We start from the raw sequence: 115,343 nt of genomic DNA, 5'->3' as shown, positions 1-115,343 counted from the left end.
TCTTGTCCATCACCAAGTACGACTCGGCGGCGGTATTGCCACCCAAAGCGTAGGCTTCGTCGGCGAGGCGGACATGGAGGGCGTCGCGGTCGGGGTCGGCGTAAACGGCTACGGAGGCAATGCCTTCGTCCCGGGCGGCTCGGATGATGCGGACCGCGATTTCGCCGCGGTTGGCAATCAAGACCTTGGTGAGAGGGCTGGAAATGGGCTGCGCCGGGTTAGCTGACAAGTTGTTGACTCCTTCTGTCCTTGAGGAGCCTAGCGCGATTGTGAGGGTTCCGCCCATATTGATGGGGGATTCCGTGTGTGAGGCGATGTTCCTTTGTAGGGTTGCTACAAATTGCCTTTACTGGCTATTCGCGTCCCACAGCTCCGTGATGCCAACGTTCGCGTGGACCAGCAGGTCCCGGAGTGTGGAAATGGAAAGCCCGACGACGGCGTGCGGGTCGCCGTCCACCTTGCGGATGAAGGCCCCGCCCAAACCGTCGATGGTGAAGGAGCCTGCGCAATGAAGGGGCTCTCCAGTGGCGATGTAGGCGTCGATGTCGTTGCTGCTCATCCGGGCGAAGTGGACCTCGGCGCTCGAAACCGCTCCGACTGTGGCGCCCGTGCCTTCGGGGGTCTCGTCACCTGCTGCATCCTCGTCTGCGTCAGCGGCGGTGTCCCGGCAGTCAACCAGCCAATGCCCTGTATGAAGCACCCCCTGCGAGCCGCTCATGCGCAGCATCCGTTCCCGGGCGACCTCCGCCGTGTAGGGCTTACCGTGGGACTCGCCGTCGAACTCAAAGACAGAGTCGCAGCCGATGACCAAGGCACCTTCGGCTTCGGGGAGGGCTGCGACGGCTTCGGCTTTGGCCCGTGCCAGCAACAAAGCGGTGTCGTGGGCGTCCGTCACACCGTATTTTGCCTGCACCGCATCCTCATCAACGTCCGACACCAGGACGTCATGCCGGATCCCGGCTTCCGTGAGGAGCTTGGTGCGGGCAGGGGACTGGGAGGCAAGGATCAATCGGGTCACGCCTCCCAGCCTAATACGAACCCTCTCTCACATCCCGCGTGCTTACGGCGAACCCTCTCTCACATCCCGGGTGCTTAAACCGAACCCTCGCTCACTTGCCTGAAGCAAGTGAGCGAGCGTTCGGATATATCAGCTGTGATGTGAGAGAGGGCTAATGGACCAGTTCCTCGGATCCGGCTTTTGAACGGTCGCTCCGCTCCAGCTTGGCGCCTTCAACATCCACGTCAGGGAGGATGCGTTCCAGCCATTTGGGCAGCCACCAGGCCTTCTCGCCCAAGAGATACATCACTGCGGGGACGATGGTCATGCGAACCACGAAGGCGTCGATCAGCACACCGAATGCCATCGCGAAGCCAAGCGGCCGGACCATGGTGAGGTGGCTGAAGATGAAGCCGGAGAACACGCTGACCATGATGATCGCGGCCGCGGTGACAACGGCTGCCGCGTGGCTGAACCCGGAGCGGACAGCATGCTTGGCGGACTCACCGTGCATGAACGACTCCCGCATGCCGGATGTAATAAACACCTGGTAGTCCATCGCGAGTCCGAACAGCACGCCGATCAGGATGATGGGCAGGAAGCTCAGGACAGCGCCTGGATTGGCGACGTCGAAGATGCCTCCCAGCCAACCCCACTGGTAAACAGCAACCACGGCACCGAACGCGGCAGCGAGGGATAGCAGGAACCCGCCGGTGGCCAGCAGCGGCACCACGATGGAGCGGAACACCAGAAGGAGCAGCAGCAGTGAAAGTCCGACGACGATCGCCAAGTACGGCGGCAAGGCGGCGCCAAGTTTCTCGGACACATCGATGTTGCCGGCCGTCTGGCCGGTCAAACCGATTTTCACGCCCAGGTCCTCACTGATGCCGGTGCCCTTCGCGCGGAGATCGGACACCACCTGCACTGTGCCGGCGCTGGCCGGACCTTCCTTCGGGATGACCTGGAAGACGGCGGTGCGGCGGTCGTCGCTCAGTGCAATGGGAACGGCGGCGATGACATTCTCAACGCTGCGGAGCTGATCCGCGACGTCGAACTGCTTGTTCTTGGCATCGTTCTCGCTGAGGCCTTCGGGGAATTCGCCCACCACGATGATGGGCCCGGTCATGCCTTCACCGAAGCTGCTGCGGGTGAGGTCATACGCCTTGAAGGCCTGCGAATCGACCGGCTCGGAGCCGCCGTCGGGAAGTGCCAGCCGCAGCTGGGAGGCAGGCAGCGCCAAGGCACCTAACAGAACGACGCTTGCTACGAGGGCAACCCACGGACGACGCGTGACCAAACCACCCCAGCCTCCGCTGCTTCGCTTCTCTTCGAGTTCACGGTCGGCAGCTTCGTGGCCCGGCTCGGCGTTGTGCTTTTCGGCCTTGGCCCAAGCGCGCTTGGAGATAAGTCGGCGGCCGATCAGGGCCAGTACGGCGGGTGTCAGCGTCAAAGCCACGACGACGGCTACGCCGACTGTCGCTGCGGCGGCAACACCCATCACTGCAAGGAAGGGCAACCCGGGAACCACAAGGGCAGCGAGGGCGATGATGACAGTGAGGCCTGCGAACAGCACTGCGTTGCCGGACGTCCCGGTGGCCAGTGCTGCGGACTCTTCCCCGTCCATGCCGGCCAGAAGCTGTGTGCGGTGGCGGTTGACGATGAACAGGGAGTAGTCGATGCCGACCGCAAGGCCGAGCATCAGGGCAAGCATGGGGGAGATGGAGCTCATGTCGATCACGCTGGTGAGCGCGAACGTTCCGCCGACACCTACGGCAACGCCGATCAGCGCCATGACAAGGGGCAGTCCGGCCGCGATGAGAGTGCCGAGCATGAGGATCAGGACCAGGGCAGCCACAGCGACGCCCACGATTTCAGCTACACCGAAGATTTCCGAGACGTCCTCGGTGATTTCCTTGCTGGCATAGGCCGTGACGCCTGCCGACGAAACGCCGTGGACGATCTCCTGAACTTCCTCGCGGACGGCGGGGTCAACGGCGTTGATGGAGGTCTTGAACTGGACCTGTGCGATTGCGGCTTTGTTATCGCTGGACACAAAGCGCAGACCTTGAGAGGCTTCGAGCTGTCGCTTGCCCAGTGCCAGCGCTGTGGCGCCGTCGGCTGCTTCCTTGGTTCCGGCGTCGAGCTTTTCCTTGGCTGCGGCGAGTTCGGCGCGCTGCGGAGCCAGCTGCGCCTCAATCTGTGCCGACGTCAGGCCGGAGGCTGCCAGTTGCTGCTCGGCGCCTGCCAGTTGCGCTTCGCCCGCAGTCAACTGTGCGCGGGCGGCATCCAGCTGGGTCTGCCCTTCGGCGGCCTGAGCTTCACCGGCGGCGATTTCGCCGGCGGACTTGTCGAGTTGCTCCTGGGTGGTGAACGGGTTCACTGTTCCCTGCACGTCAGGCAGGGCTTCAAGCTTGGTGAGTGCAGCCGCGACCGCGTCTTTTTTGGCCTGGTCAAAGCCGGCATCTCCGGCGTCGAAGACCACGCTGGCAGAGCCGCCGGAGGAGTCGGGCAGGGCCTCTTTGAGTTTGTCGGCCATCTGCTGGGTTTCAGTGCCCGGAATGGTGAAGTTGTTGGACATGGTGCCGTGGAACGCTGCGGCCGAGCCGCCCACTGCCACCATGACGGCCAGCCATATGGAGATGACGAGCCAGCGGCGGCGATACGAAAACTTGCCGAGACGGTAGAGGAACGAGGCCATGTCAGAACCGATCTTTGGTGGTTGGAACGGAAGGTGAGGCTGTTGCGGCTTGTGGGAACGCGTTCGACGGCGGCGCGAAGCCGGCACCGAGGAGACCCATCGCATCGATGAGGTGCTGGCGGAGGACCGCCAGGGATTCCGCCGAGAGGTCGGGTCCGCGCTCGACGAACCAGACGGTCATCGCCGCTTTGCCGCAGGAGATCACAGAACCCGCGAGGGCATGAAGGTAGAGCTCGCTGATGCCCGTGCCGAGCCTGCTGCGGGCGGCGTGAATGATCTGCTCGGTGCAGTGTTCCCAGGCTTCCAATTCGGAGCGGGCCAGTGATCGGTTGTCCTGGGTCAAGCTGAACAACTCGGCCATGGGGGCAACGGACATGGGATCGGCCAGGGCCATGAGGGCGGCCTGCGCGGATTCGAGGATGGACTCGTCTTTGGGACGCAGCCGGAACTGTTCCAATGCGTGGTCCATGAAGCCGTCGGCTACGGACGCCAGCGCGGCTTCAAGGCTGGGGAAGTAGTTGAAAAAGGTTCGCCGTGATACACCCGCGCTGGCTGCGATGTCTTCCACGGTGAAATTGCCGGACCCGTTGCTGCGCAAAAGGTCCAGGGCGGCGGAGGCGATAGAACTGCGGGTGGCCGCCTTGTTGAGTTCGCGCCGTGAGGGCGCGGTGGTCTCAGCTGTGGCGGACGACTCCGCAGTGGCATCCTGGCTACTGGTTTGGGTCACATACTTACACTAAGTGCAAGTTTGCACTCTGCGCAATTTGAGCGGCTTTGAGCGCACGAAAAAACCCGCCTTCGTTTGCTCCCCTCCCCGTTGAGTGGAGAGGGGAGCAAACTAGGGCGGGATCAAAGGAGGGCTTGGCTCAGAACTGGTGCGGCGGCGCCGGAGGAGCCGGCGGGGCCGGGGGAGTGGGCTGGGCTGACTGCTGGGCCGCCGTCTTGGTCAAGTAGACAGACTGCCCGGTGGCTCCGGGTTCACCCTCCCCAAGAGGCAGCACGTACACGGCGGTTCCGTAGGCGCACACTTCGGTCCAGTTGGTGCCCATTTCCGAGGTGTCGAAACGCATGGCCACGATGGCGTTGGCGCCACGCTGCTGTGCTTCGTTGACCATGCGTGCCATCACTTCCTGGCGGCTTTCGTAGAGGGCCTTGGTCATTTCGGGCAGCTCGCCGCCGCCCAGGGAGCGGAAGCCGGCCAGCATCTGTGAGCCAATATCGCGTGAACGGACAGTGAGGCCCATGACTTCGCCAAAGACGGCGTCGATGCGGTGGCCCGGGATTTCGTTGGAGGTGACGATCAACATGGTCCGAGCCTATCCAGACTTGACCCCTTAAACGGGGAAATCCCCCGGGGAGAACTCCCCGGGGGATTTGCGCCGTTCCAAAGAGGCTGAGCCTAGGCCTTTGAGTCGGCCAGCTCGCGCTCGTTGTTTTCAGCCGCTGCCTTGTCGGCGGCGAACTCATCAGCGAATGCGGCGCCGTTGCGGGGTGCGTTGTAGAGCGACTCGTCCAAGATGCCTTGGCGCTTGGCCACGATGGCGGGAACCAGTGCCTGGCCTGCCACGTTGACGGCGGTGCGGCCCATGTCCAGGATGGGATCGATCGCCAGCAGAAGGCCGACGCCGGCCAGCGGAAGTCCCAGCGTGGACAGGGTCAGTGTGAGCATGACGACGGCGCCGGTGGTACCTGCCGTAGCGGCGGAACCGAGGACGGAGACCAGCACGATGAGCAGGTACTGGCTAAAGTCCAGGTTGATGCCGAAGAACTGTGCCACGAAAATCGCTGCAATGGCCGGGTAGATTGCTGCGCAGCCGTCCATCTTGGTGGTGGCACCGAGCGGCACGGCAAAGGAAGCGTAGCCGGAGGGGACGCCCAGGTTCCGCTCAGTGACGCGCTGCGTGAGCGGCAGTGTGCCGATGGAAGAGCGGGAGACGAAGGCCAGCTGCACGGCCGGCCAAACACCGGAGAAGTACTGCTTGACGGAGAGGCCGTGGACGCGGACCAGGATCGGGTAAAGGACAAAGAGCACCAGGGCCAAACCGATGTAGATGGCTGCGGTGAATTTACCCAGGGAGCCGATGGTGTCCCAGCCGTAGATGGCCACAGCGTTGCCGATCAGGCCGATGGTGCCAAGCGGAGCGATACGGATGATCCACCACAGGACCTTCTGGATGACGGCCAGTGCGGAAGCGTTGAACGTCAGGAAGGCTTCGGCCTGCTTGCCCACCTTGAGGGCTGCAACGCCGATGGCGATGGCGATCACCAGGATCTGGAGCACGTTGAAGTTGACTGCAGTGCTGACCGTTGTGGCGGCGTTGGCACTTTCAGTGACGGTGGAGCTGGCACCGAGTCCAAGGAAGTTCTTGGGGAACAGGCCGATCAGGAAGGCCCACCAGTCGCCGGTCTTACCTGTGTACTTGGCCTCTTCGGTGATACCCGTGGCTGCGCCGGGCTGCAGGAGGACGCCCAGCCCAATGCCGATCAGCACCGAAACCAGCGAAGTGATGGCGAACCAGAGCAGCGTGTTCCATGCGAGTCGGGCAGCGTTGGAGACCTGACGCAGATTCGCAATGGAGCTCACCACGGCGGTGAAAATCAAAGGAACGACGGCGGTCTGCAGCAACGAGACGTAGCTGGATCCGATCGTTTGGAGAGTAGCGCCGAGGCCGTTGGGGGCGGTCTTGGTGCTGCCCGTATACTTGGCAATAAGGCCGAGGACGAGGCCGATGATGAGGGCTGCGATGATCTGGACGCCGAAGGAACCGGCCCACTTGGGGAGCCGGAAGCCGGTCTTGCCAGCTGCTGGGGAAGTGTTGGTTGAGGTGCTCACCGGAACACGTTAGGTGCTTCTCAAATAACATAGCGAACGAACGTTGAGAAATGTTACGCGCGCTTGGGAACCTCGTTGCCGGTTCATCCCCGCATTTCCGGCCCTGAGTGGGGCGTGTGTGAAGTTATTCCCGGAAGCGGTGTGGCGATGATCTCTGCCGAAAGAGCGATCAGATGCGCGGGGCGGAAACGGCGCAGTCCTTGGTGCATAGGTGGTGTGCGGGACGGGAAGGGGTGCGCGGGGTGGGAATGAGTGTGTCTGGGACTTGGGGTTGCCCCCGCCCGGCTCCGTCCTGGTGGCGGCGTTGTAGCCAGCGCACCACTTTCCGCCGATCGCACCCGTAACCTCTGGTGCGAAATGGGGGAAAGGGTGCGCTCTTGGTATCGAAGGGGTGCGCGGGGTGGGAATGAGTGTGTCTGGGACTGGGGTTGCGCCCCTCGGCTCCGTCCTGGTGGCGGCGTTGTAGCCAGCGCACCACTTTCCGCCGATCGCACCCGTAACCTCTGGTGCGCAATGGGGGAAAGGGTGCGCTCCTGGCGACGAAGGGGTGCGCGGGGCGGGAAGGGGTGCGCGGGGCGGGAAGGGGTGCGCGGGACGGGAAGGGGTGCGCGGGGTGGGAATGAGTGTGTCTGGGACTGGGGTTGCGCCCCTCGGCTCCGTCCTGGTGGCGGCGTTGTAGCCAGCGCACCACTTTCCGCCGATCGCACCCGTAACCTCTGGTGCGCAATGGGGGAAAGGGTGCGCTCCTGGCGACGAAGGGGTGCGCGGGGTGGGAATGAGTGTGTCTGGGACTTGGGGTTGCCCCCGCCCGGCTCCGTCCTGGTGGCGGCGTTGTAGCCAGCACACCACTTTCCGCCGATCGCACCCGTAACCTCTGGTGCGAAATGGGGGAAAGGGTGCGCTCTTGACGCCGAAGGGGTGCGCGGGGCGGGAGCGGGCGCGAACCCGCCCAGCCCCCAGCTAAAGCCCGCCCCCAGTTAGAACCCGCCTAAAGGCCAATGGCCGGAAGCGCATGAGCCTCAGCCCAGCAGCGCCCGGCGCAGGACGTCCAAACCGACCGATCCGATGTTCAGCGCTTTGCTGTGGAAGGACTTCAAGTCGAAGCCTTCGCGGGATTCAAGCTCGGCGCGGATCTGCTCCCACAAACGCTGCCCCACTTTGTAGGACGGCGCCTGGCCCGGCCATCCGAGGTAGCGGGTGAATTCGAACTGGAGCTGGCCTTCGCTGATGTCGAGGTTGGCTTTGAGGAAGTCGAATCCCTTCTCGGGTGTCCAGGTGCCGGTGCCCCAACGTTCGGGGACGGGGAGTTCCAAGTGGACGCCGATGTCGAACACCACGCGGGCTGCGCGCATACGCTGCCCGTCCAGCATGCCCATATGATCGCCCGGGTCCTTGAGGTAGCCCAGTTCCAGCATGAGTTGTTCGGCGTAGAGTGCCCAGCCTTCGCCGTGGCCGGAAACCCAGCAGACGTTCCGGCGCCAGTTGTTGAGGAGTTCACGCCGGTAGGTTGCCGTGGCCACTTGGAGGTGGTGGCCGGGAACGCCTTCGTGGAACACCGTGGTGGTTTCGGACCAGGTGGTGAAGGTGTCTTCGCCGGCGGGTACGGACCACCACATGCGGCCGGGCCGGGAGAAGTCGTCCGACGGTCCGGTGTAGTAGATGCCGCCCTCGTCGGTGGGCGCGATCATGCACTCGAGGGTCTTCATGACGTCCGGGATGTCGAAGTGGACGTCGGCGAGTTCGGACACGGCACGGTCGGAGAGTTCCTGCATCCAGGCCTTAAGTGCGTCCGTGCCTTTGATCTGGCGGGCGGGATCGTTGTCGAGGATGCTCTTGGCTTCCTCGATCGATGCACCGGGCTTGATCTGGCCGGCAACTTTCTCCTGCTCGCTGATGAGCCGCTCGAGCTCTTGGACTCCCCAGGCGTAGGTCTCTTCCAGGTCGACTTCGGCACCGATGAATGAACGGGAAGCCAGGGAGTAGCGTTCGCGGCCCACGGCGTCCTTTTCGGGGGCGACGGGGAGGAGTTCGTCGCGGAGGAAGGCTCCCAGGGCGCTGTACGCTGACCGCGCGGCGGATGTGCCGGCGTCGAGCTTGTCTTGGACTTCGGCGGGCAGGGGCGCATCACCAAGGGATGCGTCTGCGGCCATCTTGGCGAAGAAGCCGTCCTCGGCGGCGTACCGGCCGGTTTGTTCGATGACGATCCGAATCTGGCGTGCTGCGGCTACCTTGCGGTCGTCTTTTGCGGCGCGCAAGGACGCAATGTAGCCCTCAATCGCACCGGGTACGTTGGCGGCGCGGCCCGCGATGTGCTCCCAGTGTTCAACCGTGTCCGTGGGCATGAGGTCGAAGATGGCACGGATGTCCTGGGCGGGCGAGGCGATGTTGTTGAGGTCGGCTGCATCCCAGCCGGACTGGTGGATTTCCAGTTCCAGGCCGAGTCGTTCCCGCATGGCATCGAGGGTGACAGCGTCCACATCATCGGAAGGCTCAAGGCCTGCCAGAGCATCCAGAGCCAACCTTGTGGCCTCCGCATGGGCTGCTGCCCCGGCCGGTGAGTAGTCCTGGTATTCGGTTTCGTGTCCCGGCAATCCCAGTGTGGTGGCGAAGCTGGGATTGAGTTCGATCAGCTTTTCTGTGTACGCGTCAGCGACGGCATCGATGGCGGACTTAGGGCGTACGGGAGTGTTTGCAGTAGTCACCCACAGAGCCTAACCGCGACGCCGCTTACGTGAAAGGGTTGTTGAACTTTTCTACACGCGAGGGAATTAACCCCGGCTGCGCTTCCACGCACCTGGACCCGGAGTGGGATCCAGACGCAGTTGCTGGCGACGCACCCAGTGCCGGACGTTCGGTTTGGACGCGGCAACCTCTTGCGGGGCGCCCAAGGAAAGCACGACGGCGGCAAGCGCCGCGAGCTCTTCGGCCGTCGGCTCGCCCTTGACCACCGAGAACATGGGTTCAGCGGGTGCTTCGGCGGGTGCTTCGGCGGGCGCCGAGTCGGCGCGATGCTTTGGCGCGCTCACAGGGGGATGTTTCCGTGCTTCTTGGTGGGCAGGCTCGCGCGCTTGTCGCGGAGGGCGCGGAGGCCGCGGATGATCTGCAGGCGAGTGTCCGAGGGAGCGATGACTGCGTCAACGTAGCCCAGCTGTGCTGCCTGGTACGGGTTGAGGAGTTCTTCCTCGTAGCCTTGGATGATCTCGGCGCGCTTGGCTTCGACGTCGCCGCCGGCCTCGGCAACGGCAGCGAGATCGCGACGGTAAAGGATATTCACTGCACCCTGGGCGCCCATGACGCCAATCTGCGCGGTGGGCCACGCGAGGTTCAGGTCCGCGCCCAGCTTCTTGGAGCCCATCACGATGTACGCGCCACCATAGGCCTTACGGGTGATGACCGTGAGCTTCGGAACTGTTGCCTCTGCGTAGGCGTAAAGGAGCTTGGCGCCGCGGCGGATGATGCCTTGGAACTCCTGATCTTTGCCGGGCAGGAATCCGGGGACGTCTACCAGCGTGATGATGGGGATGTTGAACGCGTCGCAGTGACGGACAAAGCGGGCGGCTTTCTCCGAGGCCGAGATGTCCAGCGTTCCCGCGAACTGCATGGGCTGGTTGGCCACGATGCCCACGGTGTGTCCCTCGACGCGGCCGTAGCCGATCATCACGTTGGGAGCGTACAGCGACTGCATCTCAAGGAAGTGGGCGTCGTCAACAATCTGCTCGATGACTTTGCGCATGTCGTAAGGCTGGTTGGCGGAATCGGGGATCAGGCCGTCAAGCGAGTGGTCGTCGTCGTTGAGTTCCAGTTCCTGGTCGTGCTCCACCACGGGGGCCTCGGACAGGTTGTTGGAGGGGAGGAAGTCCAGGAGCTCGCGCACGAACTCAATGGCGTCAGCTTCATCCGATGCCAGGTAGGTGGAGGTACCTGTGGTGGCATTGTGCTGGCGGGCGCCACCGAGGGTTTCCATGTCCACGTCTTCGCCGGTGACGGTCTTGATGACGTCCGGTCCGGTGATGAACATGTGGGACGTCTTGTCCACCATGACCACGTAGTCGGTCAGGGCGGGGGAGTAGGCGGCGCCACCGGCGCACGGGCCCATGATGAGGGAGATCTGGGGGACCACGCCGGAAGCATGGACGTTGTTGCGGAAGATGTCCGCGAACATGGCCAGCGAGGCGACGCCTTCCTGGATTCGTGCGCCGCCGCCGTCGTTAATGCCCACAACCGGGCAGCCGTTGCGGAGGGCGAATTCCTGGACCTTAACGATCTTTTCGCCGTTGACCTGGCTCAGTGAGCCGCCGTAGACACTGAAGTCCTGGCTGTAGATGGCGATCAGGCGGCCGTCCACTGTGCCGTAGCCGGAAACAACACCGTCACCCAGCGGCTTCTTCTTTTCCATGCCGAAGGCGGTGGAACGGTGGACTGCGAGGGCGTCGAACTCGACGAACGATCCGGGGTCAACCAGGAGGTCGATGCGTTCGCGGGCGGTGTTCTTGCCGCGCGCGTGCTGCTTTTCGATCGCTTCCGGGCCGGAAGGCTGTTCCGCACGGGCCTGGCGGTCGCGGAAGTCGGCAATCTTTCCCGCTGTCGTTGTCAGATCGTGGCTCATCAAGTGTCTCCGGCTCTGTAGCTGATTTTCGCTGGCGCAATTCCGGGTTCGGATAAGTAGCTGACTTAAGTAGCTTCCGTACAAAGAACAGGCCCCGCAGGCCAGTCTAGTGACGCCTTTGCCGCGAACCGCTGTAGAAACCCTACAATTTTCCGCGTTCAAGCCAAAGCCATCACTATGTTACCCGTCAGTAACATACTTGGGCTAGAGTGTCCCCATGACTTCAAGCAACGGCGCTTCCTCCGCCTCCACAGAGGGTCAAACGCAACGCACCACCCCCTACGTGGCCACTGCTTCGCTCAAGGGCAAGACCATTCTCATGTCCGGCGGCAGCCGCGGCATAGGCTTGGCCATTGCCACCCGTGCAGCCCGCGACGGCGCCAACATTGTGCTCATGGCCAAGACCGGCGACCCTCACCCCAAACTTGAGGGCACAGTCTTTACCGCCGCAGAGCAGCTCGTCGATGCGGGCGGCCAGGCACTGCCGCTGGTCGGGGACGTCCGCAATGATGACGACGTCGCCGCAGCAGTCGCCGCCGCCGTCGAACGTTTCGGGGGAATCGACGTAGTGGTGAACAACGCCTCGGCGATCGATCTGTCCCGCACCGACGCGGTGGACATGAAGCGCTACGACCTTATGCAGGACATCAATGTCCGCGGCACGTTCCTGCTATCCAAACTGGCACTTCCCGCCTTGCGTGAATCAAGCCACGGCCACATTCTCACCCTTTCCCCGCCCCTCAACCTGGACCCCAAATGGGCCGGAATGCACTTGGCCTACACCATGGCAAAGTACGGGATGAGCCTCACCACCTTGGGGCTCGCCGAAGAGCTGAAGGACGACGGCGTTTCGGTCAACTCGCTCTGGCCATGCACCCTGATCGACACCGCAGCAATCCGGAACATGCCCGGTGGGCAGCAGATCGTACAGGCGGCCCGAGGCCCGGAAATCATGGCCGATGCCGCCCACGCAGTGCTGACGGGATCTGGCTCGACCGGGAACTTCTACACGGACGAAGAAGTGCTGCGCGCTGCGGGCGTGTCGGATTTCACTCCTTATAGTCTCGGCGCGCCCGAAGACCGCTTGGTGCCGGACATCTTCCTCTAAGCGGATTCACAGCCGTTTTTCAGGGCAGCCATCATCCGGGGACGCCGCAACTGGATAGGATTCAGCTATGGATGCCGAACAGCCAGAGAGCAGCGAACCACAGGTCTTGTCCGGAGAGGTGACGTCCGTGCAGTCCCGTTCCCCGTTGGATCGTGGGGCATTGGACCGTGATGCTCTGCTCCAGCCGGACTTCCTGTCTGCAACCGGCATCTCCCAGCTGAACATTGTCGAGTCCACGGGATCCACCAATCAGGACCTCGTCCGGGCTGTCACGGTTGAGCCCAAAAAATGGGCCGACCTTGCCGTGTTGACCGCAGAACACCAAACAGCGGCGCGCGGACGGCTAGACCGTCACTGGGAATCACCAGAGCGGTCGGCGGTGTCCGTCTCCATGGTGCTGCGTCCCGTCACGGCAGAAGGCATGCCGGTCCCGACGCAGAGCTACTCCTGGCTGTCGCTGCTAGCTGCAGTTGCGCTGCGCGAGGCCCTGCAGGAAACGGCAGGCATCACCGCGGAGATCAAGTGGCCCAATGACGTGCTGGTCAACGGGCGAAAGGTGGCCGGCATCCTGGCCCAGATGACCCCTTTGGGCGATGGCTCCGTTCCTGCGGTGATCCTGGGTGTCGGCCTCAATGTTTCCCTGGCCGAGGATGAACTTCCCGTTCCCACGGCAACCTCTCTCGCCCTGGAAGGGGCCACGACGACGGACCGCACCGCGCTGCTGAAGAGCTACCTTTCGCGCTTCGCCAGGCTGTACCGCAGCTTTTGCAACTCCGAAGGAGACCCTGCGGCCGGTTTGGTGGGTGGCCCGTCGCTGCACAAGCGCGTTGAGTCTGCCATGGTGACGTTGGGCCGCGAAGTTCGGGCACACCTTCCCGGGGATCACGAACTCGTGGGCCACGCCTCGCGCCTGGACGAGCACGGCTCGTTGTTGGTGGTGGACCATGGCGGCAGGGAACACGTAGTGACAGCCGGAGATGTGGTGCACTTGCGCGCCACAGAAAGCGGTTATGCGTAAAGAGTTACTTCCGGGGGAGCAGGTCATCACGATCACGCGCCAACAGGCCCGCTCACTCTTCTTTCCGGTGCTGGCCTTCATCGCCGTTCCGGCTGTTACCGGCTTTGTCTGCGCTTGGATCGTCAGGGAAAACCCGCAGCGCCTGGCGCCCTTCATCACGGCGGAATGGACGCCGTGGCTCATGGGTACCGTGGTAGTGCTCGCGGGATGGTTCCTCGCTGCGTACAGCCTTAGGCGGGTGTTGCGGTGGCGTTCGGCCAAGTACATCCTGACTAGCCGGCGCGTACTTGCCAAGAACGGAATGTTTCGGCGGAGTGATTGGCAGGTATCGCTCATGGCCATCCGCAACGTGGGTGTCCAGCAGAGCATGCTCCAACGGGCATTGCACTCGGGGAATATATCCTTGGATACCGGGCACTCTGGAACAGCCGTCCTGGCCGACGTTCCCGAGGTAGGGAAGTTCCGGGGCTACATTCTTGACGCGATGGACGAACTCCCGCAAGGTGAGGTTTTTGAGGGTGAAGTGCTGGGAGATTTTGAAGAATTGCCGTGGGAGTTGAGAGAAGGTGGAAGAGATGAGCGTTGAGGATCAGCAGTCCGGCGAGGACCTGGACCAGGAGTTCGACGCCGTACCGGAACCTTCCGTGGACGAAGATACTGAGGCCGGGCCTGCTCCGGCGTCGGTGCAAACAGGTCCGCCCACTGGCGTGATGTCCGCGGAGCGCCTGGCTATTAAGGCGCTCGAGGCGAAGCTCCTTGGCGGGGAACGCAAGCTCCGGCGTCGTGAGGTTGCTGCAGGCGCGGGCGTATCCATCCTGTCCGCACGGAAAATTTGGCGCGCGCTGGGGTTCCCGAACTTCGGTGACGAGGACGTTGCCTTTACTGAACGTGACCAAGCTGCCTTGTCCAGCATCCTGGATCTGGTCCGTGCGGGCCTCCTGACTGAAGAAGCCGCTATCTCCGTGACCCGTTCCATCGGGCAAATGACGGACCGCATGGTGGTCTGGCAGATCGAAGCGTTGGTGGAGGACATGGTTTCCGAGCAGGGAATCCCTGATGCCGTGGCCCGAAAACAACTGGTGGGTCAGCTGCCGGCGCTGGTGGATTCCCTCGAAGAGATCCTGGTGTACTCCTATCGCCGCCAACTCAATGCCGGCGTCCAGCGTCTTGCCGTTCGCGCGGAAGCCGGGCTCCAGGCCAGCGAGGAGGGCCGGGAGGGCGACGAAGACGATTCGCCGTTGCCCTTGGCCCGGGCAGTGGGATTCGCGGACCTTGTCTCCTACACCAGCCTGTCGCGCCGCATGAACGAGAAAACTCTCGCCCAATTGGTGCAGCGTTTTGAAAACAAGTGCGCCGAGATCATTTCGGTGGGTGGCGGCCGATTGGTCAAAACCGTGGGCGACGAAGTTCTGTACATCGCTGAAACCCCTGCGGCCGGCGCCGAGATTTCCCTTGCCTTGGCGCAGGCCTTCACCGAGGACGAGATCCTCCCGCAGTGCCGCGTGTCCATGGTGTGGGGGCGCATCCTGTCCAGGCTTGGCGACATCTACGGTCCCACCGTGAACCTTGCCGCACGGCTGACCACGCTGGCGCAGCCCGGGACGGTGCTCGTGGACGCGATGACTGCCGCTGCCCTGGGACAGGACGACCGTTTCGTCCTGGTTCCCCAGAAATCGGAGAACGTCCGTGGCTTCGGTGAGATCCACCCCGTGATGCTCGCCCGCGGGCGGGGCAAGGGTTTGGTGCTGGACTAAGCAACTTGCCGACCTGCTGGCAGCCCGTCGGGGCCGCACGCTCTCTCACGTCCCTCGGGCTTCAGCCGATCGCTCTCTCACTTTCTTCACGAAAGTGAGAGAGCGTACGGCGTTAAAGGCTGTTATGTGAGAGAGGGTCGGGGATCTGCGGTTGCTGAACTGCGTCACGACTTAGCAAAACGATGGATTAACCCGGTAGTCTTAGCGTTGTTTGTGTCGTGAAATGGCCGTGGGGTACGGCGCCGGCTGCCTCGTGCTGCCAAAATTGTGGGGGAATGTGGATGGCTCTGCCTGACGGGTCCGGGAACCGCCGTGCCAAGAATCGGCGTCGTAAGGTCATTGCGGCAACCGCTTTTTCTGTTGTTGCCGCAGTCCTGGTGACCGGCGCAATCCTCTACCCCGGGTTCAAGACCACTGAAGTGGACCTCAATGACGGCGGCGTCTGGGTAGTCAGCAAGTCCAAGAATGCCGCCGGCCGGCTCAATTATCCATCCAAGTCCCTGGACGGCGCGGTGACGCCCGCGAGCAAGGATTTCGACATCCTGCAGCAGGCCGGAGACGTCTTCATTGATGACCCTGAAGGCGCCACCATCAACCCCGTCAGCGCTGCGAACATGCGCCTGGGTGGAGACCAGAAGCTACCCGGCTCGGCCGATGTAAGTTTCGGCCACAAAGTGTTGGCAGTCACCGACCCGTCAAAAGGCAAGGTCTGGGCACTCTCGCCCGGCTCAGTGGGAGGGTTCAGCGATGAATCCGAGCCACTGTTCGAGCAGTCGCCCGGAATTGTTTCGGTTGTAGGCACCGACGACACCATTCATACCGTGGATCCGGAATCCGGCAGCGTGACCGCAACCAAGGTGGACGCCAACGGCAGATCAACGGATTCCCAGGTCCGCAAGGAAGATGCCCTCAAAGGCGCAGGGGACCTGCAGCTCACAGCCGTGGGAGACAAGGCCGTGGTTCTCAATGAAGCCACAGGAAACATCGTTCTCCCCGGCGGCGCAACGGTTCACCTGGACGACGCCCGCGACGCGAAGCTCCAGCAAAGCGGAGCGGCCGCAGACTTCGTGGCCATCGCCACCACCAAAGCGCTCCTGCTTCAGCCCTTGGACGGTGGAACAGCCAAGACCGTTCGCGTCGATGCGGAAGGCATTCCCGCAGCGCCTGTGCACTTGGGAACATGTACCTACGCTGCTTGGTCCGGTGCCAACAAATACATCCGTGAGTGCAGCAACGAGGCTGACAACCGTCGCGCCGACGTCCCCAAGGCGAGTGCCTCGCCGTCGTACGTATTCCGTGTCAACCGGGATCTGGTGGTTCTGAACGACGTCAACTCCGGCAACGTTTGGATGGTCAACCAGAACATGCAGTTGGTCAACAACTGGGACGACGTCATACCGCCCCAACAAACATCGGACGACGCCGACAAGGACTCCGCTGACGAAGTCCAGCAGACGGTCCTTCCGGACCGAAGCAAACCGAACACCCCGCCCGTGGCCAAGCCGGACGCCTTTGGCGTGCGCGCCGGGAAGACGACCCTCCTGCCGGTTTTGGACAACGACGCCGATTCCGACGGCGATGTCCTCACGATCTCCGCTGACCAGGCCGTGAGGTCGGGGGCGTTGGCGCCCGTTTACGGCGGGACGGGTTTCCAGATTTCCGTCCCTGCGGAGCAATCCGGCACTGAGACTTTCAAGTACTCCGTGGACGATGGCCGTGGCGGTACCGGGGCAGCGAACGTTGACCTTCGGATAGTCCCTCCCGGCGAGAACAGTGCACCCCAGCAGAAGCCCAACAGGAACAATGCCCTGGTGGTGCAATCCGGAAAGATCGCCAACCAGTACATCCTCAGTGACTGGATAGATCCCGACGGTGATGACATCTTCGCGGTGGCTGCCGGCAGCAGCGACCCCGCCGACCAAGTGCGCATCAGGCCGGACGGGCTGCTGACGTTCCAGGATTCCGGAGCCGGGCCCGGGAAGAAGACCATTTCCGTGACGGTCTCCGACGGCACCCTGACCACGGAGGGGCGCATCAGTGTGGATGTTCGCGCTCCGGGCGCTCTGCCTCCGATCGCCAACGCCGATCACGTGGTGGCTGTGGCAGGCCAGGACACGGTGATCGCCCCGCTCAAAAACGATACTGATCCGCAAGGCGGGACTCTCCGGCTGGCACAGGCCCAGCCGGACGAACAGGCCACCGCCGTCATAGGTCCTGACCAGCAGACGTTTACCTTCAACTCCACGACTGTGGGCCCGCACTACGTCACCTATATGGTCACCAACGGCCCGGCGAGTGCCCAGCAGTTGGTGCGTGTCGACGTAGTGTCCGGCAATAATGACGGTGCCCCCGTCGCGGTTCGCGACATCGCGCTTCTGCCCAGCGGCGGCAGCACCGTGGTGGACGTGCTGGGCAATGACTCGGACCCGGCCGGCGGTGTACTGGTTGTCCAATCGGTCACTGCGGAGGACGGCCTGCCGGTCACGGTGGCGGTCCTGGACCATTCGGTGGTCAAGGTCACCGACATCCACGCGACCGGACAATTGTCCCTGAAGTACACGATTTCGAACGGTAAAGCGTCGGCCACGGGAGACATCTCAGTGCAGGTGGTGCCGGCGCCGAGCAAGCTGCAGGCTCCGCAGGCCAAACCCGACGAAGTGTCGGTTCGCGTCGGCGACGTCGTGACCATCCCTGTCCTGGAGAACGATTCGGACCCCAACGGCGGAGACCTCACCCTTGATCCCGCACTGGCGCAACAGCCCGACGCCGCGGATGGCAGGACCTTCATCGCGGGCAATTTCCTGCGCTTCATCGCAGGCGAGGTTCCCAAGACCGTCTATGCCATTTATAAGGTCAGCAACGCGTCAGGCCAGATCGATTCGCAGCAAGTCACTATCCGTATCCGGGCCAGGGACGACGCCACGAACTCCCGCCCCGAGCCGCGAAACCTGACCGCACGTGTGGTGGCGGGCATGACCGTTAAGATCCCCGTACCGTTGGACGGCATTGATGCCGACGGCGACTCGGTGCAGCTCATTGGGGTCGACAAAGCGCCCGCACTTGGCACAGCCGTGGTGCGGGATGGCTACATGGAATTCACTGCCGCCGCCAATTCTGCCGGGACTGACACGTTCAGCTATCGCGTTCGAGACCGCATTGGAGCCGAAAACACCGGCACCGTGATTGTGGGCATCGCACCGGCGGAGGCGAACAACCAGAAACCCATTGCCGTGGACGATGCAATTGATGTCCGGCCAGGTCGTCGTATTGCAGTGGATGCGTTGAAAAACGACTCGGATCCCGACGGCGATCCCCTTGGCCTGGTGAATTCCTTCGAAGCCAATCCGGAACTGCAGGTTGAGGCTGCCACCGGCAAGATCCTGTTGACGGCCCCCGGGGTTGCCGGGACCGAGAGCGTCAGCTACCGGATCCAGGACGACAAAAAGGCTGAAGCCAGCGCTGTGGTCAGGGTTCAAACAAGCCCGACGGCGGCCCTCCACGTTCCGATTGCCGTAGACGACCGCATCACGCTGGCTGAGACGCTGGGCAAGACCGCTGTCGACGTCCCGGTACTGAAGAATGACTCTGATCCGGACGGCGTTGCGGAAGACCTGACCATCACATTGCCGGATGCGAATCCGAACGCACGGGTAGGGACTGCCGGCAACGTGGTGGTGACACTCACGCCGCAGGACCAGCTGATTCCGTACACTGTGACGGACATGGACGGGCAGTCAGCCACAGCCGTGATGTGGGTCCCCGGCCAAGGGCTGCAATATCCAACTCTTTCCAAGACCGAGCCTGTTGAGGTCATGTCCGGGAAGGAAGTCACTCTTTCGCTCCAGGAATACGTCCGTGTGCGGGAAGGCCGCCAGCCCCGGCTTACGGTGGCGGACAAGATCCGTGTCCAGGGAGCCGATCCAAACAACGTCATTTCCGGCGATGGAAATGCGCTGCGGTATGCAGCGCAGATGGACTACGTCGGCCCTGGATCCATCACCTTCGAGGTGACTGACGGATCCGGTCCGGACGACTCGCAAGGGCTCAAGTCCACGTTGACCATCATCACCAAGGTGATCCCGGACCCTAACGCGAACCACGTTCCCACCTTCAGCGGCGCTTCGATCGAGGCACCCAAGGGTGAAACCACCGAGCTGGAATTGGCAAACCTCGCCAAGGACGTGGACGAGCGGGATCAGGGAAACTTGAAATTCGAGCTCGACGGACAACAGCCGGCGGGCTTCCAAACCAAGGTGGAGGGAAGTGTCCTCAAAGTCACCCCGGACCTCTCCGTGAACCCAGGTGCAGTGGGTTCCTTCCCGCTGAAGGTCACGGACGGGCGCTCCGACGCTGTTCGCGCGACGGTGACCGGTACCGTGGTGTCCTCCAACAGGCCTCGTCCTACAGCCAACGACGACGCTGTTGAGAAAGCCAATGCGGGACGCTCCGAAACCGTCAATGTGCTGGCCAACGATTTCAACCCCTTTAACGACTCACCACTGACCATCGAGAGCGCCGCAGTGGAAACGGGCTCCGCGGCTGGTCAGCCGACCGTCTCAGGCGATGCGGTCACGGTGACTCCTGCGGACGGTTTCAAGGGCGTCATGGTGGTGCGGTACACGGTGCTGGATAAGACCAAGGACCCCTCGAGGCAGGCTGTCGGCCGTGTCCGGATCACGGTCCGCGACAAGCCCGATGCTCCGTCGGCACCCGTAGCTACCGATGTCCGGAGCCGTACCGCAGTGCTCAAGTGGGCGCCGCCGTCGGACAATGGCGCAGCCATTACCAAGTACACGGTCAAGGCAGCCGGTTTTGAACAGGTGTGCCCGACCACCACCTGCACGCTCTCAGGACTGACCAACAATGTGAAGTACGTTTTCACGGTGTTCGCCACCAATGAGGTGGGGGATTCGCCGGCGTCAATCGCGTCCAACGAGATCCGCCCGGATGAGAAGCCGTCGCCGCCGGACGCCCCCACTGTTAAAGCCGGGGACAAAAACATGGCTATGACATGGACCCCCGCGAAGACTGAGGGCTCACCTGTGAAGCACTACAACCTTGAGATCTCTCCGCCCCCGGCCAACGGCATTGCCGTCAAGAACGAGGTCACAGGCCTGAGCTACACGTGGCCCGGACTCAGCAATGGCGTGAAATACAAGGTCCGTGCCCAGGCCGTCAATGAGCTCGGTCCGTCGGACTGGGGAATGTACTCCCTTGAGGACAACCCCGCTGGCCTTCCGGCGGCCCCGGCTGCACCCACCACCGCTGTGGTGGAGTCCGTGGGAACTAGTAACCAGATCCGCGCGGATTGGGCCGAACCGGACATCAATGGTGATCCCATCAAGACGTACTACGTCACCATGAGTGGTGGAAACGGCATTCCCCAGACCCAAACAGTCCCGGGAAACGTCCGGTCAGCCACCTTCACCGCCCAGAACGCAGAAGCCGGCTACACGTTCACTGTGCAAGCTGAGAACAAGGCCGGGAAGGGTGGCGTCAGTGCCGCCTCGGCCCCGCGCCGTGCCACAGGCAAGCTAGGCACCGTTAATAACGTCACTGCGACGCCGGCAAATACCGGGGGCGCAGGCCGGGCCGTCACCATCAACTTTGCCGTTCTTGACGACAAGCAACGAAACGGATCCACGCAGAGCGAAGTCAGCTACCGCTACCTGGCGAGTACCGGCCAGTCCGGTCCCATCACGCCCGGGCAAACGGTGGGTGGTTTCGCCAATGGGCAGGCTACCTCCATCACGGTCACGGCCGTGTCCTCAGTGGCGCCGAGTTCCAATGCCAGCGCACCGGCAACCACCACGCCGTATGGTTCCCCCGGTACACCATCTGCTTCGGGCGCCAACGGCGGGCAAAACCAGACCACATTGACGCTGAATTGGTCCTCGCCGTCCACGGGCAGCAACGACGTGGCCGTCACCAAGATCAGGATCACCGGCGGCGGTACGGACACCGGATGGATTAATGAGTCCGCGTCCGGCAGCCGCGTGGTCAACACCGGAGGCTACAACCAGACGCGCACCATTGAGGTGCAGACGTTCAACTCGGTGGGCACAGGCGGTGGCGTGGCCTCAGCGAGTGCACAGAGCGGGCCGCAGAAAACGTCCTGGGATGCGACCCTGCCTTCCGGTAGTTTCCGCACCTGCACGGATACCGCGCCATCGGGCCAAACCTCGTGGGATCCCAACACTCCCGGGCACCGCTGCGACGGAGTGGTCTACGGCGCTCCGTGGCAGTACGAATCCAATGGTGCGTTCACAGTCAACTGCTACATCAACCGCAGCACCCCGTACTTGAATTATGCGGCGTGGTACCGCCTGACCAGCGGCCCCAACGCAGGCCGCTTCATCGCCCAAGGCAACACCACCTTGGGAGACCCCGGACCGCACCAAATCCCGCAATGTTGAGGCAAGTGAAGCCGGGGCGCAGGATAGTTGTCCCCATCGCGCCCCGGCCCACGGGGACAGTACGCTGTCAAAGCCAATGGATAGCCCGGTCTCGGGTTTCCTTGGCCGGCCGTGGGGCGCGTGGGATAGTCTTAGGGACTGAAATTTCCGCCGCCGTATGGGGGTACTGCGAAATGTACGGCCGCCGGCATCTGCCGGTTGGCTTGGAAGCCACTGGGGGGCGGCTGAACACAAAGGGAATTCTGGGGCTGTGACAACTTTCTTCGGCAAGCTGGGGCTGAAAAAGCGTCAAAACAAGAAGTTCATAGCGGGGACTGCCGCCACAGCGGCGGGTGCTTTGCTGATCACCGGGGCGATTCTGTACCCGGGGTTCAAGACCACCGAGGTGGACTTGAATGACGGCGGCGTGTGGGTCGTGAGCAAAACCAAGAACGCCGTAGGCCGGTTGAACTATCCGTCCCGCGTCCTTGATGGTGCCGTCACTCCCGCTACCACCACCTTTGATGTGCTGCAGCATGACGGCAACGTCTTCGTGGACGACGAATCCGGTTCCACCATCAACCAGGTGTCGGCCGCAAACCTGAAGCTCGGTGGCGATAAGCAGCTACCGTCGTCGTCGCAAGTCAGCTACGGGTCCACCGTGCTCTCGGTGACCGATCCTGCCCGCGGCAAAGTCTGGGCGTTGTCTCCCTCCACCGTTAACGGCTTCGATGAAGAAGGAACCGAGCCCGTTCTGTCAGGCTCCCCGGGCATGGTGTCGGCAGTGGGATCTGACAACCGGATCTACACTGCGGACCCCGGCAAGGGCGAAATCACTGTCACCACTGTGGATCCCAACGGCGAACGGACCGATTCCCAGATCACCAAGGTGGATGAGCTCAAGGGCGCTGGCGATCTTCAACTGACTGTGGTGGGCGATAAGCCGGTGGTCTTGGACGCCGCTTCCGGAAACCTCTTCCTCCCGGGCGGCCGGAAGCTCCAACTGGCCGATGCCCGCGAAGCAAAGCTGCAGCAGAGCAGCGAAGACAGCAATTACGTGGCCATTGCCACGCAGAAGGCCTTGCTGAAGCAGCCCCTGGACGGGTCCACGGCAGCAACGGTCAATGCTGACGGCGAAGGCGTCCCCGCCGCTCCCGTTCAGGTGAGCAAGTGCGTTCACTCCGCCTGGTCCGGCGCCAACAAATACGTCCGTGACTGCGACAATGACGCCGACGACAAGAAGAACGACGTCCCCAAGGCCAGTGCCTCCCCAAGCTACATTTTCCGCGTGAACCGGGACCTGGTGGTCCTCAACGACGTGAACTCCGGCAGCGTGTGGCTGGTTAACCAGAACATGCAGCTGGTGAACAACTGGGACGACGTAGTCCCGCCTAAAAACCAGTCCGATGACCAGGACCAGGAGTCCGCGGACAACAACACCATCAATGTCCTCCCGGACCGCACCAAGCCCAACCGTCCGCCCGAAACCAAACCGGACGAGTTCGGTGTCCGGCCCGGCCGTACTTCCATCCTGAGCGTCCTGGACAACGACTCAGACCCCGACGGCGATGTCCTCACCGCTGCCGTGGGTGCTAACGGGCCCAAGGCAGGTGCACTTGAGAATATCTATGGCGGCTCGGCCTTCCAGGTCAAAGTTCCAGCAGATGCCAAACCGGGCACAGAAGTCTTTGACTATAACGCCGCCGATGGCCGCGATTTGTCCGCCGGTGGCAAGGTCACACTGCGGGTGGTAGCCCCTGAAGAGAACAAACCGCCCTTCTTCAAACGAGGCGAGCCCACCACCATGCTGGTGGAGCAGGGCAAGTCGGTCAGCCAGAACATCCTGACCGATTGGATGGACCCTGACGGCGACGACCTCGTCCTGTTGGATGCAAAGTCTGACAACGACCAGGACCAGGTAAAGGTACGCCGCGACGGCCTCCTCACCTACCAGGATTCCGGCGCAGCACCGGGCAAGAAGAACGTCACCATCACTGTGTGGGACGGCAGGGCCACCACCACTGGCCGCATCGTAGTTAACGTGCAACCGCCGGGTGCCCTCGCACCCGTGGTCAACGCTGACCACGTCACCGCAGTGGTGGGCCAGGACCTGGTCATCGCACCCTTGAAGAACGATGTGGACCCCAACGGTGGCGCCCTGCGTGTCGCCCATGTTGAGGCTGCGGGCCCTGCTGAGCTCGGCCCGGTCACTGACGGCGGTACGTTCACGTTCCGGAGCACCACACCCGGTCCGATCTACTTGACGTACATTGCCAGCAACGGCCCCCAGAGCAGCCAAGGGCTGATCCGTGTGGACGTTGAGTCCGGCAAGGATGCCGGAGCTCCCGTCGCAGTCCACGACGTCGCATTGCTTCCGGTGGGCGGCAGTGTGCTGGTTGATCCGCTGGCCAACGACTCCGATCCTTCCGGTGGCGTGCTGGTCATCCAATCCGTCACCGTCCCCGACGGCTCATCGGCATCCGTGAGCGTGATCGACCACAGTGTCCTTCGCGTTACGGACGTCCTCGGCGCCAAGGAACCGTTCGTCTTCAGTTACACCATGTCCAACGGCCGCGCCTCAGCTACCGGCACGGTGGGCGTTGTCCCGGTGCCGGCTCCCGCCGTCGTCGAGGCTCCCCAGCCTAAACCCGACGAAGTCAACGTCCGCGTGAACGACGTCGTGACCATTCCGGTCCTGGACAACGACACCCACCCGCAGGGTGAGGAACTGTCCGTGGATCCGGTGCTGGCGCAGAGCATCCCTGAAGAGGACGGCAAAGCGTTCATTTCCGAGAAGACCGTGCGCTTTATTGCCGGACCCACGCCCAAAACCGTACGTGCCATCTACAACGCAGTGGATCCGCAGGGTCAGAAGAGCGCCGCGGCAGTCACCATTCACATCCTTCCGCTGGAAGGTACCCAGAATTCGCGTCCGCAACCGCAAAACCTGACGGCACGCGTTGTCGCGGGCGGCAGCGTCCGGATCCCTGTTCCGCTGGACGGCATAGACCCCGACGGCGATTCGGTACAGCTCACCGGCATCGACAGCACACCCACCATGGGAACCGCGACGGCGGGAAGCAGCTTCATCGACTTCGTCGCCGCCGGTGACGGCGCGGGTACGGACACGTTCCGGTACAAGGTGATCGACCGCCAAGGCGCGGTTAACACCGGTACGGTGACAGTCGGCGTCGCGCCCCGCGGCGAGGACAACCAGAAACCTGCTCCCGTCGATGATGAAGTCAAGGTCCGCCCTGGCCGCCAGATTGCCGTGGACGCGACCGCGAACGACACGGACCCCGATGGTGACATCATCCGAATCCTGACGGACAGCATCCAAGCCGACGCAGGTCTTGATGCCAAGGTCAGCAAGACCAGCGGACGGATTCTGGTAACCGCTCCCGCCGCCGAGGGCACCGTCAACGTTCGTTATTCCGTTGCCGACGACCGCGATGCCGTAGGACAGGCCAGTATCCGGGTGGTAGTCCAGAACGATCTACCGCTGCAGGCGCCGATTGCCCGAGACGACCGCGTGACCTCGGCACAAACACTCGGTAAAACTGCCGTGGATGTTCCCGTCCTGAAGAACGACGAAGATCCGGACGGCGTGGGGGAGAACCTCAAGGTCGCTACCGGTTTGGAAACCGCGCGTCCCGGTCCCGAGGGCAACGTCATTGTTGACCTCACCGAGCAGCCGCAACTGGTGCCCTACACCGTGGAGGACGTGGACGGACAAAAGTCCACGGCCATCATCTGGGTTCCCGGTATTGGCCAGCAGGTTCCAACGCTCGCCAAGGACGAGGTCGTGGAGCTTGTCTCAGGCCAGTCCGTCACGGTAAATCTCGCGGAGTGGGTCAAAGTCCGTGAAGGGCGCACACCACGCCTGACCCAGACTGACCGCATCAAGCTCATCGGTGCCGACGGCAGCGATCCCGTAGCCAACGGTGGCACTGCCCTGAAATACACGGCAGGTGCTGAGTATGTTGGCCCCGGCTCCATCAGCTTCGAAGTCACTGATGGAACAGGTCCGGACGATCCCAACGGTCTGAAGTCGACGCTCAGCATCCGAACCAAAGTGCTGCCCGACCCCAACAAGAACAACCCGCCGGTTCTGCTGGGCAGCGACGTGGAAGTTCCCAAGGGCGACTCTGCCAGCCTGGACCTGGAGAAGCTGACGTCGGATCCGGACCAGGATGACGTGCAGAACATGGGCTACGAGCTGGTGGGTGCAGCCCAGGGCGGCTTCAAGGTGAATGTGGAGGGCAAGACGCTCAAGGTCTCCGCGGATGATTCCGTGCAGATTGGGCAGTCGGGCACCGTCCAGGTGAAAGCAAAAGACCGCCGCGGGCTCGAAGCTGTGGCAACGTACAAGCTGTCCCTGTCGGCCTCCAACCGGCCAAAACCGGTGGCAAACGACGACACTGAACCCGAGGCGCAATCCGGGAAGCCTGTGACGGTCAACGTGTTGGCAAATGATTCCAACCCATTCCCGGAGACACCACTGAAAATAGTGGCTGCGGCAACGGAAACGGGAAGTGGAAACGCGGACGTGTCCGGCGACTCGATCACTGTGACGCCGGCACCCGGATTCACCGGCACCATGGTGGTCTCCTACACTGTGGCAGACAAGACGGGCGAAACGTCCCGTTACGCCACAGCGAGGGTGAGGCTCACCGTTAAGGACAAGCCTGTGGTCCCAACCACACCCATTGCTCAGAGTGTGGGTGACCGGACGGCCTTGTTGACATGGACGGCGCCTGCTGACCGTGGTTCACCTATAACCAAGTACACGGTGTATGGCGAAGGTGGCTTCAAGCAAGACTGTCCTGCCAACACCTGTACATTGACCGGCCTGACCAACAACGTCAAGTATCACTTCGCCGTGACTGCGACGAATGCAATTGGCGAGTCCGAGCGCTCTCCGGCATCTGCGGAGGTCCGTCCGGATGTCAAGCCCGACACCCCGGTTGCACCCACGCTGAAGTTTGGCGACAAGCAGCTGTCCGTGGCTTGGGTTCCTCCTGCAAGCAAGGGTTCGCCCATCAAGTCCTACGACCTTGAGATCTCGCCTGCTCCTGCCGGCCAGAACCCGCAGATCCAGAACCTGACGGCGAACAGCCACGTTTGGACCGGTCTGACTAACGGGGTGGCCTACAAGGTCCGGGTCCTCGCCAGGAATGACGCCAAGGAGCCCTCGGAATGGAGTACGTACTCTGCTGCCGAAACTCCTGCTGGAGTGCCGGCGACCCCTGCGGCTCCTTCAGTTGCGGGTGCCGGATCCGTGGGTACGCAGAGCCAGTTGCAGGTCAGCTGGGCAGCACCGAACAACAACGGTGACGCTGTGTCCGCCTACACGTTGACCACGTACATGGGCGGCGCCGTTGTAGCTACCCAATCCGTGGCAGCAACCTCGCAGAATGTCACCGTGGCGAACTCCGAAGCGGACTACACGTTCACGGTCTCGGCTACCAACAAGGCCGGCGTCAGCGGCGTGAGCCAGCAGTCCGCCGCCATCCGTGCCGCAGGTAAGCCAGGAACTGTGGGGAGCGGCTCGGTCAAAGCCACCGGGGACAGCGGCCAGCTGCAGGTGACCTTTACACCACTCACCGCGGCAGAGCGCAATGGTTCGCAGGACAACGAGATTACCTATCGCTGGCAAACTGCTCACGGCTCCGGCGCCATCGCCCGAGGCGGTGGGATCATCGGAGGACAGCCGAACGGAACCGACGTGGTTGTGAACATCATTGCATCGTCTGTGAAGAACGGTATGGCTGGGGATGCAAAGAATGTGGGCACAGGCAACCCGTACGGGCCGCCGAACGCGCCGAACGTCAATGGCGGGAAATCGCCCAAGGGCGACGACAAGGTGCACTTCACGTGGAACAACCCGCCCATGAATGGCCGTCCACTCGAGTATTTCGAAGTGTCGCTGGACGGCGGCAGTTGGACGAACGTTGGAAAGGCGAACCAATACAATCCGGATGGCGGCCGCTGGGACAAGCCGCACACCCTGCGGGTCCGGGCGGTGACCCTAGTGGCTGGCCCCGCAGGCAGCGCCAACGCAACCAGTGGTGACGACCCCGCCCCACCACCGCCAACATCCTGGGCTATCCAAGCCACACCGGTGCGGACCTGTACGGAGCCAAACAGCGGCACGGACAGCTACAGGGACACAAATCCGGACCAATGCATCAGCCCCGGCAAGTGGTTTGACACCGGCTACACGGCCCAAGCGGACCGCTACGTCCAATGGAGCCGGATCTGGTATCACATCAGCTCGGGTCCCACTGCCGGAAACTACGCAAGGTGCGACACCACGTCCCTCGGGTGTAAACCGCCGAGCGGAATGCCAGGCCCGTAACTCAACGACCTACAACCCTGCAAGCTAAGCGATGCATTAAAGGCGCTAGCTCGCCGTTTCAAACAAACCGAGAAAAGGACCCCAACCGATGACCATGACAAACGAGCAGGCCGCGTGGTTTGCAGAAACGTTCGAGAAGCTGGTTGCCAACGTGGGCAAGGCCGTGTTGGGCAAGGAACACGTCATCCGGCTGACGTTCACTGCCATGATGGCCGAAGGCCACGTGTTGTTTGAAGATGCACCGGGCACAGGCAAGACCTCGTTGGCCCGTGCGTTGGCCGCGACGGTCCAGGGTTCTCATAACCGTATTCAGTTCACGCCTGACCTTCTGCCGTCTGACGTGACGGGTGTGACCATCTACGACCAGAAGACCCAGAAGTTCGAGTTCCACAAGGGCCCGGTGTTCAACAACATCGTGCTGGCTGACGAAATCAACCGTGCTTCTCCGAAGACCCAGTCCGCGTTGCTGGAAGTCATGGAGGAGTCCCGGGTGACCGTGGACGGCACCACGTACGAGGCAGGCCGCCCGTTCATGGTTCTGGCTACCCAGAACCCCATCGAGCAGGCGGGTACCTACCGTCTGCCCGAGGCCCAGCTGGACCGCTTCCTCATCAAGACCTCCATCGGCTACCCGGATCACGCTTCCACGGTTCGGCTGCTGGGCGGGGCCAACCTGAAGGATCGCTCGAAGGACCTTACGCCGTTGATCACCACCCAAGCTGTGGCTGATATGGCGGACCTGGCAGCCACCACCCACGTGGATACCGCGGTGCTGGAGTACATTTCGCGTCTCTGCGAAGAAACCCGTAATGCCGGCGAAACCCGTCTTGGTGTTTCGGTCCGTGGGGCTTTGGCCATGGTTCGTGCCGCAAAGGTGTGGGCGGCGAGCCAGGGACGCAACTTCGTGTTGCCGGATGACATCAAGGAACTGGCTCCTGTGGTGTGGACCCACCGTTTGGTGATGGACCCTGAAGCCGAATTCTCAGGAGCAACACCCGAGGTGGTGCTCACCCGCGTCCTCGCCGACGTCGCCGCCCCGCAGCAACGCGCCAGCGCCTAGACCCAGCGCCAGCGCATAAACCCAGTGCCAGCGCATAAACCAGTCGCCGGCGTCTCAACCCGTTACCACGCGATTCCCCACCGCACCCAGCTCGAACAAAGGCCCAGACATGTCCTCCAGCACACCCCTGAACAGGGCTGCTGACTCGTTGAAGCGCGCTGCGTCTGCCCTTGGCGGCAAGATGCGTTCCCTGCGCGGCCCTGGCAACGACCCGGGCAAGCGCCCCGGCCAGCCAGGTAAACGCGGCACCACCAGCAAGCTCCACCCCGCAGCCGTATGGTCGGAAGCCGCTGGAACCGCCGGCGACTTCCTCGCGCCGGTGTGGGACAAGGTCCGGGCTGTGTGGCTGAGGTTCGTCTGGCCTGTCCTCGCGGTGGTGAGCCTGCTCGGCTGGGTAGTGTTGGCTGCCTCAATCGGGCTCTGGTGGGCCGGACAAGCGTGGGGCTGGCAGGAAGCGAAGTCGGCCGCCATGGTGGCTTTCCTGCTGTTCCTTCTGGCAATCGTGTTCATTGTGGGCCGCTCGGCGTATGGCGTCGTCCTGGACCTGGCCCGCACCCGGGTGGCAGTGGGGGATGACGCAGTGGGCAGCATTGCCGTGTCCAACGTTTCCACCAGGCCCTTGTTGCCCGCGGCACTGGAGCTGCCCGTGGGTTCAAATACCGCCGTTTTCCATCTGCCACGGATGAAGCCGGCGCAGGTTCATGAGGATCTTTTCACCATTCCCACCGCGCGGCGTGCAGTGATTGTGGTGGGCCCGGTCCGTTCTGTGCGTGCTGACCCCCTTCACTTGCTGCGCCGTCGCGTGATGTGGACCGATCCTGTGGACTTGTTCGTTCACCCCCGGACGGTATCGCTTGGCAGCTCGGCGGCAGGTTTTATCCGTGACCTTGAGGGCATGCCCACCACGGAACTGTCCAGTGCGGATGTTTCTTTCCATGCTTTGCGCGACTATGTCCCTGGTGACGATCGGCGCCACATCCACTGGAAGACCACGGCCCGCACCAATAAGCTCATGGTCCGCCAGTTCGAGGAAACCCGGCGCGCGCATCTTGCCATTTCTTTGTCCATCAATACCGATGAGTATGATTCCGAGGCGGAGTTCGAAATGGCCATCTCCGTGGCGGCATCCATCGGGCGCCAAGCGATCAGTGAACAACGTGACCTGGACGTCCTGACCCAGAAGGGGCCGCTCCGCTGCGAGACGGGCCGTAACATGCTGGACGACATGACCCGGGTTGTCGGGGCACCCCTGCGGAAGACCGCCGTCGACCTCGCACGGAACCTGTCCGACGCCGTCCCGAATGCCTCCGTGGTGTTCTTTGTCGTAGGCAGCCACGTGACCGCAACCCAGCTGCGCACCTGCGCTGCCTCCGTTCCTCCCGGCGTGCGAAGCCTCGCGGTCCGTGTCCAACCCGGCGCAGCGCCGTCGAGGGCCAACATCGCGGACCTGACGGTTCTCACCGTAGGCGACCTGGACGATCTCGCCATTGTTCTTCGAAAGGCGGCAGCATGAGCACCGCGCCAAATCTCCGCGTGCGTCCGCGCGCCAACAAAGGCTCCAGGTCCGCCTCCCGTGCCGCGGCAGGATCCATATTCGACGACGGCAGGCCGTTGTGGCATTTCGCCGTTGACTGCGGCGCGCTCCTGGTGCTGCTGTTCCTTGGTGTCCTCGGGTTCACCCTGAGCTTCGGGGGCGACGCTCATTACATCGTCGCAGGTCTGGGTGGCGTGCTGCTGGGACTGGGTATCGCCGTCCTCAACGCGCACCTCCGTTTGGGGCTGCTGATCACCACAGCGGTGGCGTTCGGCGCGTACATGGTTTTCGGGTCGGCGCTTGCAGTGCCGGACTCGGCAGTTTTCGGATTCCTTCCCAGCCTCGACTCTTTGCGCACACTCCTGCTGGGCGTCGTCTTTGCCTGGAAGGACATGCTGACTGTTGGCGTGCCTGTGGGGACCGCGAACGGCATGCTCATTGTGCCGTTCCTGAGTTCCTTGGTCACTGCGCTGGCTGCCGGTCTGCTCACGTGGCGTCTGAAGAGCCCCTACTGGCCGTTGCTTCCCGTGCTGGTTCTCTTTGTTACGGGCATTGCCTTCAGTACCAGTGCGGGTTTCCTGAACGTGGAGCGCGGCGTCTCTTTGACCATTGTGTCCATTGTGTGGGCGACGTTCCGCCGCGACGTGCTCCGCCGGAACAGCACCAAGGCGGTTTCGGCCAACAGGCCGGATTCCGACGCCGCCACGGCCCGCCGCGGTCAGCTCCGCCGCTTGGGGACTGCTGCCGCCGTGATCGCTGTGGCGGTGGGCGTCACCGCAATCGCCTCGCCGTTGGTCACTGCCAGCGATGACCGAAAAGTGCTCCGCAACACGATTGTCCCGCCGTTCGATCCCCGGGACTACATCACGCCATTGGCGAGTTTCCGCAGCTTCGTTAAGGACGAGAAGGACAAGACGCTCTTCACGGTCAAGGGACTGCCCAAGGATGCCCGCGTCCGGCTGGCGGCACTGGATGCCTTCAACGGCCTGAACTACACCATGGACCCCAACAGCTCCGGCAATTTCAGCAAGGTGGGCGATGCCCGCTCGCTGAACACCTTGGCTGACTCCGGGAGCCCGGTGGAGGGCACCAACTACACGCTGGACATCACCGTGGAGGATTATCAGGGCTACTTCGTGCCGGGTGGTCGTCACACCACCGGGATGAGTTTCGCGGATACGTCCGGTGCCGCTTCCGGGCTCTACTTCAACGCCGGCACGGACACCGCCGTGACCACCAAGGGCCTGGCCAAGGGCGACAACTACACCGTGCAGGTCTCGGACCCCGGGACCCTGGAGCACGGCCAGCTCACACAGTACGACTTCGCGAAGCTCACGCTGCCCGAGGCGGAGGAAGTGCCGCCAATCGTAGCTTCGCAGGCGAATCAGATTTCCGCGGATGCACCTACGGCCATCGACCGCGTCCGGCAGGTGGAGGCGCACTTCCAGAAGAGCGGTGCTTTCAGCAACGGCCTGGTAGCCGAAGGGCAGCTCCCGAGCCTTCCCGGACACAGCGCAGCGCGCGTCCGCAACATGCTCTCCGCCAAGCAGATGCTGGGCGACGACGAACAATACGCCGTATCCATGTCCCTCATGCTCCGCCACCTGGGTATTCCGTCCCGCGTGGTCATGGGGTTCTATCCGGACCCCAAGAGCCCAGAAAACGGTGCTGGTGACATCAAGATCACGGGCAAGGATGTCCACGCCTGGGTTGAGGTGGCGTTCGACCGCGTGGGATGGGTCGCCTTCGATCCCACTCCGCCCAAGGACAACGTGCCCATCCCGCCCGACCCGGAGAACAAGTCCAAACCCAAACCACAGGTGCTTCAGCCGCCGCCCCCGCCTCAGGAACCCGCGGATCTGCCGCCGGATTCCACACCGGACGCCCTGGACGCTGACGAGAAGAAGAACAACCCGTGGCTCTTCTGGGGTCCGCTGCTGGCGGCCATCGGCGTGGCGCTGATTCCACTGGGGATCCTCGCCTTGCCGCTGCTGCTGATCCTCCTGCTGAAATCACGACGCCGGAAGGCGCGTTTCCGTGATGGCCACCCCGCCCAGCGTGTGGGCGGGGGGTGGAACGAAGTGCTGAGCCTGGCCACCGACATGGGGGCCTCAATCGACACAAAGTCCACCCGACGCGAATCGGCCACGGTCATCGCTGATGCATTCCCTACCGCCGGGACTACCACCACGATGCTTGCCCACCGGGCCGATGCCGCCGTCTTCGGTGCCGGCCAGCCCAGCGAGGACCAGGTCAAGGAGTACTGGGAAATCGTTGATACGTCGCTGACCGACATTACGGGAAGCGTCGGATTCTGGAAACGGCAGCAAGCACGGTTCTCGCCGCGCTCCTTGCTGTCCGATGGCCGCGCGGCCCTTCGCCAGCGGCAACAGACGGCCAAGGACCCGGCAAAGCGCCGCTTTACGTTGCCATTCAAGAAAGACACCACCCATGAGCAATGAGACAGAACTTTGCCCGGCATGCCGGCACGGGGTCCGTCCGGGAGCGACGTTCTGCACCCAGTGCGGTTCACCGCTGAACAACCGTGGTGCCCGCAAGGAAGGCAACATCAACCATGCCCAAAAGGCGGCGCTGGAGTTCGCTAACCGGCAGGGCTCGCCCGATCCCGGTAGTATCTCGGTAGTGTCGGCGCCGGCGTCGCCGATGCAGCACGGAACGAAAAGCATGCCGGACCGTATGCCAGGGCCAGGGGGAGGGACCACTATGACCACCAAGCTTGAGTTGGCGCCCGCCTCTGCCGGGAAGCGCCTGGGCGCAGCTGTACTGGATTGGTTGGGTCCCGTTGCCGTGCTTGCCACCACGTTCGCAATCGGCATTGCCGGCATCACGCAAACCCGCAGGAATGGCTTCATTGTCTATGACACGGGTCTGCTGGTCCTTCTGGGCAGCATCGGCCTGGGCGTGACCGTGATTTACACCTTTGTCCTCCTTGGAATTGAGGCAAAGTCCGGAAACACCGTCGGCAACCAACTCATGGGCATCCGCAGCGCGGATTCCGACGGCTATGCGCCCGGCGCCGGCGTGGTGTTCGTCCGTGGGATTCTTACCGGCGGCCTGCTGGTGCTGGGGTTCATCGTTGCCGTCATCCTGTCCGCGCTTGGCGCAATCGGCCTGGTTCTGTGGATCGCCCTACCGCTGATGTTCCTTGGTGTTGTTTGGGCCGTCCTTGTGGTCATCTCCAACGCTTGGGACAACAACGGCAAGGTCCGCGGCTGGCATGACAAAGCGGCAAAGTCCTTAGTGTTCGACGTGAAGTCAGGCCGCAATCCCGTGACCACCGGAGGCATCCAAGGTCCGTACAGTTTCGCCCCGATGGATCTCCCGCCGGTTCAACCCGTCGCTTCCCCGGTGCCTTCCGGTCCGGCACCCGGCCCGCGTCTGAACGCGCAGGCCGCTCCCGCGCCCGCTACTGCCGCGCACGCTACCCCCGTGGCACCGGCCGTGCAGCCTTCGCATGATCCGAACCAGTGGCGACCACCCACGTCCCCCTTCACACCGGCGACGCCCAACGCCGCGAATCCCAACGCCGCGTCTCCCGCTGTTCCGGCACCGCACACTCCGGCTCCGCACATTCCGGCAGCACAGAACGGATCACCAGCACCCCACTCCGTGACGGTCGCACCGCAGCAGCCTCCGGCCGCCGCCGCCCACCCTGACGACGACGTGGAACGCACCCAGATGCGCCCGGGCGCAGCCCGTGCCCAGGCCGTCCTGCGGATCCGAATTGACGATGGACAGGACATCCAACTCGGCGGTTCAGTGCTCTTGGGCCGCAATCCGGCACCGCAGCCCGGGGAATCCGTGGAGCAATTACTGCCCGTGTCAGACCCCGGCCGGTCCATTTCCAAAACGCATCTGCACTTGCGTGTTGATGGCGACGGCGTCTGGGTCACGGACCGAAATTCCACCAACGGCAGCGCTGTCACTACGCCTGACGGAATACAGACCAGGCTCCACCCGGGCGAAGCAAGCTTTGTCCGTCCCGGTTCCACCGTTCACTTTGGGGACCGTTCCTTCCACCTAGGACAAGCATGAATTCACAGCCGGCCACCCCCGCCAACGCCGAAGCGGGTCCCGCTGCAGGCGGATCCTCTTTTCGACTCAGTTACGGGTATGGAACGGACCGCGGGCTACGGCGCGAACTGAATGAAGACTCGTTCATCGCATCGGACCCAGTCTTCGCTGTTGCCGATGGCATGGGCGGACATGAAGCGGGGGAGATTGCCAGCGGCATGTGCGTCCGGGCTTTGGGCAGTGCCCCTGAACTGTCGGCCGGCGTGCGCACCGCTTCAGCGGCGGATCTTCAGTCGTGCTTGTTGAAAGCCGATGCTGCCATCCGCAACGCGACAGGCGCTCGGGCGGGGACCACTCTGTCCGGCGTTGTGGTGGTGGAACAGATGGGCCTGCCCTACTGGCTGGTGATGAACATCGGCGATTCCAGAACGTACCGCCTCAGCCAGGGGGAGTTCACACAGGTAAGCGTCGACCACTCCGAGGTGCAGGAACTGGTGGATTCCGGGGATATCACCGCGGAGCAGGCAACGGTCCATCCTCGCCGCCACGTTGTTACCCGTGCTTTGGGCACCGGCGATGAGACCGAGGCCGATTTCTGGTTGCTTCCCATCCAGGAAGGCGACCGGATCATGGTCTGCTCGGACGGTCTCAACGGCGAACTGGGCGATGACCACATGTTCCGCATCCTCAGCACCGTGGGCCATCCACAGGATGCTGTGGACGCGCTGATACAGGCCGCCCTGCGTAGCGGTGGCAGAGACAACGTCACAGTCATAGTTGTGGACGCCAAGAACGTCTTGAACGACGCCGGCATCGCCACCACTGCGCCCCGCCCGGAAGTTACGTCAGACGTTGAAGAAGACACCCTTCCCCGGGCTTGGGTGAATGGTACGGACGAGGTTGCCGGGACTGGCCGGGAGGAAGGCGTCGATGGCAAGCAGTAACCACCTGTCGCTGACCCGCTACCGGCAGGGTGAGTGGTTCGGTATTGTGCGGAACGGAACTGTGGTGCTCCTTGGCCCGGACACGCCGTACGCACTGATCCACACCGTCTGGGAGTTGCTGGCCTCCGCGCCCGAAGCTCACGAAGTCCTCCACGAAGTTACAGACGCCTTTGGCGTTTCCCTCAGCCGCATCCCGCCCTTCGGGATCATCGACTCCAAAGACGCACTCCGTGTGTTCCTCCGGGGAGACCTCGAACTTCACGTGCGGCTGGGTGGGGCTGAGGAACGCATCACGGGACGTGACGTCACCACGTGGACCGAACGCCGGATCGCGGATGCCGCCTCCTTTAGCGTTCGGATCGGGGAGGGCACTGCCCCGTCCGCGGGAAGTCCGACGTCGGGTGGAAGCCTGCCGCTGAACAGCTCGCCCTTGAACAGCTCGCCTACGAACAACCTCCCTTTGGGAGAGGGCGTGGTACTCCTGGCATCACTCGAGGCCACGGCCGGAGCTGCCAGCCACGCGGACAGTGAACCTGAAGTCCGGCCCGTAGCCGTGTCCGATGAAACCATGATCGGTTACACGGAGGCGGACATTGGCCTGACGATCGCACCCGGCCACATGATTCCCACCACCGAGGCTTCCTCCACCGAGCCCTCCGAAAGCGCGTCTCCCTCAAGCGCGGCTCCCATTGCCAAGTCACCCAGCGTCGATGAGCCTCTCGCCGCTGTACCCGACTTCGCTGGCGTACCTGCTCCTGAGGAAGCTGCGGCCCCAACGGGAGAAACCGCTGATGAGGAACCGCCCTCGCCCGAGCATTCCGTGGTGCCTGCAGAACCGTTGGCGGAGCGTGAACCAGACACCGCGACAGAACCGGAACCTTCCGGGGTCTCCGTCCACACGAGTACCACTGATCCAATAGTTCCCTCGCTGGAAAACACCACAAACTATGACCATCTGTGGGACAAGACAGTGATGCGCAACATTGAGGACGCCGCTGTCCGCACGGAGGACGAGTCTGACGACCACGACTCACCTGCTTTGCCGACGCCGGCAGCCCAAACGCCGCCGGCACCGGATTCCCCGCCACTGACGCCCCCGCACGTTCCACAGGAGAAGGCGTCCGCCGCACCGTCGTCGGATGGCCTGATCGATTCGGTCCCGTGGCTGCGGAGCGGTTCTTCCACCCCTGCGGCGGTCAGCGACCAGCAGGCAGCTCCGTCCAAGCCCTTAGCCGATCCTCCGGCCCAGGTACCGGCCGCTTGGTCGTCGGCTCCTCAGGCCGCGGACGAGGATTCCGACCATGACGGGCAGACCATCATGAAGAGCAGTCTCCCCACTGAGGAGCCGGCGGGCGCCAAAACTGTTGATAGTGGCGCGGACGCACCCGCGGTCAAAGGGCCAAGCGTTTTGGCACGCATGTGCTCCCAAGGGCACGCCAACCCGCCCACCTACCCGCAATGCTCGGTGTGCGGGGTGGCCGTCACCGGTGACGCCGCGCATGTCCCGCGTCCCCGTCTGGGCAGAATGCGGCTTTCCACAGGTGAGTTGATAGATCTTGACCAGTCGCTCATTATTGGCCGGCAGCCGTCTGTTTCCCGCGTGCAAGGCGGCACCATGCCCCGCCTGGTTCAGGTGGACAGCCCGGGAGGGGACATTTCGCGCTCCCACGTGGAGGTCCGGCTGGAGGGTTGGCACGTCATGCTGTGCGACCTGAAGGCAACCAACGGAACCGTTCTCATACGGGAAGGCCAGGCACCCCGCCGGCTTGCCCAAAACGAGATGGCCATCCTCCTGGACGGCGATATCGCCGAACTGGGCGACAACATTTCATTGCGTTTCGAGGAGATTCTTTGAGTTCCAAGAGGCCCCCCGCGCCGCCTCCACCCATCCCGGGTTTCAAGTACATCAGCCTGCTCGGCTCCGGTGGCTTCTCCGATGTGTACCTTTATGAGCAGGACCGGCCGCGCCGAAAAGTAGCGGTCAAGGTCCTGTTGTCCGACTTGAAGACTGAAGGGGCCCGCCGCCGCTTCGAGTCCGAAGCGAACCTTATGGCGCAGTTGTCGTCGCACCCTTACATCGTGACGATCTTCGAAGCTGAAATTACCGAGAACGGGCACTCGTACCTGGCCATGGAGTACTGCTCCAGACCGAGCCTTGACGTCCGCTATCGTCGCCAGCGATTCAGCGTGGACGAAGTTCTGGCCGTCGGCATCCAAGTGGCTTCCGCCGTCGAGACCGCCCACCGGGCAGGCATTGTGCACCGGGACATTAAGCCCGCCAACATCCTGGTCACCGATTACAACCGGCCGGCCCTGACGGACTTTGGCATCTCTGGAACCATTGGCGCGGACACTGAGGACGACGCCGGCATGTCCATCCCGTGGTCTCCGCCCGAGCAGTTTCGCGGCGGTGCCGTGGACGGGGTGCCCGTGGACATCTGGGCACTGGGCGCCACTCTTTACACGCTGCTTGCGGGTCGGTCTCCGTTTGTCCTTCCCGGTCAGGACAACTCACAGCGGGAACTGATTTCCCGGATCACCAACTCGCCCCTGCCCAGGCTGGGCCGTGCCGACGTTCCGGAGTCCTTGGAACTCGTTCTGGCAACGTCCATGGCCAAGTCGCCGGAGTCCCGTTATTCGTCCGCCCACGCTTTCGCTTTGGCGCTCCAACGGATCCAGGCTGAACTGAACCTGTCCGTAACGCCGTTTGAGGTGCTTGAAGAACCCGGGCACGGCGATGATCAGCATCCCGATGACAACTTCGAGGAAACCCGGGTCCGGAGTATTGCCTCAATCGATCCCGATGCTTCCGGAACGGCCACCACGGGTTCGGCGCCCACGTTCCCGGCTCGAACCTTCCCGACCACCGTTGCGGGCGCCACTGGGCAGCCGACCCAGCCCACTAACCCTCCTCAAACTGTCCAGTCCCACGCCGGGTCATCGGCCCCGCCTCAGTTTCACGCCCCTGCGCCGGGATCGTACACGGCGCCGGGATCGTACACGGCCCCGGGAACGTACAGGGCGTCAGGCAGCCACAATGCAACCGCCGAGCCCGATACGGCAGAGTCCACAGTCCTGCGCGGCTGGCAGCCGTCGCGTCCACAGGACGATCTTGGCGCCACAGTCAGCCGATCCAACTCACCTGCAGGTGCCTCATCGGCCACCCGGGAAGACGCCCGGCCCGCAGATCACAGCAAGCGGAATCTTTGGCTCGCCGCAACGGGGGCAGCGGTGCTGGTGGTCGCCATCGTGGTGGGCGTGGTCCTTGGCGCCCAGGCTCAGCCGAAGGTTGTCCCCACGGAGGCAGCCAGCAAGCCGCCCGTAGACGCCTTGGGTGACGGCAGCGTACCGGATGTGGAGGGCCTCATTGGCGTGAAGGACCCCGAAAAGCCGGATTTCGCTGATTTCCGGTGGACGAACCCTCAACCGCAGTCCGGCGACATGTACATGTGGCGTTACCGGACCGCCCTCATCCCGGAAGGCGACTACGAGGCCGTAACGGAGCCCCACGCACGACCCTATTTCGGCGGGGAGAAGCAACTCTGCATCCAGGTCATTATTGTCCGTCGTGACGGTACTTCCTCGCCTGGAGACACGGGATCCATCGCCTGCGTGGACCAGTAGCCGGCACATGAGACTTACTTATCGCCGACTGAGGAGGCACAGATCATGGGGGATCTAGCAATAGATTTCTGTGGGGAATGGTACGAACCATCCGACGAGGACATCTTTGATATTGGACGCGAAGGTGACTTGGAAGTGGACGACAATCCCTACCTGCACCGACGCTTCCTGCAGATCGCCCGTTACGACGGCATGTGGTGGCTCAGCAACGTCGGGAGCATGCTGTCCGCCACCATTGCTGACGGTTCGGGCGGTATGCAGGCCTGGCTGGCGCCTGGGGCGCGGATCCCGTTGGTGTTCAGCCACACCAACGTGATTTTTACCGCCGGACCCACCACCTACGAGTTCGCTGTGCACTTGAAGACGCCGTCCTTCCGGCACGAAGCACGCGACGAGGACCAGGCAGGGGACACCACCATAGGACCCGTGGTGTTCACCGATTCCCAAAAGGCGCTGATCGTTGCCTTGGCCGAGCCCATGCTGCGGCGCGACGGCACCGGCTTCAGCGCAATTCCGTCGTCTGCCGAGGCTGCGAAGCGACTGGGATGGGCCCTCACCCGTTTCAACCGCAAGCTGGACAACGTCTGCGACAAACTGGACCGCGTAGGCGTAGTGGGCCTGCGCGGCGGCGTGGGAAAACTTGCCACCAACCGCCGTGCGCGCTTGGTGGAACATGCCGTGACGTCTCACCTGGTGACGCCGGCTGACCTGCATCTTCTTGAAAAAATGAGTGGAGTCGACGAAGGATGAAGTTCCGCCTGACCTTGCGGCGTGACCCTGCGGAAGCAAAGGACCTCGCCGTAACGGTGGATGGTCGTGCCACCGTGGCTGACATAGCCACCGAACTTTGGGCTGCCGACCCCGCACGAAAGGGGACCGAACCGCCGTCGAACCTGTCCATCAGCGTGGACGAGGCTTTCGTTGGCGGCGGCCTCTCCGGGCACGTCCTCCGGCCTACGGACAACCTGTTGGAGTCCGGGCTGCGCCCGGGTTCCAAAGTCTCGCTCGCGCAGGTCAGCGAGCAGTTCGCATCCAACGGCCACAGCAGGGGACCGGCAGCGGCGACGTTGCGCGTGATGTCAGGGCCCGACGTCGGACGCGAATTTTCGCTGCCATTCGGCACCAGCTACATCGGCCGGGACCGGGACGCCGACATCCGTTTGTCGGACCCGCTGACCTCCAAGCGCCATGCGCGGATCACCGTTGGCGAAACCGTGGAAATCGTGGACACGAACTCCGCGAACGGACTCCTCATGGACGGGCTGCCGGTTACCCGCGCAACGCTCGAATCCTCCGACACCGTTACCTTGGGCGATACTTCCGTGGGGGTCGTCGCCCTGTCACGGAACCATGGCGGTGGGCCGTCGTCGCCGCTGGTGGATTTCAACCGTTCGCCGCGGGTGCTGCCCAGGTTCGAGTCGCCAAAGCGCGTGCCTCCGGCCGGCCCCAAGCGCCCGGAACACCAGCCCTTCCCCTACATCATGCTCATCGCGCCGCTGCTGATGGGTGGTGTGCTCTTTGCGTTCACACAGAACCTGCTGTCCGTGATCTTCATGGCGATGATGCCGCTCTTCATCGTTGGGCACTACGTGGACCACAAAATGCAGAGCAAGCGGCAGGCCAAGGAGGGCCACAAACAGTTCAAAGCCGCGATGCTGGCGTTCCGAGAGGACATTGACAAGCAGCAGAATATTGAGCGCGCTGTCAGGCTCCAGGAAGCACCCTCCGTGAGCGACACGGTTGATGCGATTTACAAGCTCGGGCCCCTCCTCTGGACCCACCGGCCCGAACACCAGCACTTCCTGGGGGTTCGCTTCGGGTTGGGCTCCGCGCCGTCGCGTATACAGTTCGACGAACCGGGCGCCAACGAAACCGAACCGCAGTACATGCGGGAAATCCAGGAGTGCCTGCAGCAGGTCCGTGTCATTGAAGGCGTTCCGATCGTGTCGCAGTTGCGTACCTCGGGCTCCTTTGGCGTGGCAGGGGACCGCAGCGTGGTGGACGACGTGGCCCGTGGCATGGTGCTCCAGCTGGTGGGGCTCCATTCGCCGGCCGAAGTTGTCCTCACGGCACTGACCTCGGCCCGTTCCCGTGAGCGTTGGGACTGGCTGCAGTGGCTCCCGCACGTTGGTTCAGGGCACAGCCCCATATCCGGCGATCACCTTGCTGCCGGCCCAGGTGCCGGTGCTGCCTTGTTGTCCCGACTCGAAAACCTCGTGGAAGAGCGGGAAGCACTGGCCAAGGAGCCGGGCCCGCATCCGCGTCCAGGCCTCAAGAACGAACACGAGGAAGTTCCCGGTCCCGTGGTTCCGGCCGTCCTGGTGATCGTTGAGGACGACGCCCCCGTGGACCGGGGCCGCCTCACGCGCTTGGTGGAACGCGGCCCCGACTACGGCGTGCACATCATGTGGGTGGCGGCCAACGTGCAATCACTTCCCGCAGCATGCCGCGACTTCCTCTCGGTGGACGGCGATCACGGCACCACCACGGGCCAGGTTCGCTTGGGCCGCCACACGTACCCCGTGAGCTGCGAAAGCCTGGATGCGGACCTTGCCACGCAGCTTGCGCGCATGATGTCGCCGCTGGTGGATGTTGGAAACCCGCTCGACGACGATTCCGACCTCCCGCGCGCCGTCTCCTACGCCACGTTGATCGGCAAGGAACTGATGGACAACCCACAGGCCGTGGCGGAGCGTTGGCAGGAGAACAATTCTGTCCACGCCACAGCTGTGCCCAACCGGAAGGACAACGGCAGCCTCCGCGCACTGGTCGGCTCCAAAGGTGTGGAGCCGTTCTACCTGGACCTCAAGAACGAAGGTCCGCACGCGCTGGTGGGCGGAACCACCGGTGCCGGCAAGTCCGAGTTCCTGCAGTCCTGGGTGATGGGCATGGCAGCCGCGTACAGCCCGGACCGGGTCAGCTTCCTGTTCGTCGACTACAAGGGCGGAGCTGCGTTTGCCGACTGCCTGCACCTCCCGCACACCGTTGGCTTGGTGACCGATTTGTCTCCGCACCTGGTGCGCCGTGCGCTGACGTCGCTTCGGGCAGAGCTGCACTACCGCGAAAGGCTCCTGAACCGTAAGAAAGCCAAGGACCTCCTGGCGCTGCAACGCGAAGCCGATCCGGAGGCGCCCCCGTACCTCATCATCATCGTGGACGAATTCGCGGCGCTGGCTACCGAAGTTCCTGAGTTTGTTGATGGCGTGGTGGATGTCGCCGCCCGCGGCCGGTCCCTGGGGCTGCACTTGATCCTGGCCACACAGCGGCCCGCCGGCGTCATTAAAGACAACCTGCGCGCCAACACCAACCTCCGCGTTGCCTTGCGCATGGCCGATGAAGTGGACGCAACGGACATCCTGGGTGTTCCGACGGCCGCTTACTTCGATCCGTCCATCCCTGGCCGCGGTGCCGCGAAGACGGGTCCCGGCCGTATCCAAGGCTTCCAGACCGGATACGCCGGTGGCTGGACCACTGAAAAGCCGCAGCGCCCCCGGATCGACATCGTGGAAATGGCGTTCGGATCCGGTCCCACCTGGGAACCGCCCCTGGTGTCACAGGTGGAAGAAGAGCCCGCCGGACCCAACGACATTGCCAGGATGACAGGAAACATCATCCGCGCAGCTGACGTCCTGTCCATCGAGCCTCCCCGGAAGCCATGGCTCAACGAGCTCGCCACTACCTACGATTTCTCCAAGCTTCCCAACCCGCGGACCGATGAGCGGCTCCTGCTCGGCGTGGCGGACGACCCCGCCCACCAGGACCAGCCCACTGTGTTCTATGAGCCGGACAAGGACGGCAACATGGCCGTCTACGGCACGGGCGGATCCGGTAAGTCGGCAGCGCTGCGCGGAATCGCCATCGCCGCCGCGGTCACGCCGCGTGGTGGTCCGGTGCACGTCTACGGCATCGACTGTGGTTCGTCGGGACTCAAAATGCTTGATGGCCTTCCCCATGTTGGCGAGATCATCAACGGCGACGACGTGGAGCGCGTCGGGCGACTGCTGCGCTGGCTCAAGGACGTGGCGGACGATCGGGCAGCGCGCTTCGCTGAGGTCCGGGCGTCCACTATCGTCGAATACCGGCAGTTGGCCAACCGTCCCGAAGAAAAGCGCATCTTCATCCTGGTGGACGGTATGTCTTCCTTCCGCGAATCCTACGAGTACAGCAACCTGTCCGCGCTGTGGGACATCTTCCTAACGCTGGCAACAGACGGACGTCCCCTGGGCATCCACCTGGTAGTCAGCGGTGACCGCACCAACTCCGTTCCGGCGTCGCTCCTTGCTTCCATCCAAAAGCGGCTGGTCCTGCGCCTCAGCTCCGAAGATGACTACATGACTCTGGACGTCCCCAAGGACGTTCTTAACGCAGCTTCACCTCCCGGGCGTGGTTTGTTGGACGGGCTCGAAGTTCAGCTCGCCGTGCTGGGAGGCAACTCGAACCTCGCGCTCCAGGCCCGTGAAGTGGCCAAGCTCAGCCAGGCGATGCTGCGCCAGGGCCTCGAGCAGGCTCCGCAGATTCAGCGGCTCCCGGAATTGGTGGACTTGGACATCCTGCCCACCGGCGCGCCGGACAATCCTGTGATAGGCGTCGACGACGAAACGCTGGGTTCGGCGGCCATCGCCGCCAAGGGATCACTCCTGCTGGCCGGCCCTCCAGGCGCCGGACGTACAGTCGCGTTGGTCACTTTGGCTTATGCGCTGCGGCGTTCCAACCCGCGCACCGACCTCATCTACATCGGTTCCCGCCGCTCTGCCGTGGCGTCGCTGAATATCTGGAGCAGGTCGCTGGTGGGGCCGGACGAAGTTTCGGATGTGGTGGATGACCTGATCGACAAGGCCTCGGACAACCCCGGCACCATGGCGATCTTCATCGAGGGCCTGACTGAGTTCACCGACACGCTGGCGGAATCCGGCGTGGGACGGTTGGTTACTGCCGCAATCAAGGCAGATCAGTGGGTGGTGGGCGAGTCCGAGACCTCAACCTGGTCTCAGGCCTGGTCCCTTGCCCAGCCGTTCAAATCCGGACGCCGAGGGCTCTTGCTCAACCCAGGAGATGTGGAAGGTGACAGCCTCCTCAACACCTCCCTGGGCCGCATCAGCAAGGACTTCATTCCTGGCCGCGGGTACATTGTGGGACGAGGAAAGGTACGCAAGCTCCAAATCGCCATGCCGCCTGAAAACCGCAGCTAGGACCTTTAATGTCCGTGGGTTACGGCAAGATAGAGCTGTGAGCACACCAGAGAATCCGGATCCGGTCGACACCACAACCCAGGACGCCGCTGCGGCCATCGTCGCAGAGGAGGGGACTCCGCCGTCGGAGTCCCTGCGGGATGAGTACGAGCAACTGGCGGACCTTGTCCGCAAGTATCGGTATGCCTATTACCAGGAAGACTCGCCGACAGTCTCCGACGCCGAGTTTGATGAACTGTACCGCCGGCTGGAGGAACTGGAAGCACTCCACCCGGAGCTCGTGTCCAACGACTCGCCCACTCAGGAGGTTGGAGGCGAGGTCTCATCTGCCTTTGCGGCGGTGGAGCATCTGCAACGGATGTACAGCCTTGACGACGTCTTCTCCTTGGATGAGCTCGAAGCCTGGGTCCGCAAAGCTGAAGCGTCAGTGGCGAAGCTCGGCGATTCCGTCCCGCCCATCGCGTGGCTGACTGAACTGAAAATCGATGGCCTTGCCGTCAATCTGCTGTACAGGGACGGGAAACTGGTCCGTGCCGCAACCCGAGGCGACGGCACCACCGGTGAAGACATCACCCACAACGTTCTCACCATCAAGGAAATCCCACGGCAGCTCAGTGGTTCCGGCTACCCATCGGAAGTGGAGATCCGCGGCGAGGTGTTCATCCCTTCCAAGGCATTCCTTGAGTTCAATGAGTCCTTGGTGGCTGCCGGCAAGGCACCGCTTGCCAACCCGCGCAACGCCGCCGCTGGTTCGCTTCGCCAGAAGGATCCCGCGGAAACGGCCAAGCGGCCCCTCAGCATGTTTGTCCATGGCATCGGTGCCCGTGAAGGCTTGGATGCGAAGAGCCAATCGGAAACCTATAAGCTCCTCGAGGAATGGGGGCTCCCTGTCAGCCCATACCTCAAGGTGCTGGAGACCTTCGACGACGTCCTGAAGTTCATTGCCGACTACGGTGAGCGCAGGCATAAGCTCCTGCACGAGATTGACGGCATTGTGGTCAAGATTGATGACTTTGCCACTCAACGCGCCCTTGGGTACACGTCCCGCGTGCCCAGATGGGCTGCCGCGTACAAGTACCCGCCCGAGGAAGTCCACACGAAGCTCCTGGACATCGCCGTCAACGTGGGCCGCACCGGTCGCGTGACTCCCTTTGGCCTGATGGAACCCGTGAAGGTGGCCGGCTCCACGGTGGGCATGGCTACGCTGCACAACCAGGACGTGGTCAAGGCCAAGGGCGTGATGATCGGCGACATCGTGATTCTCCGCAAAGCAGGCGATGTCATCCCCGAGATCGTCGGACCCGTCCTTGCCTTGCGTGACAAGCAGGAACCGCCCGTCCGTGAATTCGTGATGCCCACAGAATGCCCGTCCTGTGGCACGCCGCTGGCTCCGGCCAAGGAAAGCGACGTGGACATTCGTTGCCCCAACGCCAAGTCCTGCCCCTCGCAGCTGCGTGAGCGCGTGTTCCACGTGGCCAGCAGGGGTGCTTTCGACATCGAAGCACTTGGCTGGGAAGCGGCTGTGGCACTGACCCAACCCGCAGAGCCGGAGACGCCGCCGCTCACCAGTGAGGCCCGCCTGTTCAGCCTGACGCGGGAAGATCTGGCGGATGTCCTGATCCGCAGGGAAAAGCGCTCCAAGGGTGTGGGCACGGGAGAGTATGAACTCGTTCCGTATTTCTATACCAAGGGAACGGCGAAGTCTCCGTCCAAACCGACCGCCACCACGGAAAAACTGTTCGCTGAGCTGGAGAAAGCCAAGCAGCAGCCACTGTGGCGAGTGCTGGTGGCGCTGTCCATCCGGCACGTTGGACCAACAGCCTCCCGCGCACTTGCCACCGCTTTCGGGAGCATGGACGCCATCCGCAACGCCACCGAAGAGCAAATGGCCCATGTTGACGGAGTTGGACCCACCATCGCCGTGGCGCTCAAGGAATGGTTCGCAGTGGACTGGCACAACGAGATCGTGGACAGCTGGGCCGCTGCCGGCGTGCGAATGGAGGACGAGCGGGATGCTTCGGTACCGCGGACCCTTGAGGGCCTCACAGTGGTAGTCACCGGCACGTTGCCCAACTTCAGCCGCGACGAAGCCAAGGAGGCCATCATCATCCGTGGCGGCAAGGCGTCCGGTTCCGTCTCCAAGAACACCAGTTACCTGGTGGCCGGTGAAAGCGCCGGCACCAAGCTGGACAAGGCTGAGCAACTGGGCGTACCAGTGCTGGACGAGGACGGCTTCCGCGAGCTCCTGGCCAACGGACCGGCACAGACCGGGACGGAAGCTGAAGCCGCAACGGATGAAGCTACCGTAGTGGATGAAACAGCAGCGGAAGCAGCCACCGAATGACGGACGCCGCCGAACTCCTTGTTGTCGCGAAACGTGCCGCGGCTGCGGGCGCTGCTGTGCTCGCCCAGCGGTCTGCCACCGGCACGGGTGGTGATGGTTTGGAAACCAGCAACAAGGGCGAGGCCGGCGACTGGGTCACGGCTTTCGACGTCGCGGCCGAGAATGCGGTCCGCGAAGCGATCATTGCCCAGCGGCCGCACGACGCCATCACGGGGGAGGAACACGGCACTACCCGGCCCGAACAGCCTTCCGGGTACCGCTGGTCCATCGATCCTTTGGACGGGACCACTAACTTCATCCGCAACATCGTCTATTACGCCACCTCCGTTGCGGTAGCGGACTCCGACGGCGTCTGGCAGGCGGGCGTCGTTCACGCACCGGCGTTGGGCCGCATCTATTCGGCAGCCCGCGGTCAGGGTGCATGGGTGGAAACAGGTGGAGAGAGGACGCGCCTGGCGGGTCCCGTTCCCGGGCGGACGGGGCTTATCCTGGCCACCGGCTTCAGCTACGATCCCGCCACCCGGGCCAGCCAATCTGAAGGCCTCGCCGGGCTCATGGATGGATTTGCCGATGTCCGACGTCTCGGGTCGGCTGCGCTGGATCTCTGCCTGGTGGCAGACGGTACTTTCGACGCCTACGGGGAGCGGGGCCTCAACGAGCACGACTTTTCGGCAGGCGCGCTGATTGCGGAAGAGGCTGGTTGCTGGGTGCGCCGGCCGCGCTTGGAGAGCCCGCTGGATGGCGGTCCCACCACAGAGGACCGTTTGGCGGCGTGGATGTGCGCCGGGGCTCTGGAACTGTCCGGCAAATTCCCGTTGTGATCATCAACCAGTGATCAAAGCACTCGCCATCGCCAATTACCGTTCCATCCGGGATCTCGCCATGGAGTTGCATGGCCTGGATATCGTGACCGGGGCCAACGGCAGTGGTAAGTCTTCCCTCTACCGGGCGCTTCGGCTGCTCGCCGAATGTGCCGGGGGTGATTCGGGGAACGTGGTGGGCTCTCTGGCCAGGGATGGAGGCTTGGCGTCCACGCTGTGGGCCGGGCCGGAGTCCATCAGTGAGGCCATGCGCCGAGGCGAGGTACCTGTCCAGGGAACTGTTCGTCGGGAGTCCGTGAACCTGAAACTGGGGTACTCCGGCGACGACTTTGGATATTTGGTGGACCTTGGCATGCCGGTTTCCAGCGGGGCGGGTTTTGACCAGGAAACCGGCCGTTCCCGCCCTTCGGCGTTCAGCCTGGATCCTGAGATCAAACGGGAGCAGATCTTTTCCGGGCCCGTGGCACGGCCGGGTTCGTTGTTGGTGGACCGAAAGGGCAGCCTGGCCAAGCTGCGCGGACCAGACGGCGAATGGACAGAGTTGTCCCGGCGGCTGGACACGTTCCAGAGCATGCTGACTGAGGTTTCGGATCAGGACCGGGCACCCGAGGTGCTGCGGGTTCGGGACTCGGTTCGTTCATGGCGCTTCTACGATCACTTCCGCACAGATGCAGAGGCTCCCGCCCGCCAGGCGCAGCTTGGAACACGCACCCCGGTGTTGCACCACAGTGGCAAGGATCTCGCGGCCGCACTCCAAACGCTGCGCGAGGTGGGATTCGAGCGGCAGTTGGATGCCGCCGTCGATCACGCCTTTCCGGGAAGCCGGCTGGAGATCGCCGTCAGCGACGGCCGCTTCAGTGTGGAGTTGCGCCAGCCGGGCATGCTGCGGCCCATGAAGGCAGCCGAACTCTCGGACGGGACGCTGCGGTTCCTCTTGCTCACCGCGGCCTTGCTGACGCCGCGGCCCCCGGAGCTCATGGTCCTGAACGAACCTGAGACCAGCCTCCACGTCGACCTGATGCCGGCACTGGCCGGACTGATAGTCCAAGCCAGTGCCAACAGCCAGATGATCGTGGTGACCCACTCCGAGGCCTTGCTTAAGGCACTTCGCGAAAGCGGGGCCGCCCATGAGCATGAGCTCTACAAGGACCTCGGCGAGACCAGGATCAAGGGCCTGGGCGCGCTGGAAGGTCCGCTGTGGAGCTGGCCCAAGCGCTGATCGCGCCCTTCGCGGAGGTACTTACCGCAATGAACGACGACGCCGGTCCGGCTCCGTCAGCCACGCCGGTTCATAGCCCGCATCAGCGGTGTTGAGGGTGGTCCCTGGAGGAACGATCTGGTCGATCCTGTCCAGCACATCGGGTGACAGGGTGAGCTTGTCCGCCCCGAGGGCTGCTTCAAGGTGTTCCAGCGTGCGCGGTCCGATGATCGCAGAGGTCACCGCCGGGTGTTCGAGGACGAAGGCCAGCGCGAGGTGGATCAGCGACAGTCCTGCTTGATCGGCCAGCTCCGTCAGCTCGAGCACGGCCTTCGTTTTGAGGGCGTTCCCGGGCAGGTCCGGATCGTGCCGGGCTGGTTGGCGACCCGCGCGGCTTGACGGAAGGTGCGCGCCGTCGGCCTTGATCCGACCGGACAACCAGCCTCCGGCGAGCGGGCTCCACGGAAGCACCCCGAGCCCGTGCTGCTGCGCCAGCGGCAGGACCTCCCGTTCTGCGCCACGAGCCAGGATGGAATACGGCGGCTGCTCCGTGACAGGCCGTTCCCGGTGGCGTTCTCGGGCAACGTACTGGGCCTCGACGATCTGGCCGGGAAGGAACGTAGACGTACCGATGTAGCGAATCTTGCCCTGGCTGACGAGGTCGCTGAGCGCACCCAGTGTTTCGTCGATGTCCGTGTCGGGATCCGGCCGGTGCACCTGGTATAGGTCGATCCAGTCTGTCTGCAGCCTGCGGAGACTGTCCTCAACTTCGCGGATGATCCAGCGGCGCGAATTGCCGGTCTGGTTCACGTCGTCGCCGAGGCGTCCATGGACCTTGGTAGCCAGGACAACCTGATCGCGCCGACCCTTCAGTGCCTTGCCCACGATCTCCTCGGACTCGCCCTGAGAGTACACATCGGCGGTGTCCACCAGGTTGATGCCGGCGTCCAGCGCCCTGTGGATGATGCGGATGCTGTCGTCGTGGTCAGGGTTGCCGATGGCCCCGAACATCATGGTCCCCAACGTCAGCTGGCTGACCTTGACGCCGGTTCGCCCCAGGTTCCGGTACTCGGTCATTAGAACGCCGATCCGATGGACGTGAGCTGCTGTCCCTCGGAACCGGCGTAACGGTTCTCGGGACGGGCCAACCCGTAGTGTCCGCGGAGAGTGGACTCGGTGTATTCGGTACGGAACAGGCCGCGGTGCTGGAGGATCGGTACTACCTGGTCCACGAAGATCTCCAGGCCGGAGGGGAGGACCGGGGGCATGATGTTGAAGCCGTCGGCCGCGCCCGCGAAGAACCAGTCCTGGATGGCGTCCGCCACCTGCTCCGGCGTTCCGGAGAACGTGCGGTGGCCACGTCCGCCGCCCAAGCGGCCGATCAGCTGCCGGACCGTGAGCTGCTCGCGACGAGCCAGTTCCACAATCAGCGTGTAGCGGCTCTTGGCACCCTCGATGTCGTCCTCGGAGGGAAGATCGGCGGGCAGTTGGCGGTCCAGAGGAAGGTCTTCGGGCTTCAAACGCAAAGTCTTGGCCAACTGCTCCCGGGCGTACTCCGGCTTGATAAGTTCGTCGAGTTCACGCTCAAGTTTCAGGGCTTCGGCCTCCGTGGAACCAATCACCGGGACGATGCCCGGGAGGATCTTGATGCCTTCAGGGTCGCGGCCCACAGCTGCGGTTCGTGCCTTGAGGTCTGAGTAGAAAGCTTGGGCGTCAGCCAATGTCTGGTGCGCGGTGAACACGGCTTCGGCGTACTGTGCAGCAAGCTTCTTGCCGTCCTCGGAGGACCCTGCCTGAACGATCAGTGGGTGGCCCTGCGGCGAGCGGGGAACATTGAGCGGGCCGCGCACACGGAAGTGCTTGCCCTCGTGTTCAATAGCCCGGATCTTGTTGTCGTCACCCCACACGCCCTCGGCTTTGTCCGCGAGCACGGCGTCGTCCTCCCAGCTGTCCCACAGCTTCTGGGCTACCTCGATGAACTCGGCTGCCCGCTCGTAACGGACAGCGTGTGCCGGCTGGTCATCCACGCCGAAGTTCCTCGCAGCGTCCGGTCCCGCCGTCGTGACGACGTTCCAACCAGCGCGGCCGCCGCTGACTCAGTCCACCGACGCGAAGCGGCGTGCCAGGTTGAAGGGGTCGTTGTAGGTAGTAGAAGCGGTGGCGATCAGGCCGATCTTCTGCGTTGCCGCGGCGATGGCTGTCAGCAGCACTGTAGGTTCCAGTTTGCCGGCAGGGCGGCGGCCCACCTCGCCGAACAGGACGGGGGAGTCCGCGAAGAAGATGGAGTCCAGCTTTCCGCGTTCAGCCGCCCGGGCCAGATGCTGGTAGTGCTCAACCTTGGTGGAGGAGAGAGGATCGCTTTCGGGCAAGCGCCACGAGGCCTCGTGGTGGCCTGTGCTCATGAGGAAAGCGTTCAGGTGGAGCTTGCGCTGTGGTTCAGTCATGGGGTTTCTCCTTGGATCGAATACGAGGGGGGGTTAGGCAGCAGAATGGACGCCGAGGGCTTCGAGCAGTTCGCCCCTCAGCGCTGAATGGTCGACGGCGGTTCCAGCCTTGCGCTCAAGGGCTACACGGCCGCCTTGGAGGACGATGACGCGGTCGGCCAAGGTGATGGCCTCGTCGACGTCGTGGGTTACGAGCAGGACCGCCGGGCGGTGCGCGGCGACCAGGTCCTTAAGGAGTGCGTGCATTTTCAACCGGGTGAGGGCATCCAGCGCACCGAAAGGTTCATCGGCCAACAGCAGCTTGGGCTCGCGCACCAGCGACCTCGCCAAGGCGACGCGCTGCTGTTCCCCGCCGGACAGTTCGTGTGGCCACGCCTTTTCGCGACCGGCGAGTCCCACTTCGGCGAGCGCGCGGCGGCCGCGGGCATCGGCGTCGTGATCCCTGAGTCCCAAGGTGACGTTGCCCAACACGGTGTCCCACGGCAGCAGGCGCGAGTCCTGGAACACCACGGACACCTGCTCCGGGACCTTCACCACTCCGCTGCCGCGGACGTCACCGTCCAGTCCGGCGAGGGCACGCAGCAGGGTGCTCTTGCCGCAGCCGCTGGGGCCGAGGAGGGCAACGAACTCGCCCGGTGCGATATCAAGGTCCACCCCGTTGAGTACGCCTTTCGGGCCGAAGCTGCGAATGAGGTTCCGGACGGAGACTTCGTAGGAGGGGCCGGTCCGGAGGGTGCTTAGCCCGCCAGTGTGCGTTGCCACGACAATGCCTTTCGTTCCAGGAGCCGGACGGCTGCGTCGGAAACCAGTCCCAGGACCCCGTAGACCGCCAGGCCGAGGACGATGATGTTTGTTTGTCCGTAGGTGCGGGCGAGCTCCATCATGTAGCCGATGCCGCTGGTGGAGTTGATCTGTTCCACCACCACCAAGGACACCCAGGCGCCGGTGACGGCGAAACGAAGCCCCAGGAAGAATCCCGGCAACGCTCCCGGTAGTACTACGCGGCGAATGAACCCGGCCCGGCTCAGGCCCACCGTTTGCGCCAGTTCGACGTACCGCAGGTCGATGCCCCGCAAACCAGCATGGGTCTGGAGGTAGATGGGGACGAACACGCCCAAAGTGATGGTGAGGACCTTCATGGTTTCGTCGATGCCGAACCAGAGGATCAGCAGGGGGATCAGGGCGAGTCCGGGAATGGCCCGCTTGATCTGCACTGGACCGTCGATCAGCGACTCGCCTACGCGGCTCAGCCCGGAAAGGACCGCCAGTACGGCACCCACCACGATCCCGAAGAACAATCCCAAACCTGCACGCTGGGCCGAGATCGCCAGGTTCTCTTGGAGGCGGCCGTCTGCGATCAATTCGCCCGCCGTGGAGACCACGGTCCAAGGCTCGGACAGGATCCGGGGATCCAGCAGGCCCGTCGCCGAAGCAACCACCCACAATAGGATCAACGCGGCAGGACCCACTAAGCCCGCAAAGCGGCGACGCTTCCCGGGGCCCAGGCGGCGGCTCGCCGGGCGGACATCCGGCCTGCCGGTGAGGTTCGGGTCGAGGTGAGGTTCGACGCCGGCACCCGGGTGAGTAGCGACGTCGCTTCTTGGCGGAGGTGCGGTTCCTGGCGGGGGAGCGGTGACCGTAGCCGTGCGCCGGGCAGCAGTGGTGGTCATGGCTACGCCCCCTTTCCAGCGGCCGCGTAGGCCGTGCCGCCGATGGCCTCAAAGCGGAGGTCGTACAACTTGGCGGCATCCAGCTTGGGCTTCTGCTGTTCCTTGGCGAGGAGGTCGATGGTCTGCTGATGCCGGGCAATGGCCTCGGTCCAGGACGTGGGGAGGTCGCGCTCGCCGGCGGTATCGATCAGGTACTGGCCGTCCTCGGCGGAAAGCCCCTGGTTCTTGACGTAGTAGCCCTCAAGCCATTCCTTGGGGTGGTCCTGGATCCAGCGTTGGGCCTGTCCCCAGATTTCGACGTACTCGGCAAGCGCCGCAGCTTTTGCCGGATCGTCAAGCACCTTGGCCGGAGCGTACAGGTGGCCGGGATCGTCCCTGAGGCCGTGCCGCAGCGTTGTTCCGCCGTCGGCGCCGTACTTGGCCAGGTACCGCTTGATCTGGACGCCGCCCAAAGGCGCTGCGTCCACCTGCTTGCTGGACAGGGCTGTGGAGTAGGTGTCACCCGTGCTGGGTAGTTCCACGAGCTTCACGTCTTTTTGCTGCAGGCCGGCCTTTTCCAGGATGCGCAGCACCAAGGCCCCTTGCGCTTGGCCGGGGCTGTACGCGATCTTCTTGCCGCGAAGGCCCTGGAGGTCAGTGATGCCCGCACCGGGTGCCACACCCAGTTCGTACAACGGGTGGTTCACGGCATCCTGGCGGTAGACGCTGGCGATGATGCGGACCTCCAGCCCCGTCCACGTCGCGTGGATGGGAGGAATGTCCGCCACTGAACCTACATCCAGGGCGTTGGCCCGGAACGCTTCAGTAGTGGCAGGGCCGCCGGAGATGTTGGCGAACTTCACGGGGAAGCTGAGCTTCTTGTCCAGGCCGGAAAGTTCAAGGGCCACCTGCACGGATGGGTCGCCCACTGCCAGCGTGGTGCCTTCCGGAACGGTGGTGGCCAGCGGGGCGGTGACCTGTGCCGCCTGCGTGGCTACGCCTCCGGCCGCTGCTGGTCCGCCGCAAGCGGTCAACAGGCCCAGGGCGGGAATGGCGAGAAGGGTGCCGAGGATTTGGCGGCGGTTCGGGGGTGTTGTGGGGAGTTTTTGGGCGCGGAGGGACGCGGAAAACATGCAAAGCCTTTCAGGTGCGGGAGGGGTCGCTGCTGCCCGGAGCCAAGGGCATCGACGGCGCAGCGGTACAGATCGCTAGTTCTGAAGGCAGGACGGACAGCAGGAGTGAGCCTGAGTTACGTGTGCTGGGACATCGGTCTTGGGCATCGGTTCCTCCTGTTCTGTGTGCACGAAGTTTTCACGGCCGGGCTTTGCCGTGTGGTAACTCAAGCACGCCCGCATTGCCCCGCGCCAGCGTTTCGACATCTACGCGCAACAGCACGAAACCGGGGTTCACCGCACGCAACGCGGCTCAATTCGACGCCACGGGAGGCAACACAAAAGCAGCCCAGAGGCACCCTCCTGAACAGCGCGGGCCAACCATTCGGCGTCGTGCGTTCCAGACGTGACTGATAGTTCCATCACGGAAAGGGGCCTTTGGCGCGGCGGGCGCCGCCAGCACGACTACCATTGGTAGGTGCTTTCGCCGATTACCGTCCGTCCCGCCCTGCCCGAAGACTACGACGCCGTTGCCCGCATCACGCAGGACTCCTACGTCACCGCGGGGTACTACGGCGACGCTGATCACCCGTACCTGCAGAAGCTCCAGGACGTTGCCGGACGCGCGGAGCACGCTGAGATCCTGGTGGCGGAGCGCAACGGCGAGGTCATCGGGTCTGTTACGGCAGCCCCGGCAGGCGGCGGCTTTTCCGACATCGGCCTCGACGACGAACTGGAACTCCGTACCCTGGTGGTGGATCCGGCAGTTCAGCGATCCGGGGCGGGACGTGCCTTGGTGCAGGCTGTCATCGATCAAGCCAAGGCCATGGACGGAATCAACGCCGTGTCCCTGACCACTGGAGCCACGTGGGAAAGCGCCAACGCCCTCTACGCGCGGACAGGTTTTGACCGCGCCCCGCACCGTGACTGGTTTGTGCCCGGCACCGACATAAAGCTGTTCGTTTACCGGCTGGACCTCCCGCAGTCATAAAGTTTCCTTCGTAAACGCCGGTCACCGGACCGGGCGAAGCGACAGGAAAGGCGCGGCATGCGCAAGACATTCGGCACGGGTTCGGTCTGGGAGCAGACCCTTGGCTATTCCCGGGCAGTCCAGGTGGACAACACTCTTTTCATTTCCGCCACGGCCGCTTCAGGGCTCGTTGATGGCAAACAGGCGATCGTTGGCGACGACTTCTACTCGCAAACCAAGTACATCCTTGAGAAGCTCGGCGCTGTTTTGGAAGACGCCGGGTTCTCCTACGAGGACGTGGTTCAGTCCAAGCTGTACCTGACGGACATCAGCAAGTGGGAAGACGCCGGCCGCGCCCACGGTGAGGTCTTCGGCGAGATCCGCCCCACGCTTGCCCTGGTCCACGTCTTGCCGTTCCTCGATCCGCAGATGCTCGTGGAAATCGAGCTCGTGGCGCAAAAGTCCGCGTAGCGCACCCGCCTGAGTCGCATTAGTGGTTGTTCTGAGCGCTCAGAACAACCACTAATGCCAGTTACTTGGGTCAGGCGGGGACGCCGTAGCGGTGTTCCGGACGGCCTGTGCTTCCGTAGCGCAGCTGGATCTCGACGGCGCCATCGTCCGCGAGCGAGGACAGGTACCTTTGCGCCGTGGCCCGGGAAACGCCCACCCTCTCCGCAACCTCGGCAGCTGAATACTGCTCCCCGGGAAGCAAGGATTCCAGGACCGCAGCCTCCGTGGCGGAACGGGGCTTGGCTGACGGCGTGACATCTCCCGGGATCAGGGACCGTTTGGCGCGTTCAATGGTGGTTTGGTCAACGGCTGTCTGCTGCCCCAGGATCCGCCGATACCGCGCGTAGGACCGGAGTTGCTGGGACAGTGACTCAGCGGTGAACGGTTTCAGCATGTACCCAAGCGCGCCGCGCCGCAGGGCAACCCTGATGGACTGCGCGTCAGAGGCCGCTGTCAGCATGAGGGCGTCGACGTCCAGTTGACCCAACAGATCCAAGCCGGAGCCGTCCGGGAGATACACGTCCAGCAGCACCAGATCGGGACGAAGGCTGTGAATCGCCTGCAGTGCCTGTGAAACCGACCCAGCCGGCGCCAAAGCCATGAAGCCGGCCACGGAATCCACATAGGCTGCATGGAGCCGTGCCACGTGGAAGTCGTCGTCCACGATCAACACCCGCAAATCCTCAGCCATTGCTGTCCTCCCTCAACGTCGAGTCGGCACCTGTGCCCGCATGCTCCGCGGAATCCATGACGCCGGGGATGGTCGCCATGAACACGGCGCCGGGACCGCCGCTGCTGCCGGGCTCCAGGACGCGGACATCGCCGCCACGCCGCCGCGCAAGCTGCCGCACCAGCGCCAGCCCCAAACCTTGTCCAGCCCCTGAGCGTACCGGTTGTTCCGACGTCGTAAATCCTTCGGCGAAAACCTCTTCCGGTTCCAGGCTCCCCAAACCGTCGCCGGAATCGCCCACCAGGATGTGCAGGGTCCCGCCGTTCTCAGTGGCGTCGTCCAGCAGTTCGACTTCCACCCATCGTTCCGCTGACAAGCCGGCAACGGCGGCACTCACCGCGTTGTCGATCAGGTTGCCGAGCACCGTGGTGACGTCTTGTGGATCGGCCACGTGCCCACGGACCAGTGTTTCGGGGCCGATGCGGAGGGCCACGCCGCGCTCCGAAGCCTCCACGCCTTTCGCGCCAACGAAGGCCTGCAGATACGTGTCCTGGAGCAATTCGGCCTGCTCCACGGGGAACTTCAGCGGACCAGTGGCCGAGATCCGGGCCAGGTATTCCTTGGCGGCGTGGTGTTGGCCGATGCTCATGAAACCGGCAATGGTGTGGAGTTGGTTGGCGAACTCGTGGCGCTGGGCGCGCAGGGCTGTGGACATGGTCCCCACGGCGTCGAGCTGGCGGGTGAGTTGCTGCAATTCCGTGCGATCCCGCAGCATGACCACCCAGCCAAGATCCTCTTGCCGATGCCAGGCTTTGCGAGCGCTGGCCACCAGAACGCGTCCGCCCGCCACGACTTCCACGGCCTCGGCGTCCCGGGCCGCAGGCTGCGTGAGCTGTTTGAGCTGTTCAGGGACGGCCGCCGATGCCCAGTCCTGGCCGGTGGCGTCCGGCATGTCCAAGAGCCTTGCTGCGGCGGCGTTGAACACGGAGATCCGTCCGTCTGCGGCAACGCCGATCACACCATCATCCACGCCTTGGAGCACCGCCACTTGGTCGTGGACCAAGGTGCTGATCTCTTCCGGTTCCAAGCCGAGGGTGAGTCGTTGGAGCCTGCGACGGAGCAGGAAGGAGGCCAGGACGCCGGCAAGCAGCGAGCCGCCGGCGGTGAGTGCAATGGGCACAATGTCGCGGGCAAGGCTGTTGCTGAGGGACTCCACGGAATAGCCAACGCTGACCTCGCCCACGATTGTGGTGGAGTTCTCCGGAGCGTACACCGGCACCTTCGCCCCCGCCGATGGCCCCAACGTTCCCGTGTTGCGGGTGGTGATCTCTTGCCCGCCCAGCGCCACTGAAGGGTCTGTGCTGACGCGTTCACCCAGCCGCGCCGTCTCGGGGTGAGCCAGGCGCAGGCCGGTTTCGTCCGTGATCACCACGAACAGGGCCCCAGTCCGCACTCGCACAGCTTCGGCCGCCGCTTGAAGTGTTCCGGCAGCGAGGACATCCGGGGGAGGGGTTCCTTCTTCTTTGCTGATGGTTTGCACGCCGGACCTGATCTCGGGATCCGCGGCGACGGTCCTGGCAAGGGTGAGTGCTTGGTTTTCGGCTTCGGTGCCGATGCGTTCATAGACCAGCCACGCATGGACCGTCCCGCTGAGCAGGACCACCAGCAGGACAACCCCTAGCTGGAGGAGAAGGGTTTGGGTGGAGAAACGCATGCTGACCCGGCTGTTGCGCGGCACCTTCGCTCCTTTCCTCCTGATCCATTGAATCACTGAGCACAATGCGCAAAACGTTCGCAACGAGCAGTATTCCCAACAATTCCCCGAAACCCCTGCCCGTGACGGAGGCCACCATATTGTCTGTAGTGCGCATCACACCGACGTGGCGCCATTCACAGTAGTAAGGAGCCGGCCGTGCTGGTTTTGCTTGGATTCGCAATGATTGCGGTATTCATGGTCCTGATCATGACCAAAAAATTGACGCCAGTACTGGCGCTGATCATCGTCCCCACAGTCTTCGGCCTCTTCGCCGGAGCGGGCCTCGGCATCGGCGACATGGTGATGGACTCAATGAAGTCCATGACGTCCACGGCCGCGCTCCTCATGTTCGCCATCATCTACTTCGGCCTGATGATCGACGTCGGACTGTTCGACCCCCTGGTGAAGTTCATCCTGCGCAAGTTGGGCAACGACCCCGCCAAAGTGGTCCTCGGCACGGCCATCCTGGCAGCGGCAGTCTCCTTGGACGGCGACGGATCCACCACCTTCATCCTGACCACGGCCGCCATGCTCCCCGTCTACTTGCGGCTCAAGATGAGCCCCGTGGTCCTCACCTGCGTGGCCGGCCTCGCCAACGGCACCATGAACATCCTGCCCTGGGGCGGACCTACGGCCCGCGCGGCCACCGCACTTCACCTGGATGTCAACGACGTCTTCGTTCCCATGGTCCCGTCACTCATCGTTGGCCTCATCGTGGTTCTGGTGTTCGCTTGGTTGCTCGGCCTGCAGGAACGCAACCGCCTCCGCACCACCGCTCCTGAGATCTGGGGCGACGTCGCTGATCCTTCGGAAGCGTTCGACGGCGGCACGCGCCGCGGCGGTTCGGTTGCCGCGGGTTCGGGTTCGGGCTTCGGCGTCGGCGGAGGCCGCTTCAGTTTCGGCCGCAACTCCTCTGCCGCAACTGCAGCCAAGCCGGGCACCGGCGGAGGTTCCGGCGTCGCGGTTCTTGAAGACCCGGCCACGCTGGTGGACGATCACGACACCGCTATGGCAGACACCGCCCTGGACCCCAACCGCACTACGCTGCGTCCCAAGCTGTTCTGGTTCAACCTTGGCCTGACCGTCGCTGTGATGGTGGTCCTGGTGGCCAACATTGTCCCGCTGCCGTTCGTGTTCATGGTGGGCTCCGCGATCGCACTGCTGGTCAACTTCCCCAAGGTCAAGGACCAGGGCGCCCAGCTGATCGCCCACGCACCGTCCATCGTCGCCGTCGTCAGCATGGTCATGGCCGCCGCAGTCCTTACCGGTGTCCTCAACGGCACGGGCATGGTCAAGGCAATGTCCGAGTGGCTCGTCCAGATCATTCCCGCCGAAATGGGACCGTTCATGGCAGTCATCACCGGGCTTCTGAGCATCCCGATGACGTTCTTCATGAGCAACGACGCCTTCTACTTTGGGGTCCTGCCGGTCCTTTCCGAAACCGCCGCTCACTACGGCGTGGATGCAGTGGACATGGCCCGCGCCTCCATCACCGGGCAGCCCTTCCACCTGCAGAGCCCCCTGGTGCCGGCTATCCTCCTGCTGGTTTCCCTCGCCAAGGTGGATCTGGGCGACCACCACAAGAAGGTCCTCTGGCGCACGGCCGTGATCTCGGTGGTCATGCTGGCAGTCGGTGTTCTGACCGGGGCCATCGGCATCGGCTAACGAGCCGCCACCTCAACACATCCGAGTGTCTCGGTGTCGAGTTCGCGGGTTCGTCTCCAATTCGCCGTTTGGCAACGGCGTATTGTGCAGCGGACCCGCGATTTGGCGTGAGGGGACGTCTGAGGTGGGGTGAGCGGATTGGGGATGAGACACCCATTCAGGTGGTCTTCTTCCTGGCGGCCGGGTCCAAGGTGCACTCGCCAACCACCTTGATGAAGCTTGTTTCTTTGGACGGCGTGAACTGTACGAGGAGCCTTCTCGGGCTTTCCGCATTGAGCTGGATGCCTGTGATGTTTCCGCCCATGTTGTCGAAGATGTTTCCGATCGTGTATCCCTTGGCCTCCAAGTGGGCCTTCATTCGTTCCACAGCAGCCGGCGGATCATCGACGGGACCGCCGTCTATCTGGCGCTGATACAGCCGACCGTCAGCCCGCGCGTGCACCCCGCAAGGTTCTGACACGTAATCCGCGCCAAGGCCTGCAGGCCAGGCATCAGCACGGTCTCGCCGTAAAGCTGGAGAGAAACATAGACAGGGCCGCTGCGGAGAGCACCGCTCAATCCATCACGGACATGCCGAACACTTGCCTGCACCGGGCCAAGCCACTACTGCGCTGCTTCGATGCCGCCACCACGGCCAACGCCCTGCCGGTATCAATGCCGTACGCCAAAACAACTGCCGTCCAATACGCCCTACCCACCCTCTTTAATCGATCGAAATGACAAATTTGGCGATGGGCATGTACCTATGACGTGTCCTTTCCGGCCAGACAGTGACGAGAGATCGAGGCGCAGGCGGAAAACAACCCTGAAGTACTACGTGCCAGTCCTAGCCGCGGACCCAGGATTTGGAGGGACGGCTAACCGAGCCATGGCACCTGTCCACCGTCTGCCCGGCGCACCCAAGCCAAGTAGACTGGTTCGGAAAACCATTTGAACTTTGCAGGGGAGATCCATGGCTGCGATCAACCGTGACGACGTCGCGCATCTTGCGCGTCTGGCTCACATTGAAATGAGTGCCGAAGAACTGGACAGGATGGCTGTTGAGCTTGCTGTCATCGTGGATTCGGTGAAGAGCGTGAGCGAAGCTGCGGGTGAGGACGTCCCGGCGACGTCGCACCCGATTCCGTTGACCAATGTGTTCCGTGAGGACGTTGTGGGCCACACGTTCACAGCTGAGCAGGCGTTGTCCGGCGCTCCGGATTCTTACGAGAACCGTTTCAAGGTCCCGGCAATCCTGGATGAGGACTAATCACTATGACTGAGCTGAAGAACGAACTCATCCGCCACTCCGCTGCCGATCTTGCCGCCAAGCTGGCTTCCCGCGAGGTTACCGCCGTTGAGGTGACGCAAGCGCACCTTGACCGCATTGCCGACGTCGATGGTCAGGTTAATGCCTTCCTGCACGTGAACAGTGAAGAGGCTCTGGCTGTTGCGGCCGAGGTTGACGCTGCCCGCGCTGCCGGCGGTTCCGCCGCCGAAGAGTTGCACGCCCTCGCCGGTGTGCCGATTGCGGTGAAGGACCTCATCGTCACCATCGGCCAGCCGACGACGGCCGGTTCGAAGATCCTTGAGGGCTGGCGCAGCCCCTATGACGCCACGGTGGTTAAGAAGCTGCGCGCGGCCAAGATGCCGATCCTGGGCAAGACCAACCTGGATGAATTCGCCATGGGTTCCTCCACCGAGCACTCGGCATACGGCCCCACCCGGAACCCGTGGGACCTGGACCGGATTCCTGGCGGTTCGGGCGGTGGCTCCGCTGCCGCCGTCGCCGCTTTCGAAGCGCCGCTGGCGCTTGGCACGGATACCGGTGGCTCCATCCGCCAGCCGGGTGCCGTCACTGGAACTGTTGGCGTGAAGCCCACGTACGGTGCTGTTTCCCGTTACGGTGCCATTGCCATGGCGTCGTCGCTGGATCAGATCGGTCCGGTCTCCCGTACGGTGCTGGACTCGGCGCTGCTGCAGGAAGTCATCGGCGGCCACGACCCCTTTGATTCCACGTCGCTGACCGATCCGTTCAATGACCTTGTTGCTGCTGCCCGCGTGGGCAATGTTGCCGGAATGAAGATCGGCATCGTCAAGGAGCTTCACGGCGAGGGCTACCAGGCCGGCGTCGAGAACCGTTTCAACGAATCCCTTCAGCTGCTCAAGGATGCCGGCGCTGAAATCGTTGAGGTTTCCTGCCCCAACCTGAAGTACGCCTTGGGTGCGTATTACCTGATCATGCCGTCCGAGGTGTCCAGCAACCTGGCCAAATTCGACGGCGTCCGCTTCGGCATGCGCGTTCTGCCCAAGGACGGTCCCATGACCATCGAGCGCGTCATGGGTGCAACCCGTGCCGCCGGCTTCGGCGATGAGGTCAAGCGCCGCATCATCCTTGGCACGTACGCACTGAGCGCCGGCTACTACGACGCTTACTACGGCTCGGCACAGAAGGTCCGTACGCTGATCCAGCGCGACTTCGACGCCGCGTTCGCGAAGGCCGATGTCCTGATCTCGCCCACGGCGCCCACCACGGCGTTCAAGCTGGGGGAGAAGCTGGACGATCCGCTCGCGATGTACCTGAACGACGTCGCCACCATCCCGGCCAACCTTGCCGGTATCCCGGGTCTGTCCCTGCCGGGTGGCTTGGCCGACGAAGACGGCTTGCCCGTTGGCATCCAGTTGCTGGCTCCTGCCCGTCAGGATGCCCGCCTGTACCGCGTGGGCGCTGTGCTCGAATCCATCCTTGAAGAGAAGTGGGGCGGCCCGATCCTTGCACAGGCGCCGGACCTGAAAACTGCTGTGCTCGGTGCAGTATCCACCACCGCCGGAGGTTCCAACTAATGTCCGTCGACGCAACCCTGAGCTTCGAAGAGGCCATGGAGAAGTACGATCCCGTCCTGGGGTTCGAGGTCCACGTGGAGCTCAACACCAAGACCAAAATGTTCTCCTCTGCCCCGAACGTTTTCGGTGACGAGCCGAACACCAACGTCAACGAGGTTGACTTGGGCATGCCTGGTGTCTTGCCGGTGGTGAACAAGACGGCTGTGGAATCTTCCATCAAAATCGGCCTTGCCCTGAACTGCAAGATCGCCGAGTACTGCCGCTTCGCCCGGAAGAACTACTTCTACCCGGATACCCCCAAGAACTTCCAGACCTCGCAGTACGACGAGCCGATCGCCTACGACGGTTACCTTGACATCGAGCTTGAGGATGGCACGGTCTTCCGCGTGGAGATCGAACGCGCCCACATGGAAGAAGACGCCGGAAAGCTGACCCACATGGGTGGTGCTGCTGGACGTATCCAGGGTGCCGACTACTCTCTGGTGGATTACAACCGGTCAGGTGTGCCGCTGGTTGAGATCGTCACCAAGCCGATCGAGGGCGCGGGTAGCCGTGCACCTGAATTGGCCAAGGCCTACGTCGCTGCAATCCGCGAGATCGTGAAAAACCTTGGTGTTTCCGATGCCAAGATGGAGCGCGGCAACGTCCGTTGCGATGCCAACGTTTCCTTGCGCCCGCACGGCCGGGAACGGTTCGGTATCCGGTCCGAGACCAAAAACGTGAACTCGCTGCGTGCCGTCGAACATGCCGTCCGTTACGAAATCCAGCGCCACGCTGCCGTCTTGGATTCCGGCGAGCCCGTCATCCAGGAGACGCGCCACTGGCACGAGGACACGCGTTCGACGACGTCGGGCCGGCCCAAGTCCGACGCTGACGATTACCGCTACTTCCCGGAGCCTGACCTGGTTCCCGTCGTCGCCTCCCGTGAGTGGGTGGAGGAACTCCGGGCTACCCTTCCCGAGCCGCCGGCCGAGCGCCGCAAGCGCCTCAAGGAAGCATGGGGCTACTCGGATCTGGAATTCCGCGACGTCGTCAACGCAGGTGTCATGGACTCCATCGAGGAAACCATCGCAGCCGGTGCGTCCGCCGATGTTGCCCGGAAGTGGTGGATGGGTGAGATCGTGGGCCGTGCCAAGGTTGCCGACGTCGATCCTTCCGAACTCGGTGTCACGCCGCAGGTCATTGTCGAGCTGAACAAGCTGGTTGAAGACGGCAAGATCAACAACAAGATGGCAACCCAGGTCTTGGACGGCGTGCTCGCAGGCGAAGGTACTCCGGCTGAGATCGTGGAGAAGCGTGGTCTCGCAGTGGTGTCCGACGACGGTCCGCTCCTGGAAGCCATCGACGCTGCATTGGCTGCGCAGCCGGACGTCGCTGAGAAGATCCGTGGCGGCAAGGTCCAAGCCATTGGCGCGATTGTTGGCGGAGTCATGAAGGCCACCCGTGGCCAGGCTGACGCTGGCCGCGTTCGCGAACTGATCCTGGAGAAGCTCGGCGTCGAGGGCTAAGTCCCGCAGTTTGACGCCCAAGTAGCTCGTAGTTGTGGTTGTTTTGAGAGCTCAGAACAACCACAACTGCGGGCTACTTTTTGTTGGGAGGGGTGCACAATGGATGCATGGCCACCCTAACACCAGGCCTCCGTAAAGGCCTTCTCGCCGGCGGGATCGCCGTTGCATTGACCGGCGGCGGGGCCGCCGCCGTGTGGGCGGGCACCCAGCCCAGCCCCTCGCCGTCGAGCTCTTCTGCGTCACCCAACCCGTCCGCATCGGCGAAAGCCAAGGCCACCGAAGGCCGCGGCCAGGCTATCCACGGCGAACACGTCGTGAAACAGCAGGACGGGACCTACCGCACGGTCGTCACGCAAACCGGCACCATCGAATCGGTGAGCGAAACCGAGATGACTGTGAAGAGCGAAGACGGCTTCACGCAACGCTATTCGATGACTGCGGATACGCGGATCACCAACGTTCCCGCAGACCTGTCGGAGCTCAGGAACGGCAAGGGTAAGCCCACGCTGCCGTCGGCCACAGCTGCGGACCTCAAGACCGGCGACACGGTTAGAGTCAGCGGCACCAAAGAGGGCGATTCGGTGGCCGCAGCCAAGATCGTGTCCGGCGAATTGCCGGCCGGCGTGAAAGGCCACGGGCACAGGGGCCACGGCCCCAGGAACTAGAGCGCCACGGTCCTGAAGCCCAGGTTGCCACTGGCTGAGTCCGGCGTGTTTGAGCTGCGCGCTGCGAGACGGTAGCGATTGCAGTAAGAATCGTGGCAGAGGTAGGAGCCACCGCGCATGACCCTTCCGCGGCCGATGGTTGGCCCCTGCGGGTCCTCCACCGTTCCTTGTGCGTGGCACGTTTTGTAATACTTGGGCAGGAACCAGTCGCTGCACCACTCCCAGACGTTTCCGCTGGTTTGGTACAGCCCGTAGCCGTTGGGGCGGAATGACGTGGCAGGCGCAGTGGTGAGGTAGCCGTCATCGATCGTGTTGCGGGAAGGGAATTCCCCTTGCCAGATGTTGCAGTTGTGAGCGGTCTCGCCTGGGGCATCGTTGTGGAGTTCATTCCCCCAGGGGTAGCGCTGTCCGGACAGCCCGCCACGGGCCGCGTATTCCCACTCAGCTTCGGTGGGTAGCCGGCGACCCGCCCATTGGCAGTACGCCAGGGCATCGTTGTGCGACACATGGGTGACGGGGTGGTCGGGGATGTCTGCCCAGTTAGAGAGTGGTCCGGCAGGGTGCGCCCAATCGGCTCCACGAATGTTGAGCCACCACGGGACGTTATTGACCCGGTTCAGGATGTCGTGCGTGTTTGCTTTCACGGCAAGGTGGAACACCGCGGATGTTCCGTAGGTTTCCGACTCGGTGCGGTAGCCGGTGGCGTCGACGAACTCAGCGAATTCCTGGTTCGTCACGGTGGTGGCGCCGATCCGGAATGCCGAGACGGATACTTCGTGCACTGGGGACTCGCCGTCGCCGTCGTAGCCTTCATTGAAGGGATCACCCATGGAGAAGGTTCCCGCTGGAATCTCGGCGTCCTTTGCCTCCTTTGAAGGCACGGCACCATGGGCGGAACGCTCGACGGCGGTGCTCGCCGCCGGATGATCGCTGACCGTTCGCAGGGGGAGCCTCAGCCCCGGCATCCAGTGTTCCCGGGCACCAGCGCCCGGGCTACAGCAATCTGCCATGTCAACCTTCTATCTGAATTGGACCTGCTAGTACTTTATCGGGGGAGCGTCGGGTGCCTAACGTTGCCTCGACCTTGCCGGTGCACCCCTGGTTAGTGAGTGGCGCATCCTTTACCACTCTGTGCGCCACTTGTTCCCAAGCGGCGCACCCTTTTACGCCGCGCGCTCCCCGTTGTTACGGGGGCGATTGGCGGCAGCGGGTGCGAGGGCCAAGCAACCCAGCCCAGGACGCCCTGTTCACCACGATCGAGTCCCGCCACCATCCCGGGGATGATGAAAACTGATTTCTGCGCTCAGTTTCGATCATAATCTTGCAAAAAGAGATGCGGGTCACTTATGGTTTGTTAAACGGTTAACGAGCGTGGTTTGGATCACAACGATGGTCCTGGCTCAGCACATGAGGAGACAGCATGAACTCGACGACGGAACAGGCTCCGGCATTGCCCGAAGCTCGCCGAGTCCCGGGCCCGCCGGGTGGAAACGCCTCCGGATCCGGTCCGAAGAAACGGAAGAGGAGCAAGGTCCCGCAGCAGAGTTTCCGGTCCCGTCTGCGACGCGACAAGCAGATGCTGCTCATGATGCTGCCGGGTGTAGCCTTCCTGCTGCTCTTCTTCTACATCCCCATCCTGGGCAACGTCATCGCGTTCCAGGACTACCAGCCTTACCTGGGCATCGGGGACAGCCTGTGGGTGGGCTGGCAGAACTTTGTGGACCTGTTCGGCAATCCGGACTTCATCCACGCTTTCTGGAACACTCTCTATCTGGCCGCCTGGCAGTTGGTCTTCCTTTTCCCGGTGCCGCTGGTGTTGGCCCTGATTGTGGACTCACTGATCAGCACCCGGGTCCGGCGAATATTCCAAAGCATCGCTTACCTGCCGCACTTCCTTTCCTGGGTGCTGGTCATCGCGTTCTTCCAGCAGATGCTGGGCGGTGCAGGTTTCGTCAACAACCTGCTCCGGGACTGGGGTATGGATCCCATTCCCTTCATGACCAACCCGGAAACATTCCCGGTCATGGTGGTGGTCCAGATGATCTGGAAAGACGCAGGCTGGGCAATGATCATCTTCCTGGCAGCCCTTGCCAGCATCGACGCCTCGCTTTACGAGGCTGCAGCGGCTGACGGTGCCGGACGCTGGCGCCGGATGTGGCACATCACCCTCCCCGGTCTGAGACCCGTGATCGTGCTCCTTCTGATCCTGCGTATCGGCGACATCCTCTCAGTCGGCTTCGAGCAATTCATCCTGCAGCGTGATGCCGTAGGCGCCGGAGCCGCGGAGGTGCTGGACACCTTCACCTACTACACCGGCGTAGTGGGAGGCGGCTGGAGCTCAGGCGCAGCAGCCGGCCTGGCCAAGGGCGTTGTCAGCGCCTTGCTGATCTACGGCGCCAACAAACTTGCCCACCGCTTCGGCGAAGACGGAATCTTCGCAAAACAAGCGCGCTGAAAGCCACATGGCCCGCGCGGCTGCCGCACAAGGAGAATCCCATGGCAACAACACTTTTCACCAAGAAACCCCGGGAACTGACGTACAACCCCAAGCGCCCGGTATGGAAGGAAAAGCCTTCCGCGCTGTATCAGACCGTCAAAGCAGTGGTCCTGATCGTGTTCAGTTTGTCCATCCTGACACCCATTCTGTTGGTCGTTTCCACGTCACTAGCCGACACTGAGCAACTCGTAAAGGCCGGCGGTTTTGTGCTTTGGCCCGAACGTCCAACCCTGGAGGCGTACGCCACCATCTTCAAGGGCCCCATGGTGCTGCAATCACTCGGGGTCAGCATGCTGGTTACCGCGGTGGGCACCATCCTGGCCCTGTTCGTGACCATCACCATGGCCTACGCCACCAGCCGCACGGTTCTGTTTGGCCGGCCGGTGATCCTCGCAGTCCTGTTCACGCTCCTGTTTGCGCCGGGCCTCATCCCGTCCTTCCTGATGATCCGCCAACTCGGCCTGCTGGACTCGTTGTGGTCGCTGATCCTCCCCGGCATCTTCGGAGCTTTCAACTTTGTGGTCATGCGCTCGTTCTTCATGAACATCCCGGGGGAACTGATCGAAAGCGCCAGGATCGACGGCGCCAACGACTGGCAAATCCTGTGGCGCATCGTGATGCCACTGTCCAAGGCCGTGATCGCCGTCGTAGGGCTGTTCTACGCCGTCGGCTTCTGGAACTCGTTCTTCAACGCCCTGCTCTACATCAACGATCACAGTAAGTGGCCCATCCAGTTGCTGCTCCGCAACTTCGTTGTCCAGGGCAGCGGCGCAGCGGACCAGCTGGGAATCACCACCACGCCCCCGCCGCAGTCCATCCAGATGGCAGTGGTGGTAGTAGCCCTCGTCCCGATTTTGATGGTCTACCCGTTCCTCCAGAAGCACTTTGCCAAGGGCGTCATCACCGGCGCCGTCAAGGGCTAGACCCAAGTCAACACTCACACGCCCCAACACCCAGAAACTCAGCAAGTAACCAGAAAGGGTTATGCCATGACGAGCACTACCTCTCAGGCTGGATTCAGCCGCCGCGGTTTCCTTGGCCTCGCAGGCCTGGCAGTAACCGCCGCAGGCTTGTCCGCCTGTGGTGGCGGCGGAGCCGCGAGCAGCGGAGGCGCCGCTGCCTCCGCTTCGGTCAAGTTGCCCACGTATAAGGAATTCACCGGCCTCACCCCGGACATCGCGGGTAACGCCAAGGGCCTCCAAGCCGGCTACTTCAAGCTGCCCACTGCTGTGCAGTCCGTGAAGACGCCGCCGCTCAAGGGCAAGGTGACCGGCCTGACCGAAACATTCGACACCATGAGCCCGGGCCTGCACGACAACCCCTTCTGGCAGCGGCTCAATGCCAAACTCGGCGGCGACCTGGAACTCCAGATCGCCGAAGACATCGGGGACGGCTACCCGGCCAAGTTCGCCACCGTCCTGGCCAGCAACGATCTCCCGGACATGATGTGGGTTCCGCCGAACCAGGGCATCCCCAACGTCGGTCCGATGCTCGAAGCCAAGTTCCAGGACCTGACGCCGTACCTCTCCGGTGACGCCGTGCTCGAGTACCCCAACCTGGCGGCGCTGAAGCCCGATTCCTGGAAGACCGCCGTCGTGAACGGCAAGATCTGGGGCGCACCCATCCCGAGTACCCCGTTCGGCCAGGTGTATGTGGGTAACCACGACGTGTGGGCGCAGGTGGGCGGCTTTGAGGCGGGAAGTGCTGATGAATTCCTGGAGAAAGCCAAGGAGCTGACGCGCCCGGGAGATCAGAAGTACGCCCTGGAACCGGCTTATATCAATGCCCTCCACATGGTCACCGAATGGTTTGGCGCCCCCAACAGCTGGGCCGTCAACAAGGACCGCACCCTCACGCACCTCTATGAAACAGACGAATATATGGCAGGCGTGGAGTTCACGGCAAAGATGTTTGCAGCGGGCGTCTTCTACCCGGATTCCAAAGCAACGGACATCCGCTCGCGCGTAGCCAACGGCAGCGTGGCAGCCCAGGTTGTCTCCGGACCCCATGACATCCGCGGTTACCGCGCCCTTGCCAAAGGTACGCAGTTCGACATCCTTATTCCGTTCAGTGCCGACGGAAAGGTCAAGCCCGTCTACGACATGGGCTACGGCACCGTGGGCTTCACGCCGTTCAAGAAGGCTGAAGAGGGCAAGATCCGCGAACTGCTCTCGCTGATCAATTACCTGTCAGCGCCGTTCGGCACGGTGGAGTACATGCAGAAGAACTTCGGCGAGCTGGGCCAGGACTACACCATCGACGCCTCCGGCAACCCGGCACGCACCGAGACGGGTACCACCAACGCACCCGGCCTGGTCTCGGCGTTGAACATTATGTCCAGCCCGGAAAACGTCATCTTCAACCCGGGTTTCGACGACGACACGCGGTACGTCAGCCAGCAGGAAGAAAAGCTGCTCGAGTTCGCGTGGCGCAACCCCACCAACGGTTCCTACTCGGACACCAATGCCAAGGTGGGCGCCAAGATCACCAAGCAGCTGCGCGACAAGGTGGTGGACATCATCACTGGCCGCGCCAAGATCGACGAGCTCAAGGACGCGGTGAAGCGTTGGAAGAGCGAGGGCGGCGACAAGATGCGCGATGAGTACCAGGCCGCGTTGGACCCCAACGCGCCGGTATTCAGAGGCTAGCCTCAAACCAACAACGAACCAACGCGCAAATACAAAGGACACCAGCAGGGGGAACCATGGCAAAAGCGAGCAGCACCGGAGTCAGACCAACCATCCGTATGGTGGCCGAACTGGCGGGCGTCTCCACGGCCACGGTTTCCTACGTGCTATCAGGTCGCCGGGGCGATGGCGGACCGGGCGTTTCGGATCCGACGGCGGAAAAGGTCAAGGCAGCTGCCGAGCGGCTGGGCTACCGCCCCAACCAGGCGGCACGTGCGATCAGGACGGGCCGCACCAACACGGTGATTCTCTCGCTGACCATGCTGTCCGATCCGTGGTCACTGTCCGTCATCGAAGCCGTGCAGAAGGCGGCCGTTCCGCTGGGCATCACCCCAATGATTTTGGGTGACGCCGATTGGGTCAAAGTACTCGGCACTCACAATGCCGATGCTGTGTTCGTGGATGCAGTCCGTCCTGAGCAGCGGGATGCCCTGCGCAAGCTCGCTGAGCACGGAACCACACTGGTTGTCTTTGACGAAGAGGTACAAGCGGACGGCTTTGACGTCATCCGTTCCATCGCCGGTCCCGGCTGCCGCATGGCCGTGGAGCATTTGCTCCACGGCCACCGAAAGGTCGCCTGCCTGACCCCGGCAACAGCCGCGGGCACTTCCGGCGGGACGCGGTACCTGGCTTACTCCGACGCCTTGGCCGCGGCGAAAGTCCCGGAGCGGGACGACTATGTGGGCTTGTTCGATGGCACCAGTGCAGGGGCGTACGCCGCGGCAACCCGGGTGCTGAGCATGCCGGACCGTCCCACGGCCATCTATGCCACTACGGATTACGCCGCGGTCAGCGCCATCAACGCCGCCCAGCGCCTTGGCCTCGCAGTGGGTACGGATGTGGACATCATCGGTGTGGGCAACACGGTGGAGGGTGCGCGGATGTCGCCTTCCCTCAGCACCGTGGGTCCCGTTGATTTTTTCGACAAACTCGCCAGGCTGCTCCTGCGTAGGGCAACGGGGCAGGCCGGCCACGCGGCAGCAGCTGAACCCGGCGTCCTTGACTTCCCTTGGCATTTGTTCGTGCGTGAATCGGCGCCGCACCGCAGCGCCGCAACCAGGCTTTATTAGGAAACAGCAGAAGGAAATTGCACACCATGGAAAAGGATTTGAAGGTCGGCATCGTGGGTTTCGGCCTGCGTTCAGGGCTGTGGAAGCACGCCCATAAGCCGGGCCAAGGCTCGGAGGTCACCATTGTTTGTGACCTTAGTGAACGCGGCCGGGCAGACGCCGCAGAACGCATTCCGTCGGCGCGCGTTACGGGGGACCTGGAAGAACTGCTGACCAGCGGGATCGATGCGGTGTTGGTCCTGACGCCCGACAACCAGCACGCCGCCGTCGCGGTCCGAACGCTCATGGCAGGCATCCCCACCTTCTGTGAGAAGCCACTGGACATCACAGTGGAGGCCGCGGACCTGATCCTGACCACGGCATACGAAACGGGCACTCGTTTGTACGTTGGCCACAACATGCGCCACATGCCTGTGGTGGTCCAGATGCGCCAATTGATCGAGGACGGCAGGATCGGCGAGGTCAAAGCGGTCTGGTGCCGCCATTTCGTCGGCCACGGCGGTGACTACTACTTCAAGGACTGGCATGCCCAGCGCGCCAACGTCACGTCGCTTCTCCTCCAAAAGGGCGCCCACGACATCGACGTGATCCATTGGTTGGCCGGTGGATACACCAAGCGGGTTGCCGCCGTCGGTGATCTTGCTGTCTACGGTGACGTGAATAATCGAAGCAACAACACCGGCAAGCGCATGGGGGACTGGTTCTCCATGGACAACTGGCCGCCGATGGAACAGAAGGACCTTGCGGAGGTGATCGACGTCGAGGATATCTCCATGATGAACATGGTCCTGGACAACGGTGTCCTGGCCTCCTACCAGCAGTGTCACTTCACACCCGACTACTGGCGCAACTACACCGTCATCGGCACCAAGGGCCGGATTGAGAACCTTGGCGACGGGCCGGGCGAAACCATCAATGTGTGGACCAGCCGGACGTCGGGTTATGCAGCGCCGGACGAGGTCATCACCATCCAGGACGGCGAAGGCGGCCACGGCGGTGCCGACCCCCGCTTGATCGAGGAGTTCCTCCGCTTCGCGTCTGAAGGCGGTCAGACCCAGACCAGCCCCATCGCCGCACGTCAGGCAGTGGTGGCCGGTATCCTCGCGGCGGAATCGCTGCGCGGTGACGGCTCCGCGCGTGAGGTTCCAGAGCTCCCCGCCGAACTCGTGGAGTACTTCGACGCCGGCCAGCCCGCCCTGGTCCGCGACTAACCGTTTGCGGGTCAGCGGGGTGAGGAAAGCTCGGTCATGACGGTTTGAAGTGACTCGCAAACCGTCATGACCGATTTCCGTTTTAGCGTCTCGGGCCGGGCCAGGATGTCGATCTTGCGCACCGAATTCACCCCGGAAAGTGGACGCAAAACCACGCCGGCGTCCAGTACACGGCGGGCCGTGAAGCGCGGCAATAGCCCGATCGCGGCACCGGCAGATACCAGCGCCGCCACGGTGGAATAGTCGTTGATGCGGTGCAGCACTTCTGCGGGCCGTCCGCTCACGGCAACGACGGCGGCAAGGACGTCCGCGGGCGAGTAGCCATCGCGGCTGGTCACCCACGGCTCATCCACGACGTCGGACGGCTCCAGTTCGCGCCGGGATGCCAGCGGGTGAGCCGCGGGGAGCGCGATGTCCAACGGCTCGTCGGCGAGAGGAATCACCGCTACTTTGTCCCCAGGCCAGGTCGGGCTGTTGTCCATGCGGTGTGCCAGCACGAGGTCGTACCGGGCGGCCAACCCCGGAAAATCTTCCTGGGCCACGTCCTCATCGGAGAGTCGAAGGCGTGGCGACTTCCCGCCGTCGGACGCCAACAGCGCCGCCAACGGCGCAAACAGCGCCTGCCCGGCACTGTGGAAGGCGCTCACGCTGACCGGCGCGTCGGGAGCGTCGTGATAGGCGCCGATCGCCGCCCGGGCATCTGCCATGGCGTTCACGACGGCGGTCCCCGCCTCAGCGAGGACGCGGCCTGCATCCGTGAGCACCAGTGCCCGGCCTTCTTTACGCGTCAACGGCACGTCAACGGACTTCTGCAGCAGGGCGAGCTGTTGCGAAACTGCCGAGGGGGTCACCATCAGTGTTTCAGCGACGGCCTTGACGCTTCCTAAGTCTCCGAGCTCACGGAGCATCTGCAACTGATGAATTTCCATTAGCAAATCCTAAATCGTTGATTGAGAAGAATCTAGTTGTGCTAAATCATTGGCGGGGCTCTAATGGACTCAGCAGCAGCGAAGCAGCCCCAGCAGTGAGGAATTCCATGAAGGCTCTCTACAAATCCGGACCGCACGCAGGGTTCGAACTCGTCGAACGTCCCGAGCCCGAAGCGGGCCCCAGCGACGTCAAAATCCGTGTGATGACCACCGGTATCTGCGGCACCGACCTCCACATCCAAAGCTGGGACGCCTGGGCCCAAGGCATCATCGAAACGCCCCTCATTGCCGGCCACGAATTCTATGGCGAAGTAGTGGAAATCGGCGAGGACGTCCGCGACGTCAAAGTAGGGGACAGGGTCTCCGGCGAAGGACACGTGGTCTGCGGAATCTGCCGCAACTGCCGTGCAGGACGCCGCCAGATGTGCATCCACACCGTCTCCGTCGGCGTGCAGCGCGACGGTGCCTTCGCCGAATACGTCGTCATCCCGGAAACCAATGTCTGGGTCCACCACGATGAGTCCGTCACCCCGGAACTCGGCGCCATCTTCGACCCCTTCGGTAACGCTGTCCACACCGCACTGAGCTTCCCGCTGGTCGGCGAAGACGTACTGATCACGGGAGCAGGTCCCATCGGACTGATGGCCATTGCCGTCGCCCGACACGCGGGTGCCCGCAAAATCGCCATCACGGACGTGTCCGCTCCGCGCCTGGAACTGGCCCGCCAGATGGGCGTTGACCTCGCTGTGGACGTGTCCAAGATGCGCGTCCGCGAAGCACAGCAGGAATTGGGCATGCGCGAAGGTTTCGACATCGGACTGGAAATGTCGGGACACCCCACGGCACTGCCTGAGATGATCGACAACATGAACCACGGCGGCCGCATCGCCATGCTCGGCCTTCCCAGCCAATCCATCGACATCGATTGGGGCAAGGTTGTCACCCATATGCTCACGCTCAAGGGCATCTACGGCCGTGAAATGTTCGAGACCTGGTACGCCATGAGCGCCATGCTGTCCTCCAATCCCGTACTGCACCGCAGCATCTCCGCCGTCGTCACCGACAAGCTGTCCGCAGCCGACTGGGAAAAGGGCTTCGAAATCGCCCGTAGCGGCACCGGCGGCAAAGTGGTCCTCGACTGGACCGAACTGTAACCGGACCGAACGGTAACCGGACCGAACTGCAACCGGACCCCCGAAAAACTTTAGGAGCACCCATGTACTCAGCCATCAAAGACCAACTGCAGGGCGAACTCGACGAGATCCGGAGCGCCGGCCTCTTCAAGACCGAACGCCACATCGATTCTCCGCAGGCAAGCCACATCGCAGCCGGGCAGCTCGGCCAGCCGGCCAACAAGGTCTTGAACTTCTGCGCCAATAACTACCTGGGCCTGGCCGACCACCCGGACATCATCGCCGCCGCCAAGTCCGCCATGGACGAGCGTGGCTTCGGCATGGCGTCCGTACGCTTCATCTGCGGCACCCAGGACCTGCACCTTGAACTGGAGACCCGCGTCTCTAAATTCCTGGGTACCGAGGACACCATCCTCTTCTCCAGCTGTTTCGACGCCAACGGTGGCGTGTTCGAGTCCCTGTTCGGCCCCGAAGACGCCATCATCTCGGACTCCCTGAACCACGCCTCCATCATCGACGGCATCCGCCTCAGCAAGGCTAAGCGCTTCCGTTACGCCAACCAGGACATGGCCGATCTCGAAGCCAAGCTGGTTGAGGCTGAGGGGTCCCGCCGGAAGATCATCGTCACGGACGGTGTCTTCTCCATGGACGGCTACCTGGCCCCGCTCGAAGCCATCTGCGACCTCGCCGAGAAGCACGACGCCCTGGTCATGGTGGACGACTCCCACGCTGTCGGCTTCATGGGCCCTACCGGCGCTGGCACTCCGGAGCACGCCGGCGTTTCTGAGCGCGTGGACATCTACACCGGCACTTTCGGCAAGGCCCTCGGCGGCGCTTCGGGTGGTTACGTCTCCGGTCGCGGTGAGATCGTGGCGATGCTTCGCCAGAAGGCCCGCCCGTACCTGTTCTCCAACTCGCTTGCCCCGGCCATTGTTGCGGCCACTATCAAGGCGATCGAGCTCGTGCAGGAATCCGGCGAGCTGCGGACCCGCTTGTTCGAGAATGCAGCGCTGTTCCGTCGCCGCATGAGCGAGGAAGGCTTTGAGCTCCTCGACGGCGAGCACGCCATCATCCCCGTGATGTTCGGTGATGCCGTGGTCGCTGCACAAGTCGCGGACGAGATGCTCAACAACGGCGTCTTCGTCACGGCCTTCAGTTTCCCGGTAGTGCCGAAGGGCGTGGCCCGGATCCGCGTGCAGCTTTCCGCTGCGCACAGCGCGGACGACGTCGAAGCCTGCGTTCAGGCGTTCGTCAAGAGTCGCGCCGCGGTCGCCTAGCCCAACCCTCTCTCACGTCCCTCGGGTTTCCGGCCAACCCTCTCTCACGTCCCTCGGGTTTCCGGCCAACCCTCTCTCACGTCCCTCGGGCTTCCGGCCAACCCTCTCTCACGTCCCTCGGGCTTCCGGCCAACCCTCTCTCACGTCCCTCGGGCTTCCGGCCAACCCTCTCTCACGTCCCTCGGGTTTCCGGCCAACCCTCTCTCACTTCCCTAAGGGAAGTGAGAGAGGGTTGGTGTTTGGGGGTGGTTATGTGAGAGAGGGTTGGTGTTTGGGGGTGGTTATGTGAGAGAGGGTGTGGCGGGGTGGAGCCTGTCCGCGGCTACCAGGGTCTGACAGGATGGAGCCATGGCTTCGAATTATGACGTAGTAATCGTTGGCGGCGGCATTGGCGGTCTGTCTTTGGCAGCGGCCCTGGCGGGTAAGTGCAGCGTGGCCCTGGTCGAGGCTGAGCAGTCATTGGCCTTTCACACTTCCTCTCGCTCGGCCCGGCAGCTGATCCCCAGTTACGGCCCGGCCGTGGTGCAGGACCTGACTGTCAGGACATTGGAAATGCTGGCCGAAAGGGATGCCCAGGCAACAGAACCAATTCTGACGCGGCGAGGCTTCATGCTGGTGGGCGACGAGGAAACCGTGCGTGCAGAGGCCAGCGGAAACATGCACCCCATCTCCCACGATGAAGCCATGCAACTGTGCCCGGCCCTGAATCCCGAGTCGTTCGCTGCAGCAGGGCTGGACAACGGTTCCTTCGGCTGCAACGCGCCCCTGTTGCTTGAGGAACACCGGCAATCCGCGGAAGCTGCAGGTGTGGACATCATCACCGGGGCCAAAGTTCACTCGGCCCAACGGCTGGGGAGTGGCTGGCAGCTGGGCGCCGGAACCGAGGGCCTCCAGTCCGGCGTCGTGGTCAATGCGGCAGGTGCGTGGGCCGATGAACTGGCTGTCATCAGCGGCGTGGAGAAGCTGGGCCTGCAACCCTATCGGCGGACCGCCGCGATCGTAAACGTCGAGAACCCGTTGACCCCGGAAACGCCCATGGTGTGCGCTGCCGACGATACGTTCTACTTCCGCGCCGAGGGCAACCAGGTGCTGATATCGCCGTCGGAAACCGTGCCCAGCGGCGCGGAGGACGCGAAACCCTACCCAGGTGATGTGGAGGCGCTGATCAACAAGCTCAACGCCGTAACATCGCTGGGCATCCGATCCGTGGACCGCGCTTGGACCGGCCTTCGGACCGAAGCCGCGGACGGAATCCCTGTTGTGGGTTTCGACGCCGAAGCCCCTGGCTTCTTCTGGCTCGCCGGTCAAGGCGGCTACGGTTTCCAAACGTCTTCAGCCATTGCCGAGCTTGCGGCCGCCCTGATCCTCGGCGAGGTAAATGCCGACAGTCCGGAATCCCGGACAGCGGAGCAGCTCGCGGCCGTACGCTGGTCCATTCGGCGCTGAACAATAGGGTCATGAGCGCAACCAATTCTGCCAGCACCTTGATTACCAACATCGGCGAACTGATGACCCAGGACATGGAGCATCGGGTCCTGAAGGATGCCGCCATTGTGATCGAAGGAGAGCGCATCGCGTGGTTGGGGTCCAGTAAGGACGCCCCCGCGGCTGATGAGAACATCGATGCCCAGGGCCGCGCCGTCCTGCCCGGCTGGGTGGATTCACACTCGCACCTGGTGTTCGCCGGAGACCGCACGGCCGAGTTCGAAGCACGCATGGCCGGCGAAAGCTACAGTGCCGGCGGCATCGCCGTCACCACGGGCGCCACGCGCAGTGTCAGCGACGACGAACTTACCCGCCTGGTGCGGGACCGCGTGGCCGAGGCGGTCTCGCAGGGAACCACGTACTTGGAGAGCAAGACCGGCTACGGGTTGGACGTGGAGAACGAGGCCCGCAGCGCCCGTATCGCCGCAGCTGAAGTGGACGAGGTCACGTATCTGGGCGCCCACCTGGTCCCCGACGGCTCCGATCCGGAGGAGTACACCGATCTGGTGTGCGGCCCCATGCTCGACGCCGTCCTGCCGCACGTCCGCTGGGCGGACGTGTTCTGCGAGCGCGGCGCCTTCACGGAGGATCAGTCGCGTCGGGTCCTTAGGGCTGCGCGCGACGCCGGCCTGGGGCTGCGGGTCCACGGCAACCAGTTGGGCGAGGGGCCCGGTGTGGCATTGGCCGTGGAGTTTGCGGCTGCGAGCGTGGACCATGTGAACTACCTGTCGGACAGGGACGTCCTAGCGCTCGCGGGGACCTGGGCTGGCTGGGACCCTGCAACGGGAGCGGGCACCAAAGGCACGGTGGCTACGTGCCTTCCCGCGTGCGATCTGTCCACCCGCCAGCCCCTTGCCCCGGGCCGTGAATTGATCGACGCCGGCGTGCAGATCGCACTGGCTGCCAACTGCAACCCGGGGACGTCGTACACCAGTTCCATGGCGTTCTGCGTGACCACTGCTGTGCTCCAGATGCACTTGAGCGTCCACGAGGCCGTCCGTGCGGCGACGTACGGCGGCGCTTTGGCGTTGGGCAGGGAGTCGGGGAACGACGTCGACGGCGAGCGGGCGGTGGGTTCGCTCGCCGTCGGACATCGCGCAGACCTGCACATGCTCAAGGCGCCGTCGGCCACGCACTTGGCGTACCGTCCCGGGATCCCGCTGACGGGTTCTGTGTGGCGGGCTGGGGTGCGCGTCGTCTAAGAAAGCACTAGAGAAGGGCGGCGTTCCGGTGGGAACGCCGCCCTTCTTTACTGAGGGACAGATGGACTATGCGCAGCTGAACTTCGCGTCCGCCCAGTCGCCCCAGTCGTCGCCAGCGTCGTCGCCGTTCTTGTCAGCGATCAGCTCGACGTTTTGGACACCGGTGATGTCCACGTTGAGGGGGAGTGCGGCTGAGTCGGCGCTGAGAACGGGAGTCCGCAGCAGTTCACGGCCATCACCCTTGACGATGAACACCACGGATCCGTGCAGGCCCTTGTTCAGCTTGGCGTCGTCCACCCCCGCCACGGCGGTGAAGGCGGTGCACTTGGCCTCGGTGGCGATGCTGATTTTCGAGTCGGCGTGGACTCCTATGCCCTTGGAATATACGACGCCGTCGAGCCGCAGTGCTGGTCCGTCACCGGCGTTTTGCTCACCATTGGCCCGGTCCCGTTCGGCTGGGCCCCAGCCGTTGGTGCTGCCGATCCATGGCAGGTCCGAAGCGAAGACGGTGCCGGCGAGGACCGGTGCCGGAGGTTCCTGCGAGGTGGACGAACAGGTGAACTTGGCATCGGCCCAGTCGGCGTGGTCGTTGCCATTGGAGTCGCCGGCGTCGTTGGCTACCAGTTCAACGTACTGGGCGCCGGTGACGTCCACGGTGAGTGGCAGGGGAGCGCTGGTCGCTCCGAGTACCGGGGTGGTGACCTTGGTTGTGCCGTCGGCTACCACGGAGAACTTCACGCTGCCCCGCGTCGGCTGGGCGTCATCAATTCCCACTGTTGCTGTGAAGGCGGTGCAGTAGCCGCCGAGGTAGTAGCGGACAGTACCGTTGGCGTGGGCGCCGAGGCCCTTGGCGTAGACGGTTCCGTTCAGGGTGAGCGGTGTTCCGTCGCCGGCCCCGGTTCCGCCGTTGGATTGGTCCTTTTCAACAGGCCCCCAGCCGTTCGTGGCGCTGACCCAGGGGTGGTCGCTGGCGAACACTGTGGCCTGCGGCGGCTTGGGCAGCGTCCGCACGGTGGTGGTGGTGCTGATGGTTCGGCTGCCGGCCGGATCGATGCCTGACGAAGCAACGGTGTAGCTGGCCTTGGCGGTGATGGGGTAGTCACCGTCAGCGGAAGCCGGTGCGGTGATCTTCCACGTGGTGGTGAGGGTTCCTCCGGCGGGCAGTGTCGGAGCGGTTGCAGGCGTGGAAGGAGTTGCCGTCCAACCTTCCGGCAGTTCCAGAGCAACGGCCAGATCGGAGATGGCGGCAGGTTCGTCGGAAACGAACGTGGTGACGAAATCCTGGGCCTTGCCCTGCTGGACTACGTCGCCCTGAAGTTCTGCCGAGAGTTGGGCACAGGCCGGGACGGCTTCCGAGGCGCCCAGGTCTTCTACCAGGAAGTTGTCCAAGGTGAAATCAGAACCGTTCGAGCTGCCCGTGCGCTGCAGTCCCACAAAGTAGTCTCCGCAGAAGCCGGTGTCCAGGATCTGCTCGAACCGTGTGGTGGAGGTTTTCGCTTCGATTGCCTGGCTGCCCGTCACTGCCGGTCCTGCTTGTGAGTCGTAGCCGGATACCCAGGCGTACTGCCCGGCTTTGGAGTTCTGGTAGTCGAAGGACACTTTGTACTTGTGGCCGGCTTGGAACGGCACGGATGCCTCGGTGGTGCGGTAGACCATGCCCGGTCCGCCATTGGGAGCGCGGTTTTCGTCGTGCGCGATCAGCGACCAGGTTCCGTCGAGCACTTCGTCGATGACGTTGGCGTCCCAACCTTTCTGGGTGAACGGTTCGTGGCGTTCGGTGATGTGCGTCCGCGGGTCCGTGGAACCTCCGGCGTCGCCCTTCACGAAGGGCCCCCAGCCTTGGTCCACGTTTTCGAAGTCTTCGCTCAAGACTCCGGTGGTTGGCACCCGGGTGGTTTTCACCGCCCGGAAGTCATCCACGCGTACGGTGGCGTCGCCGTCGGCCGCTTGGACAGTAACAGTGGCCTTGGTATTGTTCCGCGGCACGTCCACCAGCACCCGTACACGCTGGAATGCGGTCCCGTGCTTCTCGTCGCCGGCCACGTAGTTTTCGGCGTTGGACGAATCGATGGTGACGCTTTCGGTCTTGCCGTCGATGTCGACGGAGAGCGTGGTGGGCCGCGTCTTGCCCGGTTGGATTTCAATCCAGGCGCTCACGGATTGGGTTCCGGCGTCGAGCTGCACGTCCTGGCTGATCGACGACGGCGTTGCCCCCATCTCGGCGAAGCGGCGGCCTTTGTCGTCGCGGACTTGGGTGACGGGGCCGGCGGGGTTCCACGGGGAAAGGTCGGTGCCGTTAAAGCCGGGGTCGTTGAAGGCCGTGCCTTCGCCGAAGTCGGCCTTCTTGGGCAGCTCTGCCTTGTTGTTCTTGGGAGCAAGGATGTAGGGCTGTTTGGCGTCCGCGGTGACGGTGACCTGTCCGTTGACCACGGGGACGTCGGCCACCTTCACGCGTCCGTTGTCGGTCAGCTTGAACTGTTCCAGCGAACTGGACTTGGCAAACTCCTGAGTAAGCGTCCAGGTGCTGGCGCCACCGGTGGGGTTGTAGTGGTAGAGCTTGTCAACCTTGCCGTTTTCTTTGGAGGACCACGGCAAGAGGTAGGTTCCACCCTGCAGCACGGATGTTCCGCCTACGGTGATGTTGCGGCCTTCGGCGGTGTTCCCGGTGACGGCCACACCATCGGCGAGCTCGATCCGCTCGGCAGTCCACTTGGTGATGGGGTGGTGCTGGAGGAACTTGGCCGGCACGTTGGCGGTCCAGACGTTCTCGCTGAAAGCATTGAAGTCGTTCTGGCCGGTCCAGCCTTCGAACTCCACGATGTGGCTTACGCCGAGCTTCGGGTCCGGGTTCCAGACGTCTGACTGTGTGTTGTTGATGAAGCGCAGGATCTGTGAGTTGATGCCCTTGTTGGTGGAGCCGCCGTATTTTTCGTCGTTGGCCCAGTGGGACCAGGTGTTGTTCCGCGAGAGGTGGTCAGCCCATTCGGAGCCCACCCGGAACCCGTTCTTCACCAGTTCCTGCTGTAGCCGTTCGGCGAGCCAGCCGAACTCGTAGTAGACGTCCACGTAGACGAAGTCCAGGTTCTTGTCGGTGGCTTCGCGGAGTTCCTTGATGCGCTGGGCGAGTTTGCCGGAGTTAATGTCCTCGCGCTGGTTCATGTAGTAGGACTGGTCCAGCCAGTTCCAGCCCAGGCCCTTATCGGCTCGAAGGAGGTCTTCGCTGAAGGACTTGGCTTCAGGGTAGATCTCGGTGGCGTTGATGTGGACACCGAAGCTGGCGTTCCATTCCTTGCCCTCCTTGACCAGCGTATTCAGGTCCTCGAGGCCACCTGCGCGGGTGTTGAAGTTGTTGCCGTAGTCCGTGTTGGCGGAGTCGTGTCCCTCGCTGGTGTAGCCCTTGAGCATGGCTACTTGTCCGAGCCCGTCGGTGGCCAGGGAGATGCGCTTCACGTCATCAAGAGTGCGGAGGAACGGGTGGGTTGCCTGGGAGGCGAAGTTGAACGGGATGTGGGTGATCACATTGTCCGGGGTCTGTTCACCCTTGTTGGGGCTGACCTGGATGGACCTCATTGCTATCGCGGCGTCTTGCCAGTCCACACCGCCGTCGTTGTTGGCGTCAGAGGTGATGGCGACGCGGGTCCAGGGCAGTTCCTCGGTGGTGGTGGACCCTTCGGCGCGGTAGAGCCATTGGCCGCTGGCAAGCCCCATGTTCACCCCGCCGGCTCCGTCACTGACTGCCTGGCGCCAGAAGCGGCCGCGGTCCTTTGCGCCGGGGCCGGAGGACGTGTCGTAAAGGGCATTGGATTCGACAGCGGCACCGAGGGTTGCAGTGTTGGCCAGCGCGTAGGCCGAACTCTTGGCAGCGGCATCCAAAGGAGTGGACGCCGTGATCGGCGTGAACTCGTCTCCCGTCACGCTCCGGTCCACGGAAAGGTTGGCCGTGGACACCTGGGATCCTGGCTGCGTGGAGCCCACGGTCACCAGGTTCAACCGGGGGAGTTGCAGGGTCCTGACCTGGTGCTCCGCTGAGTCCTTGATTTCCGTAATGTTGAAGGAGACCACGTTCTTCTTCACTGACAGCCGGGCCTTGATCACGGTGTTGCCGAAGTCGGGAAGGGTAAGGACGTAATCCCTTGCGTCTTTCCCGGAGGCGGCGGATGTTCCGGAGACTGTGTACTCCGTGCCGTTGAGCGTGATGGTGCTCAGCCGGGTGGTGGTGCCGTCGAGGCGGGCTTTGCTTGCAGCGTCGGTGTAGCCGAGGACTTGTGGGAACGTGGTGCCGACGTCAACGCGGAGGTCGCCCGACGTGATGGTGGCAGTGTCGGCGGCGCTGACGATATCTGCCGGTTGGGTGGACGGGGCTGCGGCAGCGGGCGGAATGGCCAACAGGCCCAACGAGGATGAGGCGACGACGCAGGCCAAACTCAACGAGGCGAGGCGTCCGGGGGATGACAAGCGGGGCATTATGCTCCTTCTTGATTTTTCCAAGCTATTAGCAATCATGTTCTTGCGGTCCCGACCAACACTGCTGCATGGGACATGAATTGACAAGAGTTAGCAGGTAGTTAACTTAAATGCACATACGGGAACACGTTTTCCTCCATTTGATGCCCCGCTTCCACGTGCCCGGCAAACGAGTGGTCTTTGCGCTCGGATGATCCTTGTGAGATCGAAAATGATCGTTTAGTGTTTCTATAGATCAGAAAACGTCATTAAGCTGAGCGGGAGCGGAACACACGATGAGCGAGAACACACTGGGCGCCTTCATGGAAGAAGAGCTGGTTTCCCAGCCCGAGGTTTGGCAGCGCGCCGTGGAGCAGGCCCGTACGGAACAGCTGCTTCCCGCCGACGGCAAGCGCATTGCCGTGATCGGTTGTGGCACGTCCTGGTTCATGGCCCAGAGCTACGCCGCTGCCCGCGAATCCGCCGGTAAAGGGGTCACGGATGCGTTCGCTGCGTCCGAGGCTTTCCTGAACAGCAACAGCCCCGACCGCCAGTACGACGCCGTTGTGGCCATCACGCGGTCAGGTACCACCACTGAGGTGCTTGAGATTCTGGCTGAGTTGAAGGGGATCGTCCCCACTGTTGCAATCATCGGCGACACCTCATCGCCGATTATTGACCTGGCAGACGCCATAGTCGGCCTTCAGTACGCCGATGAGCGCTCCGTGGTGCAGACCAGATTCGCTACCACGGCGCTGGTCTACTTGCTGACCAGCCTTGACATTGATGTACAGCAGGCAATCGCGGATGCCCGTGACGCAGTGACGGCAGAGGTTTCCCAGGAACTCTTGGATGCCGAGCAATTCACCTTCCTCGGCACCGGCTGGACGGTTGGGCTGGCCCACGAAGCCGGCCTTAAGATGCGCGAAGCCGTGCAGGGCTGGACCGAGTCCTACCCCGCAATGGAATACCGCCACGGCCCCATCTCCATCGCCGCCCCCGGCCGCGTCACCTGGTTGTTCGGAAACCAGCCCGAGGGCTTGGACGCTGACATGGCCGTCACAGGCGCGCTCTACATCAGCACGGATAAGCACCCTCTGGCTGAACTGGCACGTGTCCATAAGGTGACCCTGGAGCGTGCACGCGTCCGTGGCCTGAATCCGGACCTGCCCCGCAACCTGACGCGCTCCGTTATTCTCGACGCCTCCGCCTAGGCATCCCGTCATGGTTCTCGGAGCCGCAAAATCACCGGTCCTGTCATTCGACGTTGGCGGGACGGATATCAAGGCTGGTTTGGTGGACGCCCGGGGAACTGTCCTGGGCATGCGCCGCGTCCCTACGCCGCTGGATCCGGCCCGCCCCGGCGAAGCGGTCCTGGACAGGCTCGCTGAGCTTAAAGCAGAGTTGGCCTCGGAGTTTCCGGAAGCCCCCGCCAAGGCAGCAGGCATCATTGTCCCCGGGATCGTGGACTCCGTGGCCGGAGTGGGTATCTACTCCGCCAACCTCGGATGGCGTAACTTCCCGTTCAAAGCCGAAGCCGAAAAACGGCTCGGCATCCCCGTCGCGTTCGATCACGACGTCCGTTCCGCTGCGGCTGTGGAACACAGCTTCGGCGGTTCCAAAGAGTTCAACGATGTTGTGGTGATGGTGGTAGGTACCGGCATCGCAGCAGCCGTGTTCTCCGGCGGAAAGGCTGTTACCGCCGGCGGTTTCGCCGGCGAACTCGGCCACGCCCAGGTACCGGACCCCGACGCCGCCCCAGGCGCCACCGGCTCCACCATCCTGGAAGCAGTGGGCTCAGCCGGGGCTATTGCCAAGCGGTACCACCGGGCATCGGGAAACACGGTGGACGGTGCACGCGGAGTACTGCTCAGGGCAGGGGCAGGAGACTCAGTCGCTGCACGCGTTTGGGACGATGCCGTTGATGCCCTTGCTTTCACCATCTGCCAATGCGTGAACATCATTGGTACTGAAGCCGTGGTAATCGGCGGAGGCCTCGCTGAAGCCGGCGACGAACTGCTCGAGCCGCTCCGCAAACGGGTTGACGGGATCCTGGACTTCCAGCGTCGGCCCCAACTTATCCGTGCCCAGCTGGGACAGGACGCAGGCTTGCTCGGTGCGGCCCTGAATGCCCGTGCAGTGTTAGGAGGCGCACAGTGAAGCGAGCCAACGTGAACCGCATTATCACCGTCACTCCCAATCCGGCCATCGACATGACCTACACGGTTCAAGGGATCACCGAGGGCTCAAGCCACCGCGTGCCCACGCCCTTGAGCCGTGCAGGCGGCAAAGGAATCAACGTAGCCCGGGTCACTCACCAACTCGGATACCCCGTGCTCGCCATTGCACCCACCGGCGGTGCGGCGGGGCAGACCCTCGCGGCTGAACTATGGACCAGCGGAGTACCGCATGCCTTGGTGGGAGTCGCCGCCGAGACCCGCCGCAGCATCGCACTGGTGGATACCGTCGCAGGAGAGACCTCCATCTTCAATGAGGAGGGCCAAGCGCTCCTTCCCGACGACTGGCGCTCACTCCGGATCGCCGTGATTGAGGCCGTGAGCGGGAACCGAAACCTGCCGGCCTCCGTCTTGGTCGGTTCCGGAAGCCTGCCGCCGGGCGCTCCCGCGGACTTCTACCCGGAACTTGTGCGCCTGGCCCACGACGCCGGAATCCCGGCCATCATCGACACCTCCGGGCCCGGAATCATCGCTGCGGCCAAAGCCGGCGCCGACATCCTCAAACCGAATCATCACGAGCTCGCCGAAGCGACGGGGGAAACCAGCCTTGAAGCAGCGGCCCTGGCTCTGATCGACATGGGTGCCCGCATGGTCCTCGTCAGCGCCGGCGCGGACGGCATGCTTGCCTTCGACCACGCCGCCCCGGGCGGCTACTGGAGCGCCCGTCTGCCGGAAGCTCTCAGTGGCAACCCCACAGGGGCGGGCGACGCCGGTGTGGCCGCTGCCGCCGTCGCACTCGCCGAAGGCATTACCGAGCCACGCGAAATTCTTCGCCGGGCCACTGCGTGGTCGGCCGCAGCCGTTCTCATGCCCGCCGCGGGGGAAATCTCGCCGCGGTACCAGGAACTTCAAGACCAATTGATCGTGACATGGAAGGAGACCCGGTGACCCTGGTCAATACACGGGAACTCATGGACAGGGCCGCGGCTGCGGGGACGGGCCAAGGCGCCTTCAACATCATCCACATCGAAACCGCCGAAGGCCTGGTGGCAGGGGCCGAAGCAGCCGGTGTTCCACTGATCCTGCAGATTTCCGAGAACTGCGCCAAGTACCACGGTGGACTCGAGCCCATCGCGGCGGCAGCACTGGCAATCGCCCGTTCAGCCGCGGTGCCTGTTGCCCTCCACTTGGACCATGCAGAATCCGAAGACCTCGCGCTGGCCGCAGTGGACCTTGGTTTCGGTTCCGTCATGTACGACGGCGCGCATCTGCCCTACGAACGGAACGTGGAAGTCACGCAACGGGTTGCACAGTACGCCCACGCGCGCGGCGTTTACGTGGAGGCCGAGCTCGGGAAAGTGGGCGGCAAGGACGGAGCCCACGCCCCCGGTGTCCGAACAGACCCCGCCGAGGCCCAGGCATTCGTGGAGGCAACCGGCGTGGACGCGCTCGCCGTTGCCGTGGGCTCCTCCCATGCCATGACCGAACGCAGCGCCGCGCTGGACCTGCACCTCATCACCAGGCTGAAGACTGCAGTGGGAAAACCACTGGTCCTCCACGGCTCCTCCGGTGTGACAGATGACATGCTCATAGCCGCTATCCGCGCGGGTATGACTAAGATCAACGTATCCACACATTTGAACGGGTTCTTTACCCGCGCCGTCCGTGAGTATCTCGATGCCAACCCTGCAGTGGTGGATTCCCGGAAATACATCAAGGCCGGCCGGGATGCCCTTGTGCTGGAGTCTGCACGTATGCTGACGCTGTTCGCCAAAGCGAATTAGCTGGAACCCGCGAAAGGCTTGTCATGACCCGCACCGATCGGCTGACCGCCATACTCGACCTCCTGGCCGAGTCCGGCCATGTGGAAGTCGAGGACATCGTGACCCGCCTGGGCGTGTCACCTGCCACGGCCCGCAGGGATCTTGACAGCCTGGCCAAGCAGCGGTTGCTCAGCCGAACACGTGGTGGCGCCACAACCGGGTCCGTTGCCTACGACCTCCCCGGCCGTTACAACCGCGACGACCATGCTGAGGCCAAGCAGGAAATCGCCTTGGCTGCTTCGGCGTTGATCCGTCCCGGTGCGGTCATTGGCCTCAGTGGCGGTACCACCAACACGGCGTTGGCTCAGCTGCTGTCCACCCGCGAGGACCTCAACGCGCCATCCCACACGCCCACCCTTACCGTGGTCACCAACGCGATCAACATCGCCTCGCAGCTTGCGGTCCGACCCAATATCAAGATCATGGTCACCGGGGGAATCCTCAACCCGCGCTCCTATGAGCTGGTGGGACCCTACACGGACGTCATCATGCAGAAAGTTGCTTTGGACATTGCGTTCATTGGCGTCAACGGCGTGGACCCGGACCTCGGCCCCACCATCACCGATGAAGGCGAAGCGATGGTCAACACCGTGATGGCACGCCGCGCCACGGAATCCTACGTGGTGGCTGACTCTTCCAAAGTGGGTCGTCGCTCCTTTGCCGCGATGGCAGGCTACGACTTCAGGCACCTGATTACGGACTCCGGCATCAGCGCCGAGCACAAAGCGGCGTTCGAAGCCAAGGGCACGGAAGTCATCGTCGCACCTGCCGGCTAGGATTTTGGGCCGCTGACCACTCTCTAGAAGCGCATCCTTGGTGCGTGCAGCACCGAGTCGTCTACCTCCCTGGGCACCCACTGGCTGAACGGTACATCCAGGCTGTACTGGCCGTCGTCGTTCTTGATCAACGTGCGCAGCTCGGCGTTGTCAGGGTTATTCAGCGATTCAAAGTACTCCACTGTCCAGTGGAACCAGCGCATGCAGAACAGGCGCATGGTCAGCCCGTGCGTCACCAGGAGCGTGTTCGGAGCGTACGTGGGCTTTTGCCAGTGCCGATACAGGGTCTCCATGAAGGATGACACCCGGTCGTAAACATCTGAGCCGGACTCGCCCTCGCGGAACCGGTAGAAGAAGTGCCCGTAGAGGTTGCGCAGTTCCTTTTGGTCCTCGATCTCCCCGGCGATCTGAAAGTTCGCCCAGTCCTGCTCGCGAAGCCTGGGTTCCTCAATGACCCGCTCGATCAGCGGCCCCAAGTTCATGGCTTCCAAGGTCTGGTAAGCGCGCAAATAGGGGGACACGTACACGCAAACCTGCTCGCCATCGAGCTTCCTGCGCAGGTCCTCCCCGGCGATCCGTGCCTGCTCCACACCGCTATCCGTCAGCGGGATCCGGTAGTCCGGCACACGGTTGTAGATGGACGTGTCGGCATTCGCGGCTGACTGGCCGTGCCGGATCATGAAGATTCTCTCAGGGGCACCCATCCCACCAAGCATAGGTGGCCGCCATGCGTGGTCCGGCGAGGTGTGCGCTTCCCGGCAAAGTGGCAGGTAGTGAGGGCAAGATAGGTACATGTTCCTTGCTTCCCGCCGCCGGCTGCGCGCCGAAGTACTTATTGTGCTGGGCCTGTCCCTGGGCCAGTCAGCCGTCTACTCCGTAGTGCAGCTCTTGGACAAGATGACGCGTGCTCCCTTGGCTGATGCCACATCAACCTTGAACAGGTCCCAAAGCGCTCGCGAGTACTTCGATCTCACATACCAGTTGCTGGATATTGTGTTCGCACTGGTGCCCGTGGCCCTGGTGTTCTACTTCCTGTCCACGTATGCCCCCGGAGGTCGGGAAGGCGGGGGCGCTTCGGCGTTCGCCCGGCTTGGGTTCAACTTCGCCCGGCCCGGTAAGGACCTACTGCAAGGCGTGGGACTGGCTGCAGCGATTGGCATTCCCTCGCTCGGCTTGTACGCGGCCGGTCGGGCGCTGGGAATTACAACAGCCATTGTGCCCAGCGGCCTGGATGCCTACTGGTGGACCGTGCCCGTGCTGATTCTCTCGGCCATGCGCCACGCGGTCGTGGAAGAAGTGATCGTGGTGGGGTACCTCATGGACCGCTTCGGTAAGTTCGGGTGGAGCATGCCGGTGGCCATTGTGGTCAGTGCCGTGCTGCGGGGGAGCTACCACCTGTACCAGGGCTTTGGGCCGTTCATCGGGAATGTGGTCATGGGCCTGGTGTTCGCATGGATTTATACAAAGACCAAGCGGGTCATGCCCTTGGTGATTGCCCACGCATTGCTGGACATCGTGGCGTTTGTTGGATTCAGCCTGTTCGGCAAGGCAATGGGCCTCGGCTGATGGCGTTAAAAATATTCGGCCGCCATCGGTGGGTGACGTCATTGGCACCCGCTGATGGCGGCCGAAGTTCAACCCGGACATGATGGACCGGGGCCGGGACAAGCCCGGATGGTTGGAGCGGTCAGATGGTGACGGCTCCGGTAGCTGTTTCGAAAGTGACAGCCAGGATGCCGGGGGTGCCGTGCGGTGCCATCCACTGGACTGCGACATCCTCAAGCGGCTTTTCCACCGGCTCGCCCAACCACTCGGTGACGCGTTCAGCCGAGCCCGCAATGGTGAGGCTGGACATCTTGACGTCGCTTTCGTAGATCCTGGACGGGTGCAGTGAGGGGTCGCCCTCCCACTTGAGCAGGTACGGTACCTGGGGATCGGCGATCAGGCCGAGGATTCCGATCTGCTGCCACACCAATTCGCGGCCGTCAGGGAACTTGCGGTTGCCCGGAACAGCGGAGCGGCCAAGGCGGTCTTCGAAGGGGGCGAGGTCGTCAACGGCGACGCACCAGCCCATCCATCCGCCCCCTGCAGCCGAACGGGCGCGGACGGCCTGGCCAAAGGGTGCTTTGTCGGAAGCGGGGTGGTCCAGGACCTCCACCACTTCCAGGTACTTGTTATCCGCAAGGGGAATGATCATGTTCCGGGTACCGAAGCGCGGGTGCACTCCGCCCCGGACAGCGTCCACTCCCAATGCCGCGGAAATTCGTTCGGTAGTGGCCAAAAGGCCATCTCGTTCACAGGCGTAAGAGACGTGATCCATGCGCATGGCTTCATCTTGGCACTTTGTGATCAGGGTCTCAGCTAAGTCAAGCCTAACTAAGGTGGGATGTACGTAACTTTCGCTATGAGCGTCATGGAAGGACGCTAGGAGACCTGTAGATTCCACCGGCGTCATAAAGCTGTCTTAGCTTCCGGACAGTTCCTAGACTGGCCCCAGCTCACACCGCACCACATTGCCTGCCAAACCCATGCGTTACGAACAGGAGAACCCGATGTCCCAAGGATGGTCTTTCGAAACCCGCCAGATCCATGCAGGCCAGGAGCCTGACGCCGCCACCGGAGCTCGCTCGCTTCCGATCTACCAGACCACGTCCTTCGTGTTCCCCAGTGCCGAGAGTGCTGCCAACCGCTTCGCGTTGGCGGAGCTTGCACCCATCTACACCCGGATCGGCAACCCGACGCAGGATGTTGTGGAGCAGCGGGTCGCGAGCCTTGAAGGTGGCCTGGGGGCACTTCTGCTCAGCTCCGGACAGGCCGCGGAGACGTTCGCCATCCTGAACATCGCTGAGGCCGGGGACCACATCGTGGCGAGCCCCAGCCTGTACGGCGGCACGTACAACCTGCTGGCGCACACGCTGAAGAAGTTCGGAATTGCGGTCACCTTCGTGGAGGACCCCGACAATCTGGAGCAGTGGCGTGACGCCGTCCAGCCGAACACCAAGCTGTTCTTCGGCGAGGTTGTGTCCAACCCCCGCCAGGACGTGCTGGACATTGAGGGCATCGCCCGCACCGCTCACGAGGCCGGTGTGCCCCTGATCGTCGACAACACCCTGTCAACGCCCTACCTTATTCGTCCCATCGAGTGGGGCGCGGACATCGTGGTTCACTCGGCCACCAAATACCTGGGTGGTCACGGTTCAGCAATCGCCGGTGTGATTGTGGACTCCGGCAACTTCGACTTCGGCAAGGACCCTGAGCGCTTCCCTGGGTTCAATACCCCGGACCCCAGCTACAACGGACTGGTCTATGCCCGGGATCTCGGCAAGGACGGCGCCCTGGGCGCCAACCTCTCCTACATCCTCAAGGCCCGCGTCCAGTTGCTTCGCGATCTAGGCTCCGCCGTGTCTCCGTTCAACGCCTTCCTCATTGCCCAGGGTTTGGAGACCTTGAGCCTGCGCGTGGAGCGTCACGTTGCCAACGCCACCAAGGTGGCTGAGTGGCTTGAAAGCCACGACGACGTCGAGTCGGTCGCCTATGCGGGCCTGCCATCCAGCCCGTGGTACAGCCGGGGCCGGAAATACGGCCCCAAGGGCACGGGCGCCATTGTTGCCTTCAACATCAAGGGCGGCGTAGAAGCGGGCAAGCGCTTTGTGGACGGACTGGAGCTGCACTCGCACGTTGCCAACATCGGTGACGTCCGCTCGCTGGTCATCCACCCGGCGTCCACTACGCACAGTCAGTTGACGGTGGAGCAGCAGGTGGCTGCAGGCGTCAACCCCGGCCTGGTGCGGTTGTCCGTGGGCATCGAGAACGTGGATGACATCATCGCCGACCTCGAAGCCGGCTTCCGGGCTGCCAAGGGCGCCTGACGCCGCGGTTCAAAGTCTCAGCCCGACTGCCGCCCGCGTCGACGATTATTCGCCGGGCGGCAGTTCAGGGTGCTCATTCGTGAACGGAGGCACCCCAAACCGTCACACTGTTGTCACATTCTTCGCCAGAACCGCCCTGTATTTCCTAGACTCTTCGTATTAGGTCATGAGTGCCAGCACACAGCCCCGGCTTGCTGGCCGGCAACCCTCCTCCGCGGTGGGGTGCCCCGGGTGAAGACCTGGCCTGTTCGCACGCAAGGCGACGGGCAAGCGCGAGGTTAAGGTGTCAAAGGAATGACCATTACTGCTACAGCCCTTCCAAAATCCGGAGAAGAAGACGGAATCGTCAAGTACGCCGGCATAGGGCCGCTGGAACTTGAAGCCGGCGGATTCCTTCCCGACGTTGTCCTTGCGTACGAGACCTGGGGGCAGCTGAACTCCGACGCATCCAATGCCGTACTCGTCCAGCACGCGCTCACGGGCAGTACACACGTAGCCCGCGGCGCCACGAATGAAGAAGGCTGGTGGGAGCAACTTGTTGGACCAGGTGCCACCATCGACACCAACAAGTTCTTCGTCATCTCCATCAACATCGTGGGCGGCTGTTACGGCAGCACCGGCCCATCATCAGCAGCACCCGATGGCAAGCCCTGGGGTTCTCGTTTCCCGTTGGTCACTCTGCGCGACAGCACGGTGGCTGAGTCACGCCTTGCCGATGCTTTGGGCATCGACTCCTGGCACGCCGTGTTGGGTGGGTCGATGGGCGGCGCCCGTGCGCTCGAGTGGGCCGTGACGTTCCCCGAGCGGGTGGAGCGCTGCGCCGTGATCTCGGTGGGCGCCTACAGCACGGCCGAGCAGATTGCCTTCGCGCAGGCCCAAACCCTGGCCATCCGGCAGGACCCGAACTTCAATCACGGCGACTACTACGGCGGTACCGCGCCTGAGCATGGTTTGGCGTTGGCCCGACGTATCGCCCACATCACGTACCGCTCAGCGTTGGAGTTGGACTTCCGCTTCGGCCGGCAAGCCCAGCACCAGGAGACGCCGCTGACAGCTGCTGTGCTGGGGGAGCGCGGGCGCTACCAAGTGGAAAGCTACCTGGACCACCAGGGGACAAAGCTGGTCCGCCGTTTCGATGCCAACAGCTACATCGCCATTACCGAGGCCTTGATGTCCCATGACGTCACTCGTGGTCGCGGCACGTTGGAAGCGGCATTGTCGCGCACCAAGGCTGAGTTCTTTGTGGCGGCCGTGGACAGCGACAGGCTCTACTTCCCGGCACAGTCGCGGGAACTCGCCGCGGCACTCCCGGGAGACGTATCGGTCCACCTCATTGAGGCGCCGATTGGACACGATGGCTTCCTCACCGAGATCGGCCAGCTCTCGGCGCAGCTCCGCGAAGCCTTCTTCGGCTAAACCAGGCTCACGTTCAGGGTGGCCTAGCCGTTCATGATGTCGCCGCGCTGCTTCATGTAATCCTCCATGGCGATCTCGCCGTTGCTGAACTTCGCATCCAGCTCGGCCAGCTTGCGCGCACGGTAGCCTTGCGGCTGCGAGCTTCCCGTTGCGGGAAACGGCGTGGGGGACGAAGAGTTCGACGGCGGCCCGGCCTGCGGTGTCTCATCCGCGGGGCGTACGACGATCGGCTCCGACGGGTACCCGGGGTAATTCTGCGGCGGGTACCCCGGGCCCGGCAGATTCCGCGGCGGGTACCCGGGGCCGCGGAAGGTGTCATTCTGGATCCGACGCGCCCGGGAGCGGTTATACATGCGGATTCCGAGTGGAATCAGCCACGAGCAGACGATGATCCAGAAGATCAGATTGTTCACAGTGCAGGCCTCCTAGGTCTCATCCCAGCTTAGTCCTGCCACTTGGACGCGGCCCGTCTCCCGGAACCAGCCCGGCTATTTCACACCAGCGTGGTCTCCATGCCCAAGAACCGGCCGTAACGATCCGCCTCGGCCTCCAAGGCGTCTTGTTCTTCCGCCGTTGCCGGCCGGTTCATTCGGACATCGAGTTCGCAGGTCATGCCGGAGAAACTGTGGCGCCACCATCCGGCCAACCTGCCGTTCAGCAGGACCACGTGCATGGGTCCGTTGTCCTCGGGGAAGTATGGCGCCGTTCCACCAAGGAAGTGCCGGGACTGTGAGTAGCCCATCACGTATTCGTCGTAGCACTGAATGAGGTCCAGGCGGGGGAGCCCGGGGTCCTCCGTCGCTGAAGGATCGTCGCCGTTGGTGAGAGCCTCCGCTTCCTCAGAGGCCAGATAGAACTCCAGACCATCGAAGTGAACGGTGCCCAGGCTCCCGGGGGAGATCTCCTCAGCCACACCGATCCCCCGTTTCACATCTTTCATGGTCAGCCCGGACCACACGGCACAGTCCTTGATCGTGGCGGGTCCCCGGCTGGTGAAGTACCGGAGTGCCAACTGTCCAAGGGCCTGTTCGCGGGCTTCGGCAGTCAGCGGTAACAGAACCGAACCGGGAACGCGTTCCTCGAACAAGGCATATGTCTGTTTCAGGGCACCTCCGGCGGAGCGGACGGGGGAGCCACTCACCAGTATCCGGCTGATTTCCGCGTGCATGAGGTGGTAGATGAACCCCAGGCCCTTTCCGGGGAAGCCTGCTTGTTCCAAGACTTCGGCGAGTTCCTCGCGCGTCTTGTGGGCTCCTCCGGCCACGGCAGCGGCCAGGATCCGGCCACTCTTTGCAGCAGCCCCCTCATCGATTCCCGTCTGACGGTACATGCCTTTGTTGCCCTGGTGGAGGCGATCTGCGGACAATCCCATCAGCCAGCCAAGATCGTCCCGATGCACAAAGTGCCAGGTGGGCCGGAGGATGTGGGTCCGCAGGATGACCCCGTCGGATACAGCCTGCTCAACGTCTGCGGCCGTGACCATCGGTGAAGTGCTGGCGGAGCTTCTCTGAGCAAGGGTCCATCTGGCATAGGGGAATTCTTGCGACTGCACGGCCAGGAGGTTCCGGACCACGTCCCCGGGATTTCCGGCAAAGGGGGCCCGCAACTGCTGCCTCCGTAGCCGTGTCCGCCTGATAGTCTCCGCGGACAGGGAGCTGTCACCCGGCACGGCGGACCTCGCAGTGAAGAAGCGTCACGTCAGCTGCGCGGCAGCAGGGTGCCGGTAGAGCCGAAGACAGGTCCCGGCGTCGGACGCTTTGGCGTGATGCCGTCGCCTGAGGACCGGTGCCGAAGCCGCCGGATGACCCAGGGGACAAAGTACTCACGAGCCCACACGAGGTCCGATGAGCGGGCTTCGCGCCATGTACGCGGCGGAAGGGCCTTGGGCATCAGGGGCTCGAGCGTGTGTTGGACGTTCAGTGCCTCCAGGACCATCATGGCGATGGTGTGATGGCCCAGCGGCGAGAAGTGCAGGCGGTCCGCGTCCCACATCTGGGTATCAGCCAGCTGCCGCAGAGACCACATGTCGGCGATGATGGCGTCGTGGCGGGCGGCCACCGTACGGAGGTTTTCGTTGTAGATGGCAACTTTGCCGCGGATACGCCCCAAGACCGACGCGGCAGTATCCGGACCGTTGAAGAGCACCACGGTGGCGCCGCCGGAGCCCAGCTGCGCCACCGCGGCATCGAGCTTTTCGGCCAACAGATCGGGATCGCCGCCGGGGCGGATGAGGTCGTTACCGCCGGCCGAAATGGACACGAGGTCCGGCTGCAATTCCAGGCAGGGCGTCACCTGTTCATCGATGATTTGCTGCAGCAGCCTGCCACGGATAGCGAGGTTGGCATAGGCGAAGTCTTCCTGTCCGCGGCTCAGCTCCTCAGCGACCCGGTCAGCCCAACCTCGGTGACCACCCGGGTTCCGGGGCTCGGGGTCGCCGATGCCCTCCGTGAACGAGTCACCCAGTGCCACGTAACGGCTCCAAGGATGCTTTTGAACGGACTCGCCCGGCTTCAGTAAAGGATTGTTCTCACTCACGCTCATATCCTGCACCGTGACGGCGACCCTACGCCACCGTAGGTTGTTACTTGTGGGTAACTGCAAGAATGGACCCATGACTGAAGCACCCACATTTCCCGCCCCCGTAGTCCTGTGGTCCCACGATGAAGCCGAGCGTGCAGGCAAGCCGCTCCTGGTCCTGCTTCACGGCTATGGATCCAACGAGGACGATCTGTTCAGCCTGGCCGGATTGCTGCCCGACGGCTTTGTTGTCGCCGCCCTTCGCGCACCGATGCCCATGGGGCCGGGCTTCACCTGGTTCCCTCTCACGGCGTCCATCGACTATTCGCTGGAAGCCGTGAAGCACGCAGCCGAGTATGCGCTCGAATGGCTGGACACGGTCAAAGCAAACCACTCGTCAGTGACATTGCTCGGTTTCTCCATGGGCATGGCGATGGCTACCACCATGCTCCGCTACCGACCCGCGGACTTCGCCGCCGTCGTCGGGCTTTCAGGCTTTGTGATCGACGCCGGTGCTGACGCCGCCTTCCGGGACGATGAACTGGACGGATCGTTACCGATGTTCTGGGGCCGTGACCAGCAGGATCCCGTCATCACCCAGGACAAGATCGAATACACCATGGGATGGGTCCGCAAGCACGTTGACCTCACCAAAGTGCTCTACACGGGGATGTGGCACGGCATTAACCAGCAGGAGATCGGACACGTGGGCGAGTTCCTCACCCACAAAGTCCTGACTGACTAGGCTCTGGTGATCCGGACCGTCTGGCCGTTGACGGTTACGGTATCGCCGACGTGGAGTTGGCGGCCTCGGCGGTCGTCAATTTCGTTGTTGACTTTGACCAAGCCGTTCTTGATGAGCTCCGTGGCTTCAACGCCGTCCTCCACCAAGTTGGCGAGCTTCAGCAGCTGGCCCAGGCGGATCATGTCGTCGCGGATGGGGATCTCTTCAATTTCGGGGTTGCTCATACAGCAATGATGCCTGAAGTAGTGTGGTGACGGTGCCGCAGTCTCCTCCCCGTCCCGCCCTTCCACTGGTCATTGGCCTTCCTATTGCAGTAGCAACCGGCTTGGTCATCCCGCTTCAAGGGAGGATCAATGGGGCCCTCGGGGCCAAACTGGACGACGGAATCGCCGCGGCTGTGGTGAGCTTCACCACAGGACTCCTGCTCATCAGCGCTATTTCCTTTGCCACTCCCCGGGGCAGGGCCGGGCTCCGGCGCATCATTCCCGCTGTCCGGAATCGCAGCTTTCCCAGGTTCTATGTCATGGCCGGCGCCATCGGTGCGTTGTTCGTCTTTGCCCAGTCGTTCACGGTTGCCCTGCTGGGTGTCGCGTTGTTCACAGTCGCGGCCGTAACGGGCCAAACGTTGAGCGGACTGCTCGTGGACCGGATGGGCATCGGTCCGGGAGGAAAACGCGCTATCACCGGTGTCCGGGTCCTCGGCAGTGTCCTGACCGTTGCCGCGGTGGCTTGGGCTGTTTCGCCACGGTTTGGCGGCGACGCCGACATCGCATCGCTCGTGCTGCCGGTTCTCCTGCCGCTGGCTGCCGGCTTCTTCATGAGCTTCCAGCAGGCCATGAACGGAACCGCCACAGTCCATTACGGGACGCCCATCGCAGCCACCCTGGTCAACTTCATTGCCGGGTCAGCCATTCTGTGGATTGCGTGGATGATCAAGCTGGCTGTGGCCGGGCCGGGAAACCCGCTTCCCGGCGAGTGGTGGTACTACCTTGGCGGTCCCATGGGCTGCCTGTTCATCGGCTTGGCAGCACTGCTGGTCCGTAGCCTTGGCGTCCTGATCACCGGTTTGGGCATGATTGCCGGGCAGCTGGTGGGATCGTTGGTGCTCGACGTCGTGATCCCCAGTCCCGGCGCGGTGGTCGCCTTGCCCACGGTCCTGGGTACCGTCCTGACGCTCGCCGCGATCGTCGTGGCCACGTTGCCGTGGCCCAAGGGAGCCTTCGCACGGAGAGGTGCGGCCAAAGGCCGGTAGGCTAGGAGACGCAGTGCCCTGCAGTACTTTTTCCAGTAGTCTCAAGTACTTTGCAGTAAATTTCCCCCAGCACCCCGCCGGACAACCTCGTCCGGGTCCGGGGCAACCACCGCGGACCGCACCCAGCGGCCCTGTAGAACAAATGGAGTACCCATGGCAGCAAAATCCGTCCTTGACCAGGTCATTTCCCTCTCCAAGCGGAGGGGCTTTGTCTTCCAGGCCGGTGAAATCTATGGTGGCTCCCGTTCTGCGTGGGACTACGGTCCCCTCGGTGCGGAGCTGAAGGAGAACATCAAGCGCCAGTGGTGGCAGAGCATGGTCCGCGGCCGCGAAGACGTTGTAGGCCTGGATTCCTCCGTGATCCTTCCCCGCCAGGTATGGGAAGCATCCGGCCACGTAGAAGTCTTCTCCGACCCCCTGGTTGAATGCCTTTCCTGCCACAAGCGATACCGCGCCGACCACCTCGAGGAAGAGTACGAGGAAAAGAAGGGCCGCCCGCCAGAAAACGGCCTGAAGGACATCGCCTGCGCAAACTGCGGCACCCGTGGCGAATGGACCGAGCCGCAGGAATTCTCCGGTCTCCTGAAGACCTTCCTCGGCCCCGTGGCCAATGACGAAGGCATGCACTACCTGCGCCCCGAAACGGCACAGGGCATCTTTGTGAACTTCAACAACGTGCTCACCACGTCGCGGAAGAAGCCCCCGTTCGGCATCGGCCAGATCGGTAAGTCCTTCCGCAACGAGATCACCCCGGGTAACTTCATTTTCCGTACCCGCGAATTCGAGCAGATGGAGATGGAGTTCTTCGTCGAGCCCGGCACGGACGAAGAGTGGCACCAGTACTGGATGAAGGAACGCATGTCTTGGTACACGGACCTTGGCATCCGCGAAGACAACCTGCGCTTCTTTGAGCACCCCCTGGAGAAGCTGAGCCACTACTCCAAGGGCACCACGGACATTGAGTACCGCTTCGGTTTCCAAGGCTCCGAGTGGGGCGAGCTCGAGGGCATCGCCAACCGCACGGACTTTGACCTCTCAACGCACGCCAAGGCCTCCGGCACGGATCTGAGCTACTTCAACCAGGCCACCAACGAGCGCTACACGCCGTTCGTCATCGAGCCCGCCGCAGGCCTGACCCGCTCCTTCATGGCGTTCCTGATTGACGCTTACACCGAGGACGAGGCACCCAACGCCAAGGGCGGCGTCGATGTCCGCACTGTGCTGAAGCTGGATCCGCGCTTGGCCCCGGTCAAGGCCGCCGTCCTGCCGCTGAGCCGCAACGAGGACCTGTCCCCGAAGGCAAAAGCGCTGGGAGCCCAGCTGCGAAAGAACTGGAACATCGACTTCGACGACGCCGGCGCCATCGGCCGCCGCTACCGTCGCCAGGACGAGATCGGTACTCCGTTCTGCATCACCGTGGACTTCGACACCCTGGAAGACCAAGCCGTCACCATTCGTGAGCGCGACACCATGAGCCAGGAACGCGTGTCCTTGGACAAGGTTGAGGGCTACCTGGCCGCACGCCTGATCGGCGCCTAGCGGTGGCTTTGGAATATCGCGAATGGAAGGAGGGCGACGACCTCGCCCTCCTGGAAATCTGGGGCGGCCCGGAGACCCTTCCCGCTGAGCAGTTCCGTGCAGCTCTGGCGCCCTCCAGCAATCAACCATGGCGCCGCTGCATCGTGGGCGAGGACGTGGTGGACGGAGTACGTATTCCCGTCGCCGCAGGCGTCGTCCACGAAGCATCACTGCACCCCGAACGACTCTGGGCGTATATCGAGGTTGCCAAGGACCACCGCCGTGAAGGCGTGGGCGCCACCCTGCTGACCATGCTTCGCCGGGAAGCCGGGAACTCGCCGTCGGGCGTTTCCAAGCTGCGCAGCAAGGTAGAGCCGGATACCGCGGGCGCGGCATTTGCTGCGGCCGCCGGACTGGCACCCATCCAGCGCTCTCAGTTGGTGGTTGTGGATCCTGAACCGCTGTCGCTTCCGCGCTTCGGCGACGGTTCCGAGGAAGCTGCTTCCGAGCGCGTGGAGGACCTGGCTACGGGTTCAGTGGAGTTGAGCGATGTGGTGGGTAAGTACTACTCGCACGTCCACCACTGGGACAGCCCGGGGGAGCTCAGCATCGCCACGGTTCAGCGCTTGTTCCTGCATGACCTGACCGGTGCCCACGGGGCAATCGTCCTGCGTGCGCCCAAGGCCAGTGCTTTCGGCCAAGGCGTTCCGGCGAGCCGCAAGGGCAAAATCCAGGCATTTGCCATCAGTTATGCCCAGGGCAACTCCGATGAGCCTTCGGATGTCTTCCTGGGGCACGATCCCGAGCTGTCCGCCGAGGACGCAGCGGCCGCGGTCCGGGACCTGCTGGCACTCATTGCCTACCAGCACCCGGTCCTGCTGGAAGTTGACGAGTCCATGACGGCGCTGCGCTCAGTTCTAGAGCCGGTGCTGGAATCCGGCAAGGCCCACGTGCGGGGTGCAGACACCCTGATCGTCAGCGACTGATCGCGGTTCCCGCACGTCAGGATCCCACGCTGCCCGTAACGTTCGGGCGGGCGTGGGATCCTGCGTTTAATCCCTCCGATGTCAGCCAAATAAAAATGATTGACGTGGCACACCGGCAGGAGTAGGCCTATCGACGTAAACCCACGCCGTCACTGCTGGAGGGAGCGGCGGGGAACAATCCGGTCTCACTTCTGAATCGGTGGTAAATCAAAATGAACCAAAGAGCCCTCGATGGGCTGCGGGAGCAATTGCACGGGCCACTCATCACTCCCGAAGACCCTGACTATGACGCTGCCCGTGCCGTCTTCAATGCGATGGTGGACAAGCGTCCTGCGGGAATCGTCCGCGTGGCCCAGGTGTCGGACGTCATCGCCGGTGTGAACTTCGCCCGCGAGAACTCCATGCCCCTGGCTATCAGGGGTGGCGGACACAGTGCCCCTGGCTTCGGAACGTGGGACGACGCCTTGGTGTTGGACTTCGTCAATCGCAACGGTGTGCGCGTGGATCCGGAAGCACGAACGGCACGAGCCGAGGCAGGCACCACGTGGGCGGACTTCAACCATGCTACGCACGCCTTCGGACTCGCGACCACAGGCGGAATCGTCGGTTCCACCGGTGTTGCCGGCCTGACGCTGGGTGGCGGAATCGGTTACCTGACCCGAAAGTACGGACTGTCGTGCGACAACCTTGTCTCGGCCGACGTCGTCACGGCTGACGGCAATTTCCTTATTGCCAGCAAGGAACGTAACGAGGACCTGTTCTGGGCGATCCGCGGCGGAGGTGGAAACTTCGGGGTAGTGACTTCCTTGGAATTCCAACTCCATCCAGTGGACACGGTCTACGCAGGCATCATCATCTACGGCGCTGAGAACATCCCCACAGTTGCCCGGTTCTACCGTGACTACATTGCCTCCGCGCCCGAGGAGTTCGGTGCTTTCCTGGGCTTCCACCAAGGACCGCCCGTACCTTTCCTGCCTGAGGAATGGCATGGGAAATCCGTGTGCGTCGTGGTGGGAATGTGGACGGGCGACCTGGCTGAGGGGCAGGCGCGCTGGCAACCGTTCCTGGATGCCGCGCCTGTTGCGGGATCCATGGTGGGGCCCATGCCCTATCCGGCCCTTAATGTGGCTTTCGACGGACTGAACCAGAAAGGCATGCAGGGCTATTGGAAGGCCAACTTCCTGCGTGAGCTCAATGACGGCGCAATCGGTGCCCACGCCGAGTTCGGCGCGACCGTCACCAGTGTTAACACCGCGGTGCATGTTTATCCCATCGACGGAGCGGTGTCCCGCGTAGCTGTCCAGGACACTGCCTTCGCCCACCGCGACATGAAGTTCTCCCCGGTCATCGCAACCCAGTGGCCCGATCCTGCAGACAACGAAGCAAACATTGCCTGGGCACGCGGGTATGCCGCGGCTCTGGCCCCGCACTCGGAGGCCGGCGGCTACATCAACTTCATGGACTCGGAGGACCAGAACCGCGTAGCCGATAATTACGGCCCCAACTGGGAACGGCTGGTTGCGATCAAAGCCAAATACGATCCCGGAAACCTTTTCCGCGTCAACCAGAACATCGCACCCGCCTAGGGCAAAGCACGCCTGCGGTCCCGCGTAGGGTTAAGGCATGAGGTTTTGCTGCTGATGGGCCACGGTCACTCCCACGGTCATTCTGAAGATTCCGAGCCAACCCCGCAGGCTCTCGCGTCGCGGAAGAGGGCCAACTGGATTTTGGCGGCCATCCTTGTTCCGCTGGGCGTTCTGACGCTCGTGGCCATGATGGTCATGTGGCCCTCGGGCAGCCGGGAGGGAATCTCGTTCTCGAGCCCCTACCAGGCTGCCCCCGGGGTGACCTTCGACACTGGCAGGATTCAGAGCGTGGTGGTGGAAAGCTGCACGCAGACGGGCCAAAGCAACACCGGCCAGCCCAACAGCGGACAAACAGACACAGGCCAGAACAACCAGTCCGGGGGGTCCCAGTGCACCTTCGCCTTTACGGAGCCTGATAAGGGCGGGGACGTGGTCAAGGTGGTCATCAACCCTGATGTTGCCATGTCCCACGGCGTGGACGTGGGGGACTCCATCCGGTACCTCAACCTTTCAGGGGTCCAAGGTGCGAACTCCGGAAGCGGCGCCCCAGCCTATGTTTTCGTGGATTTCGTCCGCAGCATTCCCATCGCGCTCCTGGCCGTCTTGTACGCAGCCGTTGTCATCGCGGTTGCCCGTTGGCGCGGCTTCCGCGCACTCCTGGGCCTGGTGGGTGCCTACTTCGTCCTGGTCAGCTTCATCCTGCCGGGTTTGGTGGAGGGTAAGCCGCCGCTTCTGCTTGCCTTGGTGGGTTCCACGGTGATCATGATCGGGGTCCTGTATTTCGCGCATGGATTCTCGGCGCGAACGTCCACGGCCTTGCTGGGCACCATTTTCGGGCTCAGCATCACGGCGTTGCTGGCGGCCTGGGCTACGGATGCGGCCAATCTGGCCGGCGTTGGGAACCACGACGCCTCAACGCTGGTGAACATGTCACCCCAGATCTCCATCTCCGGGATCATCCTCTGCGGCCTCATCATCTCAGGCTTGGGCGTGCTCAATGACGTGACCATCACGCAGTCCTCCGCGGTGTGGGAACTCTACGAACTCGCCCCCAACACCAGTGCCCGCAAGCTGTTCTCCTCGGCCATGAGGATCGGCCGGGACCACATCGCGTCCACGGTCTACACCATCGCTTTTGCCTACGCAGGCGCCGCCCTTCCGATCCTCATCATCGTGATGCTTTATGACCGGCCGCTCGATGAAGCACTCACCAGCGCGGAATTGTCCGAGGAAGTCATCCGCACGTTGGTGGGTTCCATCGGCCTCGTCCTTGCCATCCCGGTCACGACGCTTATCGCCGTCCTGGTGGTCAAAGCCACCGGCATGAAGCGCCTCGCCGCCGCTGGCGGGCCGACCGTAACTGCTGACGAGCTTAACGACACCGGTTCGCTGGCAGCAGCCGCCGCCGTCGTGGGTTCCGGTTCGAAGGACACGTACGACGCCGATACGCGCCTTGACGCTCCCGGCAAACCGGCACGCCCGGGTAGCCGACGCGCCCAGCGGGAAGCGGAGCGCCGCGGCGGAAGCACCGACAAGGCCACCTGACGCCGGGTCCGGATCTTTTCCGCAGGGCCCGCCCGAGTACGGTGTGCTGGGCAAACAACACCGGGTTTCGGCCAAGAGGGGGCCGATTTGCGCGGATTTGTAACAATGGATGGGTGACTGTTGTAGCAACGCCCCCCGCACCAAAGCTTGAACTCCCGCCATTGAAGCTCGGCGGGATCACCGTGGACACCCCGGTGATCCTTGCCCCCATGGCGGGCATCACCAACTCGGCCTTCCGCAGGCTTTGCCGTGAATACGGCGGCGGCATGTACGTGGCCGAAATGGTGACGTCGCGTGCCCTTGTGGAGCGGACACCGGAATCGTTGCGCATCATCTCGCATGATGAGGACGAGAAAGTCCGTTCCGTACAGCTCTACGGCGTGGACCCTGTGACGGTGGGCGCAGCGGTCCGCATGCTCGTGGAAGAGGACCGCGCCGATCACATTGACCTCAACTTCGGCTGCCCCGTGCCCAAAGTCACCCGGCGCGGTGGCGGCTCAGCGCTTCCGTGGAAAATCGACCTCTTCACATCCATCGTCCAGACAGCGGTCAAGGAAGCGTCCAAGGGCGGCATTCCACTGACCATCAAGATGCGCAAGGGCATCGATGAGGACCACCTGACGTACCTCGACGCCGGCCGCATCGCCCGCGACGCGGGGGTGGCCGCCGTCGCCCTTCACGGCCGCACTGCCGCGCAGTTCTATTCCGGCCAGGCCGATTGGTCTGCCATCGCCCGCCTCCGCGAGGCCCTGCCGGATATCCCGGTGCTGGGCAACGGCGATATTTGGTCCGCAGAGGACGCAGTCCGCATGGTGCGGGAGACCGGCGTGGACGGCGTCGTGGTTGGCCGTGGCTGCCAGGGCAGGCCTTGGCTGTTCGGCGATCTGCAGGCCGCTTTCGAAGGAAGCGACCAGCGGCACCGGCCAGGACTTCGCGAAGTGGCTGAAGGCGTCTACCGTCACGCCGAGCTGATGGTGGAAACGTTCGGGAACGACGAATACAAGGCTCTCCGCGAGATCCGCAAGCATATGGCCTGGTACTTCAAGGGCTACGTGGTGGGCGGCGAACTCCGCGCCAAGCTGGCCACCGTACCCACCCTCGAGGTGCTGCGCGAATACCTCGATGAACTGGACATGGACTCGCCCTACCCGGGTGTGGATTCCGAAGGACCCCGCGGCCGTGCGGGCTCGCCCAAGAAGCCTGCCCTGCCCAAGGACTGGCTGGTGAGCCGTCAGCTGAACGCTGAACAGAGCGCGGATATCTCGGCCGCGGAGCTTGACGTTTCGGGCGGCTAGCCTCACACGTGTAAGACTGACTCAAGAAGCTCCACACCCCGGCGCTTGAAGGAGGCAGATACCCATGGGAACCGAAGCGATACTTGGCCATGACGGGACGACTCACGATTTTGTGCTGGCCATCCCCGGTTACGCTGAGGCAGATTCCGCGAGGTGGGTCGAAGAGCCTCGCAAGAGCAACTATCGCTCGGACTTTGAACGGGACCGCGCCAGGGTCCTGCACTCCTCGGCCTTGCGCAGGCTCGGTGCAAAAACGCAGGTAGTTGCCCCGGATACGGACGACTTTGTCCGAACCAGGCTGACCCACAGCCTGGAAGTGGCGCAAGTGGGCCGTGAGCTTGGGCGCTCCCTGGGCTGCGATCCTGACGTCGTGGACACTGCATGCCTGAGCCACGATCTCGGTCATCCGCCCTTCGGCCACAACGGCGAGTCCGCGCTCAATGAAGTTGCGCACACCATCGGCGGCTTCGAGGGCAATGCCCAAACCCTCAGGCTCCTGACCCGCCTGGAACCCAAGGTTCTGGCAGAGGACGGACGGCCGGCTGGACTCAACTTGACCCGTGCCAGCCTGGACGCCGCGTCCAAATACCCATGGTCCGCCGTCGATGCCCCTGTGATCCATGGCCACCGCACCAGTAAGTTCGGCGCTTACGAAGACGATCTTCCCGTCTTCGAATGGCTGCGCGAAGGCGCTCCGGGAAACCGTTCGTGCATCGAAGCTCAAGTAATGGACCTTGCCGACGACATTTCGTACTCGGTCCACGACGTTGAGGATGCGATCGTCGCCGGCCATTTCCAGCTGAAGTGGATGGAGAACCCGGACCACCGCGCTCGCGTGGTGGGATACACCAAACAGTGGTACCTGCCGCATAACGATCCCGCAGAAATTGATGCCGCCCTCGCCCGCCTTGAGGCCACCAAGGTCTGGGTCCGCGAAGCTGATGGCAGCCGGAAATCCATGGCGGCGTTGAAGGACATGACCAGTCAGCTGATCGGCCGGTTCTGCCAGAGCGCCATGGAAACAACGCGTGCCCATTTCGGTCCAGCCAATCTGACCCGCTACGACGCTGAGCTCATGGTCCCCGAGGAGACCGTCACGGAGATTGCCGTCCTCAAGGGCCTGGCCACAACCTTTGTCATCTCAACGGACCACCGCCAGCCGGTGTACGAACGCCAACGCGAAGTGCTGCACGCGCTCGTGGGTGTTTTGAACGCCACCGGTGACCGTCACCTGGAGCCGATGTTCGCCGCGGACTGGCGGGACGCCGTCGACGACGGTGCACGGCTGCGCGTGGTGATCGACCAGGTGGCGTCGCTGACGGACGTGTCAGCGTTGGCCATGTATGAGCGCCTCGTGGGCAGCCTTCCGTCGCTCTGGTAACGCTTCCGAGGCTCAGTTAACGGCGGGGACTCTTCGGCCAAGCGACTAGGATGGTCACGTGGCTGGCCTGATCAAACGTGAAGATATCGACGAAGTACGCCAGCGCACGGATATCAAGGAAGTCGTTGACGGTTACGTCACCCTCAAGGGCGCCGGGCTGGGCAGTTTCAAGGGCCTTTGCCCCTTCCACGACGAACGCTCGCCTTCCTTCACTGTTCGCCCGCAAGTGGGCAGGTACCACTGCTTCGGCTGCGGCGAGGACGGAGACGCCATCTCCTTCGTCCAAAAAATGGACCACAGCTCCTTCCACGAGGCTGTTGAGAAACTGGCCGCCAGAATCGGCTACGAGCTGCGTTACGAGGACGGCGGCACCGGTCCCAGCCGCGAGGAAGTAGGCAAGCGCCAGCGCCTCCTGGATGCCCACAAGATCGCCGACGAGTTCTTCCGCGCCCAACTGTTGACGCCCGGAGCAGCCGAAGGGCGCAACTTCCTCGATGGCCGCGGTTTTGACCGCGCTGCCGCCGAACACTTCGGGGTGGGATACGCGCCCCAAGGCTGGGACGGACTGCTGAAGCACCTCCGCGGCCGTGGATTCACGGATGCTGAGTTGAAACTCACAGGGATGTTCTCGGTCGGGGGACCCGAAAACCAACAGAGGATTTACGATCGCTTCCGCGGAAGGCTGATCTGGCCCATCAGGGACATCGCGGGAGACACCATTGGGTTCGGTGCCCGCAAACTCTTTGAAGACGACCAGGGGCCCAAATACCTGAACACCCCTGAGACCACGCTCTACAAGAAGTCCCAGGTCCTCTACGGGATCGACCTCGCCAAGCGGAACATCGCTAAAGAACGGCAACTGGTGGTGGTCGAGGGCTACACGGACGTCATGGCCTGCCACCTTGCCGGAGTCGCGACGGCGGTGGCCACCTGCGGTACTGCGTTCGGTACCGAGCACATCAAAGTGGCCCGGCGGCTGCTCTCGGACGATGGCAGCGGGGGAGAGGTCATCTTTACCTTTGACGGCGACGCCGCCGGCCAGAAGGCAGCCCTGCGGGCGTTCGAGGAAGACCAGCGCTTCCAAGCCCAGACGTACGTGGCAGTTGAACCCAGCGGCGCCGATCCCTGTGATCTTCGTCAACTCAAGGGCGACTCCGCGGTGCGGGACCTGATCAGCAGCCGGAAACCCCTCTTTGAGTTCGCCATCAAAGCCTCGCTCCGCAGGCACAACCTCGACACCGTGGAAGGCCGTGTAGCTGCCCTGAGGGAGGCCGCCCCCGTGGTGGCGCAGATCAGGGACTCTGCCGCGCGGCCGGGCTACACCCGCGAACTTGCAGGGTGGCTGGGGATGCCCATCGAAGAGGTCAGCCGATTCGTTGGCGGAGCTGCCAAGCGCGCCGCCGCGGGCGGCTCGGGAGAACAGTCGACGACGGCGGCAGCACCGCCGTCGAGCAGTCCGGTTTTCCATCGTCCCGACCCGCGCGACCCCGTGGCCGGGATGGAGCGCCAGGCGCTTGAGGTTGCGCTCCAGGATCCTGCTGTCCTAGGTGGCGTGTCGTGGGAGCGCTTCGAGGCGTCCCACTTTGCCACGCCTGCCTACTCGGCGGTCCACGCTGCCATTCGTGCCACCGGGCTTGCCCACGCGGCTGATCCTGTGGCCTGGGTGGAACAGATCCGCCAGGAAGTCCCGGAACCCCTGAGGTCGCTCGTCTCGGAGCTCGCGGTGACACCCTTGCCGGCCAGTACGCCTGAGGCCATGCAGCGATACTGCCGCGACATTCTGGCCCGTCTCTTCGAACTGCAGATCACCCGCATCAAGGCAGACAAGATGGGGCAGCTGCAGCGCTTGGACGCGGGCGCCAATCCGGAAGAATTTCAGCGGCTGAACCGGGAGCTGATGCAGCTTGAAATGGAGCGCAGGGCACTGCGTTCGGACGGCTGACAGCGCCGATTTCGTTTTCCGGCGGGCCCCTGTTAAGCTAGTAACCGCTTCATTCCTCCGTAGCTCAATTGGCAGAGCATTCGACTGTTAATCGAAGGGTTACTGGTTCAAGTCCAGTCGGAGGAGCGCACAATACCCCCGTTCCGGGCTTTCGGAACGGGGGTATTTTTATACCCCCAGGGGGTATGCCATGCCGATTTCGCATTCCGGTAGAACCTTTGCTAAAGTCATAACCGCTTCATTCCTCCGTAGCTCAATTGGCAGAGCATTCGACTGTTAATCGAAGGGTTACTGGTTCAAGTCCAGTCGGAGGAGCATAAGGACCCCGTACCGGCTTCACTGCTGGTGCGGGGTCCGCTTTTTATCAGACGAAATCCATCTCCACCTGCAGGAAACGGGCGGCCTCGGCCACGGCGGCGAGGAACGAATCCTGCTCGGTGGGCGGAGTCCTGGGCTCGCGGGGATGCCATTCGTGGGGTGCCGAGTAGACGCGGGTGAAGCCGCCGCCCGGCGGGGCATAGAAGATGCCGAAGCGCTGGACCGGCCATTCAGGGGAGGTCTCCGGGGCGACCAAAAGCGCGGCGTCCGTTTCGGGGTTGTACCACTGGGCAATGGGACGGCGGCGATCGTCGGTAAAAAGCCCTGCGGCGTAGAGGGCGGCCGACTGCGGGCTGGTCACCGAACACAGCCGGTCCCACCACAGCGGCAGGATGCGTTCATCCCGACGCTGCCACGGTGCCGGAAGCGGCTGCAGCTCTTGCCAATGTGGCACATGTCAACTTTATCGCCAGCGCGTGGCCCGGAGAAGAGGGAGCGCTACCTGGACAGACCCAGCCTGGGATACAGCACCTCAAAGCCTTTGGTTAGTCCCGCATTCAGCGCCAGGCCTACGTGACCACCATTGGGCACCTCGTAGTAGGTCACCGTCATCCCCGCGTTCCGGGCCGCTGCGGAGACTGCCTTTGCAGCCGCTACGTAGGTGGTGTCATCCGAGCCCACGGTGAAAACTGCAGTTGTGTTGGGGAACTGCTTCCCCTTCATGATGTTGATGGGCTTCTGGGCGTCGTAGGCGGCTTGGTTGCCGTTGAAGATCGCCGCGAGGTTCCCGGCCGGGTCTTCCGCGCCAGGGAATTCTTCGCCGGAGATGTCCACCACGTTGCCCCACATCTCCGGGTACTTGACCGCGAAGGAAATGGCACACTGGCCGCCGTTGGAGTACCCGGCGATGGTCCAGTGTTCGCGGTCGGGAAGGATGTTCAAGTTGGCTTTGGCCCAGTTCACCACGTCCTCGTTGATGTACTTTTCAACATTTCCATACTTGGCGGTGTCCAGGCAGAGGGTGTCATCCTGGTCCGGCCCGATCTGGTCTGCGACGATCGCGATGGGGGCCAGGCCGTTGTTCTTTGCCGCGAACTCGTCCAGTGCGGCGGAGACGTATTGCGGGTCAGGAAGCCCAGGCTGACCCATCATGAGGACGAACAAGGGCAGCTTGGGCGGATGTGCCGCCAGGGCTGCAGGGGGCAGATAGATGCCCGCCGGCCTTGCGTTGAAGCCGGAGGCTGTGGCTGGAATGACCTGGGTGCCCGCTTCGCCCTTCGAGGGCTGGTCAGCCGGGGGTTTCCAGCTCTGCCATAGCGGACCTGCCGGGCTGGAGGCATCCGGGTCCGGCTTGGCCAACTGGATGGCGTCCTCAGTGGAGATTCCCAGCGCCGAGCCCAGGGTTTTGTTGAGTCCAAACTCCGTGTTGATGCCAAGCGCGGCTACCAGGAGGAATACCGGGACGGATACTGCGGCCACCACCTTCCGCCATCGCGGACTGTGGCGGAAGCTCACCACGGCAAGTCCCAACGCGGCGAAGCAGGAGATCGCCCAGAACCACACCCGGGGAGTCAGCCCCACATGGAAGACATCCAAAACGTCCTCCACGATCCACACAGTCAACCACCCGAACAGAGCAGCCACCACAATGGCCGTGATCGCTGTGAGGGCCCAGCGCGCCGAAGGCCTGAGGAACAGAAGCAGGAAGAACCCGGCGCCGATCACTCCGGCAATCGTCATGACAAGAGGGCCGCTGATCTCAAGCTTCAAAAGCTCGTTCATCGCCGGGAAGTCCGTTCCGGCGTCACGCGGCGGGCTCCTTGGCTACCATCTGCCGCAACAGCCCCGCGCTTTGCGTGGGGGAGAGTCCCGGCAAGTAGGCGGAACCCACGGCAATACCGATGGACGGTAGGGCCAACGGGTCTTGGTAGTACATGTACAAAGTCCGGTGCTCCGGCTGGAACCGCGACTTGAAGGCGGCCAACGACTTGAAGCCATACATGGGTTCCAAGGCGTTCCCGAGGAGTGCGAGGACGCGGTCCAGTGTGCTGCGGTCACCCTCGCCGGCGCCGGCTCCTGCGTTGGCCAGCGGAGAGCCGGACAAAGAGATGTGAGGGACTTCATCCTTGAAGTGGGTCACGGCGGAGGCAATAAGGAACTCCATGACGCCCTTGAAACCCGTGGTGCGGCGGCGCATGAAGTCCAAGGTCCACCCCGAGACGGTCCCTTGGCTGAAAACGGGCAGCCAGCTGGTGACTCCATGGACCAGGCCGGCGTCATCCACGGCAACACAGCAGAGCACCTCGGGATCTTTGAGCTCATTCAGGCCACCCAAGGTGAAGCCCATCTCAGGAAGTGCCTTGTCAGCCACCCATTCCTCGGAGATCTCAGCGAGCTGGGCCCTGATTCCCGGCGGCATCTCAGGGTAGTTGTACCAGTGATCCTTGATGGACAGCTTGTCTGCACGGTTCAGGGCGGTGCGGACGTTCTGCCACTCCTTCCCCTTGAAGGTCATGGCCTGGACGTTGAGTAGTGTCTCTTCCGCCACTTCCAGCTTCCTGAAGCCCCGGGGAAGGAGCGGCGCATCGAGCTCTGCCGTTGCCGAGTAGAAGCACGGGATCAGCCCGAGGTTCGAACAGTGTTTCAGGAATCCAGCGGCCGCATCGGCATGGTGTTCTTCAGCGCCGAAAGGACCCGCAACCGTAAGGGCCACGCCGTTATGGACCTGATAGGCAATACCGGCCTTCCTGTCCGGGGTGAACCAGTACTGGTTGTTGTCCCACAGCGCCATCCAGGACAGCGTGCCGCCGCCATCATGCAACAGCTCCCTGGTGTGCCCCAGATCGGCTGCCGGATCACTGGCGAGCATCCTGAACCGCCGGAAGTTATTCAGGACCAGCACCAGGATGCACAGCCAGATGATGTCCCCGCCCAGGCCGTAAAGGACCGTGCTCAGCAGGCCTTGCGGGAGGGCCACAACGAAGGGGACAGGGAAAGGAACCAGGATGTGGGTCAGCTGCCCGGCAAGGTCCAGCAGGGTAGAGCGGCCCGGGTTGCCTTCAATGAACCAGAACGCCACATAGAAGATCACGGCGGCGACAGCCAGGATGAGCGAGGTCCGGCCGAGGACCCGATAACCCGCGTCGCTTGACTCGACGCGGAACTTATGCCGGTTTGCGAGCAGCAGCGCCACGATGATGAGCGGGGCGAGGACTGCTGGGACCGCGTAAAGGAGGAGGTACGCGAAGTCGTCATCGCCCAAGGTGACATCCGGATCATAGACGTATTGGAGGATGGACAGGACGGTCACAGCGGCAAGATACAGCTGGATAACAAGCGTCAGCCGGTACGCGAGCCGTCGGCCGCGCCTGAGGCCCTCGGCACAGACAAGCAACAGAAGAACCGGAATCAGTGTCAGGATGGCCGCGCCGAAGCTTTGGACGCCAACGATGCCCTGCAGGGTGACACAGTTGGTGTCGTTGTTGCACGCTTCCTGAACCTCATCGGCGTCGGGACTGGCCTGGAGCATGACCTCGGAAACGACGGAGAGGGGCCCTACTTCCCAGGTTCCCGTCAGTTGAGTGAGCAGAGGTCCGACGGCGAAGACGCCCACCACTGTGCCTACCAGGAAACGGGTCTCGCGAAGGCTTGACGAGTGGAGCGATCCGGCCCTGCGGCGGAGCACCAGCGACTGGACGGCCCAACCCGCCAAGATCCCGATCACGGCTCCGGCCAGCGCCTGCAGGGTTTGGGCAACGCCCACGAACAAGGCAAACATCAGCGTCGCGGCCAGCAACCACGTCCTCAGGCGACGACGCCACAGTGCCTCGAGTGCCGCCGTCGAACATCCCAACGCAGCGGCGGCGCCGCCGTAGGCGCCCACTACATATTCGCCGCCCAGGAAGCTCAGCCACTGGTCGCTGGCGTCCGTTCCGAAGGTTACAAGCGCCACAAGAACCAAGGCGCTGAGGGCTGAGCCGGCTATGAAGGCAGCCAAGGCGATCCAAGGGCCCATGACGCGTTCGGCGATGCCGACACCCACCAGGATTGCCGCCGTGCAGGCCAGATAGTCCACAAGAGAGGAAGCAAAGAACGCCGACGTGAAGATGGACCACCACGGCCCGGGCTCTACCGCCAAGCCGATTCCGACTTGATCCAACAAGTCTTGGCCGGGGCCGTTGATGAGGCTACCGGAAACGGCACCCAGTACCCAGAGGATCACCACCAGAGCGAGCGTCAGCGGCAACCTCCGGACGGTGGCCAGGCCCCGCACACTGCCCCGAAATACAACAGCCGTGCTCATGTGATGTCCCCTTCACCGGTTCAAGCACCGGTTACCCCGGCTGGCCACCATTCTGCCTTGCGGCGCGCAGTTACGGGAGGGTTTGGTGACTCTCGACGGCGGCGGGTCGCCTGAGAGACCGGCCTAGTCCCTCTTCCAAGGGCCAGGATTCACGCGGTACAGCACGGCGGCGCCGATCACGGCACCCAGGATGGCACCAAACAGCGCGCTGCCGGCGGCGCGGCCCAAAAGAGCACCGGCGACGGCGCCGAGCAAAGCGCCGAGGAAGAGGCCCCTGCCGTTGCGGTGCGGTTTATTAGTCATGGTCACAGCCTACGGGGCTGGTTCTAATGGATGGACGGAACAGACCGTGGCCGGACGATCAACCACAGCGCGGCGATCGCGCCGGTGATGCAGGCGGCCATCACGGCGCCCATGGGGACGGCTGAACTGACGCCCAGCCACCCGACCACCAGCGGGACAATCCCGGCCATCATGAACTGCGATGCGCCCAGGAGCGATGCTGCGGTGCCTGCCTGCGCGCCGTGGTTCGCCAAGGACAGGACCTGTACACACGGGAACATGAAGCCTGTTGCGCAAATGTAGAACCACAAAGGAATGAGGATGCCCCACAACCCCACATGCAACAGGTCAAGGACCACGATCAGGAGGGCGGTGAACAGCATGAACACCGTTGCCCCGGCCACGATCCACTGCGGCGCCACCCGTCGGATCAGGCGCGAGCTGATCTGCACGCCTGCAACGATGCCCAGGGAGTTGACCCCGAACAGGATGCCATATTCCTGCGGCGAAAAGCCGTAGACGTTCTGGAAGAGAAAGGTGGAAGCCGATAGGTATGCGAAAAGCCCGCCGAAGTTCAGGCTTCCCACCAGCACCATGCCCACGAAAATCCTGTCCGTCAGGACGGTCTTATAGCGTTGAGCCACCGTGTTGGCGGACTTTCCGCGCTGGTCGGCCGGAAGTGTCTCCCGAATGAAGAAGATGGAGGCGATGATGACAAGCAGGCCATAACCGGCCAGGAAGTAGAAGATGCCCGGCCACGGGAACGCCAGCAGCAGTTGGGAGCCGATGACCGGCGCCAGGATGGGGGCGAGGCCGTTGACCAGTGACATCCGCGAGAACATCCGGACCATGGAGTAGCCGTGAAAGAGGTCCCGGACCATGGCCATGGCCACCACGCCACCGCCGGCAGCGCCGATTCCCATGAGCACGCGGAAGAGGGAGAGCATCCCGATGTCCGTGGCCAGTGCCGCGCCGAGCGAAGAGCCGATGTGCAAAGCCGTGGCCAGAATCAGGGGCAGCCGACGTCCAACCTTGTCGCTGAAGGGGCCCACCAGCAGCTGGCCGAGCCCGAACCCCACAGTTGTACCGGTCAGTGTGAGCTGGATTGCCGCTTCCGATACGTCAAAACTCTCTTCCAAGGCGGGGAACGCCGGAAGATACAGGTCAATAGTGAAAGGACCCAGGGCAGTGAGGGCACCCAGCAGGAGAATGTAGACAAGTTTTTCGCGTCGGCTCAGAGAATCGCCCGGAGCAATGGGAGAGGTCACGATCATCTATCCTATGGCCCGGATCATATTTATTGGACCTATGACGGGCGCGCCGCATTGTCGTCCCGAAAGTTCAGCAGGAACCTGAATGATAGCTTTGAGGACAGGTGTACGCTGCGATGGTTTTTTGCGCCGCGTTCGCCTTACACGATGCCCAGAGGAAGCAGTTAGGCGGAACCCATGAGTGGACGTCACACCGGCCGGACCAGTCAAGGACCAGCCATTCGTACTATGCCGAAGACCCTCAAGCTCGTAGCAAGGCTGGTTCCGAGGCAACTCAACGACGAAATCGCCCTGGCGAAGGTAGAACTCAAGCGAAAGGCCACGCAGGTTGGCATCGCTGGCGCCTTCTTCGGAGTAGCGCTTGTGTTCCTGGCGCTCCTGGTGATTGCGCTGGTTGTCGCAGCCATCCTGGGTTTGGCCACAATTATGCCCGGCTGGCTGGCGGCTCTGATTGTTGCAGCATTCTTCCTGCTGATTGTGGCTATCGCATCCTTGATAGGCATAGCCAAATTCAAGAAAGCCATGCCCTTGGTCCCGGAAGACACCATCAGGGGCATCAAGCACGATCTCGGAATTGCCAAGGAAGGTTCTGCCTTCGACGAATCCATCCTGGATCCCAACTCGCCTGCCGCCAAGGCCGCGAAGGCTGAAAAGGAAGCAGCCGCGGAGAAGGCCAAGGCAGAAAAGGCTGCAAAGGAAGCGGCCAAGGAAGCAGACGCCGTCAAGGCGCCCACCGAAGCCGAACTTCGCTCGCGACTGAAGAGGCGGCGTGAACACCTGACCGGCGTCCGCGACGAACTCGGTGAGCAGCTGGACGTCAAGAAGCAGGGTCAGGCTTTGCTGGAAAGCGCCAACGGAAAGTTCAAAGACGGCAAGGAATTCGCTTCAGCGAAGCTTGCCGACCTCGGAGACTCCGTACCCGAAAGCCTCACCGAACGGCTTGCCGCCAGGTGGAAGGACCTCGCAGCTTTCGCCACCGCTGCCGTGGTCTTCGTTGTTGCGCTGAGGAAGCTGCTGAAGAAGTAGCAGCCAATCGGGGCACCAAAGACTGAAGACGAGGAAGGGGGACAAAAATGAGATTGATCGGAGCTGGGTCGCACCCTGACCGGCCGCAGGTTGATCATGACCTCATCTTCACGATCCCCAACGTCCTCACAGTCCTTCGTTTCATGGGCGTCCCGCTATTTGTGTGGCTCGTGTTGTCGGAACAGGAGTACGGCTTCGCGGTCCTGGTGCTCGTCATCATGGGCAGTACCGACTGGGTGGATGGATACATCGCCAGACGCTTCGACCAGACCTCCAAGCTGGGCCGGATACTGGATCCGATGGCCGACCGGGCCGCGTTGCTGGCTGTCGCGTTCACGCTGGCGATTGCCGGCGTCGTGCAGTGGTGGTACTTGGCCGCACTGTTGGTGCCGGACGCCGTATTGGCCATCGCCTCGCTGATCTACTTCCGGAGCCACCCGGACCTTCCGGTGAGCATCATTGGAAAGATCCGCACGGCGCTGCTGCTGGTCGGCACACCGTTGCTTGTCCTGTCCAAGCTGCCGATTCCACTTACCGAGGTCTACTTCGTGGCTGCTTGGACCTTCTTGGGCTTCGGCCTGCTAGGCCATTGGATTGCGGCCTACAACTATTTTTGGGCCATCTTGCGTAAGGGTAAAGAATTGAAAACCGACGACGGCGGACGAGGCTGATGGTCTGGCTAGCGGTTTTTCTCGCGGTACTTGGTGCTTTCTTCCTCGCCATCGGCGCCCAGCGGCAGGGCAGCGCGGTGAAAGCCGATACCGGTGGTCTGGCGCTCAGCTCCAATGGCTTCCTGCGGCTCTTGCGAAATCCCCGTTGGATGCTCGGGCTGTTGTTCCTTGCCCTCGGAATGGTGATGAACGCAGTCGCTTTGGTGTCCGCGCCCCTCACAGTGGTGCAGCCCATTGGTGCCATCGCACTGGTGATCACCACGGTGGTCAACGCCAAGGACCAGGGCCTGAGCATCAACCGCGCCACTGTGGTGGCCATCAGTGCCTGTGTCACGGGTTCGGCGTTGTTCGTGCTGCTGGCAGTCAACGTCACTCAGGAAAACCATCACGTTAACACCGAAGACGAGCTGACGATTGTC

Annotated in this window: 84 protein-coding genes, 2 tRNA genes, 1 pseudogene and 1 riboswitch (2 of these 88 running past the window's edge); of the genes and pseudogenes, 56 read left to right on the top strand and 31 right to left on the bottom strand. The window is 63.2% G+C overall.

All coding sequences use genetic code 11. The annotated features are described in order from the left end of the window. The 9 genes from J3A64_RS11330 to J3A64_RS11290 all read right to left on the bottom strand — a co-directional run. On the bottom strand, positions 1 to 286 hold the 5' end (the start) of the coding sequence (locus tag J3A64_RS11330; RefSeq protein ID WP_014921175.1) for a biotin carboxylase N-terminal domain-containing protein. It extends 1,586 nt beyond the left edge of the window; 286 of the gene's 1,872 nt are visible here — the first part of the coding sequence; the start codon lies at positions 284 to 286; its stop codon lies beyond the left edge, outside the window. A 60-nt stretch (positions 287 to 346) separates the two neighbouring features. Next, on the bottom strand, positions 347 to 1,018 hold the full coding sequence (locus J3A64_RS11325; protein ID WP_011774132.1) for a nucleoside triphosphate pyrophosphatase: 672 nt from the start codon (positions 1,016 to 1,018) through the stop codon (positions 347 to 349). A 151-nt stretch (positions 1,019 to 1,169) separates the two neighbouring features. Next, positions 1,170 to 3,695 (bottom strand): MMPL family transporter, encoded by a 2,526-nt coding sequence (locus tag J3A64_RS11320; protein WP_210064326.1) that lies wholly within the window; start codon positions 3,693 to 3,695, stop codon positions 1,170 to 1,172. 1 nt (position 3,696) lies between these two features. Then, a complete protein-coding gene (locus J3A64_RS11315) occupies positions 3,697 to 4,422 on the bottom strand; it encodes a TetR family transcriptional regulator (RefSeq protein ID WP_210064325.1) in 726 nt (241 codons plus the stop codon). 139 nt (positions 4,423 to 4,561) lie between these two features. Next, positions 4,562 to 5,002 carry a YbjQ family protein gene (locus tag J3A64_RS11310; RefSeq protein WP_011774135.1) on the bottom strand — a complete coding sequence of 147 codons (441 nt, stop codon included), beginning with the start codon at positions 5,000 to 5,002 and terminating at the stop codon, positions 4,562 to 4,564. A gap of 92 nt (positions 5,003 to 5,094) precedes the next feature. Beyond that, the gene (locus tag J3A64_RS11305; protein WP_011774136.1) at positions 5,095 to 6,528 is read right to left on the bottom strand and encodes a dicarboxylate/amino acid:cation symporter; all 1,434 of its coding nucleotides are present in this window, start codon (positions 6,526 to 6,528) and stop codon (positions 5,095 to 5,097) included. Positions 6,529 to 7,547: 1,019 nt separating this feature from the next. After that, positions 7,548 to 9,230, bottom strand: coding sequence for a DUF885 domain-containing protein (locus tag J3A64_RS11300; protein WP_210064324.1), 1,683 nt, complete (start codon positions 9,228 to 9,230; stop codon positions 7,548 to 7,550). Between the two features lie 66 nt (positions 9,231 to 9,296). Further along, a complete protein-coding gene (locus J3A64_RS11295) occupies positions 9,297 to 9,554 on the bottom strand; it encodes an acyl-CoA carboxylase epsilon subunit (protein WP_210064323.1) in 258 nt (85 codons plus the stop codon). Beyond that, positions 9,551 to 11,134, bottom strand: a complete 1,584-nt coding sequence (locus tag J3A64_RS11290; RefSeq protein WP_011774139.1) for an acyl-CoA carboxylase subunit beta — start codon at positions 11,132 to 11,134, stop codon at positions 9,551 to 9,553. Before J3A64_RS11290 ends, J3A64_RS11295 begins: the two co-directional genes overlap by 4 nt. A gap of 217 nt (positions 11,135 to 11,351) precedes the next feature. Between J3A64_RS11290 and J3A64_RS11285 the strand changes: the two genes are divergently transcribed. The 18 genes from J3A64_RS11285 to J3A64_RS11200 all read left to right on the top strand — a co-directional run bounded on the left by J3A64_RS11285 (position 11,352) and on the right by J3A64_RS11200 (position 48,540). After that, a complete protein-coding gene (locus J3A64_RS11285) occupies positions 11,352 to 12,242 on the top strand; it encodes an NAD(P)-dependent oxidoreductase (RefSeq protein WP_014921180.1) in 891 nt (296 codons plus the stop codon). Positions 12,243 to 12,309: 67 nt separating this feature from the next. Continuing rightward, positions 12,310 to 13,260 (top strand): biotin--[acetyl-CoA-carboxylase] ligase, encoded by a 951-nt coding sequence (locus J3A64_RS11280; protein WP_210064322.1) that lies wholly within the window; start codon positions 12,310 to 12,312, stop codon positions 13,258 to 13,260. Continuing rightward, the gene (locus tag J3A64_RS11275) at positions 13,253 to 13,846 is read left to right on the top strand and encodes a PH domain-containing protein (protein WP_011774142.1); all 594 of its coding nucleotides are present in this window, start codon (positions 13,253 to 13,255) and stop codon (positions 13,844 to 13,846) included. The genes J3A64_RS11280 and J3A64_RS11275 overlap by 8 nt, the downstream gene beginning before the upstream one ends. Continuing rightward, positions 13,836 to 15,014, top strand: coding sequence for an adenylate/guanylate cyclase domain-containing protein (locus J3A64_RS11270; protein ID WP_011774143.1), 1,179 nt, complete (start codon positions 13,836 to 13,838; stop codon positions 15,012 to 15,014). The genes J3A64_RS11275 and J3A64_RS11270 overlap by 11 nt, the downstream gene beginning before the upstream one ends. Before the next feature lie 281 nt (positions 15,015 to 15,295). After that, on the top strand, positions 15,296 to 21,430 hold the full coding sequence (locus J3A64_RS11265) for an Ig-like domain-containing protein (RefSeq protein WP_210064321.1): 6,135 nt from the start codon (positions 15,296 to 15,298) through the stop codon (positions 21,428 to 21,430). A gap of 250 nt (positions 21,431 to 21,680) precedes the next feature. Next, on the top strand, positions 21,681 to 27,770 hold the full coding sequence (locus J3A64_RS11260; RefSeq protein ID WP_210064320.1) for an Ig-like domain-containing protein: 6,090 nt from the start codon (positions 21,681 to 21,683) through the stop codon (positions 27,768 to 27,770). 88 nt (positions 27,771 to 27,858) lie between these two features. Beyond that, on the top strand, positions 27,859 to 28,830 hold the full coding sequence (locus tag J3A64_RS11255) for a MoxR family ATPase (RefSeq protein WP_210064319.1): 972 nt from the start codon (positions 27,859 to 27,861) through the stop codon (positions 28,828 to 28,830). 109 nt (positions 28,831 to 28,939) lie between these two features. Then, the gene (locus J3A64_RS11250; protein WP_210064318.1) at positions 28,940 to 30,343 is read left to right on the top strand and encodes a DUF58 domain-containing protein; all 1,404 of its coding nucleotides are present in this window, start codon (positions 28,940 to 28,942) and stop codon (positions 30,341 to 30,343) included. After that, on the top strand, positions 30,340 to 32,826 hold the full coding sequence (locus J3A64_RS11245; protein ID WP_014921185.1) for a transglutaminase domain-containing protein: 2,487 nt from the start codon (positions 30,340 to 30,342) through the stop codon (positions 32,824 to 32,826). The genes J3A64_RS11250 and J3A64_RS11245 overlap by 4 nt, the downstream gene beginning before the upstream one ends. Next, the gene (locus J3A64_RS11240; RefSeq protein WP_210064317.1) at positions 32,816 to 34,420 is read left to right on the top strand and encodes an RDD family protein; all 1,605 of its coding nucleotides are present in this window, start codon (positions 32,816 to 32,818) and stop codon (positions 34,418 to 34,420) included. Before J3A64_RS11245 ends, J3A64_RS11240 begins: the two co-directional genes overlap by 11 nt. Then, positions 34,417 to 35,343, top strand: coding sequence for a PP2C family serine/threonine-protein phosphatase (locus J3A64_RS11235; RefSeq protein ID WP_011774150.1), 927 nt, complete (start codon positions 34,417 to 34,419; stop codon positions 35,341 to 35,343). The genes J3A64_RS11240 and J3A64_RS11235 overlap by 4 nt, the downstream gene beginning before the upstream one ends. Further along, positions 35,330 to 37,198, top strand: coding sequence for an FHA domain-containing protein (locus J3A64_RS11230; RefSeq protein ID WP_210064316.1), 1,869 nt, complete (start codon positions 35,330 to 35,332; stop codon positions 37,196 to 37,198). The genes J3A64_RS11235 and J3A64_RS11230 overlap by 14 nt, the downstream gene beginning before the upstream one ends. Next, positions 37,195 to 38,967 carry a serine/threonine-protein kinase gene (locus tag J3A64_RS11225; protein WP_210064315.1) on the top strand — a complete coding sequence of 591 codons (1,773 nt, stop codon included), beginning with the start codon at positions 37,195 to 37,197 and terminating at the stop codon, positions 38,965 to 38,967. Before J3A64_RS11230 ends, J3A64_RS11225 begins: the two co-directional genes overlap by 4 nt. Positions 38,968 to 39,012: 45 nt before the next feature. Continuing rightward, the gene (locus tag J3A64_RS11220; protein WP_011774153.1) at positions 39,013 to 39,717 is read left to right on the top strand and encodes a hypothetical protein; all 705 of its coding nucleotides are present in this window, start codon (positions 39,013 to 39,015) and stop codon (positions 39,715 to 39,717) included. Continuing rightward, positions 39,714 to 44,156 carry an FtsK/SpoIIIE domain-containing protein gene (locus tag J3A64_RS11215; RefSeq protein WP_210064314.1) on the top strand — a complete coding sequence of 1,481 codons (4,443 nt, stop codon included), beginning with the start codon at positions 39,714 to 39,716 and terminating at the stop codon, positions 44,154 to 44,156. Before J3A64_RS11220 ends, J3A64_RS11215 begins: the two co-directional genes overlap by 4 nt. 37 nt (positions 44,157 to 44,193) lie before the next feature. Beyond that, positions 44,194 to 46,500 carry an NAD-dependent DNA ligase LigA gene (ligA, locus tag J3A64_RS11210; protein ID WP_210064313.1) on the top strand — a complete coding sequence of 769 codons (2,307 nt, stop codon included), beginning with the start codon at positions 44,194 to 44,196 and terminating at the stop codon, positions 46,498 to 46,500. Beyond that, complete coding sequence (locus tag J3A64_RS11205) at positions 46,497 to 47,321, top strand: inositol monophosphatase family protein (RefSeq protein WP_014921191.1); 825 nt, start codon at positions 46,497 to 46,499, stop codon at positions 47,319 to 47,321. The genes ligA and J3A64_RS11205 overlap by 4 nt, the downstream gene beginning before the upstream one ends. A gap of 10 nt (positions 47,322 to 47,331) precedes the next feature. Beyond that, positions 47,332 to 48,540: an AAA family ATPase gene (locus tag J3A64_RS11200; protein ID WP_210064312.1), complete on the top strand. Its 1,209-nt coding sequence runs from the start codon at positions 47,332 to 47,334 to the stop codon at positions 48,538 to 48,540. Positions 48,541 to 48,561: 21 nt separating this feature from the next. Here the strand turns inward: J3A64_RS11200 and J3A64_RS11195 are convergent, their stop codons facing one another. The 5 genes and pseudogenes from J3A64_RS11195 to J3A64_RS11175 all read right to left on the bottom strand — a co-directional run bounded on the left by J3A64_RS11195 (position 48,562) and on the right by J3A64_RS11175 (position 53,745). Next, positions 48,562 to 49,596, bottom strand: a complete 1,035-nt coding sequence (locus tag J3A64_RS11195) for an aldo/keto reductase (RefSeq protein WP_210064311.1) — start codon at positions 49,594 to 49,596, stop codon at positions 48,562 to 48,564. Beyond that, positions 49,596 to 50,963 (bottom strand): annotated as a pseudogene (locus J3A64_RS11190) (LLM class flavin-dependent oxidoreductase). The gene J3A64_RS11195 and the pseudogene J3A64_RS11190 overlap by 1 nt, the downstream one beginning before the upstream one ends. Positions 50,964 to 50,996: 33 nt before the next feature. Continuing rightward, the gene (locus J3A64_RS11185) at positions 50,997 to 51,725 is read right to left on the bottom strand and encodes an ABC transporter ATP-binding protein (protein WP_014921194.1); all 729 of its coding nucleotides are present in this window, start codon (positions 51,723 to 51,725) and stop codon (positions 50,997 to 50,999) included. Beyond that, a complete protein-coding gene (locus J3A64_RS11180) occupies positions 51,701 to 52,633 on the bottom strand; it encodes an ABC transporter permease (protein ID WP_210064310.1) in 933 nt (310 codons plus the stop codon). Before J3A64_RS11180 ends, J3A64_RS11185 begins: the two co-directional genes overlap by 25 nt. A gap of 2 nt (positions 52,634 to 52,635) precedes the next feature. Then, positions 52,636 to 53,745: an ABC transporter substrate-binding protein gene (locus J3A64_RS11175; protein ID WP_210064309.1), complete on the bottom strand. Its 1,110-nt coding sequence runs from the start codon at positions 53,743 to 53,745 to the stop codon at positions 52,636 to 52,638. Positions 53,746 to 54,202: 457 nt separating this feature from the next. Here J3A64_RS11175 and J3A64_RS11170 point away from each other — a divergent pair, with 457 nt between their 5' ends. Both J3A64_RS11170 and J3A64_RS11165 read left to right on the top strand, forming a co-directional pair. Then, positions 54,203 to 54,715, top strand: coding sequence for a GNAT family N-acetyltransferase (locus J3A64_RS11170; protein ID WP_011774163.1), 513 nt, complete (start codon positions 54,203 to 54,205; stop codon positions 54,713 to 54,715). A 57-nt stretch (positions 54,716 to 54,772) separates the two neighbouring features. Further along, entirely contained in the window at positions 54,773 to 55,165 is a 393-nt protein-coding gene (locus tag J3A64_RS11165; RefSeq protein WP_011774164.1) for a RidA family protein, read from the top strand. 70 nt (positions 55,166 to 55,235) lie between these two features. Here J3A64_RS11165 and J3A64_RS11160 read toward each other — a convergent pair whose 3' ends face one another. Beyond that, positions 55,236 to 55,895 (bottom strand): response regulator, encoded by a 660-nt coding sequence (locus J3A64_RS11160; protein WP_014921197.1) that lies wholly within the window; start codon positions 55,893 to 55,895, stop codon positions 55,236 to 55,238. Continuing rightward, positions 55,888 to 57,588 (bottom strand): ATP-binding protein, encoded by a 1,701-nt coding sequence (locus J3A64_RS11155; protein WP_014921198.1) that lies wholly within the window; start codon positions 57,586 to 57,588, stop codon positions 55,888 to 55,890. The genes J3A64_RS11160 and J3A64_RS11155 overlap by 8 nt, the downstream gene beginning before the upstream one ends. A gap of 198 nt (positions 57,589 to 57,786) precedes the next feature. On the opposite strand from J3A64_RS11155, the gene J3A64_RS11150 reads away from it, so the two are divergent. Next, complete coding sequence (locus J3A64_RS11150) at positions 57,787 to 59,295, top strand: CitMHS family transporter (RefSeq protein ID WP_011774167.1); 1,509 nt, start codon at positions 57,787 to 57,789, stop codon at positions 59,293 to 59,295. Positions 59,296 to 59,452: 157 nt separating this feature from the next. Here J3A64_RS11150 and J3A64_RS11145 read toward each other — a convergent pair whose 3' ends face one another. Further along, on the bottom strand, positions 59,453 to 59,737 hold the full coding sequence (locus J3A64_RS11145) for a hypothetical protein (protein WP_210064308.1): 285 nt from the start codon (positions 59,735 to 59,737) through the stop codon (positions 59,453 to 59,455). A 510-nt stretch (positions 59,738 to 60,247) separates the two neighbouring features. Between J3A64_RS11145 and gatC the strand changes: the two genes are divergently transcribed. From gatC to J3A64_RS11125, 4 genes are all read left to right on the top strand, one after another. Further along, the gene (gene gatC / locus J3A64_RS11140; protein WP_011774169.1) at positions 60,248 to 60,544 is read left to right on the top strand and encodes an Asp-tRNA(Asn)/Glu-tRNA(Gln) amidotransferase subunit GatC; all 297 of its coding nucleotides are present in this window, start codon (positions 60,248 to 60,250) and stop codon (positions 60,542 to 60,544) included. Positions 60,545 to 60,549: 5 nt separating this feature from the next. Further along, complete coding sequence (gatA, locus tag J3A64_RS11135; RefSeq protein ID WP_210064307.1) at positions 60,550 to 62,118, top strand: Asp-tRNA(Asn)/Glu-tRNA(Gln) amidotransferase subunit GatA; 1,569 nt, start codon at positions 60,550 to 60,552, stop codon at positions 62,116 to 62,118. After that, the gene (gene gatB / locus J3A64_RS11130) at positions 62,118 to 63,626 is read left to right on the top strand and encodes an Asp-tRNA(Asn)/Glu-tRNA(Gln) amidotransferase subunit GatB (RefSeq protein WP_011774171.1); all 1,509 of its coding nucleotides are present in this window, start codon (positions 62,118 to 62,120) and stop codon (positions 63,624 to 63,626) included. Before gatA ends, gatB begins: the two co-directional genes overlap by 1 nt. 107 nt (positions 63,627 to 63,733) lie before the next feature. Continuing rightward, on the top strand, positions 63,734 to 64,291 hold the full coding sequence (locus tag J3A64_RS11125) for a DUF5666 domain-containing protein (RefSeq protein WP_014921204.1): 558 nt from the start codon (positions 63,734 to 63,736) through the stop codon (positions 64,289 to 64,291). On the opposite strand, the gene J3A64_RS11120 is transcribed toward J3A64_RS11125, so the two are convergent. Further along, entirely contained in the window at positions 64,288 to 65,301 is a 1,014-nt protein-coding gene (locus tag J3A64_RS11120; RefSeq protein WP_014921205.1) for a formylglycine-generating enzyme family protein, read from the bottom strand. The genes J3A64_RS11125 and J3A64_RS11120 overlap by 4 nt on opposite strands. A gap of 410 nt (positions 65,302 to 65,711) precedes the next feature. Between J3A64_RS11120 and J3A64_RS11115 the strand changes: the two genes are divergently transcribed. The 5 genes from J3A64_RS11115 (at position 65,712) to J3A64_RS11095 (ending at position 71,756) form a co-directional block, all read left to right on the top strand. Continuing rightward, a complete protein-coding gene (locus tag J3A64_RS11115) occupies positions 65,712 to 66,746 on the top strand; it encodes a sugar ABC transporter permease (protein ID WP_014921206.1) in 1,035 nt (344 codons plus the stop codon). Positions 66,747 to 66,787: 41 nt separating this feature from the next. Next, a complete protein-coding gene (locus tag J3A64_RS11110) occupies positions 66,788 to 67,711 on the top strand; it encodes a carbohydrate ABC transporter permease (protein ID WP_011774175.1) in 924 nt (307 codons plus the stop codon). Between the two features lie 66 nt (positions 67,712 to 67,777). Further along, entirely contained in the window at positions 67,778 to 69,436 is a 1,659-nt protein-coding gene (locus tag J3A64_RS11105) for a sugar ABC transporter substrate-binding protein (RefSeq protein WP_011774176.1), read from the top strand. A 56-nt stretch (positions 69,437 to 69,492) separates the two neighbouring features. After that, positions 69,493 to 70,545 carry a LacI family DNA-binding transcriptional regulator gene (locus J3A64_RS11100; RefSeq protein WP_014921208.1) on the top strand — a complete coding sequence of 351 codons (1,053 nt, stop codon included), beginning with the start codon at positions 69,493 to 69,495 and terminating at the stop codon, positions 70,543 to 70,545. A gap of 17 nt (positions 70,546 to 70,562) precedes the next feature. Continuing rightward, positions 70,563 to 71,756 (top strand): Gfo/Idh/MocA family protein, encoded by a 1,194-nt coding sequence (locus J3A64_RS11095; protein WP_210064306.1) that lies wholly within the window; start codon positions 70,563 to 70,565, stop codon positions 71,754 to 71,756. Positions 71,757 to 71,767: 11 nt separating this feature from the next. Here J3A64_RS11095 and J3A64_RS11090 read toward each other — a convergent pair whose 3' ends face one another. Beyond that, the gene (locus J3A64_RS11090) at positions 71,768 to 72,685 is read right to left on the bottom strand and encodes a LysR family transcriptional regulator (RefSeq protein ID WP_210064305.1); all 918 of its coding nucleotides are present in this window, start codon (positions 72,683 to 72,685) and stop codon (positions 71,768 to 71,770) included. A gap of 107 nt (positions 72,686 to 72,792) precedes the next feature. On the opposite strand from J3A64_RS11090, the gene tdh reads away from it, so the two are divergent. From tdh to hutI, 4 genes are all read left to right on the top strand, one after another. Next, complete coding sequence (tdh, locus tag J3A64_RS11085; RefSeq protein ID WP_011774180.1) at positions 72,793 to 73,839, top strand: L-threonine 3-dehydrogenase; 1,047 nt, start codon at positions 72,793 to 72,795, stop codon at positions 73,837 to 73,839. A 62-nt stretch (positions 73,840 to 73,901) separates the two neighbouring features. Continuing rightward, positions 73,902 to 75,095, top strand: coding sequence for a glycine C-acetyltransferase (locus tag J3A64_RS11080; protein WP_210064304.1), 1,194 nt, complete (start codon positions 73,902 to 73,904; stop codon positions 75,093 to 75,095). A 348-nt stretch (positions 75,096 to 75,443) separates the two neighbouring features. Then, complete coding sequence (locus J3A64_RS11075; RefSeq protein ID WP_210064303.1) at positions 75,444 to 76,541, top strand: FAD-binding oxidoreductase; 1,098 nt, start codon at positions 75,444 to 75,446, stop codon at positions 76,539 to 76,541. A gap of 11 nt (positions 76,542 to 76,552) precedes the next feature. Further along, positions 76,553 to 77,782, top strand: coding sequence for an imidazolonepropionase (gene hutI / locus J3A64_RS11070; RefSeq protein ID WP_210064302.1), 1,230 nt, complete (start codon positions 76,553 to 76,555; stop codon positions 77,780 to 77,782). A 66-nt stretch (positions 77,783 to 77,848) separates the two neighbouring features. Here the strand turns inward: hutI and J3A64_RS11065 are convergent, their stop codons facing one another. Continuing rightward, entirely contained in the window at positions 77,849 to 82,246 is a 4,398-nt protein-coding gene (locus tag J3A64_RS11065; protein ID WP_210064301.1) for an endo-alpha-N-acetylgalactosaminidase family protein, read from the bottom strand. 275 nt (positions 82,247 to 82,521) lie between these two features. On the opposite strand from J3A64_RS11065, the gene J3A64_RS11060 reads away from it, so the two are divergent. The 5 genes from J3A64_RS11060 to J3A64_RS11040 are packed head-to-tail and all read left to right on the top strand — an operon-like array spanning position 82,522 to position 87,001. Further along, on the top strand, positions 82,522 to 83,439 hold the full coding sequence (locus tag J3A64_RS11060) for an SIS domain-containing protein (protein WP_210064300.1): 918 nt from the start codon (positions 82,522 to 82,524) through the stop codon (positions 83,437 to 83,439). Positions 83,440 to 83,449: 10 nt separating this feature from the next. Beyond that, positions 83,450 to 84,385: an ROK family protein gene (locus J3A64_RS11055; protein ID WP_014921215.1), complete on the top strand. Its 936-nt coding sequence runs from the start codon at positions 83,450 to 83,452 to the stop codon at positions 84,383 to 84,385. Next, a complete protein-coding gene (locus J3A64_RS11050) occupies positions 84,382 to 85,350 on the top strand; it encodes a 1-phosphofructokinase family hexose kinase (RefSeq protein WP_210064299.1) in 969 nt (322 codons plus the stop codon). The genes J3A64_RS11055 and J3A64_RS11050 overlap by 4 nt, the downstream gene beginning before the upstream one ends. Continuing rightward, the gene (locus tag J3A64_RS11045) at positions 85,332 to 86,186 is read left to right on the top strand and encodes a class II fructose-bisphosphate aldolase (RefSeq protein ID WP_210064298.1); all 855 of its coding nucleotides are present in this window, start codon (positions 85,332 to 85,334) and stop codon (positions 86,184 to 86,186) included. The genes J3A64_RS11050 and J3A64_RS11045 overlap by 19 nt, the downstream gene beginning before the upstream one ends. A gap of 23 nt (positions 86,187 to 86,209) precedes the next feature. Beyond that, complete coding sequence (locus J3A64_RS11040; protein ID WP_014921218.1) at positions 86,210 to 87,001, top strand: DeoR/GlpR family DNA-binding transcription regulator; 792 nt, start codon at positions 86,210 to 86,212, stop codon at positions 86,999 to 87,001. 23 nt (positions 87,002 to 87,024) lie between these two features. Here the strand turns inward: J3A64_RS11040 and J3A64_RS11035 are convergent, their stop codons facing one another. Continuing rightward, positions 87,025 to 87,705: a histidine phosphatase family protein gene (locus J3A64_RS11035; RefSeq protein ID WP_238324560.1), complete on the bottom strand. Its 681-nt coding sequence runs from the start codon at positions 87,703 to 87,705 to the stop codon at positions 87,025 to 87,027. 88 nt (positions 87,706 to 87,793) lie between these two features. On the opposite strand from J3A64_RS11035, the gene J3A64_RS11030 reads away from it, so the two are divergent. Beyond that, a complete protein-coding gene (locus J3A64_RS11030; RefSeq protein WP_011774191.1) occupies positions 87,794 to 88,567 on the top strand; it encodes a CPBP family intramembrane glutamic endopeptidase in 774 nt (257 codons plus the stop codon). 121 nt (positions 88,568 to 88,688) lie between these two features. On the opposite strand, the gene J3A64_RS11025 is transcribed toward J3A64_RS11030, so the two are convergent. Continuing rightward, positions 88,689 to 89,327 carry a VOC family protein gene (locus J3A64_RS11025; RefSeq protein WP_043469963.1) on the bottom strand — a complete coding sequence of 213 codons (639 nt, stop codon included), beginning with the start codon at positions 89,325 to 89,327 and terminating at the stop codon, positions 88,689 to 88,691. A 202-nt stretch (positions 89,328 to 89,529) separates the two neighbouring features. Here J3A64_RS11025 and J3A64_RS11020 point away from each other — a divergent pair, with 202 nt between their 5' ends. Then, complete coding sequence (locus J3A64_RS11020) at positions 89,530 to 90,870, top strand: bifunctional o-acetylhomoserine/o-acetylserine sulfhydrylase (protein WP_286176260.1); 1,341 nt, start codon at positions 89,530 to 89,532, stop codon at positions 90,868 to 90,870. A 162-nt stretch (positions 90,871 to 91,032) separates the two neighbouring features. Then, positions 91,033 to 91,149: riboswitch (SAM riboswitch) on the top strand. Between the two features lie 15 nt (positions 91,150 to 91,164). Further along, positions 91,165 to 92,286: a homoserine O-acetyltransferase gene (locus J3A64_RS11015; protein WP_210064297.1), complete on the top strand. Its 1,122-nt coding sequence runs from the start codon at positions 91,165 to 91,167 to the stop codon at positions 92,284 to 92,286. Positions 92,287 to 92,309: 23 nt separating this feature from the next. On the opposite strand, the gene J3A64_RS11010 is transcribed toward J3A64_RS11015, so the two are convergent. The 3 genes from J3A64_RS11010 to J3A64_RS11000 all read right to left on the bottom strand — a co-directional run bounded on the left by J3A64_RS11010 (position 92,310) and on the right by J3A64_RS11000 (position 94,827). Then, complete coding sequence (locus J3A64_RS11010; protein WP_210064296.1) at positions 92,310 to 92,699, bottom strand: hypothetical protein; 390 nt, start codon at positions 92,697 to 92,699, stop codon at positions 92,310 to 92,312. Between the two features lie 80 nt (positions 92,700 to 92,779). Further along, positions 92,780 to 93,955: a winged helix DNA-binding domain-containing protein gene (locus J3A64_RS11005; RefSeq protein WP_210064295.1), complete on the bottom strand. Its 1,176-nt coding sequence runs from the start codon at positions 93,953 to 93,955 to the stop codon at positions 92,780 to 92,782. A gap of 29 nt (positions 93,956 to 93,984) precedes the next feature. Then, positions 93,985 to 94,827 (bottom strand): SGNH/GDSL hydrolase family protein, encoded by an 843-nt coding sequence (locus J3A64_RS11000; RefSeq protein WP_052295492.1) that lies wholly within the window; start codon positions 94,825 to 94,827, stop codon positions 93,985 to 93,987. A 70-nt stretch (positions 94,828 to 94,897) separates the two neighbouring features. Here J3A64_RS11000 and J3A64_RS10995 point away from each other — a divergent pair, with 70 nt between their 5' ends. Then, the gene (locus J3A64_RS10995; RefSeq protein ID WP_014921223.1) at positions 94,898 to 95,548 is read left to right on the top strand and encodes an alpha/beta hydrolase; all 651 of its coding nucleotides are present in this window, start codon (positions 94,898 to 94,900) and stop codon (positions 95,546 to 95,548) included. On the opposite strand, the gene J3A64_RS10990 is transcribed toward J3A64_RS10995, so the two are convergent. Continuing rightward, the gene (locus tag J3A64_RS10990; protein WP_011774199.1) at positions 95,545 to 95,772 is read right to left on the bottom strand and encodes an RNA-binding S4 domain-containing protein; all 228 of its coding nucleotides are present in this window, start codon (positions 95,770 to 95,772) and stop codon (positions 95,545 to 95,547) included. The genes J3A64_RS10995 and J3A64_RS10990 overlap by 4 nt on opposite strands. A gap of 23 nt (positions 95,773 to 95,795) precedes the next feature. On the opposite strand from J3A64_RS10990, the gene J3A64_RS10985 reads away from it, so the two are divergent. From J3A64_RS10985 to J3A64_RS10940, 10 genes are all read left to right on the top strand, one after another. After that, positions 95,796 to 96,800 (top strand): DMT family transporter, encoded by a 1,005-nt coding sequence (locus J3A64_RS10985; protein ID WP_014921224.1) that lies wholly within the window; start codon positions 95,796 to 95,798, stop codon positions 96,798 to 96,800. A 153-nt stretch (positions 96,801 to 96,953) separates the two neighbouring features. Continuing rightward, positions 96,954 to 98,339: a glycine--tRNA ligase gene (locus J3A64_RS10980; RefSeq protein WP_014921225.1), complete on the top strand. Its 1,386-nt coding sequence runs from the start codon at positions 96,954 to 96,956 to the stop codon at positions 98,337 to 98,339. Between the two features lie 2 nt (positions 98,340 to 98,341). Next, positions 98,342 to 99,304, top strand: coding sequence for a GNAT family N-acetyltransferase (locus tag J3A64_RS10975; RefSeq protein WP_210064294.1), 963 nt, complete (start codon positions 98,342 to 98,344; stop codon positions 99,302 to 99,304). 212 nt (positions 99,305 to 99,516) lie between these two features. Next, entirely contained in the window at positions 99,517 to 100,890 is a 1,374-nt protein-coding gene (locus tag J3A64_RS10970) for an FAD-binding oxidoreductase (RefSeq protein ID WP_210064293.1), read from the top strand. 54 nt (positions 100,891 to 100,944) lie between these two features. Beyond that, positions 100,945 to 102,435: a YibE/F family protein gene (locus J3A64_RS10965; RefSeq protein WP_210064292.1), complete on the top strand. Its 1,491-nt coding sequence runs from the start codon at positions 100,945 to 100,947 to the stop codon at positions 102,433 to 102,435. A gap of 113 nt (positions 102,436 to 102,548) precedes the next feature. Then, positions 102,549 to 103,730 (top strand): tRNA dihydrouridine synthase DusB, encoded by a 1,182-nt coding sequence (gene dusB / locus J3A64_RS10960; protein ID WP_014921229.1) that lies wholly within the window; start codon positions 102,549 to 102,551, stop codon positions 103,728 to 103,730. Between the two features lie 64 nt (positions 103,731 to 103,794). After that, positions 103,795 to 105,111: a deoxyguanosinetriphosphate triphosphohydrolase gene (locus J3A64_RS10955; protein WP_011774205.1), complete on the top strand. Its 1,317-nt coding sequence runs from the start codon at positions 103,795 to 103,797 to the stop codon at positions 105,109 to 105,111. A 58-nt stretch (positions 105,112 to 105,169) separates the two neighbouring features. Then, complete coding sequence (gene dnaG / locus J3A64_RS10950) at positions 105,170 to 107,053, top strand: DNA primase (RefSeq protein WP_210064291.1); 1,884 nt, start codon at positions 105,170 to 105,172, stop codon at positions 107,051 to 107,053. Positions 107,054 to 107,106: 53 nt separating this feature from the next. Continuing rightward, positions 107,107 to 107,179: transfer RNA gene (locus J3A64_RS10945), tRNA-Asn, on the top strand. A gap of 116 nt (positions 107,180 to 107,295) precedes the next feature. Beyond that, a tRNA-Asn gene (locus tag J3A64_RS10940) sits at positions 107,296 to 107,368 on the top strand. A 49-nt stretch (positions 107,369 to 107,417) separates the two neighbouring features. On the opposite strand, the gene J3A64_RS10935 is transcribed toward J3A64_RS10940, so the two are convergent. The 5 genes from J3A64_RS10935 to J3A64_RS10915 form a co-directional block, all read right to left on the bottom strand. After that, complete coding sequence (locus J3A64_RS10935) at positions 107,418 to 107,825, bottom strand: hypothetical protein (RefSeq protein ID WP_011774207.1); 408 nt, start codon at positions 107,823 to 107,825, stop codon at positions 107,418 to 107,420. Positions 107,826 to 107,869: 44 nt separating this feature from the next. Further along, positions 107,870 to 109,153, bottom strand: coding sequence for an esterase family protein (locus J3A64_RS10930; RefSeq protein WP_011774208.1), 1,284 nt, complete (start codon positions 109,151 to 109,153; stop codon positions 107,870 to 107,872). 22 nt (positions 109,154 to 109,175) lie between these two features. Continuing rightward, positions 109,176 to 111,674, bottom strand: a complete 2,499-nt coding sequence (locus J3A64_RS10925) for a DUF2156 domain-containing protein (RefSeq protein WP_210064290.1) — start codon at positions 111,672 to 111,674, stop codon at positions 109,176 to 109,178. Between the two features lie 123 nt (positions 111,675 to 111,797). Further along, positions 111,798 to 111,977: a glycine zipper domain-containing protein gene (locus J3A64_RS10920; RefSeq protein WP_017199401.1), complete on the bottom strand. Its 180-nt coding sequence runs from the start codon at positions 111,975 to 111,977 to the stop codon at positions 111,798 to 111,800. Positions 111,978 to 112,000: 23 nt separating this feature from the next. After that, the gene (locus tag J3A64_RS10915; protein WP_014921233.1) at positions 112,001 to 113,230 is read right to left on the bottom strand and encodes a multidrug effflux MFS transporter; all 1,230 of its coding nucleotides are present in this window, start codon (positions 113,228 to 113,230) and stop codon (positions 112,001 to 112,003) included. 174 nt (positions 113,231 to 113,404) lie between these two features. Here J3A64_RS10915 and J3A64_RS10910 point away from each other — a divergent pair, with 174 nt between their 5' ends. The 3 genes in view from J3A64_RS10910 to J3A64_RS10900 are tightly spaced (at most 47 nt apart) and all read left to right on the top strand, a layout consistent with a single transcriptional unit that may run on beyond the window. After that, positions 113,405 to 114,253: a phage holin family protein gene (locus J3A64_RS10910; RefSeq protein WP_210064289.1), complete on the top strand. Its 849-nt coding sequence runs from the start codon at positions 113,405 to 113,407 to the stop codon at positions 114,251 to 114,253. Between the two features lie 47 nt (positions 114,254 to 114,300). Then, positions 114,301 to 114,924 (top strand): CDP-alcohol phosphatidyltransferase family protein, encoded by a 624-nt coding sequence (locus J3A64_RS10905; protein WP_011774213.1) that lies wholly within the window; start codon positions 114,301 to 114,303, stop codon positions 114,922 to 114,924. Then, positions 114,924 to 115,343, top strand: the beginning of a protein-coding gene (locus J3A64_RS10900; RefSeq protein ID WP_011774214.1) for a DMT family transporter. Its footprint extends 486 nt past the window's final position; only the first 420 of its 906 coding nucleotides appear in the window; the start codon lies at positions 114,924 to 114,926; its stop codon lies beyond the right edge, outside the window. The genes J3A64_RS10905 and J3A64_RS10900 overlap by 1 nt, the downstream gene beginning before the upstream one ends.

Origin of the sequence: Pseudarthrobacter sp. PvP004 (genome assembly GCF_017876035.1) — a bacterium.
GTDB classification, from domain to species: domain Bacteria; phylum Actinomycetota; class Actinomycetes; order Actinomycetales; family Micrococcaceae; genus Arthrobacter; species Arthrobacter aurescens_A.
Note: the sequence above shows the minus strand (reverse complement) of the source record. Positions and strands in the feature narration are given on the sequence as shown.

What these genes read in the sequence shown, in the direction of transcription:
- J3A64_RS11230 (WP_210064316.1), top strand. Translation starts at nt 35,330, where the DNA reads ATGGCAAGCAGTAACCACCTGTCGCTGACCCGCTACCGGCAGGGTGAG.
- J3A64_RS11105 (WP_011774176.1), top strand. Translation starts at nt 67,778, where the DNA reads ATGACGAGCACTACCTCTCAGGCTGGATTCAGCCGCCGCGGTTTCCTT.
- J3A64_RS11115 (WP_014921206.1), top strand. Translation starts at nt 65,712, where the DNA reads ATGAACTCGACGACGGAACAGGCTCCGGCATTGCCCGAAGCTCGCCGA.
- J3A64_RS11195 (WP_210064311.1), bottom strand. Translation starts at nt 49,596, where the DNA reads ATGACCGAGTACCGGAACCTGGGGCGAACCGGCGTCAAGGTCAGCCAG.
- J3A64_RS11240 (WP_210064317.1), top strand. Translation starts at nt 32,816, where the DNA reads ATGAGCAATGAGACAGAACTTTGCCCGGCATGCCGGCACGGGGTCCGT.
- gatA (WP_210064307.1), top strand. Translation starts at nt 60,550, where the DNA reads ATGACTGAGCTGAAGAACGAACTCATCCGCCACTCCGCTGCCGATCTT.
- J3A64_RS11025 (WP_043469963.1), bottom strand. Translation starts at nt 89,327, where the DNA reads ATGCGCATGGATCACGTCTCTTACGCCTGTGAACGAGATGGCCTTTTG.
- J3A64_RS11320 (WP_210064326.1), bottom strand. Translation starts at nt 3,695, where the DNA reads ATGGCCTCGTTCCTCTACCGTCTCGGCAAGTTTTCGTATCGCCGCCGC.
- J3A64_RS11120 (WP_014921205.1), bottom strand. Translation starts at nt 65,301, where the DNA reads ATGGCAGATTGCTGTAGCCCGGGCGCTGGTGCCCGGGAACACTGGATG.
- J3A64_RS11250 (WP_210064318.1), top strand. Translation starts at nt 28,940, where the DNA reads ATGTCCTCCAGCACACCCCTGAACAGGGCTGCTGACTCGTTGAAGCGC.
- J3A64_RS11000 (WP_052295492.1), bottom strand. Translation starts at nt 94,827, where the DNA reads ATGAGCGTGAGTGAGAACAATCCTTTACTGAAGCCGGGCGAGTCCGTT.
- J3A64_RS10970 (WP_210064293.1), top strand. Translation starts at nt 99,517, where the DNA reads ATGAACCAAAGAGCCCTCGATGGGCTGCGGGAGCAATTGCACGGGCCA.
- J3A64_RS11165 (WP_011774164.1), top strand. Translation starts at nt 54,773, where the DNA reads ATGCGCAAGACATTCGGCACGGGTTCGGTCTGGGAGCAGACCCTTGGC.
- J3A64_RS11285 (WP_014921180.1), top strand. Translation starts at nt 11,352, where the DNA reads ATGACTTCAAGCAACGGCGCTTCCTCCGCCTCCACAGAGGGTCAAACG.
- J3A64_RS11155 (WP_014921198.1), bottom strand. Translation starts at nt 57,588, where the DNA reads ATGCGTTTCTCCACCCAAACCCTTCTCCTCCAGCTAGGGGTTGTCCTG.
- J3A64_RS10925 (WP_210064290.1), bottom strand. Translation starts at nt 111,674, where the DNA reads ATGAGCACGGCTGTTGTATTTCGGGGCAGTGTGCGGGGCCTGGCCACC.
- J3A64_RS11040 (WP_014921218.1), top strand. Translation starts at nt 86,210, where the DNA reads ATGACCCGCACCGATCGGCTGACCGCCATACTCGACCTCCTGGCCGAG.
- J3A64_RS11020 (WP_286176260.1), top strand. Translation starts at nt 89,530, where the DNA reads ATGCGTTACGAACAGGAGAACCCGATGTCCCAAGGATGGTCTTTCGAA.
- J3A64_RS11125 (WP_014921204.1), top strand. Translation starts at nt 63,734, where the DNA reads ATGGCCACCCTAACACCAGGCCTCCGTAAAGGCCTTCTCGCCGGCGGG.
- J3A64_RS10965 (WP_210064292.1), top strand. Translation starts at nt 100,945, where the DNA reads ATGGGCCACGGTCACTCCCACGGTCATTCTGAAGATTCCGAGCCAACC.
- J3A64_RS11075 (WP_210064303.1), top strand. Translation starts at nt 75,444, where the DNA reads ATGGCTTCGAATTATGACGTAGTAATCGTTGGCGGCGGCATTGGCGGT.
- J3A64_RS10955 (WP_011774205.1), top strand. Translation starts at nt 103,795, where the DNA reads ATGGGAACCGAAGCGATACTTGGCCATGACGGGACGACTCACGATTTT.
- hutI (WP_210064302.1), top strand. Translation starts at nt 76,553, where the DNA reads ATGAGCGCAACCAATTCTGCCAGCACCTTGATTACCAACATCGGCGAA.
- J3A64_RS10930 (WP_011774208.1), bottom strand. Translation starts at nt 109,153, where the DNA reads ATGAACGAGCTTTTGAAGCTTGAGATCAGCGGCCCTCTTGTCATGACG.
- J3A64_RS11205 (WP_014921191.1), top strand. Translation starts at nt 46,497, where the DNA reads ATGACGGACGCCGCCGAACTCCTTGTTGTCGCGAAACGTGCCGCGGCT.
- J3A64_RS10905 (WP_011774213.1), top strand. Translation starts at nt 114,301, where the DNA reads ATGAGATTGATCGGAGCTGGGTCGCACCCTGACCGGCCGCAGGTTGAT.
- J3A64_RS11060 (WP_210064300.1), top strand. Translation starts at nt 82,522, where the DNA reads ATGAGCGAGAACACACTGGGCGCCTTCATGGAAGAAGAGCTGGTTTCC.
- J3A64_RS11220 (WP_011774153.1), top strand. Translation starts at nt 39,013, where the DNA reads ATGGGGGATCTAGCAATAGATTTCTGTGGGGAATGGTACGAACCATCC.
- J3A64_RS11175 (WP_210064309.1), bottom strand. Translation starts at nt 53,745, where the DNA reads ATGTTTTCCGCGTCCCTCCGCGCCCAAAAACTCCCCACAACACCCCCG.
- J3A64_RS11280 (WP_210064322.1), top strand. Translation starts at nt 12,310, where the DNA reads ATGGATGCCGAACAGCCAGAGAGCAGCGAACCACAGGTCTTGTCCGGA.
- J3A64_RS11055 (WP_014921215.1), top strand. Translation starts at nt 83,450, where the DNA reads ATGGTTCTCGGAGCCGCAAAATCACCGGTCCTGTCATTCGACGTTGGC.
- J3A64_RS11045 (WP_210064298.1), top strand. Translation starts at nt 85,332, where the DNA reads ATGGAAGGAGACCCGGTGACCCTGGTCAATACACGGGAACTCATGGAC.
- tdh (WP_011774180.1), top strand. Translation starts at nt 72,793, where the DNA reads ATGAAGGCTCTCTACAAATCCGGACCGCACGCAGGGTTCGAACTCGTC.
- J3A64_RS11215 (WP_210064314.1), top strand. Translation starts at nt 39,714, where the DNA reads ATGAAGTTCCGCCTGACCTTGCGGCGTGACCCTGCGGAAGCAAAGGAC.
- J3A64_RS11310 (WP_011774135.1), bottom strand. Translation starts at nt 5,002, where the DNA reads ATGTTGATCGTCACCTCCAACGAAATCCCGGGCCACCGCATCGACGCC.
- J3A64_RS10990 (WP_011774199.1), bottom strand. Translation starts at nt 95,772, where the DNA reads ATGAGCAACCCCGAAATTGAAGAGATCCCCATCCGCGACGACATGATC.
- J3A64_RS11255 (WP_210064319.1), top strand. Translation starts at nt 27,859, where the DNA reads ATGACCATGACAAACGAGCAGGCCGCGTGGTTTGCAGAAACGTTCGAG.
- J3A64_RS11275 (WP_011774142.1), top strand. Translation starts at nt 13,253, where the DNA reads ATGCGTAAAGAGTTACTTCCGGGGGAGCAGGTCATCACGATCACGCGC.
- J3A64_RS11160 (WP_014921197.1), bottom strand. Translation starts at nt 55,895, where the DNA reads ATGGCTGAGGATTTGCGGGTGTTGATCGTGGACGACGACTTCCACGTG.
- J3A64_RS10995 (WP_014921223.1), top strand. Translation starts at nt 94,898, where the DNA reads ATGACTGAAGCACCCACATTTCCCGCCCCCGTAGTCCTGTGGTCCCAC.
- J3A64_RS10980 (WP_014921225.1), top strand. Translation starts at nt 96,954, where the DNA reads ATGGCAGCAAAATCCGTCCTTGACCAGGTCATTTCCCTCTCCAAGCGG.
- J3A64_RS11180 (WP_210064310.1), bottom strand. Translation starts at nt 52,633, where the DNA reads ATGACCACCACTGCTGCCCGGCGCACGGCTACGGTCACCGCTCCCCCG.
- gatB (WP_011774171.1), top strand. Translation starts at nt 62,118, where the DNA reads ATGTCCGTCGACGCAACCCTGAGCTTCGAAGAGGCCATGGAGAAGTAC.
- J3A64_RS11270 (WP_011774143.1), top strand. Translation starts at nt 13,836, where the DNA reads ATGAGCGTTGAGGATCAGCAGTCCGGCGAGGACCTGGACCAGGAGTTC.
- J3A64_RS10910 (WP_210064289.1), top strand. Translation starts at nt 113,405, where the DNA reads ATGAGTGGACGTCACACCGGCCGGACCAGTCAAGGACCAGCCATTCGT.
- J3A64_RS11100 (WP_014921208.1), top strand. Translation starts at nt 69,493, where the DNA reads ATGGCAAAAGCGAGCAGCACCGGAGTCAGACCAACCATCCGTATGGTG.
- J3A64_RS11090 (WP_210064305.1), bottom strand. Translation starts at nt 72,685, where the DNA reads ATGGAAATTCATCAGTTGCAGATGCTCCGTGAGCTCGGAGACTTAGGA.
- J3A64_RS11245 (WP_014921185.1), top strand. Translation starts at nt 30,340, where the DNA reads ATGAGCACCGCGCCAAATCTCCGCGTGCGTCCGCGCGCCAACAAAGGC.
- J3A64_RS11290 (WP_011774139.1), bottom strand. Translation starts at nt 11,134, where the DNA reads ATGAGCCACGATCTGACAACGACAGCGGGAAAGATTGCCGACTTCCGC.
- J3A64_RS11080 (WP_210064304.1), top strand. Translation starts at nt 73,902, where the DNA reads ATGTACTCAGCCATCAAAGACCAACTGCAGGGCGAACTCGACGAGATC.
- J3A64_RS11030 (WP_011774191.1), top strand. Translation starts at nt 87,794, where the DNA reads ATGTTCCTTGCTTCCCGCCGCCGGCTGCGCGCCGAAGTACTTATTGTG.
- J3A64_RS11110 (WP_011774175.1), top strand. Translation starts at nt 66,788, where the DNA reads ATGGCAACAACACTTTTCACCAAGAAACCCCGGGAACTGACGTACAAC.
- J3A64_RS10920 (WP_017199401.1), bottom strand. Translation starts at nt 111,977, where the DNA reads ATGACTAATAAACCGCACCGCAACGGCAGGGGCCTCTTCCTCGGCGCT.
- J3A64_RS11265 (WP_210064321.1), top strand. Translation starts at nt 15,296, where the DNA reads ATGGCTCTGCCTGACGGGTCCGGGAACCGCCGTGCCAAGAATCGGCGT.
- J3A64_RS11035 (WP_238324560.1), bottom strand. Translation starts at nt 87,705, where the DNA reads ATGGGTGCCCCTGAGAGAATCTTCATGATCCGGCACGGCCAGTCAGCC.
- gatC (WP_011774169.1), top strand. Translation starts at nt 60,248, where the DNA reads ATGGCTGCGATCAACCGTGACGACGTCGCGCATCTTGCGCGTCTGGCT.
- J3A64_RS11065 (WP_210064301.1), bottom strand. Translation starts at nt 82,246, where the DNA reads ATGCCCCGCTTGTCATCCCCCGGACGCCTCGCCTCGTTGAGTTTGGCC.
- J3A64_RS11235 (WP_011774150.1), top strand. Translation starts at nt 34,417, where the DNA reads ATGAATTCACAGCCGGCCACCCCCGCCAACGCCGAAGCGGGTCCCGCT.
- J3A64_RS10915 (WP_014921233.1), bottom strand. Translation starts at nt 113,230, where the DNA reads ATGATCGTGACCTCTCCCATTGCTCCGGGCGATTCTCTGAGCCGACGC.
- J3A64_RS11015 (WP_210064297.1), top strand. Translation starts at nt 91,165, where the DNA reads ATGACCATTACTGCTACAGCCCTTCCAAAATCCGGAGAAGAAGACGGA.